This is a genomic window from Sphingobium cyanobacteriorum (assembly GCF_030580935.1).
GTDB lineage: Bacteria > Pseudomonadota > Alphaproteobacteria > Sphingomonadales > Sphingomonadaceae > Sphingobium > Sphingobium cyanobacteriorum.
Genome location: NZ_JAUQOM010000002.1, coordinates 1 through 110,542, shown reverse-complemented (window position 1 = coordinate 110,542; position 110,542 = coordinate 1). Strand labels below are relative to the sequence as shown.

General features: G+C 64.1%; 121 protein-coding genes and 1 pseudogene (1 of these 122 cut by a window edge). 43 read left to right on the top strand and 79 right to left on the bottom strand.

Annotated elements, in window-relative coordinates; translation table 11 throughout:
* From secY to rpsL, 26 genes are all read right to left on the bottom strand, one after another.
* Positions 1–1,110 carry the 5' portion of a preprotein translocase subunit SecY gene (gene secY / locus Q4610_RS05395; protein WP_304534978.1) on the bottom strand. It extends 255 nt beyond the left edge of the window, so 1,110 of the gene's 1,365 nt are visible here — the first part of the coding sequence; it begins with the start codon at positions 1,108–1,110; its stop codon lies beyond the left edge, outside the window.
* A gap of 191 nt (positions 1,111–1,301) precedes the next feature.
* Complete coding sequence (gene rplO, locus Q4610_RS05390) at positions 1,302–1,835, bottom strand: 50S ribosomal protein L15 (RefSeq protein ID WP_304534977.1); 534 nt, start codon at positions 1,833–1,835, stop codon at positions 1,302–1,304.
* Between the two features lie 236 nt (positions 1,836–2,071).
* Positions 2,072–2,251 carry a 50S ribosomal protein L30 gene (gene rpmD, locus Q4610_RS05385; RefSeq protein ID WP_304534976.1) on the bottom strand — a complete coding sequence of 60 codons (180 nt, stop codon included), beginning with the start codon at positions 2,249–2,251 and terminating at the stop codon, positions 2,072–2,074.
* A 5-nt stretch (positions 2,252–2,256) separates the two neighbouring features.
* Positions 2,257–2,988: a 30S ribosomal protein S5 gene (gene rpsE / locus Q4610_RS05380; RefSeq protein WP_304534975.1), complete on the bottom strand. Its 732-nt coding sequence runs from the start codon at positions 2,986–2,988 to the stop codon at positions 2,257–2,259.
* Between the two features lie 2 nt (positions 2,989–2,990).
* Positions 2,991–3,356, bottom strand: coding sequence for a 50S ribosomal protein L18 (gene rplR, locus Q4610_RS05375; protein ID WP_304534974.1), 366 nt, complete (start codon positions 3,354–3,356; stop codon positions 2,991–2,993).
* Position 3,357: 1 nt separating this feature from the next.
* The gene (gene rplF / locus Q4610_RS05370) at positions 3,358–3,891 is read right to left on the bottom strand and encodes a 50S ribosomal protein L6 (RefSeq protein WP_304534973.1); all 534 of its coding nucleotides are present in this window, start codon (positions 3,889–3,891) and stop codon (positions 3,358–3,360) included.
* Positions 3,891–4,286 carry a 30S ribosomal protein S8 gene (gene rpsH / locus Q4610_RS05365; protein WP_021239751.1) on the bottom strand — a complete coding sequence of 132 codons (396 nt, stop codon included), beginning with the start codon at positions 4,284–4,286 and terminating at the stop codon, positions 3,891–3,893. The genes rplF and rpsH overlap by 1 nt, the downstream gene beginning before the upstream one ends.
* 12 nt (positions 4,287–4,298) lie before the next feature.
* Positions 4,299–4,604, bottom strand: coding sequence for a 30S ribosomal protein S14 (rpsN, locus tag Q4610_RS05360; protein ID WP_007707881.1), 306 nt, complete (start codon positions 4,602–4,604; stop codon positions 4,299–4,301).
* Between the two features lie 54 nt (positions 4,605–4,658).
* Entirely contained in the window at positions 4,659–5,231 is a 573-nt protein-coding gene (rplE, locus tag Q4610_RS05355) for a 50S ribosomal protein L5 (RefSeq protein ID WP_304534972.1), read from the bottom strand.
* Positions 5,231–5,542: a 50S ribosomal protein L24 gene (gene rplX, locus Q4610_RS05350; protein ID WP_093020415.1), complete on the bottom strand. Its 312-nt coding sequence runs from the start codon at positions 5,540–5,542 to the stop codon at positions 5,231–5,233. The genes rplE and rplX overlap by 1 nt, the downstream gene beginning before the upstream one ends.
* Positions 5,542–5,910 carry a 50S ribosomal protein L14 gene (rplN, locus tag Q4610_RS05345; RefSeq protein ID WP_304534971.1) on the bottom strand — a complete coding sequence of 123 codons (369 nt, stop codon included), beginning with the start codon at positions 5,908–5,910 and terminating at the stop codon, positions 5,542–5,544. The genes rplX and rplN overlap by 1 nt, the downstream gene beginning before the upstream one ends.
* Positions 5,911–6,086: 176 nt before the next feature.
* The gene (gene rpsQ, locus Q4610_RS05340; RefSeq protein WP_006960320.1) at positions 6,087–6,350 is read right to left on the bottom strand and encodes a 30S ribosomal protein S17; all 264 of its coding nucleotides are present in this window, start codon (positions 6,348–6,350) and stop codon (positions 6,087–6,089) included.
* A 12-nt stretch (positions 6,351–6,362) separates the two neighbouring features.
* Positions 6,363–6,566: a 50S ribosomal protein L29 gene (rpmC, locus tag Q4610_RS05335; RefSeq protein ID WP_184269416.1), complete on the bottom strand. Its 204-nt coding sequence runs from the start codon at positions 6,564–6,566 to the stop codon at positions 6,363–6,365.
* 3 nt (positions 6,567–6,569) lie between these two features.
* Positions 6,570–7,001 (bottom strand): 50S ribosomal protein L16, encoded by a 432-nt coding sequence (gene rplP / locus Q4610_RS05330; RefSeq protein WP_179043900.1) that lies wholly within the window; start codon positions 6,999–7,001, stop codon positions 6,570–6,572.
* Between the two features lie 21 nt (positions 7,002–7,022).
* Positions 7,023–7,718 carry a 30S ribosomal protein S3 gene (gene rpsC / locus Q4610_RS05325; protein ID WP_304534970.1) on the bottom strand — a complete coding sequence of 232 codons (696 nt, stop codon included), beginning with the start codon at positions 7,716–7,718 and terminating at the stop codon, positions 7,023–7,025.
* Positions 7,719–7,722: 4 nt separating this feature from the next.
* Positions 7,723–8,109 (bottom strand): 50S ribosomal protein L22, encoded by a 387-nt coding sequence (gene rplV / locus Q4610_RS05320; RefSeq protein WP_013847761.1) that lies wholly within the window; start codon positions 8,107–8,109, stop codon positions 7,723–7,725.
* Positions 8,109–8,387 (bottom strand): 30S ribosomal protein S19, encoded by a 279-nt coding sequence (gene rpsS / locus Q4610_RS05315; protein WP_304534969.1) that lies wholly within the window; start codon positions 8,385–8,387, stop codon positions 8,109–8,111. Before rpsS ends, rplV begins: the two co-directional genes overlap by 1 nt.
* A gap of 5 nt (positions 8,388–8,392) precedes the next feature.
* Positions 8,393–9,229 (bottom strand): 50S ribosomal protein L2, encoded by an 837-nt coding sequence (gene rplB / locus Q4610_RS05310; protein ID WP_304534968.1) that lies wholly within the window; start codon positions 9,227–9,229, stop codon positions 8,393–8,395.
* A gap of 1 nt (position 9,230) precedes the next feature.
* Complete coding sequence (locus Q4610_RS05305) at positions 9,231–9,548, bottom strand: 50S ribosomal protein L23 (protein ID WP_304534967.1); 318 nt, start codon at positions 9,546–9,548, stop codon at positions 9,231–9,233.
* Complete coding sequence (rplD, locus tag Q4610_RS05300) at positions 9,541–10,164, bottom strand: 50S ribosomal protein L4 (RefSeq protein ID WP_304534966.1); 624 nt, start codon at positions 10,162–10,164, stop codon at positions 9,541–9,543. Before rplD ends, Q4610_RS05305 begins: the two co-directional genes overlap by 8 nt.
* Positions 10,165–10,167: 3 nt before the next feature.
* The gene (gene rplC, locus Q4610_RS05295; protein WP_304535547.1) at positions 10,168–10,920 is read right to left on the bottom strand and encodes a 50S ribosomal protein L3; all 753 of its coding nucleotides are present in this window, start codon (positions 10,918–10,920) and stop codon (positions 10,168–10,170) included.
* Between the two features lie 329 nt (positions 10,921–11,249).
* A complete protein-coding gene (gene rpsJ / locus Q4610_RS05290; protein WP_007686587.1) occupies positions 11,250–11,558 on the bottom strand; it encodes a 30S ribosomal protein S10 in 309 nt (102 codons plus the stop codon).
* 205 nt (positions 11,559–11,763) lie between these two features.
* A complete protein-coding gene (gene tuf, locus Q4610_RS05285; protein WP_093020435.1) occupies positions 11,764–12,954 on the bottom strand; it encodes an elongation factor Tu in 1,191 nt (396 codons plus the stop codon).
* Positions 12,955–13,091: 137 nt separating this feature from the next.
* Positions 13,092–15,164, bottom strand: a complete 2,073-nt coding sequence (gene fusA / locus Q4610_RS05280) for an elongation factor G (protein ID WP_304534965.1) — start codon at positions 15,162–15,164, stop codon at positions 13,092–13,094.
* Positions 15,165–15,320: 156 nt separating this feature from the next.
* Positions 15,321–15,791, bottom strand: coding sequence for a 30S ribosomal protein S7 (rpsG, locus tag Q4610_RS05275; protein WP_304534964.1), 471 nt, complete (start codon positions 15,789–15,791; stop codon positions 15,321–15,323).
* 15 nt (positions 15,792–15,806) lie between these two features.
* Complete coding sequence (rpsL, locus tag Q4610_RS05270; RefSeq protein ID WP_004208728.1) at positions 15,807–16,178, bottom strand: 30S ribosomal protein S12; 372 nt, start codon at positions 16,176–16,178, stop codon at positions 15,807–15,809.
* Positions 16,179–16,512: 334 nt separating this feature from the next.
* Here rpsL and Q4610_RS05265 point away from each other — a divergent pair, with 334 nt between their 5' ends.
* From Q4610_RS05265 to Q4610_RS05250, 4 genes are all read left to right on the top strand, one after another.
* A complete protein-coding gene (locus tag Q4610_RS05265; RefSeq protein ID WP_304534963.1) occupies positions 16,513–18,828 on the top strand; it encodes a putative bifunctional diguanylate cyclase/phosphodiesterase in 2,316 nt (771 codons plus the stop codon).
* 150 nt (positions 18,829–18,978) lie between these two features.
* A complete protein-coding gene (locus Q4610_RS05260; RefSeq protein WP_304534962.1) occupies positions 18,979–20,160 on the top strand; it encodes a M23 family metallopeptidase in 1,182 nt (393 codons plus the stop codon).
* The gene (locus tag Q4610_RS05255) at positions 20,099–20,524 is read left to right on the top strand and encodes a bactofilin family protein (protein WP_304534961.1); all 426 of its coding nucleotides are present in this window, start codon (positions 20,099–20,101) and stop codon (positions 20,522–20,524) included. The genes Q4610_RS05260 and Q4610_RS05255 overlap by 62 nt, the downstream gene beginning before the upstream one ends.
* Before the next feature lie 153 nt (positions 20,525–20,677).
* Positions 20,678–20,800, top strand: coding sequence for a hypothetical protein (locus Q4610_RS05250; protein WP_304534960.1), 123 nt, complete (start codon positions 20,678–20,680; stop codon positions 20,798–20,800).
* Positions 20,801–20,914: 114 nt separating this feature from the next.
* Here Q4610_RS05250 and Q4610_RS05245 read toward each other — a convergent pair whose 3' ends face one another.
* The gene (locus Q4610_RS05245) at positions 20,915–22,135 is read right to left on the bottom strand and encodes a dipeptidase (RefSeq protein ID WP_304534959.1); all 1,221 of its coding nucleotides are present in this window, start codon (positions 22,133–22,135) and stop codon (positions 20,915–20,917) included.
* 98 nt (positions 22,136–22,233) lie between these two features.
* On the opposite strand from Q4610_RS05245, the gene aat reads away from it, so the two are divergent.
* A complete protein-coding gene (gene aat / locus Q4610_RS05240) occupies positions 22,234–22,980 on the top strand; it encodes a leucyl/phenylalanyl-tRNA--protein transferase (protein ID WP_304534958.1) in 747 nt (248 codons plus the stop codon).
* Positions 22,981–23,015: 35 nt separating this feature from the next.
* On the opposite strand, the pseudogene Q4610_RS05235 reads toward aat, so the two are convergent.
* The 5 genes and pseudogenes from Q4610_RS05235 to Q4610_RS05215 all read right to left on the bottom strand — a co-directional run.
* Positions 23,016–23,186, bottom strand: a pseudogene (locus tag Q4610_RS05235) (DUF2155 domain-containing protein); the annotation flags it as partial.
* Between the two features lie 245 nt (positions 23,187–23,431).
* On the bottom strand, positions 23,432–23,830 hold the full coding sequence (locus Q4610_RS05230; protein ID WP_304534957.1) for an NADH:ubiquinone oxidoreductase subunit NDUFA12: 399 nt from the start codon (positions 23,828–23,830) through the stop codon (positions 23,432–23,434).
* Between the two features lie 111 nt (positions 23,831–23,941).
* Positions 23,942–24,469, bottom strand: a complete 528-nt coding sequence (locus Q4610_RS05225) for a DUF192 domain-containing protein (RefSeq protein WP_304534956.1) — start codon at positions 24,467–24,469, stop codon at positions 23,942–23,944.
* A 100-nt stretch (positions 24,470–24,569) separates the two neighbouring features.
* Positions 24,570–25,604: a S66 peptidase family protein gene (locus tag Q4610_RS05220; protein WP_304534955.1), complete on the bottom strand. Its 1,035-nt coding sequence runs from the start codon at positions 25,602–25,604 to the stop codon at positions 24,570–24,572.
* On the bottom strand, positions 25,604–26,047 hold the full coding sequence (locus tag Q4610_RS05215; RefSeq protein ID WP_304534954.1) for a cupin domain-containing protein: 444 nt from the start codon (positions 26,045–26,047) through the stop codon (positions 25,604–25,606). The genes Q4610_RS05220 and Q4610_RS05215 overlap by 1 nt, the downstream gene beginning before the upstream one ends.
* Before the next feature lie 55 nt (positions 26,048–26,102).
* Between Q4610_RS05215 and dapE the strand changes: the two genes are divergently transcribed.
* Entirely contained in the window at positions 26,103–27,242 is a 1,140-nt protein-coding gene (gene dapE, locus Q4610_RS05210; RefSeq protein ID WP_304534953.1) for a succinyl-diaminopimelate desuccinylase, read from the top strand.
* A gap of 635 nt (positions 27,243–27,877) precedes the next feature.
* On the opposite strand, the gene Q4610_RS05205 is transcribed toward dapE, so the two are convergent.
* The 4 genes from Q4610_RS05205 to Q4610_RS05190 form a co-directional block, all read right to left on the bottom strand.
* A complete protein-coding gene (locus Q4610_RS05205; RefSeq protein WP_304534952.1) occupies positions 27,878–29,563 on the bottom strand; it encodes a putative bifunctional diguanylate cyclase/phosphodiesterase in 1,686 nt (561 codons plus the stop codon).
* A 99-nt stretch (positions 29,564–29,662) separates the two neighbouring features.
* A complete protein-coding gene (locus Q4610_RS05200) occupies positions 29,663–30,229 on the bottom strand; it encodes a Smr/MutS family protein (RefSeq protein WP_304534951.1) in 567 nt (188 codons plus the stop codon).
* 3 nt (positions 30,230–30,232) lie between these two features.
* The gene (gene mltA, locus Q4610_RS05195) at positions 30,233–31,498 is read right to left on the bottom strand and encodes a murein transglycosylase A (RefSeq protein ID WP_304534950.1); all 1,266 of its coding nucleotides are present in this window, start codon (positions 31,496–31,498) and stop codon (positions 30,233–30,235) included.
* A gap of 8 nt (positions 31,499–31,506) precedes the next feature.
* A complete protein-coding gene (locus tag Q4610_RS05190) occupies positions 31,507–32,160 on the bottom strand; it encodes a Tim44/TimA family putative adaptor protein (protein ID WP_304534949.1) in 654 nt (217 codons plus the stop codon).
* A gap of 200 nt (positions 32,161–32,360) precedes the next feature.
* Here Q4610_RS05190 and secB point away from each other — a divergent pair, with 200 nt between their 5' ends.
* The 5 genes from secB to Q4610_RS05165 all read left to right on the top strand — a co-directional run bounded on the left by secB (position 32,361) and on the right by Q4610_RS05165 (position 37,981).
* Positions 32,361–32,861 carry a protein-export chaperone SecB gene (gene secB, locus Q4610_RS05185; RefSeq protein ID WP_304534948.1) on the top strand — a complete coding sequence of 167 codons (501 nt, stop codon included), beginning with the start codon at positions 32,361–32,363 and terminating at the stop codon, positions 32,859–32,861.
* A 146-nt stretch (positions 32,862–33,007) separates the two neighbouring features.
* A complete protein-coding gene (murJ, locus tag Q4610_RS05180) occupies positions 33,008–34,582 on the top strand; it encodes a murein biosynthesis integral membrane protein MurJ (RefSeq protein WP_304534947.1) in 1,575 nt (524 codons plus the stop codon).
* 18 nt (positions 34,583–34,600) lie between these two features.
* On the top strand, positions 34,601–35,605 hold the full coding sequence (gene trpS, locus Q4610_RS05175) for a tryptophan--tRNA ligase (protein WP_304534946.1): 1,005 nt from the start codon (positions 34,601–34,603) through the stop codon (positions 35,603–35,605).
* A 288-nt stretch (positions 35,606–35,893) separates the two neighbouring features.
* Entirely contained in the window at positions 35,894–36,553 is a 660-nt protein-coding gene (locus Q4610_RS05170) for a DUF4136 domain-containing protein (protein ID WP_304534945.1), read from the top strand.
* Positions 36,554–36,748: 195 nt separating this feature from the next.
* Positions 36,749–37,981, top strand: a complete 1,233-nt coding sequence (locus Q4610_RS05165; RefSeq protein ID WP_304534944.1) for a dicarboxylate/amino acid:cation symporter — start codon at positions 36,749–36,751, stop codon at positions 37,979–37,981.
* Between the two features lie 48 nt (positions 37,982–38,029).
* On the opposite strand, the gene Q4610_RS05160 is transcribed toward Q4610_RS05165, so the two are convergent.
* The 4 genes from Q4610_RS05160 to mutM all read right to left on the bottom strand — a co-directional run bounded on the left by Q4610_RS05160 (position 38,030) and on the right by mutM (position 41,705).
* A complete protein-coding gene (locus Q4610_RS05160; protein ID WP_304534943.1) occupies positions 38,030–38,638 on the bottom strand; it encodes a peptidylprolyl isomerase in 609 nt (202 codons plus the stop codon).
* Between the two features lie 44 nt (positions 38,639–38,682).
* A complete protein-coding gene (dnaA, locus tag Q4610_RS05155; RefSeq protein ID WP_304534942.1) occupies positions 38,683–40,089 on the bottom strand; it encodes a chromosomal replication initiator protein DnaA in 1,407 nt (468 codons plus the stop codon).
* A 423-nt stretch (positions 40,090–40,512) separates the two neighbouring features.
* The gene (gene rpsT, locus Q4610_RS05150) at positions 40,513–40,776 is read right to left on the bottom strand and encodes a 30S ribosomal protein S20 (protein ID WP_304534941.1); all 264 of its coding nucleotides are present in this window, start codon (positions 40,774–40,776) and stop codon (positions 40,513–40,515) included.
* A gap of 116 nt (positions 40,777–40,892) precedes the next feature.
* Positions 40,893–41,705, bottom strand: a complete 813-nt coding sequence (gene mutM / locus Q4610_RS05145; protein ID WP_304534940.1) for a bifunctional DNA-formamidopyrimidine glycosylase/DNA-(apurinic or apyrimidinic site) lyase — start codon at positions 41,703–41,705, stop codon at positions 40,893–40,895.
* Between the two features lie 82 nt (positions 41,706–41,787).
* Between mutM and Q4610_RS05140 the strand changes: the two genes are divergently transcribed.
* The 7 genes from Q4610_RS05140 to Q4610_RS05110 are packed head-to-tail and all read left to right on the top strand — an operon-like array spanning position 41,788 to position 47,732.
* The gene (locus tag Q4610_RS05140; protein WP_304534939.1) at positions 41,788–42,519 is read left to right on the top strand and encodes a class I SAM-dependent methyltransferase; all 732 of its coding nucleotides are present in this window, start codon (positions 41,788–41,790) and stop codon (positions 42,517–42,519) included.
* A gap of 7 nt (positions 42,520–42,526) precedes the next feature.
* Complete coding sequence (gene ubiB / locus Q4610_RS05135; protein WP_304534938.1) at positions 42,527–44,065, top strand: 2-polyprenylphenol 6-hydroxylase; 1,539 nt, start codon at positions 42,527–42,529, stop codon at positions 44,063–44,065.
* Between the two features lie 6 nt (positions 44,066–44,071).
* The gene (locus tag Q4610_RS05130) at positions 44,072–44,905 is read left to right on the top strand and encodes a nucleotidyltransferase domain-containing protein (protein ID WP_304534937.1); all 834 of its coding nucleotides are present in this window, start codon (positions 44,072–44,074) and stop codon (positions 44,903–44,905) included.
* Positions 44,902–46,176: a bifunctional phosphopantothenoylcysteine decarboxylase/phosphopantothenate synthase gene (locus Q4610_RS05125; RefSeq protein ID WP_304534936.1), complete on the top strand. Its 1,275-nt coding sequence runs from the start codon at positions 44,902–44,904 to the stop codon at positions 46,174–46,176. The genes Q4610_RS05130 and Q4610_RS05125 overlap by 4 nt, the downstream gene beginning before the upstream one ends.
* Positions 46,151–46,606 (top strand): dUTP diphosphatase, encoded by a 456-nt coding sequence (dut, locus tag Q4610_RS05120; RefSeq protein WP_304534935.1) that lies wholly within the window; start codon positions 46,151–46,153, stop codon positions 46,604–46,606. The genes Q4610_RS05125 and dut overlap by 26 nt, the downstream gene beginning before the upstream one ends.
* Positions 46,607–46,611: 5 nt before the next feature.
* Positions 46,612–47,379: a HesA/MoeB/ThiF family protein gene (locus tag Q4610_RS05115; RefSeq protein ID WP_304534934.1), complete on the top strand. Its 768-nt coding sequence runs from the start codon at positions 46,612–46,614 to the stop codon at positions 47,377–47,379.
* The gene (locus Q4610_RS05110; protein WP_304534933.1) at positions 47,367–47,732 is read left to right on the top strand and encodes a DsrE family protein; all 366 of its coding nucleotides are present in this window, start codon (positions 47,367–47,369) and stop codon (positions 47,730–47,732) included. The genes Q4610_RS05115 and Q4610_RS05110 overlap by 13 nt, the downstream gene beginning before the upstream one ends.
* 21 nt (positions 47,733–47,753) lie before the next feature.
* Here Q4610_RS05110 and Q4610_RS05105 read toward each other — a convergent pair whose 3' ends face one another.
* On the bottom strand, positions 47,754–48,191 hold the full coding sequence (locus tag Q4610_RS05105) for an ExbD/TolR family protein (RefSeq protein WP_304534932.1): 438 nt from the start codon (positions 48,189–48,191) through the stop codon (positions 47,754–47,756).
* Between the two features lie 176 nt (positions 48,192–48,367).
* Between Q4610_RS05105 and thrS the strand changes: the two genes are divergently transcribed.
* The 14 genes from thrS (at position 48,368) to Q4610_RS05035 (ending at position 63,283) form a co-directional block, all read left to right on the top strand.
* A complete protein-coding gene (thrS, locus tag Q4610_RS05100) occupies positions 48,368–50,350 on the top strand; it encodes a threonine--tRNA ligase (protein WP_304535546.1) in 1,983 nt (660 codons plus the stop codon).
* A 130-nt stretch (positions 50,351–50,480) separates the two neighbouring features.
* Positions 50,481–51,014, top strand: a complete 534-nt coding sequence (infC, locus tag Q4610_RS05095) for a translation initiation factor IF-3 (protein ID WP_304534931.1) — start codon at positions 50,481–50,483, stop codon at positions 51,012–51,014.
* 275 nt (positions 51,015–51,289) lie between these two features.
* Positions 51,290–51,829 carry a glycoside hydrolase family 108 protein gene (locus Q4610_RS05090; protein WP_304534930.1) on the top strand — a complete coding sequence of 180 codons (540 nt, stop codon included), beginning with the start codon at positions 51,290–51,292 and terminating at the stop codon, positions 51,827–51,829.
* A 10-nt stretch (positions 51,830–51,839) separates the two neighbouring features.
* Complete coding sequence (locus Q4610_RS05085) at positions 51,840–52,106, top strand: 3TM-type holin (protein WP_304534929.1); 267 nt, start codon at positions 51,840–51,842, stop codon at positions 52,104–52,106.
* A gap of 274 nt (positions 52,107–52,380) precedes the next feature.
* On the top strand, positions 52,381–52,992 hold the full coding sequence (locus Q4610_RS05080) for a TetR/AcrR family transcriptional regulator (protein WP_304534928.1): 612 nt from the start codon (positions 52,381–52,383) through the stop codon (positions 52,990–52,992).
* A gap of 145 nt (positions 52,993–53,137) precedes the next feature.
* Entirely contained in the window at positions 53,138–54,058 is a 921-nt protein-coding gene (locus Q4610_RS05075) for an SDR family NAD(P)-dependent oxidoreductase (RefSeq protein WP_304535545.1), read from the top strand.
* Positions 54,058–54,855 carry an SDR family NAD(P)-dependent oxidoreductase gene (locus Q4610_RS05070; RefSeq protein WP_304534927.1) on the top strand — a complete coding sequence of 266 codons (798 nt, stop codon included), beginning with the start codon at positions 54,058–54,060 and terminating at the stop codon, positions 54,853–54,855. Before Q4610_RS05075 ends, Q4610_RS05070 begins: the two co-directional genes overlap by 1 nt.
* A gap of 11 nt (positions 54,856–54,866) precedes the next feature.
* Entirely contained in the window at positions 54,867–55,784 is a 918-nt protein-coding gene (locus Q4610_RS05065) for an NmrA family NAD(P)-binding protein (protein WP_304534926.1), read from the top strand.
* Complete coding sequence (locus Q4610_RS05060) at positions 55,781–56,986, top strand: cytochrome P450 (RefSeq protein ID WP_304534925.1); 1,206 nt, start codon at positions 55,781–55,783, stop codon at positions 56,984–56,986. Before Q4610_RS05065 ends, Q4610_RS05060 begins: the two co-directional genes overlap by 4 nt.
* 18 nt (positions 56,987–57,004) lie before the next feature.
* Entirely contained in the window at positions 57,005–57,781 is a 777-nt protein-coding gene (locus tag Q4610_RS05055; protein WP_304534924.1) for an enoyl-CoA hydratase/isomerase family protein, read from the top strand.
* Positions 57,782–57,933: 152 nt separating this feature from the next.
* On the top strand, positions 57,934–58,851 hold the full coding sequence (locus Q4610_RS05050; RefSeq protein WP_304534923.1) for a LysR family transcriptional regulator: 918 nt from the start codon (positions 57,934–57,936) through the stop codon (positions 58,849–58,851).
* 114 nt (positions 58,852–58,965) lie between these two features.
* On the top strand, positions 58,966–61,080 hold the full coding sequence (locus Q4610_RS05045; RefSeq protein WP_304534922.1) for a TonB-dependent receptor: 2,115 nt from the start codon (positions 58,966–58,968) through the stop codon (positions 61,078–61,080).
* A gap of 76 nt (positions 61,081–61,156) precedes the next feature.
* On the top strand, positions 61,157–62,272 hold the full coding sequence (locus tag Q4610_RS05040) for a DUF47 family protein (protein ID WP_304534921.1): 1,116 nt from the start codon (positions 61,157–61,159) through the stop codon (positions 62,270–62,272).
* 9 nt (positions 62,273–62,281) lie between these two features.
* A complete protein-coding gene (locus Q4610_RS05035; RefSeq protein ID WP_304534920.1) occupies positions 62,282–63,283 on the top strand; it encodes an inorganic phosphate transporter in 1,002 nt (333 codons plus the stop codon).
* 73 nt (positions 63,284–63,356) lie between these two features.
* Here the strand turns inward: Q4610_RS05035 and Q4610_RS05030 are convergent, their stop codons facing one another.
* Positions 63,357–63,542 (bottom strand): hypothetical protein, encoded by a 186-nt coding sequence (locus Q4610_RS05030; protein WP_304534919.1) that lies wholly within the window; start codon positions 63,540–63,542, stop codon positions 63,357–63,359.
* A 141-nt stretch (positions 63,543–63,683) separates the two neighbouring features.
* Here Q4610_RS05030 and Q4610_RS05025 point away from each other — a divergent pair, with 141 nt between their 5' ends.
* Positions 63,684–65,087 carry a helix-turn-helix domain-containing protein gene (locus Q4610_RS05025; protein ID WP_304534918.1) on the top strand — a complete coding sequence of 468 codons (1,404 nt, stop codon included), beginning with the start codon at positions 63,684–63,686 and terminating at the stop codon, positions 65,085–65,087.
* On the opposite strand, the gene Q4610_RS05020 is transcribed toward Q4610_RS05025, so the two are convergent.
* The gene (locus tag Q4610_RS05020) at positions 65,088–65,516 is read right to left on the bottom strand and encodes a protein tyrosine phosphatase family protein (RefSeq protein WP_304534917.1); all 429 of its coding nucleotides are present in this window, start codon (positions 65,514–65,516) and stop codon (positions 65,088–65,090) included.
* Between the two features lie 72 nt (positions 65,517–65,588).
* Positions 65,589–67,361, bottom strand: a complete 1,773-nt coding sequence (gene recQ / locus Q4610_RS05015) for a DNA helicase RecQ (RefSeq protein ID WP_304534916.1) — start codon at positions 67,359–67,361, stop codon at positions 65,589–65,591.
* Positions 67,362–67,823: 462 nt separating this feature from the next.
* Between recQ and Q4610_RS05010 the strand changes: the two genes are divergently transcribed.
* Positions 67,824–68,114: a GIY-YIG nuclease family protein gene (locus Q4610_RS05010; RefSeq protein ID WP_304534915.1), complete on the top strand. Its 291-nt coding sequence runs from the start codon at positions 67,824–67,826 to the stop codon at positions 68,112–68,114.
* Between the two features lie 137 nt (positions 68,115–68,251).
* Here Q4610_RS05010 and Q4610_RS05005 read toward each other — a convergent pair whose 3' ends face one another.
* Positions 68,252–68,572 carry a hypothetical protein gene (locus tag Q4610_RS05005; RefSeq protein ID WP_304534914.1) on the bottom strand — a complete coding sequence of 107 codons (321 nt, stop codon included), beginning with the start codon at positions 68,570–68,572 and terminating at the stop codon, positions 68,252–68,254.
* A gap of 37 nt (positions 68,573–68,609) precedes the next feature.
* Between Q4610_RS05005 and Q4610_RS05000 the strand changes: the two genes are divergently transcribed.
* The gene (locus tag Q4610_RS05000) at positions 68,610–69,734 is read left to right on the top strand and encodes a serine hydrolase domain-containing protein (RefSeq protein WP_304534913.1); all 1,125 of its coding nucleotides are present in this window, start codon (positions 68,610–68,612) and stop codon (positions 69,732–69,734) included.
* Positions 69,735–69,738: 4 nt separating this feature from the next.
* On the opposite strand, the gene Q4610_RS04995 is transcribed toward Q4610_RS05000, so the two are convergent.
* The 7 genes from Q4610_RS04995 to Q4610_RS04965 form a co-directional block, all read right to left on the bottom strand.
* A complete protein-coding gene (locus Q4610_RS04995) occupies positions 69,739–70,539 on the bottom strand; it encodes a PhzF family phenazine biosynthesis protein (protein WP_304535544.1) in 801 nt (266 codons plus the stop codon).
* Positions 70,540–70,879: 340 nt separating this feature from the next.
* Complete coding sequence (aroC, locus tag Q4610_RS04990) at positions 70,880–71,962, bottom strand: chorismate synthase (protein WP_304534912.1); 1,083 nt, start codon at positions 71,960–71,962, stop codon at positions 70,880–70,882.
* Positions 71,959–72,312 carry a DUF2442 domain-containing protein gene (locus tag Q4610_RS04985; RefSeq protein ID WP_304534911.1) on the bottom strand — a complete coding sequence of 118 codons (354 nt, stop codon included), beginning with the start codon at positions 72,310–72,312 and terminating at the stop codon, positions 71,959–71,961. The genes aroC and Q4610_RS04985 overlap by 4 nt, the downstream gene beginning before the upstream one ends.
* Complete coding sequence (locus Q4610_RS04980) at positions 72,305–72,544, bottom strand: DUF4160 domain-containing protein (protein WP_304534910.1); 240 nt, start codon at positions 72,542–72,544, stop codon at positions 72,305–72,307. Before Q4610_RS04980 ends, Q4610_RS04985 begins: the two co-directional genes overlap by 8 nt.
* A gap of 4 nt (positions 72,545–72,548) precedes the next feature.
* Positions 72,549–73,355, bottom strand: coding sequence for an enoyl-ACP reductase FabI (gene fabI, locus Q4610_RS04975; protein ID WP_304534909.1), 807 nt, complete (start codon positions 73,353–73,355; stop codon positions 72,549–72,551).
* Entirely contained in the window at positions 73,352–74,263 is a 912-nt protein-coding gene (locus tag Q4610_RS04970) for a YihY/virulence factor BrkB family protein (RefSeq protein WP_304534908.1), read from the bottom strand. Before Q4610_RS04970 ends, fabI begins: the two co-directional genes overlap by 4 nt.
* A 57-nt stretch (positions 74,264–74,320) precedes the next feature.
* Positions 74,321–75,250 carry a DnaJ C-terminal domain-containing protein gene (locus Q4610_RS04965; protein ID WP_304534907.1) on the bottom strand — a complete coding sequence of 310 codons (930 nt, stop codon included), beginning with the start codon at positions 75,248–75,250 and terminating at the stop codon, positions 74,321–74,323.
* A 129-nt stretch (positions 75,251–75,379) separates the two neighbouring features.
* Between Q4610_RS04965 and pdxH the strand changes: the two genes are divergently transcribed.
* On the top strand, positions 75,380–75,955 hold the full coding sequence (pdxH, locus tag Q4610_RS04960; protein WP_304534906.1) for a pyridoxamine 5'-phosphate oxidase: 576 nt from the start codon (positions 75,380–75,382) through the stop codon (positions 75,953–75,955).
* 185 nt (positions 75,956–76,140) lie between these two features.
* Positions 76,141–77,472 carry a dicarboxylate/amino acid:cation symporter gene (locus tag Q4610_RS04955; protein WP_304534905.1) on the top strand — a complete coding sequence of 444 codons (1,332 nt, stop codon included), beginning with the start codon at positions 76,141–76,143 and terminating at the stop codon, positions 77,470–77,472.
* Between the two features lie 46 nt (positions 77,473–77,518).
* On the opposite strand, the gene Q4610_RS04950 is transcribed toward Q4610_RS04955, so the two are convergent.
* Positions 77,519–78,403 (bottom strand): bestrophin family protein, encoded by an 885-nt coding sequence (locus tag Q4610_RS04950; RefSeq protein WP_304534904.1) that lies wholly within the window; start codon positions 78,401–78,403, stop codon positions 77,519–77,521.
* Between the two features lie 138 nt (positions 78,404–78,541).
* Between Q4610_RS04950 and Q4610_RS04945 the strand changes: the two genes are divergently transcribed.
* Positions 78,542–79,141 (top strand): Pr6Pr family membrane protein, encoded by a 600-nt coding sequence (locus Q4610_RS04945; protein ID WP_304535543.1) that lies wholly within the window; start codon positions 78,542–78,544, stop codon positions 79,139–79,141.
* Here the strand turns inward: Q4610_RS04945 and Q4610_RS04940 are convergent.
* The 8 genes from Q4610_RS04940 to Q4610_RS04905 form a co-directional block, all read right to left on the bottom strand.
* Positions 79,125–79,694: an NADPH-dependent FMN reductase gene (locus Q4610_RS04940; protein ID WP_304534903.1), complete on the bottom strand. Its 570-nt coding sequence runs from the start codon at positions 79,692–79,694 to the stop codon at positions 79,125–79,127. The genes Q4610_RS04945 and Q4610_RS04940 overlap by 17 nt on opposite strands.
* A gap of 156 nt (positions 79,695–79,850) precedes the next feature.
* Positions 79,851–80,033, bottom strand: a complete 183-nt coding sequence (locus Q4610_RS04935) for a hypothetical protein (RefSeq protein ID WP_304534902.1) — start codon at positions 80,031–80,033, stop codon at positions 79,851–79,853.
* Between the two features lie 4 nt (positions 80,034–80,037).
* Complete coding sequence (locus Q4610_RS04930) at positions 80,038–81,327, bottom strand: adenylosuccinate synthase (protein ID WP_304534901.1); 1,290 nt, start codon at positions 81,325–81,327, stop codon at positions 80,038–80,040.
* Positions 81,328–81,462: 135 nt separating this feature from the next.
* Complete coding sequence (locus tag Q4610_RS04925) at positions 81,463–82,599, bottom strand: ATP phosphoribosyltransferase regulatory subunit (RefSeq protein WP_304535542.1); 1,137 nt, start codon at positions 82,597–82,599, stop codon at positions 81,463–81,465.
* Between the two features lie 2 nt (positions 82,600–82,601).
* Entirely contained in the window at positions 82,602–82,808 is a 207-nt protein-coding gene (locus Q4610_RS04920) for an endonuclease domain-containing protein (RefSeq protein ID WP_304534900.1), read from the bottom strand.
* Between the two features lie 8 nt (positions 82,809–82,816).
* Positions 82,817–82,954, bottom strand: a complete 138-nt coding sequence (locus Q4610_RS04915) for a DUF559 domain-containing protein (protein WP_304535541.1) — start codon at positions 82,952–82,954, stop codon at positions 82,817–82,819.
* A gap of 95 nt (positions 82,955–83,049) precedes the next feature.
* The gene (gene serA, locus Q4610_RS04910) at positions 83,050–84,630 is read right to left on the bottom strand and encodes a phosphoglycerate dehydrogenase (RefSeq protein WP_304534899.1); all 1,581 of its coding nucleotides are present in this window, start codon (positions 84,628–84,630) and stop codon (positions 83,050–83,052) included.
* Between the two features lie 112 nt (positions 84,631–84,742).
* Complete coding sequence (locus Q4610_RS04905) at positions 84,743–85,921, bottom strand: phosphoserine transaminase (RefSeq protein ID WP_304534898.1); 1,179 nt, start codon at positions 85,919–85,921, stop codon at positions 84,743–84,745.
* A gap of 161 nt (positions 85,922–86,082) precedes the next feature.
* On the opposite strand from Q4610_RS04905, the gene Q4610_RS04900 reads away from it, so the two are divergent.
* From Q4610_RS04900 to dapD, 4 genes are all read left to right on the top strand, one after another.
* A complete protein-coding gene (locus tag Q4610_RS04900; protein WP_304534897.1) occupies positions 86,083–86,775 on the top strand; it encodes an extensin family protein in 693 nt (230 codons plus the stop codon).
* A gap of 142 nt (positions 86,776–86,917) precedes the next feature.
* Positions 86,918–87,796: an LOG family protein gene (locus Q4610_RS04895; RefSeq protein WP_304534896.1), complete on the top strand. Its 879-nt coding sequence runs from the start codon at positions 86,918–86,920 to the stop codon at positions 87,794–87,796.
* A gap of 116 nt (positions 87,797–87,912) precedes the next feature.
* Entirely contained in the window at positions 87,913–88,584 is a 672-nt protein-coding gene (locus tag Q4610_RS04890) for a pyrimidine 5'-nucleotidase (protein ID WP_304534895.1), read from the top strand.
* Positions 88,581–89,417 carry a 2,3,4,5-tetrahydropyridine-2,6-dicarboxylate N-succinyltransferase gene (gene dapD / locus Q4610_RS04885; protein ID WP_304534894.1) on the top strand — a complete coding sequence of 279 codons (837 nt, stop codon included), beginning with the start codon at positions 88,581–88,583 and terminating at the stop codon, positions 89,415–89,417. Before Q4610_RS04890 ends, dapD begins: the two co-directional genes overlap by 4 nt.
* Positions 89,418–89,426: 9 nt before the next feature.
* Here the strand turns inward: dapD and Q4610_RS04880 are convergent, their stop codons facing one another.
* The 18 genes from Q4610_RS04880 to Q4610_RS04795 all read right to left on the bottom strand — a co-directional run bounded on the left by Q4610_RS04880 (position 89,427) and on the right by Q4610_RS04795 (position 109,809).
* A complete protein-coding gene (locus tag Q4610_RS04880) occupies positions 89,427–90,416 on the bottom strand; it encodes a DUF2891 domain-containing protein (protein WP_304534893.1) in 990 nt (329 codons plus the stop codon).
* Positions 90,413–91,351, bottom strand: coding sequence for a DUF979 domain-containing protein (locus Q4610_RS04875; RefSeq protein ID WP_304534892.1), 939 nt, complete (start codon positions 91,349–91,351; stop codon positions 90,413–90,415). Before Q4610_RS04875 ends, Q4610_RS04880 begins: the two co-directional genes overlap by 4 nt.
* Positions 91,348–92,001: a DUF969 domain-containing protein gene (locus Q4610_RS04870; RefSeq protein ID WP_304534891.1), complete on the bottom strand. Its 654-nt coding sequence runs from the start codon at positions 91,999–92,001 to the stop codon at positions 91,348–91,350. Before Q4610_RS04870 ends, Q4610_RS04875 begins: the two co-directional genes overlap by 4 nt.
* Positions 92,002–92,005: 4 nt before the next feature.
* A complete protein-coding gene (locus tag Q4610_RS04865; RefSeq protein WP_304534890.1) occupies positions 92,006–92,575 on the bottom strand; it encodes a PAS domain-containing protein in 570 nt (189 codons plus the stop codon).
* A gap of 90 nt (positions 92,576–92,665) precedes the next feature.
* Positions 92,666–93,259, bottom strand: a complete 594-nt coding sequence (locus tag Q4610_RS04860) for a nitroreductase family protein (protein ID WP_304534889.1) — start codon at positions 93,257–93,259, stop codon at positions 92,666–92,668.
* A 342-nt stretch (positions 93,260–93,601) separates the two neighbouring features.
* Positions 93,602–93,748 (bottom strand): cbb3-type cytochrome oxidase assembly protein CcoS, encoded by a 147-nt coding sequence (gene ccoS / locus Q4610_RS04855; protein WP_304534888.1) that lies wholly within the window; start codon positions 93,746–93,748, stop codon positions 93,602–93,604.
* Entirely contained in the window at positions 93,745–95,877 is a 2,133-nt protein-coding gene (locus tag Q4610_RS04850; RefSeq protein ID WP_304534887.1) for a heavy metal translocating P-type ATPase, read from the bottom strand. Before Q4610_RS04850 ends, ccoS begins: the two co-directional genes overlap by 4 nt.
* Positions 95,877–96,347 (bottom strand): FixH family protein, encoded by a 471-nt coding sequence (locus Q4610_RS04845; protein WP_304535540.1) that lies wholly within the window; start codon positions 96,345–96,347, stop codon positions 95,877–95,879. The genes Q4610_RS04850 and Q4610_RS04845 overlap by 1 nt, the downstream gene beginning before the upstream one ends.
* A gap of 2 nt (positions 96,348–96,349) precedes the next feature.
* Positions 96,350–97,777, bottom strand: a complete 1,428-nt coding sequence (ccoG, locus tag Q4610_RS04840) for a cytochrome c oxidase accessory protein CcoG (RefSeq protein ID WP_425262538.1) — start codon at positions 97,775–97,777, stop codon at positions 96,350–96,352.
* A gap of 48 nt (positions 97,778–97,825) precedes the next feature.
* Positions 97,826–98,740: a cytochrome-c oxidase, cbb3-type subunit III gene (gene ccoP / locus Q4610_RS04835; RefSeq protein ID WP_304534885.1), complete on the bottom strand. Its 915-nt coding sequence runs from the start codon at positions 98,738–98,740 to the stop codon at positions 97,826–97,828.
* Entirely contained in the window at positions 98,733–98,906 is a 174-nt protein-coding gene (locus Q4610_RS04830) for a cbb3-type cytochrome c oxidase subunit 3 (protein ID WP_304534884.1), read from the bottom strand. The genes ccoP and Q4610_RS04830 overlap by 8 nt, the downstream gene beginning before the upstream one ends.
* The gene (ccoO, locus tag Q4610_RS04825) at positions 98,903–99,652 is read right to left on the bottom strand and encodes a cytochrome-c oxidase, cbb3-type subunit II (protein WP_304534883.1); all 750 of its coding nucleotides are present in this window, start codon (positions 99,650–99,652) and stop codon (positions 98,903–98,905) included. Before ccoO ends, Q4610_RS04830 begins: the two co-directional genes overlap by 4 nt.
* Positions 99,653–99,664: 12 nt before the next feature.
* Positions 99,665–101,326, bottom strand: a complete 1,662-nt coding sequence (gene ccoN, locus Q4610_RS04820) for a cytochrome-c oxidase, cbb3-type subunit I (protein WP_304534882.1) — start codon at positions 101,324–101,326, stop codon at positions 99,665–99,667.
* Positions 101,327–101,554: 228 nt separating this feature from the next.
* Positions 101,555–104,869, bottom strand: coding sequence for a hypothetical protein (locus Q4610_RS04815; RefSeq protein WP_304534881.1), 3,315 nt, complete (start codon positions 104,867–104,869; stop codon positions 101,555–101,557).
* 172 nt (positions 104,870–105,041) lie between these two features.
* Positions 105,042–108,164 (bottom strand): 3'-5' exonuclease family protein, encoded by a 3,123-nt coding sequence (locus tag Q4610_RS04810; protein ID WP_304534880.1) that lies wholly within the window; start codon positions 108,162–108,164, stop codon positions 105,042–105,044.
* Positions 108,161–108,526 (bottom strand): hypothetical protein, encoded by a 366-nt coding sequence (locus Q4610_RS04805; protein WP_304534879.1) that lies wholly within the window; start codon positions 108,524–108,526, stop codon positions 108,161–108,163. The genes Q4610_RS04810 and Q4610_RS04805 overlap by 4 nt, the downstream gene beginning before the upstream one ends.
* A gap of 13 nt (positions 108,527–108,539) precedes the next feature.
* Positions 108,540–109,109 (bottom strand): hypothetical protein, encoded by a 570-nt coding sequence (locus tag Q4610_RS04800; protein WP_304534878.1) that lies wholly within the window; start codon positions 109,107–109,109, stop codon positions 108,540–108,542.
* Positions 109,110–109,176: 67 nt separating this feature from the next.
* The gene (locus Q4610_RS04795) at positions 109,177–109,809 is read right to left on the bottom strand and encodes a hypothetical protein (RefSeq protein ID WP_304534877.1); all 633 of its coding nucleotides are present in this window, start codon (positions 109,807–109,809) and stop codon (positions 109,177–109,179) included.
* A gap of 75 nt (positions 109,810–109,884) precedes the next feature.
* Between Q4610_RS04795 and Q4610_RS04790 the strand changes: the two genes are divergently transcribed.
* Positions 109,885–110,463 carry a CRISPR-associated endonuclease Cas1 gene (locus Q4610_RS04790; RefSeq protein ID WP_304534876.1) on the top strand — a complete coding sequence of 193 codons (579 nt, stop codon included), beginning with the start codon at positions 109,885–109,887 and terminating at the stop codon, positions 110,461–110,463.
* Positions 110,464–110,542 lie beyond the last annotated feature (79 nt).

Below are 110,542 nucleotides of genomic sequence, written 5' to 3'. Positions count from 1 at the left end.
GCCCGGCCGGATACCGGGGATGAAGCCGCCGTTGCGCTTGAGATTGTCGGCCGTCTCTTCCGGGTTGAACACCACGGCGGTGTAGAAGAAGCAGAAAAAGACGATGCCCAGGCCATAGAGGCCCATATAGACCGGGCTGCCATGCGACAGATACTGGTTGAGCGACAGGATGAAGTCGCCCCACTTGCTTTCGCCCGCCACGGTCTGCCCCGCGAATTGCGAGATCGTCAACGGCATCAGCAGCAGCGAACTGGCGAAGATGGGCGGGATGACGCCGGCGGTGTTGACCTTGAGCGGCAGATGGCTGCGATCCGCCTGCATCAGGCCCTGGCGCGTCTGGCGCTTGGGATATTGGATTAGCACCCGGCGCTGCGCCCGTTCCATGAAACAGATCAGCAGGATGAGGCCCATCGCCATCACCATCACGAACATGATAAGCAGGCCGGAAATGGAGCCTTCGCTGCCCGACTTGAACAGGTTGCTGAGCGTCACCGGCAATTGCGCGACGATGCCCGCCATGATGATGAGCGACGTGCCGTTGCCGATGCCGCGCGAGGTGATCTGTTCACCCAGCCACATCAGGAACATGGTGCCGCCGATCAGCGACACAACCGCGGTCAGGCGGAACAGCAGGCCGGGATCGACCACCGCCGCGACGCCCGACTGGGCGCCGAAGCTTTCCAGCCCGACGGCGATGAAATAGCCCTGAACCGCCGTCAGACCGACAGTGCCATAGCGGGTATATTGGTTCAGCTTCTTGCGCCCGCTTTCGCCCTCCTTCTTGATCGCGGCAAGTTGCGGCGAGAGGGAGGCGGCAAGCTGCACCACGATCGAGGCGGTGATATAAGGCATCACGCCCAGCGCGATCAGGCTCATGCGCGAGAGCGACCCACCCGAAAAGGTGTTGAAGATGTCGAGGATGCCGCCGTTGGTCTGCTTGTAGAGCTGCGACAGGGCGGTCGGGTCAACGCCGGGCAGCGGCACGAAGCTCAGGAAACGGAACACGATCAACGCGCCCAGCGTGAACCACAGGCGCTTCTTGAGGTCGGTCGCCTGGCTGAACTTTGCGAGGCTGAGATTGGATGCGAGCTGGTCGGCTCTCGATGCCATGGTGGCTGCCCTTCAAATCACTCATGCCCGGATGGAATATGGGCCGGAATCGGGAATCCCCTTAACGGGGCCGTGGGGCGCTGTCGAACCGGGATTTGCCGTTTATGCGACAAAATAGCGTCCCCGGATGCACATGACCCCGCCGCCCATATCGGGCAGCGGGGTCATGCATGCAAGTCTCAGGCGAAAAATCAGCCCTGCCTGGCGGCTTTCCTGGCGGCCAGGGTCGTGCCCTTCTTGGCCTTCGCCTTGTCGGCGGCCGGGACGACGGCGATCACTTCGACCTTGCCGCCCGCCTTTTCGACAGCGTCGATGGCGCTTTGCGACGCGCCCGCGACCAGGAAGCTGACCTTGGCGGTCAGTTCACCCTTGGCCAGGAGGCGGACGCCATCCTTGCCACCGCGGGTCAGGCTGGCGGCGTTCAGCGCGGCCTGATCGATGGTGGCGGCAGCGTCCAGCTTGCCGGCGTCGATCGCCTTCTGCACCGCGCCCAGGTTCACGATCGCGTAATCCTTGGCAAAGATGTTGTTGAAGCCGCGCTTCGGGATGCGCATGTGGAGCGGCATCTGACCACCTTCGAAGCCGTTGATGCTGACGCCCGAACGCGCCTTCGCACCCTTCTGGCCGCGCCCGGCGGTCTTGCCCTTGCCGGAACCGATGCCGCGTCCGACGCGCATCCGGCCCTTGCGGGCGCCATCATTGTCCTTGATTTCGTTCAGTTTCATATCGTGCACTCGCTTTCGCTTGGTTCGCGCGAGGCTCGGTTGCGAAGCAATCGAGCCGATGCCCCAGCGAAAGCTGGGGCCGGTTAAGGCCTGGCGCTTCCTGTCGAGGAACCGCCAATTGGCCGGAGATCCCGGTATTCGCCGGGATTGTGGATGCGCGCCTTTAGCCCCCATCCACAAAAAACGAAAGAGGGGTCGCCCCCTCTTGCGCTCTTATATCATCCGGTCGGAAAGCTTCAGCCTTCGACCACGGCCACCATGTGGGGCAGCTTCCTGATGGCGCCGCGGACTTCCGCAGTGTCTTCCAATTCCACCACGCGGTGCATCTTGCCAAGGCCCAGGCCGATCAGAATCTTCTTCTGGTCGGCGGGGCGACGGATCGGCGAACCGATCTGCTTGATCTTGATCTTCGCCATATCAGTTACTCCGCAATCGCTTCGGCATCAGCCTGCGCGACTTCAGCGGACGCACCGCCACGACGCAGAAGGTCGGCGACCTTCTTGCCACGGCGCTGCGCCACCGACTTGGGGCTGGTCTGTTCGCCCAGCGCCGCGAAGGTCGCACGGATCATGTTATAGGGGTTGGACGTGCCGTTCGACTTGGTCACGACGTCCGCGACGCCGAGGCTTTCGAACACGGCGCGCATCGGACCACCGGCGATGATGCCCGTACCGGCCGGGGCCGAACGCACCGTCACCTTGCCCGCACCGAAATGGCCCAGGCCATCATGATGCAGGGTGCGGCCTTCCTTCAGCGGTACGCGGACCATCGCCTTCTTGGCGGCGGCGGTCGCCTTGCTGATGGCTTCGGGCACTTCGCGCGCCTTGCCATGGCCAAAGCCGGCACGACCCTTGCCGTCGCCGACAACGACCAGCGCCGCGAAACCGAAGCGCTTGCCGCCCTTGACGGTCTTGGAGACGCGGTTGATGTGAACCAGCTTCTCGATCAGTTCCTCGCCCTGCTCCTCGTCGCGGTTGCCGCCGCGACGATCATCACGACGGCCACGGCCGCCGCGATCGCCACGGTTGCGGTCATTGCCGCCACCGCCGCCGCGGTTGCCACGGCCACGGCCGGGACCACGACCTTCGGTCGGTGCAGTCGCTTCGGCACCCTCGACGGGCGCGACGACTTCGTTGGTGTTTTCGTCAGCCATGATCAGAACTCCAGCCCGCCTTCGCGGGCGGCATCGGCCAGCGCCTTGACGCGGCCATGGAACAGGAAGCCACCACGGTCGAACACGACACGGGTGACGCCGGCAGCGGTCGCCGCAGCGGCGACGCGCTTGCCGACTTCGGCTGCGGCTTCGGTGCTGGCGCCGGTCTTGCCCAGCGCCTTGGAGCCGACATCCTTGTCCAGGGTCGATGCCGACGCGACGGTCTTGCCGGCGGCGTCATCGATGACCTGGGCGTAGATGTGACGGCCCGAACGGTGGACGCTGAGGCGGGGCTTGTGGCCCGATACAGCCTTGAGCGCGGTGCGGACGCGGCGGCGACGCCGCGCGAAGAGGGAAAGCTTTGCCATCTTACTTCTTCTTCCCTTCCTTGCGGAAGATGAATTCGCCAGCATATTTGATACCCTTGCCCTTATAGGGTTCGGGCTTGCGCCAGCGACGGATTTCGGCTGCGACCTGACCGACCTTCTGCTTGTCGATGCCGCTGATCTCGACCGTGGTGTTGTCCGGGGTCTTGATCTCGATGCCGTCCGGCACCGCGAAATCGACATCATGCGAATAGCCAAGCTGCAACTTCAGGGTCTTGCCCTGCGAGTTGGCACGATAGCCGACGCCGGTGATGAGCAGCTTCTTGGAAAAGCCCTCGGTCACGCCCGTCACCAGGTTCTGGACCAGCGTGCGCTGCATCCCCCAGAAGGCGCGCGCCGCCTTGGTCTTGTTGGCCGGCTGCACGGAGATGCCGTCATTTTCCAGCGTGTAGCTGATCTCGTCGCGCAGCGGCATGGCGAGGGTGCCCTTGGGCCCCTTCACCGAAAGCTGCCCGCCTTCGATGGTCGCCGTCACCCCAGCGGGGATCGCGACCGGCTTTTTACCGATGCGGCTCATCAGAACACCTCCGCCAGCACTTCGCCACCGACATTCTGCTCACGCGCTTCGGCGTCGGACAGAACGCCACGGGGCGTCGAGACAATGGTGATGCCCAGGCCATTGCGGACCACCGGCAGTTCCTTGGAACCCGAATAGACGCGGCGGCCAGGCTTGGACACGCGCGCGACATGCTTGATCGCGGGCTGGCCCTCGAAATATTTCAGCTCGATGCGCAGGCCCGGATGCTTGCCAAGGGCTTCCTCGGAATAGCCGCGGATGTAGCCTTCGCGCTGGAGCACGTCGAGCACGCGGGCGCGCAGCTTGGACGCGGGGGACACAACGCTGTCCTTCTTCGCCTGCTGCCCGTTGCGGATGCGGGTGAGCATATCACCCAGGGGATCGGTCAATGCCATCTCAAATGATCCTTACCAGCTCGACTTGGTGACGCCGGGGATCAGGCCCTTGTTGGCCAGATCACGCAGCTGCACGCGGCAGAGGCGGAATTTGCGGTAGTAAGCGCGGGGACGCCCGGTAAGTTCGCAGCGGTTCCGAACGCGGGTCGGATTGCCGTTGCGGGGAATCTCCGCCATCTTCAGACGCGCGATCAGACGATCGCTGTCATCGGCCGCGGTATCATTCGCGATCGCCTTGAGCTTCGCATAGCGGCCGGCATATTTCTTCACCAGCTTCTTGCGGCGCTCGTTCTTGTTGATCGAACTCAGTTTCGCCATGACTTAAGTTCTCTTCCTTAGCTTAAGCGTTGGGAGAGAAGCGGGGCCTTAAAATTAGGCCGCCTGCTTCTCTTCGATCGGGAAGGGGAAGCCGAAGAGGCGCAGCAGTTCGCGCGCTTCCTCGTCCGTCTTCGCCGTGGTGGTGACGATGATGTCCATGCCCCGAACCTTGTCGATCTTGTCGTAGCTGATTTCCGGGAAAATCAACTGCTCCTTGATGCCGAAGGCATAGTTGCCACGTCCATCGAAGCTCTTGGGGTTCAGGCCGCGGAAGTCGCGCACGCGGGGCAGCGCGATGTTGATCAGGCGGTCCAGAAATTCATACATGCGCTCGCGGCGCAGCGTGACCTTGGCGCCGATCGGCATGCCTTCACGCAGCTTGAACTGCGCGATGGACTTGCGCGCCTTGGTGATGACCGGCTTCTGCCCGGCGATCAGTTCCATTTCCTCGGCGGCCTGCGTGACCTTCTTCTTGTCCTGGGTCGCTTCGCCCACGCCCATGTTGAGCACGATCTTTTCGATCCGGGGGACTTCCATGACGTTCTGGTAACCGAACTTCTCGGTCATCGCCTTGGCGATTTCGGCGTCATATTGCGCCTTCGAGCGGGGAATATATGTGTCGCTCATTACAGCACCTCACCGGACTTGACGGCGACGCGGACCTTCTTGCCGTCGCGGTCCTCGAAACGGACGCGGGTCGGCTTGCCATCCTTGTCGGCGACAGCGACGTTCGAAATGTGCAGCGGCGCCGGCTTGCGATCGATGCCACCCTGCGGGTTGGCCTGATCGGGCTTGCGGTGACGCGCATGGACGTTGATGCCTTCGACGAGGACCTTGTCCTCCTTCGGCATCACCTGAAGGACAGCGCCGGTGCGGCCCTTGTCCTTGCCGGCCAGGACGACGATCTTGTCGCCCTTCTTGATCTTGGCAGCGCTCATTACAGCACCTCAGGAGCGAGCGAGATGATCTTCATGTGCTGCTTGGCGCGCAGCTCACGAACGACGGGGCCAAAGATGCGGGTGCCGATCGGCTCCTGGTTCTTGTTGATCAGCACGGCGGCATTGCCGTCGAAGCGGATCACCGAACCGTCGGCGCGACGGATATCCTTGGCGGTGCGGACGATGACGGCGCGATGCACGTCACCCTTCTTCACCTTGCCGCGCGGCGCGGCCTCCTTGATCGAGACGACGATGATGTCGCCCACGCTGGCGAAGCGACGCTTCGACCCGCCCAGCACCTTGATGCACTGGACGCGCTTGGCACCGCTGTTGTCAGCGACGTCAAGATTGGATTGCATCTGGATCATAGATCCGGTTCCTTCTTATTTGGCCTACCGGGGCAATTCCCGGCGGTTCCGAATTCAAGTGCATAGAGACTCACAGGAGCCTTTGACTCTACGCGAAGCGCGGGCCTGTAGCCTTTCCCGGAGGAAAAGGCCAGCCCCGCGCCGCGATTTTAGTACAAAGGCCCGGCGGGCCTCCCTCAGGCCGCCGTTTCCGGCGACTTGTGGGTGTCCACGCGCTCGATGACCTTCCAGGTCTTGAGCTTGGAAATCGGTGCGGTCTCCTCGATGCGGACCGTCTCGCCTTCCTTGTAGACATTGCCCTCGTCATGGGCATGATATTTCTTCGAACGGCGGATGATCTTGCCGTAGAGCGCATGCTTAACCTTGCGCTCCACCCGCACCACCACCGTCTTGTCGGTCTTGTCGGAAACCACCGTTCCCGTCAGCACGCGCTTGGGCATCGTGTGTTTCCTTTACTTCGCGGCCGAGCGGGTGCGCTCGGTCTGCAGGGTCTTGATCTGCGCGATCGACCGGCGGACTTCCTTGACCCGGCTCGGCTTTTCGAGCTGGTTGGTGGCCGCCTGGAAACGCAGGTTGAACTGCTCGCGCTTCAGGTTGTTGAGTTCGGTCGACAGTTCGTCGTCCGTCTTGGTCTTGAGGTCTGCGACGTTGGCCACGGCTTAACCCTCCAGGTGCGAGGTGTCGCCGAGGCGGGCGACAACCTTCGTCTTGATGGGCAGCTTCATCGCGGCGCGCGAGAATGCCTCTGCTGCGAGCGGACCGGGCACGCCGTCCAGTTCGAACAGGATACGGCCCGGCTTGACGCGCGCCGCCCAATATTCGACCGAACCCTTGCCCTTGCCCTGACGGACTTCGGCAGGCTTCTTGGACACCGGCACGTCGGGGAACACGCGGATCCACAACCGGCCCTGACGGCGGATGTGGCGGGTGATCGCGCGGCGGGCCGCTTCGATCTGGCGTGCGGTGACACGTTCGGGTTCCAGGGCCTTGAGACCATAGGAGCCGAAATTCAAGGCCGAGCCACCCTTGGCATCGCCCTTGATCCGACCCTTGAAGGTCTTGCGGAACTTCATTTTCTTCGGTTGCAGCATGACGCTATACCTACCTTATTCTCAGCGCGCCGGGCGCACACCGGAGGTCTGAGCCTCCAGCATCAGCCGGTCGGTCGCGAACGGATCATGGCCGAGAATCTCGCCCTTGAAGATCCAGACCTTGATGCCGCAAACGCCATAGGCGGTGTGCGCCGTGGCTTCGGCATAGTCGACGTTCGCACGCAGCGTATGCAACGGCACGCGGCCTTCGCGATACCATTCGACACGCGCGATCTCCGCGCCGCCCAGACGGCCGCCGCAGGTGATCTTGATGCCTTCGGCACCCAGACGCAGGGCCGACTGCACCGCACGCTTCATCGCGCGGCGGAACGCGACACGGCGTTCCAACTGATCGGCGATGCCCTGTGCGACGAGCTTGGAATCGACTTCCGGCTTGCGGATCTCGACGATGTTCAGCGACACGTCGGACGAGGTCAGCGCGCCCAGCTTCTTGCGAAGCTTTTCGATGTCCGCGCCCTTCTTGCCGATGATGACACCCGGACGGGCGGCATAGATCGACACGCGGCACAGCTTGGCCGGACGCTCGATCACGACCTTGGAGATCGCGGCCTGCGGCAGGGTCTTCATGATGAACTGGCGAATCTTGAGATCCTCCAGCAGCAGACGCCCATAGTCCGCGCCTTCGGCGAACCAGCGGCTGTCCCAGGTGCGGTTGATCTGCAGACGCAGACCGATCGGATTGCTCTTGTGACCCATGTGCTTACGCCTCCGCTTCTTCGGCCGCTTCCCGTACGACGATGCGCACGCGGCTGAAGGGCTTCAGGATCCGGGTCGACTTGCCGCGGCCGCGAGCGTGGAAGCGCTTGAGGGTGAAGCTCTTGCCCACCGATGCTTCCGCGACGACCAGAGCGTCGACATCCAGATTGTGATTATTTTCCGCATTGGCGATGGCCGAAGCCAGCACCTTGCGCACGTCGACCGCCATCGCCTTCTTGGAGAAGGCGAGGATGTTCAGCGCGTCCTCGACCTTGCGGCCGCGGATCAGCGTGGCGACCAGGTTCAGCTTCTGGGCCGAACCACGGATCTGCGTGCCAACGGCCAGTGCTTCATTGTCGGCGACGCGACGGGGAGCCTTTTCCTTGCTCATCAGCGCTTGCCCTTCTTGTCGGCGGCGTGGCCGGGGAAGTAGCGGGTCGGGGCGAATTCGCCCAGCTTGTGACCTACCATTTCCTCGTTCACGACGACAGGAACATGCTTGCGGCCATTATAGACGTTGAACGTCAGGCCAACGAACTGCGGCAGGATGGTGGAGCGGCGCGACCAGGTCTTGATCGGACCGGCACGGCCACCCGCGTCCTGCGCGGTTTCCGCCTTCTTCAGAAGGCTGAGGTCCACGAAAGGACCTTTCCAGACGGAACGAGCCATCTCGCTTACCTCTTCTTCTTCGCGTGGCGGCTACGGATAATCATCTTGTCCGTCGCCTTGTTGTGGCGGGTGCGGGCACCCTTGGTCGGCTTGCCCCAGGGGGTGACCGGATGACGGCCGCCCGATGTGCGGCCTTCACCACCACCATGCGGGTGATCGACCGGGTTCTTGGCGACACCGCGCGTCAGCGGGCGGATGCCGTTCCAACGGTTGCGGCCGGCCTTGGCCAGGTTGGTGTTGCCATTGTCCGGGTTGCTGACGGCGCCGATGGTGCCCATGCAGTCTGAACGGATGTAGCGCTGCTCACCCGACGAGAGACGCACCATCACCATGCCGCGATCGCGACCGACGAGCTGGGCATAGGTGCCCGCCGAGCGGCAGAGCTGACCGCCCTTGCCCGGCTTCATCTCGATATTGTGGATGATCGTGCCGACCGGCATCTGACCCAGTTCCATCGCGTTGCCCGGCTTCACGTCGGTCTTTTTACCCGCGATGACCTTGTCACCGGGGGCCAGACGCTGCGGCGCCAGGATATAGCTCTGGGTGCCGTCGGGATAGTTGACCAGCGCGATGAAGGCGGTGCGGTTGGGGTCATATTCCAGACGCTCGACCGTGCCCTCGACATCCCACAAGCGACGCTTGAAGTCGATGATGCGGTAACGCTGCTTGTGACCGCCACCGATGCCGCGCGAGGTCACATGCCCCTTGTTGTTGCGGCCGCCGGTCTTGCGCTTGCCTTCGGTCAGCGCCTTGACGGGCTTGCCCTTGTGCAGGCTGGACTTGTCGACCAGGATCAGGCCGCGCTGGGCCGGGCTGGTCGGGTTATAATGCTTCAGAGCCATCTCAGCGGACTCCCTCGGTGATGTCGATCGACTGGCCTTCGGCCAGGCGGACGATCGCCTTCTTCACATCGGTGCGCTTGTAGGGCTTGCCCTTCCAGCGCTTCGTCTTGCCCTTGACGACCAGCGTGTTGACGCTCTTGACGTCCACGCCCCAGATCGCTTCGACGGCAGCCTTGATCTCCGGCTTCGACGCATCGCCGGCGACCTTGAAGACGACGGCGTTGTTTTCGGAGAGAAGGGTCGACTTCTCGGTGATGTGCGGGGCGACAACCACGTCATAATGACGGTTGGCGACGGCCGCGGCTTCTTTTTTAGCCATTGAAACGGGCCTCCAGCTTTTCGACCGCGGCGCGGGTGAGCACCAGCGAGTCGGCCTTCAGAATGTCATAGACATTGGCGCCAACGGCAGGGAGCAGGTCCACGCCGATGATGTTCGCCGAAGCCTTCGCGAAGCTGACATTGACCGCATCGCCGTCGATGAACAGCACCTTGGTCAGGTTCAGCTTGGCAAGGCTGGCGACCAGCGCCTTGGTCTTGCCTTCGGCCACGTCCAGGCTGTCGATGATCGTCAGCGTGCCCGCCTTCGCCTTCGACGACAGCGCCATCTTCAGGCCCAGCGCGCGAACCTTCTTGTTCAGCGAGGGGTTGAAGTCGCGGACGCGGGCGCCGTGCGCCTTACCACCGCCGATGAACACCGGCGCGCGGCGATCGCCGTGACGGGCGGTGCCGCCGCCCTTCTGGCGGCCGAACTTCTTGCCGGTGCGGGCGACATCACTACGCTCACGGGTGCCGCGCGCGGTGCCGCGACGCTTTTCGAGCTGCCAGGTGACGACGCGGTGCAGAATGTCGGCGCGCGGCTCCAGGCCGAACACGTCGTCATTCAGTTCCAGTTCGCCGGCGGCCTGCGCGTCGAGGGTCTGTACATTGACCTTCATGGTTTAGCCCTCCTGGCCTTCGGTCGCTTCGGGAGCGGCCGCTTCCGCGGGCGTTTCAGCCGGAGCGGGGTTGCTGTTGGCAGCCTGCTTCAGGCTGGCGGGATACGGCACGTCGGCCGGACGCTTCACCTTGACGGCGTCGCTGACGGTGAGCCAGGTGCCCTTGGCGCCCGGAACGCTGCCCTTGACGAACAGCAGGCCACGCTCGACATCGGTGCGCACGATTTCCAGATTCTGCTGGGTCCGCTCACGGTCGCCCATGTGGCCGGCCATCTTCTTGTTCTTGAAAACGCGACCCGGATCCTGACGATTACCCGTCGAACCATGGGCACGGTGGCTGATCGACACGCCATGGGTGGCGCGCATGCCGCCGAAGCCCCAGCGCTTCATGGCGCCGGCAAAACCCTTACCCTGGGTGTGACCGGCAACATCGACCAACTGGCCGGCGATGAAATGATCGGCCGCGATCTCTGCGCCGACATCGAGGAGCGCGTCCTCGGCGACACGGAATTCGACCAGACGCGCCTTCGGCTCCACTTCCGCCTTGGCGAAGTGGCCGCGCTGCGGCTTGGCGACATTCTTGACCTTCGCGACGCCCGCACCGAGCTGAACCGCGACATAACCGTCACGATCGACTTCCTTGCGAGCCACGACCTGATTGCCCTCAAGGGCAAGAACCGTAACGGGAATATGACGTCCGTCCTCTTGGAACAGACGGGTCATCCCGACTTTCTTAGCGATCACGCCTGTGCGCATCACCGATTACTCCCATAGAGGCCCGCAGCGCCAGGTCATTCTGGGCAACGGGCGTATCCAACGAAAAAACCGCTCAGGATCTCTCCTTCGCGGCCCAACCCAAAATATAGATCACCCCGTCCGGGTTGGATGCCACCCCCTGCCCGGGAACGGCGACGGGGGACCAGGACCACGTGCCTGTCCGGTTTGCCGGAGAGGCCGTGCGGTATCCCTTGTGTCGTGTGAGCTTCCGGTTTCCCGAAATGCCCGATACCCTGCCCAGCTTTCGCAGAGCAGGAACTTGCCGGCTTGCCCACCCCGGCCTTCGCCGGGGCTACAGGCAAACCCGCTTAAGCGAGTTTGATCTCGACGTTGACGCCGGCAGCCAGGTCCAGCTTCATCAGCGCGTCGACCGTCTGCGGCGTCGGCTGCACAATGTCAAGCATGCGCTTGTAGGTGCGGACCTCGAACTGCTCGCGCGATTTCTTGTCGATGTGCGGGCCACGGTTGACCGTGAACTTTTCGATGCGCGTCGGAAGGGGAATCGGACCGCGAATGAGGGCGCCGGTGCGGCGGGCGGTGTCGGCGATGTCGCCGGTCGCCTGATCGAGCACGCGATGATCGAACGCCTTGAGGCGAATGCGGATATTGCTGTCCATAGTTCCTGTACCGATGCGAAAGAGCCAAAAACCGGAGCATTGTGAAAATCAGCCGGAGCAGCCGATGATTTACAAAATGCGCCAACAAAAAATATCCGCCCCGTCCATTGCCCTTCTAGCTCGCAAGAGCCGGAGAAAGACGATCCGGGGCGGTTAAAATCCTCAGCGGCGCGAATCGGGTGATTCGCGCCGCTGCGGTCCTATATTACTTCGAGATCGTGCCGACAACCCCTGCGCCGACGGTACGACCGCCTTCACGGATGGCGAAGCGCAGGCCGGCATCCATGGCGATCGGCGCGATCAGCTTGACGCCGAGCTTCACATTGTCGCCGGGCATGACCATCTCGGTGCCTTCGGGAAGGATCACTTCGCCGGTCACGTCCGTGGTGCGGAAGTAGAATTGCGGGCGATAGTTGGCGAAGAACGGGGTGTGACGGCCGCCTTCTTCCTTCGACAGGACATAGACTTCCGCGTCGAATTCGGTGTGCGGGGTGATCGTGCCGGGCTTGGCCAGAACCTGGCCGCGCTCGACTTCTTCACGCTTCGTGCCGCGCACCAGGGCGCCGATATTGTCGCCCGCACGACCTTCGTCGAGCAGCTTGCGGAACATTTCCACGCCGGTAACGGTGGTCTTGGCGGTGTTCTTCAGGCCGACGATCTCGACTTCTTCACCAACCTTGATGATGCCGGTTTCGACACGGCCGGTGACGACGGTGCCGCGACCGGAGATCGAGAACACGTCTTCGATCGGCATCAGGAAGGGCTTGTCGATCGGACGTTCCGGCTGCGGGATCCAGCTATCGACAGCGGCCATCAGCTTCAGAACGGCGTCATGGCCGATTTCCGGGGTCTTGTCCTGCAGCGCGGCAACGGCCGAGCCGGGGATGACGGGGATGTTGTCGCCGTCGAAATCATAGCTGCTGAGCAGTTCGCGGATTTCCAGCTCGACCAGCTCAAGGATTTCGGCGTCGTCGACCAGGTCGACCTTGTTCATGAACACGACAAGCTGCGGCACGCCGACCTGGCGGGCGAGCAGGATGTGCTCGCGGGTCTGCGGCATCGGGCCATCGGTGGCCGACACGACCAGGATCGCACCGTCCATCTGCGCGGCGCCGGTGATCATGTTCTTCACATAGTCAGCGTGGCCGGGGCAGTCGACGTGCGCATAGTGGCGCGCTTCGGTTTCATATTCGACGTGGGCGGTCGAGATCGTGATGCCGCGCTCACGCTCTTCAGGCGCCTTGTCGATATTGTCGTACGACGTGAAGGTCGCGCCGCCGGTTTCGGCCAGCACCTTCGTGATCGCCGCGGTCAGCGAGGTCTTGCCATGGTCAACGTGACCGATGGTGCCGATGTTGCAGTGCGGCTTGTTCCGCTCAAACTTAGCCTTAGCCATTTTATCCTACCTTCTAATCAAAATCAGCTTGGGTCTGACCGCTCGGCCGCGCCTCGCGAAGGCGCGTCCATAGCAGCAAATTTACAGATTACCAGCCCCTAACCGAGCCGTTTGCACGGCTCGGCGCGGGAAAATCATCAGGCCATCTTCGCCTTGACTTCGTCCGCCACATTCTGCGGCACTTCGTCATAGTGCGAGAAGATCATCGAGTAGTTCGCACGCCCCTGGGTGAACGAACGCAGCGAGTTCACATAGCCGAACATGTTGGCCAGCGGCACCATCGCCTCGACCACCTGCGCGTTGCCGCGCGTATCGGTGCCCTGGATCTGGCCGCGACGGCTGTTCATGTCGCCGATGACGTCGCCCAGATATTCCTCCGGGGTGACGACCTCGACCTTCATGACCGGCTCCAGCAGGGTGATGCCCGCCTTTTGCGCCGCTTCGCGCATGGCGGCGCGGCCGGTGATTTCGAACGCCAGCGCCGACGAGTCGACGTCATGATAGGCGCCGTCATACAGGTTGATTTCGAAATCGATGATCGGGAAGCCGATCAGCGAGCCGGTGGCCGCCGTTTCGCGCATGCCCTTTTCGATCGCGGGGATATATTCCTTGGGAATATTACCGCCCTTGATCTCATCCTTGAAGATGATGCCCGCGCCGCGTTCGCCCGGCGTCAGCTTCACCTTGATGCGGCCGAACTGGCCGGTGCCGCCCGACTGCTTCTTGTGGGTATAGTCGACGTCGACGGCCTTCTTGAGATATTCGCGATAGGCCACCTGCGGCGCACCGACATTCGCCTCGACCTTGAACTCACGCTTCATGCGGTCGACCAGGATTTCGAGATGCAGTTCGCCCATGCCCTTGATGATGGTCTGGCCCGATTCATGATCGGTCGACACGCGGAAGGACGGATCTTCGGCAGCCAGGCGGTTGAGCGCGACGCCCATCTTTTCCTGGTCGGCTTTGGTCTTGGGTTCGACCGACAGTTCGATGACCGGCTCAGGGAATTCCATCCGCTCCAAAATGATCGGCTTGCGCTCGGCGCACAGCGTATCCCCGGTGGTGGTTTCCTTCATCCCGGCCAGCGCCACGATGTCGCCGGCATAGGCGGCGTCGATGTCCTCACGCGAGTTCGCGTGCATGAGGAGCATACGACCGATCTTTTCCTTCTTGTCCTTGACCGAGTTCAGATAGGTGCCCTTGGTCAGGGTGCCCGAATAGACGCGCAGGAAGGTCAGCGAGCCGACGAACGGATCGTTCATGATCTTGAACGCGAGGCCCGCGAACGGCGCATCGTCGGCGGTCGGGCGGCTGTCGGGTTCGTCGGTGTCGGGGTTGATGCCCTGCACGTCCTCGATGTCGAGCGGCGAAGGCAGATAGTCCACGACCGCGTCGAGCAGGGGCTGCACGCCCTTGTTCTTGAACGCCGAGCCGCACAGCACCGGCACGAACGACTGGTTCAGCGTGCCCTTGCGGATCAGCTTCTTGAGCATCGCGGTGTCGGGCAGATTGCCTTCCAGATAGGCTTCCATCGCCTCGTCATCCTGTTCGACGGCGAGTTCGATCAGCTTTTCGCGATATTCGGCGGCCTTGTCGGCCAGGTCATCGGGGATCGCTTCATAGCTGAACTCGGCGCCAAGATTTTCATCCTTCCAGATGATGGCGCGATTTTCGACCAGATCGACCAGGCCCTTGAATTCCGATTCCGCACCGATGGGCAGATAGAGAACGGCCGGGATCGCGCCCAGGCGATCGATGATCGTCTGCACGCAATAATAGAAGTTGGCGCCGGTGCGGTCGAGCTTGTTGATGAAGCACATCCGCGGCACCTTATACTTGTCCGCCTGGCGCCACACGGTTTCCGACTGCGGCTCCACGCCGGCAACGCCGTCGAACGCGGCGACCGCGCCGTCGAGCACGCGCAGCGAGCGTTCGACTTCAATCGTGAAGTCGACGTGGCCGGGGGTGTCGATGATGTTCAGGCGGTGATCGTTCCAGATGCAGGTGGTCGCAGCCGACGTGATGGTGATGCCACGCTCCTGCTCCTGCTCCATCCAGTCCATGGTGGCGGCGCCGTCATGGACTTCGCCGATCTTGTAGGACTTGCCGGTGTAGTAAAGGATACGCTCGGTCGTGGTGGTCTTGCCGGCGTCGATATGCGCCATGATACCGAAATTGCGATAGCGTTCGAGCGGATGGCTGCGGGCCATGATGCTTCTCCGTTGCCGGCGCGCCGGCGGTTGGGGATTCGTGTGATCTGGGGTGGCCCCTAAACCAATCCGTTCGCCATGGGTAGCCACCCATGGCGAACGGATCGATCTTCAAAGCCGAATGGCGAGGCGGGCACGGTTGCGCCCGCCCCTTCCTTACCAGCGATAGTGCGAGAAGGCGCGGTTCGCTTCCGCCATGCGGTGCGTGTCTTCGCGCTTCTTGACCGCATTGCCGCGGTTGTTGGCAGCGTCCAGCAACTCACCCGACAGCCGTGCGGCCATCGTGGTTTCGCTGCGGTTGCGCGCGGCGGTGATCAGCCAGCGAATCGCCAGAGCCTGCGAACGCTCAGGGCGGACTTCGACAGGAACCTGGTAGGTCGCACCGCCGACGCGGCGGCTGCGGACTTCGATGCCGGGCTTGATGTTGTTGAGCGCATCATGGAACAGGCCGATCGGATCCTTCTTGGCGCGGGTCTCGACGGTTTCGAGAGCGCCATAGACGATCGATTCAGCGACGGCTTTCTTGCCGTCCTGCATGATGGAGTTCATGAATTTCGACAGCACGATATCACCGAACTTGGGATCGGGCAGGATAACGCGCTTTTCGGGGCGACGACGACGTGACATATTATTGTTCTCCCCTTACTTCGGACGCTTCGCGCCGTATTTGGAACGGCTCTGCTTGCGATCCTTGACGCCCTGGGTATCCAGAACGCCGCGAAGAACGTGATAGCGCACGCCCGGAAGATCGCGCACACGACCGCCACGGATCAGCACGACGCTGTGTTCCTGGAGGTTATGGCCTTCACCCGGAATATAGGTGATGACTTCGCGCTGGTTGACCAGACGCACTTTCGCCACCTTGCGAAGCGCCGAGTTCGGCTTCTTCGGGGTCGTCGTATAGACGCGGGTGCACACGCCGCGCTTTTGCGGGTTCGCATCCATGGCAGGGACCTTGGACTTGGTCTTCTGCAGTTCGCGGCCCTTGCGGACCAACTGGTTGATCGTTGGCATGAAGCCCTTCACCTTTTCAGTTACTTTACCGGCATCCCCAGTCTCATGCCGCCTGGAAATATCCCAAACGGCAAAGGCCCCGGTGGGCAAGTGCCCCCTGGAGCCGCAAGAGCACCCGGTAATGTTCAGCTCGTGTGGCGCCCAGCCATATATCGCAAGGAGACGAGTCTTCGCACGGCAGACCTCTGGGCAGGGCGGGCCTATAGCGATGTGGCAACAAAGGGTCAAGCGGCCCACCAGCCCCGCGCCGCAGCAGCAGCAGCAGCATTTCAACAGCTTAGGAAATTCGTAACCTCGACAATCTATCCTTGGCCCTGCGCAGCAGGGACGAAATGTGAACGATCTATCCACTTACACCGGCGAATTTCATGATCGTGTGCGGGAATCGGCTTTCCAGGCCGAGCGCCTGGACGAATCCCGCCGCCATGCAAGGCTGCTGTTCCAGTTGTCCGCCTGCCTCAATGCGCTGTTCCTGCTGAGCGACTGGCGCTTTGCCGGGACGCCGCATTTCTGGGTGGCGGTGACGGCAAGGGTCGCGGTCGTCCTCTGGTCGCTCTATTGCCTCTCGCTCTGTCGGCGCATGACCAGCTTCGCGGCGGTCGAGCGCATCTGCTTTGCCTGGCAGGTCGTGACCGCGATCGGCGTCGCCTTTCTCGTCAGTTCGCGCAGCGACATCGCCATCTTCGTGCTGGTGATGCTGCCCGTCGTCTTTTATCTGGTGGTGCCGAGCAGCTTCCGGGGCAATGTCGGCGGCGGACTGGGCTGCGGCATGCTGCTGCTGATCGGCTATCTCGCCCCGGCGCCGCTCACCGCGACCACGCCCGGCATGATATTGGCCTTTCTGATCCTGCATTGCGCCATGTGGATCGCGATCGCGCGCAACAACCGGCTCCAGCGGCAGGAATGGACCGCCGGGCAACTGGCGCGCGCCGCGCAGGCCGCGCTGGCCGACAGCCGCGACACGCTCGAACGGATGTTCATGGCGGTGCCCCTGCCCCTGGCGGTCACGCGCCGCGACGGCAGCGTGCTGCGGCTCAATCGCGCCGCAGTCGAGGATTATGCGACAGGACGGGATGCCACGCTCGACAATGTCAATCCCACCTATGTCGATCCGCTGGTGCGCGACCAGATGTTCGAACGGCTCGACCGCGGCGAGGTGATCGACAATTTCGAATGCCGCCTGCGCCACAGCGACGGCAGTATCCGCAGCGCGCTTTTGTCCTCGCGCCCGATCGTGATCGACGGCGAAGCCTGTTTCATGACCAGCATGGTCGACATTACCGAGCGCAAGGAGACGGAAGGGCGGCTGGAGCGGCTGGCGATGACCGACGCACTGACCGGCCTTGCCAATCGCGCGCATTTCATGGCGGCCGTGACCCAGGTGGCGGCCGCGCCCGGCGGGAAAGCGGGCAACCCCACCCAGTCGGCCGTGCTGCTGATCGACCTTGACGAATTCAAGCGGGTCAATGACACCGCCGGCCATGACGCGGGCGACGCGCTGCTTTGCGCGGTCGCGAACCGGCTGCGCCACGCGCTGCGCCCCGGCGATCTGGTTGCGCGCATGGGCGGCGACGAATTTGCCGTGCTGCTCACCCGCCTGCCCGATGCCGACGCGATCCACGCCATCCTGACACGGATCACCGAGCATCTTCATGCCCCCTTCCATTATCGCGGGCGGCCGATCGAAAGCCGGGTCAGCATTGGCGTCGCCCTCTTCCCCGATCATGGGGACGAGGTCGATTCGCTCATCAAACATGCCGACATCGCCCTGTACCATGCCAAGAATAGCGGGCGCGGGCGCGCCACCCTGTTCGGTCCCGGCCTGCTCGATAGCTGGGAACGCGAGGCCGCGATGCTGGATCGCGCGCGCCATATCCTGACCCAGGAGCGGCCCACCCCCTGGTATCAGCCCAAGATCGCGCTCGACAGCGGCAAGCTGGTCGGGTTCGAGGCGCTGTTCCGCTGCCCCGCCGACAATGGCGTGCTGATCATGCCGGGCGATATCGCCGCCGCGTTCGAACATCCCGAACTTGGCCCCGCCATCACCGCGCAGATGATGGACGGCGTCGTCACCGACTGCATCCGCTGGCGCGCCGCCGGGCTGGATTTCGGCCATGTCGCGATCAACGTGTCGGGCGCCGACCTTAATGACGACAGCTTTGCCGACCGGCTGCTGGACCGGCTGGCCCTGGCCGGGCTGCCGCCTGCGGTGATCGAACTGGAAGTGACCGAATCGGTCTTTCTGGGCCGCAATGCCGATCGGGTCGGGCGTGCGCTCCAGACATTGAGCGATGCCGGGGTGGCGATCGCGCTCGACGATTTCGGCACCGGCTACGCCTCGCTCTCCCACCTCAAGCAGTTTCCGATCGACGTGATCAAGATCGACCAGCGCTTCGTGCGTGACCTGGAAACCGACCCGGAGGACGCCGCCATCGTCCGCACCGTGCTCAACCTCGCCTACAGCCTTGGCATCCGTACCGTGGCGGAAGGCGTGGAAACGCAGGCGCAGGCCGATTATCTGCGCGCGGGCGGTTGCCATTATGGCCAGGGTTTTCATTTCGGCGCGGCCATGCCGATGGACGCGATCGACGCGATGCTGAAGGCCCAGCGCCCGTGCGCGACGCCCCAGGACATATCCCTGCAAAAGTGAAAAATATCGTCATGGAGACGGAACCAAAGCGGCCGTGCTTCATTTGGGCGTATTCCGCTTTCGATTCGTCACGAGTCCGCAACGACGGATTCGCGCGACTGGCCCGGTTTTGCTACCGGCCCGACTCGCAAATAAAAACGCGGGGTCGCATTGTCGCATCAGAAGAAGAAAGGGCTCGCCGGCCTGTCCGACCGGCTGAACGCCCTCTGCCCTGAGCGGGAGATTTTCCTGCGGTCCGGCGGGCAGGTGAAGTTCATCCGCATTTCCCGTCGCGCGCAACTGGCCGCCGCCGGCTTTCTTTCTGTCGCGCTGATCGGCTGGGCCGGCGTCACCCTATCGATGGTGGCGAACAACAGCGCCGTCGCGCAACAGCGCGCCGCGCTCGCCGCACAGGGCCAGTCGGTCGCCAAGGCCGCCGGCAAGGTTGCTGATTATCGCAAGTCGGTCGAGGATCTGGCCCAGGACCTGGAAGCCCGCCAGGACTTCATGGACGACCTGTACAAGACTCATTTCGGCACCGAGGAAGGCAATGCCGCAGGCGCCGATCTGGTCGGCCCCGCCAGGGAAGAGAAGAAGGGCAGCCTGACCACCAAGATCAGCATGGCGCCCGAAGCCGCCCCGCTGGTCCGGCTGGAGCAGCGCCAGCGCCGCTTCGCCCTGCTGCTGACCCATGCGGTCGAGCGCCGGGCGGACAAGGCCGCCGCCGCCATCCGCAGCTTTGGCCTGAACCCCGACAATCTCGCTCGCAGCGCCGCCCGCGCCCAGGGCGGCCCTTTCGTGCCGTGGAAGGGCGAGAAGGGCGCGCTGACCAATGAACTGGAACATCTGGCCGATGCGATGTCGCGGATGGAGTTTCTGGAGCGCAGCCTGCTGACCATCCCGTCGGGCCGCCCGACCGGATCGCCGATGCTGACCAGCAGCTATGGCTATCGGCGCGACCCGTTCAACGGCCATGCCGCCTTCCATGCCGGCCTCGACTTTCCCGGCCGCTACGGCCAGCCGATCAACGCCGCCGCCGACGGCAAGGTCAGCTATGTCGGCCAGCGCCAGGGCTATGGCAATGTGGTCGAGGTCGACCATGGCAATGGCATCATGACCCGTTATGCCCATCTGTCCGGCTTTGCTGCCCATGTGGGAGAGGCGGTCGCGCGCGGCGACACGATCGGCCGCATGGGATCGACCGGCCGATCGACCGGCACCCATCTGCATTTCGAGGTCCGGCTGAACGGCCAGGCCGTCAATCCCCGCCCCTTCCTGGAGGCCCGCCAAGATGTTCTCCAAGTCCAGCAAGTCGCCACGGCCCGCTTCGCCGACGTCCGCGACCGGGGGTAAAAGCATCCCCTTCTCGCTGATCGGCAGCGATGTGACGATCAGCGGCAACCTGTCCGCCAGCGTCGACCTGCATGTCGATGGCGCGATCGAGGGCGACATAAGCTGCGCCGCGCTGGTGCAGGGCCCCGACAGCCGCATCACCGGCCATGTCACCGCACAGAGCGCGCGCCTCGCCGGCCTTGTCGACGGGTCGATCACCGCCGGGGAACTGGTGGTGGAAAGCAGCGCCCGCATCACCGGCGATGTCGTCTATGAACGCATCACGATCGAACCGGGCAGCCGCGTCGAAGGCCGCTTCCGCCCCAAGGACAGCGACGCCCCGGCCCCCGAACTCAAACTGATCGCCAACGACAGCGCGGGATGACCCCGGATTGACCCACGCCCGTCCTTGCGCGCGCAGCGAGCCGAAGGCGGACGAAGCACATGTACGTCATCAAACTCTAACCATATTTGTCACTGGCACCGCTGTCGCCCCGCGCCTACGCCCCGCGCCATCATCCGATGGGAAAGGTGCGCCATGGACGATTTCGAACTCTGGCCCGACTTCTGGCCCGACATCCGGCGTTTCCTGCTGGGCTTTACCGGCGGCGGCATCCTGATCGGCCTCTACACGCTGGTCAGCGTCCGACCGCTGCCCTGAAGAGGCCCATGCCCGGCCTGCGCGGGTGGCGGGCTGCCGGCTTTTCGCCATCATATCCGGGCGAAGATGCCATGGCAGCCTGAGATCGCGACCAGGCCGCCCGATCCCCCCTTTTCACCGCATCCCGGCCGCTACTTTTTCGGCCGCCGTCATCACGCGCAATATATTCTCGCCGGCCAGTTTCGCGACGTTGGCGTCGCTCCAGCCGCGTCGCATCAGTTCGGCGAGCAGGGCAGGATAGGTGTCGACCCCGCCCAGTCCCTGCGGCAACGATCCCACGCCGTCATAGTCGCTGCCCAGCCCCACATGGTCGACGCCGGCCACTTTGGCGATATGGTCGATATGGTCGGCGACCTGCGCCAGCGTCACCACCGGCTCCGGGTTCGCCTGCTCCCACGCCGCCAGCGCCCGCTTCGCCGCCGCCGGATCGCCGATATGGAGGCCGCCAAAGGGCGGCGCATTGTAGCGGGCGATCTCCGCGCTGCGATTGGCGCTCCAGACGCGGCGTGCTTCCGACACATATTGCGGCGCATAATTGACCATCACCACGCCGCCATTCGCCGCCACCTGTTGCAGCACGGCGTCGGAAACGTTGCGCGGGCTGTCGCACAGCGCCCGCGCGCTGGAGTGGGAGAAGATCACCGGCGCCCGGCTGACCCGCAGCGCGTCCAGCATCGTCGCCTCGCTGACATGGCTGAGGTCCACCAGCATCCCCAGCCGGTTGAGTTCCGTCACCACGCTTTCCCCGAACGGGGTCAGGCCGTCATGTCGCGGGTCGTCGGTCGCGCTGTCGGCCCAGTCGGTCGTCCGGCTGTGGGTCAGGGTCAGATAGGATGCGCCAAGGTCATGATAGGCGCGCAGCACCGCCAGGCTGCCGTCGATCTGGCCGCCGCCCTCCACCCCGATCAGCGACGCGATCCGGCCCGCCCTGTGCGCGGCGCGGACCTGCGCGGCGGTGGTGACGAAGGCGAAATCGCGCGGGTAGCGGCGCGCGAAACTATGGGCCAGGTCGATCTGCTCGATCGTGTCGCGCACCTGTTGCAGGGGCGACAGGTCGGCCGATACCCAGACCGACCAGAATTGCCCGCCGACCCCGCCCGCGCGCAGCCGGTCGATGTCGCTATGATAGCGGGCGGGATCGAGCCGGCGCAGGTCCATGGTCCAGCGGGCCTCCTTCGCCTTTTCGGCCAAGGCTTCGGGCCAGTCATTATGGCCGTCGATCAGGGGCGTGGCCTTCAATATCCTGGCGATCCGCGCGGCATGGGGATCGGGCGCGGCCTGGGCGGGCAGCGCGGCGAGGAGGAGTGGCAGCAGGGCCAGGGACAGGCTTTTCATCGCGTGCAGGCTAGGGCCGTGTCGAGGCAAGTCAATCGCCGCGCGCGATGACAGGAAGGGCTTTCCCCGCTCGCCTCGCCCGCTTATCCTGCCATGCAATGATGATCGATCCGCTCGTCCTGCTTCAGGCCTATTCCATCGGCGTATTCCCCATGGCCGACGATCGCGAGGCGGAGGAGGTCTATTGGGTCGAGCCGAAGCAGCGGGCGATCCTGCCACTGGACGCTTTTCACCTGTCCCATTCGCTGGCCAAGGTCATCCGCCGTGATCGCTTCCGCGTCACCGCCAACCGCGCCTTCGGCCGCATCCTGGCGCTCTGCGCGCAATCGGCGCAGGACCGCCCCTCCACCTGGATCAACCATGCGATCGAGCGCGCCTATGGCCATTTGCACGACGCCGGTTTCGCCCATTCCATCGAGATATGGGAGGGGGACGAACTGGTCGGCGGCCTGTATGGCGTCGCGCTCGGCCGCGCCTTCTTTGGCGAATCGATGGTGTCGCGCCGCACCGATGCGTCGAAGGTGGCACTGGCCTGGCTGGTGGCGCGGATGCGTTACGCCGGCTTCACCTTGCTGGACTGCCAGTTCATGACCGATCATCTGCGCAGCATGGGCGCGGTGGAGATCAGCCAGCGCGCCTATCTTCAGTTGCTGGGCGGCGCGGTTGCGGGCGTGGCGCTGGGCGCGGGGGCTTCGCTGTCGGGTTCGGGCGCAGCGGCGGAACTGGCGTTCGATCCGCTGGCGCGGGCCCCGGCGGCGACAGGTTCGCCCTTGGCCCCCAGCTTCACCGTATCCGGCCCGGTTTCGGGCCAGGCCATCGCGCAGCTCCTGACCCAGACATCATAGATCGGGTGCTGAACCACATTGCGGTCGGGCCGGTCGCGGAACAGCCAGCCGGAAAAGGCGCGGCGCCATTTGCCATCGGCGCTGGAGCGCACGTCCAACTGCACGAAGGCGCCGGTATCCTGCACATTTTCCCATGGCGCGGTGGTTTCGCAGGCCTGCAAGCGCACGATCGCGTCACCCGCGCGCAACGCTTCACCCGGCTTCATCGTCAGGTCGCGGGTCAAGCCGTTGCGTTTGTTGAGCAGGCCGATCACCGCCGTCCGCTCCGCCATGGGCGTGCCGGGCAAAGCGCCACCGGCGGCGGACCGGATCGGCGCGCCTTCGACCTTGACCGGCCCGGTCAGATTGCCGGCAGGCACATCATTCCTGCCGCACGCGGCCAGCGCCAGCGCACAGGACAGAAGGGGCAGATGCAGCAGGATCGACGAAACATCCCCCGCCGGACGCCGGATCATGCCGCGTCGGGGCTCCACGCCTCATAGTCGCCGGTCGCCCTCTGGCGCTGACCGCCCTTTTCGAGCGCGCCGGACGGACGATAGGCGTTGACGGTGCCAGTGGCGTTGGGGGTAAAATCCCTTTCCCAGATACGCGGCGGCGGCAGGAAACTTTCCGGTGCCCCCTCGATCGAATGGTGCAGCCAGCCATGCCATTCGGCCGGCACGCGGCTGGCGTCGTTCGCGCCATTATAGATCACCCAGCGGCGCGTCAGGCCATTGGGATCGGTGCCGCCCTGATAATAGACATTGCCCTGATGGTCCTCCCCCACCTTCGTGCCCTTGCGAGAGGTGAAGAGCGCAGTGCCGATGGTCGCGCCATCCCACCAGGTGAAGATCTTGCCGAGGATACCCATGGCCCACGCGCTTAGCCGCTGAGACGGGCGCGGGCAAGGCGTTTTGGGCATGTGCTGTCGCACATTTCGGCCGCACCGGCCCGCTCCCCCGCGCATTTTTCAAAGGGGACTTTATCTGGACGGGGCCGGGCAGAAATTGCGGTCGGTCGCGACCTTGGCCGCCGGCACCGCACAGCCGCCCCAGTTGACCATATCGCCCTCCGCAATGCCAAGGTCCGCCGCGCGCCCGCCACGCAGTTCCAGCACGGCGGCCACGGGCACGCCGGCCGACACCGGGATGCGGGAATAGGGCTGCGCATTGCTTTTCAGGAAGGCGATCGTCCCGTCAGTATGGATGAACAGCATGTCGAGCGGGATCAGCGTATCCTTCATCCAGAAACTCGCCGTGCGCGGCGGCTCCATCGGAAACAGCATCCCGCCGTCCGCGGGCAGATCCTTGCGGAACATCAGCCCCTTTTCCTGTTCCTGCGGCGTCGCCGCCACTTCGACATCGAAGCGGTGCACGCCCTTGGCGGTGCGGATCACGACCGGGAGAAGGGCGGGCACGGCCTGCGCCTGCGCGCCATTGTCGGGCGCGGGCTTGGGGCCGGAACAGGCGGCCAGCAGGCCGAGGGCGAGAAGGGCGGGCAAGCGGATCATGGACGCCATGCCTAATGCGATTCGCGGAATATGGGGAGGGAGTTAACCTTCAATATGCCGGGCGGCGATGGCTGGCGTCGCGCAGAGGAACCCTATCCCCCTACCCGACCGCCGGTTCCAGCAGCCTTATCGTCCCCGCAGCCGCGTCGATTTCCGCCGGCACGCCCAGCGGCAGGCTATATTGATTGGCGACATGGCCGAACTGGCCACCCTGAAAGGCCGGGATGCCCAGCGGTTCGAGATGCTGTTGCAGCACCTGCGACAGGGTGAAGCCGCCATAGCTGGCGCCGGCCGGGCCACAATCGGTGCACTGGCCGAACGCCACCCCCGCCAGCTTCCCCAGCACGCCGCCCAGTGCCAACTGGGTCAGCATCCGGTCGATGCGATAGGGTTGCTCGCCAATATCCTCGACAAACAGGATCGCGCCGCTGAAATCGGGCAAATAGGGCGTGCCCATCAGCGCCGCCAGCACGGTCAGGTTGCCGCCCAGCAGCCGCCCGCGCGCCAGACCGGGGCGAAAGGTGCGGATGCGCCCGGCGCGCTGGACCAGCCGGTCCTCATGCCCTGGCGGCGTCGACAGGGTGGGCGTCGCGCCGTCAAAGGCGAGCGCGCGAAAGGCGTCCCAGCTAAAGCTGCCCCAACTGCTTGCGGCATTGGGACCGTGAATGGTGGTGAAGCCCGCCTTCGCCGCAAAGGCCAGATGCAGTGCGGTGATGTCCGAAAAGCCGATCAGCAGCTTGGGATTTTTGCGGATCAGGGCGAAATCCAGCAGCGGCAGGATGCGCGCGCAGCCCCAGCCGCCACGCACCGCGAACACCGCCTTGACCTGCGGGTCGGCGAACATCGCATGGAGGTCCGCCGCGCGATCCCGGTCCGTGCCCGCCAGATAGCCGTAGCGCCCCGCCAGATGCGGCGCGGCCCTGGGCTTGAGGCCCATCGCGACGATGGTTTCCATGACAGGATCGAGATCGAACGCATCGTCGGTAAAGCCGGCCGGCTCGATCAGGCCGACCATGTCGCCCGGCCGCAGCCGCGCGGGCTTCACCAGCCCCGTCGCCGCGACCGCAGGCGCCTTGCCCGCCGCCAGCAGCGCGCCCATCCCGGCGATCCAGCCGCGTCGGTCCAGCCGCAGCATCAATAGGCGCTCCCGTCCCTGTGGCGATAGCCGCCGCGCGACCAGAGCAGGTCGATGTCGGGATAGTGGCAATCGCCCGTGGGCGGCCGGCCGACCGCGACATAGACGCAATCGACCGCGCCTTCATTGACCAGATGATGGCCGTTCGGCTCGCCCTTCGGGAACGCCGCCATGTCGCCCGGCCGCATCAGGGTACGCGCGCCTTCCTCCACCAGCATCGCTTCCCCCGCCAGCATGACGACGACCTCATCCTCATCCTCATGCCAGTGGCGGTGGGCCGATGCCGCGCCGGGTTTCAGCACGACATGGCTGACGCCGAAGTCGGACAGGCCGGTCGCCGGTCCCAGCCGTCGCACCCATCGCTGCGCGACGATGGCCGCATGGTCGGCCGGATAGCCGGTGCTGTTGGTCTGTGCGATGCCGTCCAGTTCGATACGGGGCATGGGTTCACTCCTCCTGCCGCTGGCCAAGGGTCGAGGCTTTCGCTAACGCGGCGGGATGAGCATGACCAGCACCAATCATGATGTCGTGGCCCTGGCCGAGCGCCTGCTGGCCTGCCCCTCCGTCACCCCGGCGACCGGGGCGGTCTTTACGGCCCTGGAGGCGATGCTGACGCCGCTGGGCTTTACCGTGGACCGCTTCGTGGCGGGGGAGGCCCCTGACGGGCCGGTCGAAAATCTGCTTGCCTGGCGGACCACCGGCGCGGGGCCGCATTTCGCCTTCGCCGGGCATCTGGACGTGGTGCCGCCAGGGCCGGGCTGGACCAGCGATCCGTTCGTGCCGGAGATTCGCGGCGACCTGCTTTACGGGCGGGGCGCGGTGGACATGAAGGGATCGATCGCCGCCTTCGTCGCAGCGCTTGCCGACCTGCCCGACGACCTGCCCGGCACGATCAGCCTGATCATCACCGGGGACGAGGAAGGGCCGGCGGTCCATGGCACACTGGCGCTGATGGACCGGATGGCGGCGCGCGACCTGCGCCCGGACCTGTGCCTGGTGGGCGAGCCGACATCGTCGGCGCGGCTGGGCGATGTGGTGAAGATCGGCCGGCGCGGGTCGGTGAACATGTGGATTCGCGTGGCTGGCAGCCAGGGCCATGTCGCCTATCCGCATCTGGCCGACAATCCGATCCCCAGGCTGGTGCGCATCCTGACCACCATCGAAGCGGAAGTGCTGGACGAGGGGACCGACTGGTTCCAGCCCAGCAATATCGAGATCACCGACCTGGAAGTCGGCAATGTCGCGCATAATGTGATCCCAGGCGCGGCGACCGCGCGCATATCGATCCGCTTCAACGACCAGCATACAGGCGCGTCGCTGATCGCGCGGATCAAGGAGATCGCGGCTGTCGAAGGCGGCACGGTGGAAGCGAAGATCAGCGGCGAATCCTTCCTGACCGCGCCGGGCGCGTTCAGCGACCTGGTGCGCGGCGCGATCCGCGATGTGACCGGGGTGGAAACGGAATTGTCCACGACGGGCGGCACGTCCGACGCGCGCTTCCTGTCGCGGCTATGCCCGGTGGTGGAGTTCGGGTTGAACAACGCGACCATGCACAAGCTGGACGAGGCGGTCGCGGTGCAGGATCTGCGCGACTTGCAGCGGATCTACGCACTGGTGGTGGAGCGGGCGCTGGGGTGAGCGGCGTAGGCGATTCGGCCGTTATCGACCAGTTGTTGCCACTCTCGCTTTCGTTCACGCTCCTGATTGCGGACGTTAGTCTGTGAGACTGCGACCTCCTTCAAAAGGCGCTCTGCGATGAAAATGTCCGGCGTGAGAGCCGTTCAGTTATACTTTACTAATATCCTATACGCTTAAAAGATGGCATTCTCTTGGAAGAAGCATCTTTGGCAAAGCGTGCTGCTGGCGTTAGTCGGACCATTGCTGGGTAGCATTATCCTGATAACTGCTTTCCCCGGAATGGCGGTATTCGCGCTTTTTTGGCCCTTGTTCCTGTCGGCTGCTTACTATATAGGTTTTCTTCCTAGTCTCGCTACATCACTATACCTCTTGTATGCTGCTCGCGTGATGCGCCCCATCATTGCAGTCGTTTCGACGGCTGCGGCTGGCGCGGTATTCACGGCGGCATGGGTCGGGTGGAATTTTGGTTTAGAGAAAGACATGTCCGCCGTGGTAATAGGGTGCGGAAGTGGATCAGCGCTGGTCTGCGCTGTTCTCATCGTCGCAGCGAAGCAGAGGTCAGCCCAACAGACTGGCAGTTAGCGCTCTGCAACGCCCAAAAGCCGCCGGTCCGAAATCCACCCAAGCCCGCCACTCTACCCCGCGTCGCGGACCTGCCCTCTGTCCTGCACGCCGAATTGTGCCAGATATGCCTGCTCGCCGGTCGGGCGGGCCAGGTGATAGCCCTGGAACAGGGTGCAGCCGATCACGCGCAGCACGTCCATCTGCGCTTCGCTTTCGACGCCTTCGACCACCACTTCCATGCCCAGACCCTGGACCAGCCCGACGACCGCCGAGCAGATGGTGCGCGCTTCGGCCGAGGTGGCGATGTCGCGGACCAGGCTGCGGTCGATCTTGACCCGGTCAACGGGCAGTTCCTTCAGCCGTGACAGGTTGGAATAGCCGGTGCCGAAATCGTCGATCGCAACGCAGACGCCATCGCGACGCAGCGCCCCCAGTTGCTCCAATATGCGCGGTTCCATCTCCATCGCCAGCGATTCGCTGATCTCCAGCTCCAGCATGGCGGGCGGCGCGGCATGGGTGGCGATGGCGTGGCGCAGGCGCAGGAAGAAGTCGGGCTGGCCCAGTTCGCGGGTGGAAATGTTGATCGCGATGCGCTGGCTGATGCCCGCATTTGCCCAGCGCGCGGCGGTCTGGCACACCTTGTCCATCACCCAGTCGCCCAGCGCGACGATGACGCCGCTTTCTTCCGCCACAGGCACGAAGGCGCCGGGCATGACGATGTTGCGTTCAGGATGCGCCCAGCGGACCAGCGCTTCGGCGGCCACCGCGCCGCCGCTGACGATGTCGATCTGCGGCTGGAATTCCAGCAGAAACTCGTCCCGTTGCAATCCGACCAGCAGGTCGCGCTCCAGTTCGGCCTTGTCCTCCGCCGCCAGCGCCATCGCATCGGTATAGATTTCCGCCCGGCCACGCCCCTGATTCTTGGCATGATACATGGCCGTGTCGGCCGCGCGCAGCAGCCCGGCCAGCGTGTCGCCATGGTCGGGGTAGCAGGCGATGCCGATCGACGCGCCCAGTTCGACATGCTGGCTGCCCAGGTCAAACCGTTCCCCCAGCGCGAACTGGATCGCGCGCGCGATCCGCTGCGCCGCCGCCCGGCCGCTCAGCCGCGGAAAGAACATGGTGAATTCGTCGCCAGCCAGCCGTCCGATCACGGCGTCGCTACAGCCGGTGCTGACCTGCGTCATCACCACTTCGCGCAGCCGGCCGGCAACCCGTGCGAGCAACTGGTCGCCCGCCGCATGGCCCAGCGTGTCGTTGACCGATTTGAACCCGTCGAGGTCGATGAAGAAAAGTGTGGGCGTGCCATTGTCGTCATGGTCGGCCAGCAGCCGTTCGACCTGCCGACAAAAGCTGGTGCGGTTGGCAAGGCCGGTGATCTGGTCGAACAGGGCCAGCGCCTGCACATGGTCGAGATTGGTGCGCACCTGGCTGAACAGGCTTTCCAGCGCCACCGACAGGTCGGGCAGTTCATGGGCGATCCCGCCCGGCACCGGCGATTGCAGGTCGCCATGGGCGGCGGACAGCAGCCGTTCGGTCGCCGCGTCGATGGCGGTCGCGGTGGTGGCGATGGTGCGGCGGGCCGACGCCCAGCTCATCGTGCCGCACAATATGGCGATGATCAGCGCGCGGCCGACCTGGAGCAGGTCGTCCTCCTGCCCCGGCGTATAGCCCAGCACCAGCGACAGGATGAACACCAGCGCCCCCGCGGCGCAGGCGAAGGCAGCGGCGCGGCTTTTCAACGTCACGCCCTGCATGTGTCTCCCTGCCCCGCTGCGGCCTCCACGCTTGAGGCCCGATCCGCGGAACATGAAGGACGGTGGTTAAGAAAAGATCAGCAAGCCCACAGAAAAACGTTACTTTTTGCGACGCAAGATCAAATAGAGCGCCCCGTCGCCGCCATGACGCGGATGGGCGATGCGGACGCTGGCGATGCGATCGGCATAGGGGCTGGTTTCGAGCCAGTGGCCGATTTCGCCACGAATCGCGCCCCGGCGGGCGCCTGCGCCGGTGGCGGCGCTTTTGGGCGGCTTGCCGGTCACGACCAGCAGCACGCGGGCGTCGCGTGCCAGCCCCTGGGCAATCGCCTGGTTAAGCTGCGCATGGGCGGCGGCGAGCGTATGGCCATGCAGGTCGATGCTCATGTCGGGGCTGATCGTGCCGCCCCGAATGCGCCTTTCCCAGCCGCTGTCCAGCACGGCGGCAGGGGGTTTTAGCGGCGGTGCGGCAATCGGCCGTTGTGGCGGAAGCGTTAACCCTTTTGGCGCCGGACGGGGCGCGGGATCGGGCACCGCGGGCGTGGCCATCGCCTCCTGCGTCGCGGGCCGCGCAACCGGCCGCGCATTGGGCCGTATCGGCCGGACGCTGCGGATCAGGGCGTTCCATAGCGCTTCCTCGTCGGTCGAGAGCCGTCTGCGGGCCATGGTTCAGGGCCGGGAAAGGCGCGCCGTCGACCCGATCGGCAGCAGGATAAGGGCGCTGCCCCGCGCCGACATGCCCCCGGCGATGCCCCGCGCCCGCGCGCCCGCCCCCCAGAAGCTGTCGAAGCGGTTCGCGCCCTTGATCGCCCCGCCCGTATCCTGCGCGATCCAGATGCCATTGGGTTCGGCGCGGTCGAGCGAGAGCAGCACCGGCGCGCCCAGCGGCACGAATTTGGGGTCCGCCGCGACCGTCGCCTCCGCCGTCACCGGCACGCCCAGCGCGCCCAGCGGCCCGGCGCCGGTCAGTTCGCGGAAAAAGACGAAGCTCCTGTTTTCGTTCATGATTTCCGCGCCATCGACCGGGTTGGCGCGCAGATATTGCATGATATCCTGCATCGATCCGGCCTGGATCAGGCCACGATCCTTCATCAGCTTGCCGATGCCGGTATAATCGCGGCCATTCTGCCCGTCATAGCCGATCCGCATGACGCTGCCGTCGGGCAGGTTCAATCGGCCGCTGCCCTGCACCTGGAGGAAGAAGAATTCGACCGGGTCTGCCGCCCAGGCCAGTTCCAGCCCGCGTCCGGCAAGCGACCCGGCAACGATCTGGCTGCGATCGTCATAGGGAACGAATTTGCTGCCCTTCACCTTGCCCCGGATCGTACGGCCTTTCAGACTGTCGCTGAACTGGCCGAGATCGGCATCGATCAGGTCGGTCGGGCGGCGGTAGATCGGCACCGCATAGCCGGGCTGGCGGGTCCGCGATCCGGCGATTTCGGGTTCATAATAGCCGGTGACGAAGGCCGCGCCGTCGCCCACCTGCACCGCTTCGAAATAGCGGGCGAAAAATTCGCTGGCCGATGCTTCGGGCCAGCTCGACGCGGCGGCGCAGGCGTTGTTCCAGTCGGCTCCCCTGGTCAGCCCGCTCGCGTCGGCCCGGCGCATCAAGGTGGGGCAGGACAGGCGGAACGCCGTGAGCGCGAGGCGCGACCGATCGCCCGATGGCATCAGGCTGGCAATGTCGGGGCCGCGCGTGACGCCCATGCCGGCAGCGGTGCCCCTGTCGAGTGCAGGATCGGTCGGCAGGTCTATCGGCAGGGTCGGGCGCGGCGTGGCGGGAACGGGACGGGTCGCGCTGCCCGGCGATGGGGGGCCGGGCGATGTGGGCCGGCCTGGGGCGGGGCCGCCGGCGGAGGGAGGAATGACGCCCCCGGCGCAGGCCGACAGCAGCAGCGCCGCAAGCAGCGCGGCTCCCGATTGACGCCGCATCACGCCCGAAATCACGCTTCGTCGGTTTCGCTGAGCTTCCAGTTGGGATCGGCGCTGCGAATATCGCGGCTGAAGGTCCAGATATCCTTGGTGCCTACAGCATCGGTCATGGAACCGGCGACGACGGTGCCGTCCTTGTCGCGGGTGATGGCGGCAATGTCCGCCTCGAACCGCAGGGTCACTTCGGCGATACGGCCGTTGAGCGCGGCTTCGACGATCTGCGCCTTTTCGATGCGGACCAGCCGGTTGTCGAGGACATGGCCATCGGCTTCGCGCGCGGCGATCGCTTCCTCGAACGAAGCGCGGACATCATCGTCGCACAGCCAGGCCAGTTCATCGCGATTGCCGCGCCAGAAGGCTTCCAGCACCATCTTGTACGCGCTCTTGGCGCCTTCGACAAATTGCGGCACGTCGAAGCTGCGGTCGGCGGCGATCAGCGCGCGCACACCATTTTCGGCACCCGGCGCGATCAGCCCTTCGGCCAGCCGCACCGCGTCGCCACTACCCTGCCCCACCGGGCCGGGTTGCAGCACCGTCACCTTGGGCCGTTCGTCCGCCGCGCGCGGCGCAGGCTCCTGCTCATGCCCGGTGCGCTTGCCGAGCACGGAATAGAGCCGCAGCGCCAGAAAGCCGGCGATCATGGCGAGGATGACGATCACATACACGGAAGGCTATACCCTTTGTGTGGGGACAATGTTCCGTCCAACATAGGCATGTTTGCGCGCAACTTCAAATAGAGCCTTGTCTTTGTGTCCCGAATGGCAGGTGCGTCGCCATTGCCCTGTTCCCACGCCCCTGCTAAGCGCGCGGGTCGATACAGACGGGGGCGTTCCGCCACCGACCAGAGGGAAGTCTAGGGAAGAACATGGCCGACGAAACGGATCACATCACCACCAGCCTGGGCAATGGCGCCGACACCGCGCCGCAGATCGCGCTGATCAGCCAATATGTGAAGGATCTGTCGTTCGAAAATCCGAACGCCCCGGCCGTGTACCAGTGGCAGGACCAGCCGCAGATCGACGTGCAGTTCAATATCGGGGCCGAAAAGGTCGGCGAGGAAGTGCTGGAAATCGCGCTGAAGATCGACGTGAAGGCGGTCGCGCCGCAGGGCACCGCCTTTGCCGTCGAACTGCTCTATGCCGCCATTTTTGGGATGCGCAACGTGCCGGAGGATCAGGTCCAGCCCTTCATGCTGGCCGAAGCGCCGCGCCTGATCTTCCCCTTCGCCCGCCGCGTGCTGGCCGACGCGATCCGCGACGGCGGCTTCCCGCCGCTGCTGCTCGACCCGATCGATTTCGGGGCGCTGTACCTGCAACAGGCGCAGCAGATGGAAGTGACGTCGGGCGAGCCGGCCGGTCACGCCTGATTTTTCATGCTGCAGCTTCCGTTCGCCCTGTTTGAACGAGTCACGCGCCTCGTTCAAATGTCGAAGGGCGCGGCTGAGCGAAGCGACGCCACTTCGCTTCGCTCAGTGCAGGGCTTCGACTTCGCTCAGCCCGAACGGAGGATTGCATGAAACTGGTCCGCGCGCTTGGTTCGGTGGGCGGACTGACGCTGGCCAGCCGGGTGCTGGCGCTGGTGCGCGATTCGCTGGCGGCGCGCTATGTCGGCGCGGGCTTTGCGTCGGATGCGTTCAACGGCGTCGCCTTCCGCCTGCCCAACATGTTCCGCGCGCTCTTTGCCGAGGGCGCCTTTGCCGCCGCCTTCGTGCCGCTATTCAACAAAAGGGCGGCGGGCGAGGGCGGATTGCCAGCCGGCTATGATTTCGCCGAGCGGGCGCTCGCGGTGCTGCTACCCGTCCTGATCCTGTTCACGGCCATCCTGATCGCCGCCGCCTGGCCGATCACCTGGGCACTGTCTGGCGGCTTTGCGCGCCAGAATCCGAGCGCGGAGCAATTCGCCTTCGCGGTCATGCTCTCGCGCATCACCATTCCCTATCTGGCGCTGATCAGCCTGGCCTCGCTGCTGGGCGGCATATTGAATTCGCTCGACAAATTCTGGGTCAATGCTGCCGCGCCGATATTGCTGAACCTGTCGATGATCGTGGGCCTGTGGGTCTTTCATGGCGCGGACGAATATGAGACGGCGCGGGTGCAGGCGATATCGGTGACGATCGGCGGCGCGCTGCAACTGCTCTGGCTGATCTGGGCGTGCCGGCGCGCGGGCGTGTCGATGAGGTTGAAGCGCCCGCGCCTGGACAAGGATGCGCGCGAATTGCTGCGCAAGATCTTGCCGGCGGCCGCGGGGGCTGGCGCGTCGCAGATCAACCTGCTTGTCTCCACCGCCCTGTCGGGCTGGCTGCTGGCGTCCGGTTCGATCACCTATATCTATTATGCCGACCGGCTGAACCAGTTGCCGCTGGGCCTGATCGGCATTGGCCTGGGCACCATCCTGCTCCCCACCATTTCGCGCATGTTGTCGAAGGGTGAGGATGCGGCGGCGATGGAGACGCAGAACAGGGGCATCGAACTCGCCCTGTTCCTTACCCTGCCCGCGACCGTCGCCTTTCTGGTGGTGGCGGAACCGATCGTGCGCGGGCTGTTCCAATATGGCCGCTTTACCGCAGAGGACGCGATGCGCTGCGGCTGGGCGCTGTCGGCCTTCTCCATCGGCCTGCCATCTTACGTCCTGGTGAAGGTGCTGACGCCCGGTTATTATGCGCGCGGCGACACGAAAACGCCGGTACGCTATGCCATGCTGTCGATCGTCATCAACATCATCGGCAATCTCGCCATGATCCCGACCCTGGGCCATATCGGCCCGCCATTGGCGACCGCCCTGTCCTCCACCGTCAATGTCGCGATGCTCTATCGCACGCTGGTCAGGCGTGGCCATTTCACCGCCGATGCCGGATTGCGCCGCCGCCTGCCCCGGCTGGCGCTCGCCGCGCTGATCATGGGGGTGGCCCTGTGGACGGGCGAGGGGCTGCTCGATCCCTGGCTGACCGGCGCGATGGTGCAGCGCTATGGCGCGCTGGCCCTGCTTGTCGGCGCGGGCGTGGCGCTGTACGGGCTGGCCTCCTTCGTTACGGGCGCCTATCGGCTGTCCGACATTAAGGCGCTGATGCGCCGCAAAAGTGCAACCTGAATAAGAACGGATACAGACATGCGCGTCCTTTCCGGCATCCAGCCGACCGGCAATCTGCACCTTGGCAACTACCTTGGGGCGATCCGCAACTGGGTGCGGATGCAGGATGAGATGGACAGCCAGAGCCAGTGCTTCTTCTTCCTGGCCGACATGCATTCGATCACCGTCCATGAGGCCCGCGACCAGCGCATCCGCAATGTCCGCGACATGGCCGCCGCGCTGGTCGCCGCGGGAATCGACCCGGACCGCAGCGTGCTGTTCAACCAGGCGCGGGTGCCCGCCCATGCGGAACTGTGCTGGTTGCTCAATGGCACCGCGCGGATCGGCTGGCTCAACCGCATGACCCAGTTCAAGGACAAGGTCGGCAAGGACCGCGAGGGCGCCTCGATCGGCCTGTTCGTCTATCCGGTGCTCCAGGCGGCTGACATATTGCTCTATAACGCCACCCATGTGCCGGTGGGCGAGGACCAGAAGCAGCATCTGGAACTGTGCCGCGACATTGCCGCGAAGTTCAACAGCGATTTCGGCGTGGACCTGTTCACCCTGCCCGCCCCGATCATCCCCAAGGAATCGGCACGGATCATGTCGCTGCGCGATGGCACGGCAAAAATGTCCAAGTCCGATCCCAGCGACATGAGCCGCATCAACCTGACCGATGACGACGCCGCGATCATGAACAAGGTGAAGAAGGCCAAGACCGATCCCGAACCACTGCCCGAAACGGCAGCCGGGCTGGAAGGGCGACCCGAAGCCGGCAACCTGATCGGCATCTACGCCACCCTGCGCGGCATGACGCCCGATGCGGTGTGCGCCGCGTTCGCGGGCAAGGGGTTCGGCGCATTCAAGCCGGCGCTGGGCGAGCTGCTGGTCGAGACGCTGCGCCCGATTCGCGAACGCTTCCTGGACCTGCGCACCGATGACGCCGCGCTCGACGCGATCCTGGACAAGGGCGCGGCCAGGGCGGCGGCGGCGGCGGAACCCACGCTGCGCGCGGCCTATGATGCGATGGGGCTGATGCGCTGACACGCCGGGGCGTGCCGCACTGAACCCTGACTGATGCACCAGGACATGGGGTTGTCCGCAAGGGCGGCCCCATGTCCTTTGCAAATCAAGCCCTGTCGTCCTGGCAAAGCGCTTTGTCGCCCTTTCCCATGACAGGACGGAAATGCCCTTGCGGCAGCGTCCTAATGACACGAACATGGTTTGCGCCCGTTCGGTCGGTTCGCGCGTTCAAACGATGTTCAGTTGCGTTTTGCTATCGCAGGGCGCAATGATGGTTGAAGGCTCATGCCTGGTACAGGACGCAGAAAAATGACCCGTTTCAAGAAGTTCGGCCTGATTGCGGCGCCTGCTCTGGCGCTGGTGGCGCTGTCGGGATGCACCACCGGCTTCAAGGCCGATGTCGCCCGTTTCCAACAGCTCCCCGCCCCCGCCGGGCAAAGCTACACCATCGTCGCGGACAATCCGCAGCTCGCCGGCGGGCTGGAGTTCGCCCATTATGCCGACATGGTCGGGCAGCGGCTGGCCCAGACCGGCTATGTCCCGGCCAGCGACCCGGCCCGCGCCGACCTGATCGTGCGTGTCGCCTATGATGTCGACAATGGCCGGGAAAAGGTGCGATCGACCGGCGGTGGCTTTGGTCCGGGCTGGGGCCCTGGCTGGGGTGGTCGATTCGGTTATGGCGGCTATTGGGGCCGCCCCTGGGGCTATGGTTTCTATGATCCCTGGCTGTTCGGCGGAGCAGGCTATAACGACGTGTCGAGCTACACCGTCTATACCAGCGACCTCAGCATGAAGATCGACCGCGCGGCCGATAATCGCCGCCTTTTCGAAGGCAAGGCAAGCGCCCAGTCGCTGTCGAACAAGCTGACCTACCTGATCCCCAACCTGATCGACGCGATGTTCACCAATTTTCCCGGTCAGAATGGGGAAAGCGTGAAGATCACCCTGCCACCTGAAAAGAAGGGCTGAAGCCAGGGTTGACCAGGACGATCCAAAGCCCGGCGCTCCCGATGGAGCGCCGGGCTTTTGGCATTATGGATCAGGGAGGGTCTGCACGATTCGCATCCTGTCCTATTTTTCGCTGTTCCCCACGCCCCTGTAGCGGATAGCCTGCTCCCCGTGCGTTGTCATGCAGGCAGCGCCGCCGGGGGATTGCCAAGCTTCATGTCCTTGACCGTCCGCATCCTGATCGCGCTCGCGCTGGGGCTGGCAAGCGGTATCGCCCTGACCGAATGGGGCGGGACATGGGAAGCGCAGGCCGTCGCGATCGCCCAGCCGGTCGGCAAGGCGTGGCTCGGCGGATTGCAGATGCCGCTCATCCCCCTGATCTTCGCGCTGCTGGTGACGGGCATCGCACAGGCGGCGACCACGGCGCGGACCAGCGGCCTGGCCGGACGCGCCATCGCACTGTTCGCGCTGCTGCTGGTCGGTGCGGCGGCGGTGGCGGCCCTGGCCGGGCCACTGCTGCTCCATCTGTGGCCCGTGCCGCCCGGCGCGGTCGGTGCGCTGGCTGGCGCCGGGCCAGCGGCGGACGTGCCGGATGTGCGGCCGTCGGCGGAATGGCTGCTAGGCTTCATCCCGGTCAATCCGATCCGGTCCGCGAGCGAGGGGCAGGTGGTCGCCGTGGTGCTGTTCGCCTTGCTGTTCGGTTTTGCCGTCACCCGCATCGCGCCGGAGCGCCGTGCGCTGCTGACCGGCTTTTTCCAGGCGCTGGCCGACGCACTGCTGATACTGGTCGGCTGGGTGCTGTGGCTGGCCCCGGTCGGCGTGTTCGCGCTGGCGCTGGTGGCGGGCGCGCGATCGGGCCTGGCCACCGCCGGGGCGCTGCTTCACTATATCGGCTTCATCGTGCTGCTCTGCGTCCTGGTGACGTTGCTGGTCTATCCGCTGGTGGTGATCACCGGGCGGATCGCACCAAGCCGTTTCCTGCGCGCCGCCCTGCCCGCCCAGGCCATCGCCTTTTCAACCCAAAGCTCGATCGCATCGCTGCCCGCGATGATCCGGGCGAGCGACGGACCGCTCAAGGTACGCGAAACGACGCGCAGCATCGTCCTGCCACTCGCCATCTCGCTGTTCCGCATCACCAGCCCGCCCGCCAATCTGGGCGTCGCCCTCTATGTGGCGGCGATGAACGGCGTGGCGCTCGGCCCCGCGCAACTGGTGATGGGGGTGGCCGTCGCGGCGATCGTCAGCCTGGCGGCGGTCGGCCTGCCCAGCCAGATCACCTTCTTCACCACCACAGGCCCCATCTGCCTGGCGATGGGCGTGCCGGTGGAAGCGCTGCCCCTGCTGCTGGCAGTGGAGACGGTGCCGGACATTTTCCGCACCGTCGGCAACGTGACGGCGGATATGGGGGTCGCGCGGATATTGGATCAGGCGGGTGAGGCCAAGGCATGAACTGGGTTCCCGCCTGCGCGGGAACAGCGCGACGCTAATAATCCCGCCTTACGGTGCCCGCCGCGCGGTGACGATCTTCACCGGCGCTTCCAGCATCTGCCCCTTCATCACGCCTTCTCCTGCGCTGGGGGACTTGGGGGCGGCCAGGATCGCCTTCACCACGTCCAGCCCTTCGACCACATGCGCGAAAACGGCAAAGCCCTGATTGTCGCCGGGCGCATCGGGATGGGCATCCATCGCCGGCATCCGGCCCAGCACGATGAAGAAATCGCCCGTCGCGCTGCCGGGCGCATAGCGGGCCATCGACAGCGCGCCATCATCATGGACAAGGCCGGTCCGGCTGGTCGGTTCATGCGGGATCGACGACAATATCCGCTTGGGATCATTTTGCGCCCCGCCCTGGACGAAGCCATAGTCGGCCGCGCCCACGCCACGGTAGAATAGCGTGCCGTCAAACCGTTTCTGATCGACATATTGCAGGAAATTGGCGGCGGTGACGGGCGCCTTGTCGCCATGAACGGCCACCATGATGCGGCCCTTGTCCGTTTCCAGCACAACATGGACATCGCCGGGCGCCGATGCGGGTTGCAGGGTCTGGGCCGTAGCAGTGGCAAGGCCAAGGAAAGCGGCGACCAGAAGCAGGAGAGCGCGAATCATGCCCTTACCCTAGCCTGTCCTGCGGCCAGCGCCAGTGGGGCCTGTCAGCCCTCCAGCAGGCGCTGGAGCGCGCGCACGTCGGCATCCATGTCCGGGTTGGTTTCGCGCAGCGCTTCGATCGTCCGCACGGCGTGAATCACCGTGCTATGGTCACGCCCGCCGAAGATGCGGCCGATTTCGGGCAGCGAACGCGGCGTCATCTTCTTGGCCAGGTACATCGCCACCTGACGCGGCCGGGCGACGGCGCGGGCACGGCGCTTGGAGCGCATTTCGGACGGGTCGATCTTGAAATGGGCGGCGCATGCCTTCTGGATTTCGTCCACGGTGATGCGCCGCGCATTGGCGCGCACCGCGTCGGCGAGCATCCCTTGCGCGAAATCCAGATCGATCGCGCGGCCGGTCAACTGGCCATAGGCGACCAGCTTGTTGAAGGCGCCTTCCAGTTCGCGCACATTCGACCGGATCGCGCGGGCGAGGAAATCGATCACCGCATCGGGCACCGGCGGATCGCCCGCCACCAGGCGCTTGGATTCGAGGATGGCGAGCCGCAGGTCGAGGCCGGCCGGCTGAATGTCGGCGACAAGGCCACCGGCCAGCCGCGACAGGATGCGCGCATCGATCGATTCGAGCATTTGCGGCGCCCGGTCCGCGGTCACGACGATGCGCGCGCCGGTGTCGATCAGATCGTTGATCGTGTGGAGAAACTCCTCCTGCGTCGATCCCTTGCCGGCGATGAACTGAATGTCGTCGATCAGCAGCAGCCGGGCCGCGCGCAGCCGGGCCTTGAACGCCATCGTGTCATTGGCGCGCATCGCGTTCACAAATTCCATCATGAATCGTTCGGCCGACATGTAGAGGACCGGCGCGGAGGGCGAATGGGCGGAAAAGGCCGCCGCGATGCCGTGGAGCAGATGGGTCTTGCCCTGGCCGGTGCCGCCATGGATGAACAGCGGCGTGAAGCGCGGCTGCGCCTCGCCTGCCATGGCCTGCGCGGCGGAAAAAGCGAGCCGGTTGGTGTCGCCGACGATGAAGTCGGCAAAGCCGTGGCGCGGCAGGAAATTGGACGCGACAGGCATGTCCACTGCGGCGACGGGCGATGCCGGTTCGACATGCACGACTTCGAGCAGGCGCGGGCCAGTGGCGTCCGGGGCCCGGCGCAGCCGCACCTCGCGCACGCCGACAGCGGCGCTGCGCCACGCCATGCGCAGCCGGTCGCCGAACTGGCCCGCCACGAAATTGGCGCTGAAGTCGCTGGCGACCAGCAGGTCGAGCGTCTGTGATTCGCGGCAATAGTCGCCCAAGCGCACAGGTTTGAGCCACTGGTCGAACATGCGCGCGCCGACATCGCGGCGCAGCCCGGCGCGAATGCCGGTCCAGGCGGATTCCAGGCCGGTATCGGCCTGAACAACATCTCCGTCCTGCCAAGCAACCACGCGCACTTCATCCTTCATATTCTTTGCATTCCCCACCAACAACGCCCCCCGTCCGGCCAGGAAATTCGACGCAAGACACTCGATCGGAAAAGCCACTGCCCTTCCGAGTTCAATGCGACAAACGATCTCACATGACGGCCGCCTCAAGGTGATTCGACGGTGGCCGGAGTTCAAAAATAGACAGGGGGGGTTCGCCGGATCAAGGGCAGTCCGGTTCAAAAAAGTGAAATAAAGCCGTTGACTCAGCAAAGCCGCCGAAATCGAAGGAGAATGAAATTTCCGGCGGATTTCAGCCATTTATTTGGGCAATTTTATACCGCAGCGCGTCGAATCGCGGGAAAAGCGTCATTGCACAAAGATGACCGATTGATGAACAAACGGCGAAAGGCCCGCTCCGGCAGACCGGAGCGGGCCTTTTCGTCCGTCATGACCCCAGGGGGTTCAGGCGATCGCGCTGACAGCCTTGGTCAGGCGGCCGAACTTGCGCGCGGCGGTGTTCTTGTGCAGCACGCCGCGGGCAACGCCACGGGCCAGTTCAGGCTGCACGGTCTGAAGCGCGGTAGCGGCGGCATCCTTGTCGCCGGCGGTGATGGCGGCTTCCACCTTCTTCACCAGGGTGCGAATCCGGCTGATGCGGGCGCCATTGATGGCGGCACGACGTTCGTTGCGGCGGATGCGCTTCTTGGCTTGCGGCGTATTGGCCATTCTATTCCTCGGTTCTCGTCAGATCTTGGGAGGAGACTGACCGGAACACCGGACTGCCTCATGAAGGTGCGCCCCTTACAGGGGATCGCGGCAGGCGTCAACCACCCGGACCCGCGCTATTTCTGGCATTGCGCGCAGAAAAAGGTGGATCGCCCGCCGTCGATCCGGCGCTGGACCGCGCCGCCACACGGGCAGGATTCGCCTTCGCGCCCATATACGCGCCATTGTTTGGAAAAATAGCCCAGTTCGCCATCGGGCCGGGCATAATCACGCAGGGTGGAGCCGCCCGCCACGATCGCGGCCGACAGCACATCGCGAATCGCCGCGACCAGCAGGGCGAGTCGGGGCCGGCCGATCTTCCCCGCCGGGCGAGTCGGCGCGATGCCCGCCATGTTCAGTGCTTCGCAGACATAGATATTGCCCAGCCCGGCAACGACGCGCTGGTCGAGCAGGGCCGCCTTGATCGAGGTCGCCTTGCCCTTGAGCGCGGCGGCGAGCATCGCCACGTCGAAGGCGGGTCCCAGCGGCTCCGGCCCCATGCGGGTGAAGGGGGCATAGGCCTGCCACGCCTCCGTCCGCACCAGATCGATCGAACCGAAGCGGCGCGGATCGTTGAGCGCCAGCACGCGCCCGCCGGCCGTTTCCAGCAGCAGATGATCATGCGTCCCGATCTCCGCCGGGTCGATTCGCCAGCGGCCCGACATGCCGAGGTGAAAGATCATCATGTCGCCGCGATCGGTTTCGATCAGGCCATATTTGGCGCGACGCGACAGGCCCGTCACGGTCGCGCCGGTCATCCGCTGGCGCAGGTCGACCGGGATCGGAAAGCGCAGGTCGGCGCGGCGCGGCTCCACCCGCGTCAGCACGCTGCCCTGCAGAACGGACCGCAGGCCCGCGACGGTGGTTTCGACTTCGGGAAGTTCCGGCATGAAGGACATCTAGGAAAGCGGGAGGAGAATAACCAGCTTCATGGCTGGAATGGCGCGCAATCTCTGTCTAGAGGACTTCTCCATGAACGACACAGCATCCTTCGGCTATCGCGACGTCGATGCCGCTGCAAAGCAGGGCATGGTCCGCGAAGTCTTTTCCAATGTCGCGGCGAAATATGACCTGATGAACGACGCCATGTCCGGCGGCGCGCACCGGCTGTGGAAGGACCAGTTCGTCCGCCGGGTAAAACCCCGCGCCGGCGAGCAGATCCTCGACATGGCGGGCGGCACCGGCGACATCGCGTTTAGGATGCACAAATATGGCGCGCATGTCACCGTATCCGACATCAACCCGCAAATGCTCGCCGTGGGCGTCGAGCGGGCGCAGAAGAAAGGCTATGACGGGCTGATCTGGTCGGAACAGAATGCGGAAGAGCTGACCTTTGGCGACCGCGCGTTCGACGCCTATACGATCGCCTTCGGCATCCGCAACGTGACCCATATCGACAAGGCCCTGGCCGAGGCGCATCGCGTGCTCAAATATGGCGGGCGCTTCTTCTGCCTGGAATTTTCGACCACCACCTGGCCCGGCTTTTCGGACGTGTATGACGTTTATTCGCACAGACTGGTGCCGCAACTGGGCAAGCTGTTCGCCAATGACGCCGACAGCTATCGCTATCTGATCGAATCGATCCGCCGCTTCCCGCCCATGCCCAAATTCGAAGGGATGATCCGCGACGCGGGCTTCGTGAACACGAAGGTCGAGCCGATATTGGGCGGGCTGGTGGCGATCCATAGCGGCTGGAAGATTTGAAGCCCGCATGACGTCCCACATCACCCATATCTGGCGCCTCCTGAAATGGGGCCGGACGCTGGCGCGGCATGGCGCGCTGACCGGGATCGAGCGTGATCCGCTGACCCCCGGCCCGGTGCGTCGCCTGGTCCGCATCGCCCGGTTCGGTGCGCGCGTGCCCAAGCAGCCACGCTATGCCGACGCCTTCCAGGCGATCGGCCCGGCCGCGATCAAGCTGGGCCAGACGCTGGCGACCCGGCCCGACCTGGTCGGCGATCATGCCGCAAACGACCTGTTGCGGTTGCAGGACGCCCTGCCTCCCGTGCCGTTCGACACGATCCGCGCGCAGATCGAGCAGAGTTTCGGGCGGCCGCTGGAGCAGATATACAGCCGCTTCGACGAAGTGCCGGTCGGCGCCGCATCGATCGCGCAGGTGCATCGCGCGCTCACCATCGATGGCCGCGACGTGGCGGTCAAGGTGATCCGTCCCGGCGTGATCGAAAAGTTCAATCGGGACATCCAGACCTATGAATGGGCCGCCGCCCATGTCGAGATGCTGGGCGGCGAAATCGCCCGGCTGCGCCCGCGATTGGTGATCGCCAACATGAAGCGCTGGACCGCGCGCGAACTGGATTTGCGGCGCGAGGCGGCGTCGGCGTCGGAACTGGCCGAAGCGATGGAGGCGATGCCAGGATACCGCATCCCCGCGATCGACTGGGACCGCACGACCGGCAAGGTCATGACGATGGCGTGGATCGACGGCATCAAGATCGCCGATCGCGACGGCCTGATCGCGGCGGGCCATGATGTGAAGGATCTGGCTGCCCGGCTGGTCAACGCCTTTTTGCGGCAGGCGATCGCCGAAGGCTTCTTCCATGCCGACATGCATCAGGGCAATCTGTTCGTCTGCCCCGATGGCGATATCGTCGCGATCGACTTCGGCATCATGGGCCGGATCGACCGGCGCGCGCGCATGTGGCTGGCGGAAATTCTCTACGGCCTGATCACCGGCAACTACAAGCGCGTGGCGGAAATCCATTTCGAGGCGCAATATGTGCCCGCCCATCATAATGTCGCCGAATTCGCCACCGCCCTGCGCGCCGTGGGCGAACCGATGCGCGGCAAGCCGGTGCGCGAATTGTCGGTCGGCGGGATGCTGGACGGGCTGTTCGCCATCACCCGCGATTTCGACATGCAGACCCAGCCGCATCTGCTGCTGCTGCAAAAGACGATGGTGATGGTGGAGGGCGTGGCGACCGCGCTGGACCCCGACATCAACCTGTGGGAAACCAGCGGCCCCTATGTGAAGAACTGGCTGCGCGACGAGCTGGGGCCGGAGGCGAAGGCCGCCGATACGCTGATCGAAAACTGGCGCACGCTGCAACGGCTGCCGGGGCTGGTGAAGCGGATCGAGGACGCCTTCCCCGAAAAGGGCGGCGCCCCGCCCCCGCCCCCGTTGAGCGAAATCAAACTGATCCGCGTGGGCGGCGGCTGGCGCTATGCGCTGGTGGCGGCGGTCGCGGCGGCGGCGGGGGCTGGCGTGATGTGGCTGGCATCCGCTATCTGACAGCGGATGGACAACCATATCAGAACCATTCCTGCCAGCTTTGATCCGGTGACGGTTAAGCAGATCGATGCCCGCTTGGACGCCATCGAAATCGATGATCACGTTGTGATAGCCTGGGCCATCGAAAGCGGTAGCCGGGCGTGGGGCTTTCCATCGCCGGACAGCGACTATGACTGCCGCTTCCTGTTTGTGCGGCAGGTGGATGATTATCTGTCACCTTGGGTTCGTCGGGACGTGATCGAAACACCGCTCGAAGGCGATCTGGACGTGAACGGCTGGGATTTGGGCAAGGCGATAAAATTGCTGCTCAAGGGCAATGCCGTCGTCATCGAGTGGCTAACGTCGCCTATCGCCTATCGCGGCGATCCTTGGATGCGCGAAGAATTGCTGGACCTGGCCCGCCGCTTCACGGATCGCGATGCCGTTGCACGCCATTATCTGCATTTGGGCGAAGGTCAGCGAAAAGCCTATTTTTCTGACGATAAAGACGTTGCGTTGAAGAAGCTATTCTATGCCCTGCGCCCGGCAGCCGCGCTGCGATGGATGCGGCTTCACCCGGACGCAGGTGTCGCCCCCATGCATTTCCCGACATTGATGGCGCAATGCCAACCACCGGTAGAGGTGGCCAGCATTACATCCGAACTGATCGAGCTGAAGGCAACATCGAAAGAAATGGGGAGTGCGCCGTTGCCCGGTCCCATTCGCAATTTCGTCGATTCCGAGTTCACTACGGCGCGCGACATATTCGCGCCGCGCAGCAAGACATTGAACCATAATGCCAAGGAAGCAGCGGAAGCGCTTTTCCGAGTGGCAATCCGGCGATATGCACCGATGCCATGACCCAGCGCGTCCTCCTCATCATCTCCGGCGGTATTGCGGCCTATAAGTCGCTCGAACTGGTGCGCACGCTGCGCAAGCGCGGGATCGCGGTGCGGGCGGTGTTGACGGCGTCGGCGCAGCAATTCGTCACGCCGCTCAGCCTTGGCGTGCTGACCGAGGATCATGTCTTTACCCAATTGTTCGACCTGAAGAACGAACAGGAAATCGGCCATATCCAGCTTAGTCGCCAGGCCGATCTGGTCGTGGTCGCACCCGCGACCGCGAATATCCTGGCGAAGATGGCGAACGGCATTGCCGACGATCTGGCCACCACGCTGCTGCTGGCCACCGACAAGCCGGTGCTGGCGGTGCCGGCGATGAATGTGCGCATGTGGCATCACAAGGCAACGCAGCGCAATCTGGAGCGGCTCCATGCCGATGGCGTCCACATCATGACGCCGGAGGATGGCGAAATGGCCTGCGGCGAATATGGCAAGGGGCGACTGCCGGAACCGGAGACAATCGCGGCGGAGATCGAACGCCTGCTGGCGATGCCGCGCAGCGTCGATCCGCTGGCGGACCAGCCCGATTTCGCCAGCGATGCGCGGTCGGTTCCCGACCCGCGCGAAACGAACGGCTCCCTTAAGGGCCGCCATATCCTCATCACCGCCGGGCCGACGCATGAGCCGATCGACCCGGTACGCTACATCGCCAATCGATCATCGGGCAAGCAGGGCTTCGCCATCGCCGCCGCCGCCGCAAGGGCCGGCGCGCGGGTGACGCTGGTGGCAGGGCCAGTGCATCTGCCCACGCCTGCCGGCGTGACCCGTATCGATGTCGAAACCGCGCGGCAGATGCTGGCTGCGGTCGAGGCCGCCTTGCCCGCCGACGCCGCGATCATGGTTGCGGCCGTCGCCGACTGGCGCGCCGCCGATGCCGCCGGCCAGAAGATCAAGAAGGACGGCTCCGGCCAGCCCGCCCCGCTCGCCCTGGTCGAGAACCCGGACATTCTCGCGACCCTGGGCCATCACGCCAATCGCCCCGCGCTACTGGTCGGCTTCGCCGCCGAAACGCAGCAGATCGCCGCCCATGCCCAGGCCAAGCTGGCGAAGAAGGGCGCGGACTGGATCGTCGCCAACGACGTGTCGGGCGACGTGATGGGCGGCGACGCCAACGCCGTTCAGATCGTCACCGCCGCCGGCATCGAATCCTGGCCGACCCTGCCCAAAGGCGCGGTCGCCGACAAACTCATTGCAAAGGTCGCCCATGTCCTCGCCCCTTCCGCCGATTGAAATCCAGATCAAGCGCCTGCCCCATGGCGAAGGCCTGCCCGTCCCCGCCTATGCCACCGCTCATGCGGCGGGCATGGACGTGGTGGCGGCCGAGGAACTGGTGCTCGCGCCGGGCGGCCGCCATGCCGTGGCGACGGGCTTCGCCATGGCCATTCCACAAGGCTATGAGGTGCAGGTGCGTCCCCGGTCCGGCCTGGCGCTCAAACATGGCATCAGCCTGCCCAACACGCCCGGCACGATCGATGCCGATTATCGCGGCGAATTGAAGATCATCCTCATCAATCTGGGCGATGCCCCCTTCGCAATCGCGCGCGGTGACCGGATCGCGCAACTGGTGGTCGCGCCGGTGCAGCTTGCCAGCTTCGCGGAAGTCGATAGCCTGGATGACACCGTCCGGGGGCAGGGCGGCTTCGGTTCGACAGGAGTGTAACGCCCATGATGCTGACCGACGAGCAACTGGAGCGCTATGCCCGGCATATCGTCCTCAAGGAGATCGGCGGCGCGGGGCAGGCGCGGCTGCGGTCAGCGGACGTGGCCGTGATCGGCGCGGGCGGCATCGGCAGCCCCGCAATCCTCTATCTGGCCGCAGCGGGCATCGGCACGATCCGGGTCATCGACGATGACGCCGTTGCCCTGTCCAACCTGCAACGGCAGATCTTGTTCGGCACCGCCGATGTCGGCGCGCCCAAGGCGGAAGCCGCGATGGCGGCGGTGGCACGGATCAATCCCGATGTGAAGCTGGTCCCGATCAACGCCCGGATCGACGCGGGCAATGCCGACCTGATCCTGCGCGAAGCGGATGTGGTGCTGGACGGCTGCGACAATTTCGACACCCGCCTGACCGTCGCGGATGCAGCGCAGCGGTTGCGCATACCCCTGGTGTCGGCAGCGGTCGGCCCGTTCGAGGGGCAGTTGTCCACCTATCGCGGATGGGAAGCCGACAAGCCCTGCTATCGCTGCCTGGTCGGCGCGCCGCAGGATGCACCGGAACGCAATTGCGCCGAAACCGGCGTCATCGGCGCGCTGACCGGCGCGATCGGCAGCCTGGCCGCGCTGGAGGTGATCCGCGCGCTGGTGCCCTTCGGCACGGACATGGCCGGGCGGTTGCTGATCGCCGACCTGCTTTCGATGCGGTTCCGCACGATCGATGTGGCGAAAGACCCCGGCTGCGCGGTCTGCGCCATAGAATTATGCGCGCCCTGACGATCATCGTCGTGACGGCCGATGCGGAGCGGCTGCGCGGCGCACTGGTGCTGGCGGCGGCGCAGGCGGCGCTGGGCGGCGATGCAACCGTTTTTCTGCAACTGGACGCCGTAGCGCTGCTGCGCGCCCCGATCTCCGCGCCGCGCGATGCCGCGCATCGGGCTGCGGGCATGCCCGATCTGGCCACGCTGCTGGACGATGCGCGGGCGCTGGGCGTCACCCTGATCGCCTGCCAGAGCGGCCTGGCGCTGGTCGGGCTGAGCGCGGTCGACCTGCCCGCCGGGATCGAGACGGGTGGCCCGGTCAGCCTGATGCAAAAGCTGGGAGACGACGCACGCCTGCTGTCCCTGTGAGGCGCGCGCCTCAACCTGCTATCAGAAGTTGCCATATCGCTCGTTGCCGACGAAGCCCAGCTTGGTCACGCCCGACCGCTTGATGTCGGCCAGCACTTCGTCGACCGCCAGATAGCGGGCGGCGGCATCGGGCTGGAACTGCAATTCCGGCTCGACCGGCATCCGCTGCGTCGCGGCGAGATATTGGCGCAGCGTCAGCCGGTCGACCGCCGCGCCGTTCCAGCGAATCACGCCATCGGCATCGACGCCGACCTTGTTCTTGACCGGATCGGGCATCGGTTGCTGCGGCGTCACCGGGGTCTGGGGCAAGTCGATGCCCACGCTGTGGGTCTGGATCGGGATGGTGAGGATGAACATGATCAGCAGCACCAGCATCACGTCGATCAGCGGCGTCGTGTTCATCTCGCCCATCGGTACATCCGCGTCGCGGCCATTGGGGGTTGCCAAGCGCAAGGCCATAAGTTCCTCCCTCTGTTGAAATATGATATAACAACACATGGATCATGCGCGTCTTGGCCACAGTTGGCAATAGCCCTTCTATTGACAGCGCCGACCGCCCATTTAAGGGGAAGGCGCGGCAATTTCCGGCCGCGCGACATGCCCATAGTCACAGAAAGTCCCGTCCCTTGTCCGCCATGCTCAAGATCACCCTGCCCGACGGTTCCGTGCGCGAAGTCGCGCCCGGCACTACCCCGGCGGACATTGCAGCGGCGATCGGGCCGGGCCTGGCCAAGGCGGCGATCGCCGCGCGGGTGGATGGCGAATTGCGCGACATCACGCGCCCGCTCGAACAGGATGCACAGCTCGCACTGGTGACGAACAAGGATGAGGCGGACGCGCTGGAACTGGCGCGGCATGACTTCGCCCATGTGCTGGCCGAAGCGGTGCAGGCGCTGTTCCCCGGCACGCAGATCACCTTCGGCCCGTCGACCGACGATGGCTTCTATTATGATTTTGCGCCGGCAGAGCGCCCCTTCACGGAAGAAGACCTGCCCGTCATCGAAGCGGAGATGCGCAGGATCATCGCCGCCAACAAGCCGTTGCGCCGCGAAGTGATCGACCGCGACACGCTGATCGCGCAATGGCAGGCAGCGGGTGAGACGTTCAAGGCGCAGTGGGCGGCCGAACTGCCGGCGGGCGAGGAACTGACCGTCTATCATTCGGGCGACGGCTGGTACGATATGTGCCGGGGGCCGCATCTGGCCTCCACCGGGCGGCTCGATCCCGCTGCATTCAAACTGACGCGCGTGTCAGGCGCCTATTGGCGCGGCGACCAGAAGAATGCGATGCTGTCCCGCATCTACGGCACCGGATGGCTCAACAAGAAACAGTTGGCCGAACATCTGACGCGGCTGGAGGAAGCGGGCAAGCGCGACCATCGCAAGCTGGGCGCGGAGATGGACCTGTTCCATCTTCAGCAGGAAGCGCATGGTAGCGTCTTCTGGCATCCCAAGGGCTATCTGATCTGGCGCCAGCTCGAATCCTATATGCGCCGCGCCATCGACGATGCCGGCTATCGCGAGGTCAAGACGCCGCAGGTGATGGACGCGCGCCAGTGGGAAACATCCGGCCATTGGGGCAAATATCGCGAGAATATGTTCGTCATCCCCGACGAAGTGCCCAATGTGGACGATGACGGCCCGCTGGTGTCGGACGATGCCGACTGGATGGCGCTCAAACCCATGAACTGTCCGGCGCATGTCCTGATCTTCCGCCAGGGGATCAAAAGCTATCGCGACCTGCCCTTGCGCTTCTACGAAAATGGCTGCTGCCACCGTAACGAGCCGCATGGCGCGCTGCATGGGCTGATGCGCGTGCGTCAGTTCACGCAGGACGACGCGCATATCTTCTGCCGCGAGGATCAGATTGTCGAGGAAGTCCGCGCCTTCTGCGCGCTGGCCGACCGCATCTACAAGGATTTCGGCTTCACCTACTCGATCAAGCTGGCACTGCGCCCCGAAAAGCGGTTCGGCACTGAGGAAATGTGGGACAAGGCGGAGGAGGAACTGCGCAACGCGGTTGCCGCCGCCGGCCTCAACACGCCGGAATATGGCTGGGAGGAATTGCCCGGCGAAGGCGCCTTCTACGCGCCCAAGCTGGAATGGCACCTGACCGACGCGATCGGCCGGACCTGGCAGGTCGGCACGATCCAGTCGGACCGCGTGCTGCCCGACCGACTCGACGCCAGCTATGTGGGCGAGGATGGCGAGCGCCACCGGCCGGTGATGCTGCACCGCGCCATCTTCGGCAGCTATGAACGCTTCATCGGCATATTGATCGAACATTATGCGGGCAAATTCCCGCTCTGGCTGGCCCCGGTGCAGGCGGTGGTCGCGACCATCGTGTCCGATGCCGACGATTATGCCAAGGCGGCAGTCGAGCGGCTGCGCGCGGCCGGCATCCGGGCGGAACTTGATGTCCGCAACGAGAAGATCAACTACAAGGTGCGCGAGCACAGCCTGGCCAAGGTGCCCAACCTGCTGGTCGTCGGCCGCCGCGAGGCGGACGAGGGCACGGTCGCTCTGCGCGAACTGGGCAAGGAGGGGCAAAGCCTGCTTTCGCTCGACAATGTTATCGAACGTCTTGCAAAAGAGGCGCAGGCACCCGATATGCAGTGAGGCAGAAATGCCGCAAGGGTGCGTGATTCCGTAACTGCGGAGCCACGTACCCCTTTCGGCTTTGTGCAAAAGCCGCTAAGAGCCGTTCGTTTTTGCAACGACCATAGGAGATATTGCTATACGTCCCCCGATGATGCGCCGCCCGCTGGCGCCGCCGCCGAAGTCCGGCCCCCGCTATAACGAATTCATCAACGTGCCCAAGGTGCGAGTGATCGATGACGAAGGCGAAAATCTCGGTGTGATGTTTACGCAGGAGGCGATCGATCAGGCCTATGAGATCGGCCTCGATCTCGTGGAAGTCTCGCCGAACGCCGATCCGCCGGTCTGCAAGTTCCTGGACATCGGCAAGTTCAAATATGAAGCGCAGAAGAAGGCGAATATCGCCCGCAAGACGCAAAAGACCCAGGAACTCAAAGAAATCAAGATGCGTCCCAACATCGACGATCATGACTATGATACGAAGATGAAGAAGGTGCACGACTTTATCGGTGATGGCGACAAGGTGAAGATCACCCTGCGTTTTCGCGGCCGCGAACTCAGTCATCAGCAACTGGGCATGAACCTGCTCCAGCGCGTGGCGGAAAATGTGGCGGAGATTGCCAAGGTCGAAGCCTATCCGCGCATGGAAGGCCGCCAGATGCTGATGGTCCTCGCGCCGAAATAAACGGCTATCTTTCTTCCTCCTGCTCTCAACAGGCGGCGGGCTTATCCGAAGCCCGCCGCCTGTTGCGCTTATGCCAGACTGACACTCGCCCGGATGGATACGCCGCACTGATTCACATGTAACGCGCCAGGGTGGCGCAGCCAGTCAAAAGGGATGGACAACCCCATGGATCGCGGCAGCGCGACCAGAGGGACCGCCCGCAGCATATTCGCCCTGTCCTACACCAAACTATATGGGATAAATGATTCGCCTCTTCCAGCCATAAGGAGGCGGACATGGACATTCACGACCTGATCGACAACGTCATCGCGCGGGAAGGCGGCTACAGCAATCACCCGGCCGATCGTGGCGGGCCGACCAATATGGGGATCACCCAGGCGGTAGCGCGCGCCAATGGCTATGCCGGGGCGATGCAGGCATTGCCACGCAGCCTTGCAGAGACGATCTATCGCCGCCTCTACTGGGAGCAGCCGGGCTATGCTTTTGTGGCGGAGATCAACGAAACTATCGCCGCCGAACTGTTCGATACGGCCGTCAACATGGGCGTCGGCACCGCCACCGGCTTTCTCCAGCGCGCGCTCAACGCGCTCAACCGCAACCAGCGCGACTATCCCGACCTCAAACTGGATCGCCGCATCGGTGCGCGCACGCTCGCCGCGTTGCGCGCCTTTCATGCCCTGCGCGGGCCCGCAGGCGGCGCAATATTGTTGCAGGCGCTCCAGGCACTGCAGGGCGAACATTATATTGCACTGGCCGAAAGCCGCCCGGCCAATGAAGCCTTTCTCTACGGCTGGCTGGCAAACCGGATGGGTTAAGGAGTGACCGATGACACAAAAGCATGAGGATAATCCCGACCTGTGGACCGCGCGCGCCCGGCCCGCCTTTCTCTATGTCATGTACGCCCTGCTGCTCTGGTCCGTGCCAATGGGCCTGATCGCCGGGATCAGGCCGCAGATGGCGGCAGCGATCATCGCGGGGATGCGTGCCTATCTGAATGCCCTGCCCGAACCGCTCTACGCGCTGTTTGGCACCGGCTATCTTGGCTATACGGCGGCCCGCGCCTGGGGAAAGGCAAAGGGCGTGGAGCGCTGACTGCATCACACCCGCCTCTAGCCCGCCGCGTTTAACCGGATGCAGGTCGCGCGCTCCAGTCTTTTGTTTTCACATCGCTTCTGGCGGAAAGCCGGTTCCCACTTTTCCGCACGATGCCCTAAGGCCGGACGCAACAAGGCGTTCGCCCCTCTTCGCGCATTTGCCAGCGATCAGCCGCAGGTTGTAAGGCTGGCCGGGAAGCGGGTTCATCCCGGCAGTCGAAGCGCATGGCTTTGGCTGCCCCCGCGCGGCACAAGGCAGATTACGGCAACCGATGAAAACTGAACTCCCTGGCCCTCAACGGGGCATGTCCGCGCGCAAGTGGGAGATTACCTGCTCGATCGCCGCAGCCTTTGCCCGGCGCGGCTATCACGCCGTGAGCATGCGCGATCTTGCTGCCGATCTGAATCTCAACCAGGGAACGCTCTACCATCATTTCCCGTCCAAGGACGAAGCCCTGCTGGCCATCTGCATTGTCGGACAGGAAGAACTGAAACGCAATCTGGCAGGCGTCCTGGCCGCCCATGCTGCGTTCCCGCAACGAATCGGCCATCTGTTCGCCGCCCATATCACGTCCCTCAAGACTCTGGGCGACTTCATCGATGTCTATGCCAGCCAGTGGAGCCTTGTCCCCGGCACGCTGGCTTCACCGCTGCGCGAAGGATGGCGCCTGCAAAGAAGCACTTTTGAGACTTTGTTCGCCGATGCGATGGAACGGGGGGAAATACCCGCCGGCACGCCGGTACGCGATGCCATGCGGATGCTCATCGCCCTGTTCAGGACGGTGAATATCCTCCATCGCACGGGTCATTCGGACGCGATGCACGGATTTTCGGCTTTTGCCACGGATGTTTTTGTCAGGGGCCTGAGTGTGGAAAAGAACTGAACGACAATGCAACTGACGCAAGACCGTTCGCTTGCCTTGACGCACCAATCGGTCTAATCAAACCCAAACGACTGTATGGGATTGTGCGGATTGTCATTGGCGACAGCATCCCGGCAGCACATGGACAGGAGAGCTTGCCTTGGAAATGCGGTTTGATGGAAAGGTGGCCATCGTCACCGGCGCCGGACGCGGCCTGGGGCGGGAGCAGGCGTTGCTGCTGGCGCGGCGCGGCGCCAAGGTGGTGGTCAACGACCTGGGGGTGGAGATCGATGGATCAGCCCCGTCACTGCAACCGGCCGAGGAGGTTGTGGCGCTCATCCGGTCCGAAGGGGGAGAAGCCGTCGCCGACCAAAGCGACGTGTCGACATTGGACGGTGTGCGGGCGCTGGCCGACAAGGCGGCAACGGCATTTGGCGCAATCGATATCCTGGTCTGCAATGCCGGCACGATCGGATATGGCACGACCGCCGGCGTCATCGAACCGGAACCGTTCGAATCCCAGTTGCGGCTGATGGTGTCCGGGGTCGGGCTGCTAGTGGGCGCAGCCTGGCCGTATCTGGTTCGGTCCGGCGAGGGGCGGATTGTCCTGATGTCGTCTGCCGGAGGCGTTTTCGGGATCGGCGCAAATCCCTATTATGGGGCGGCAAAGGGTGGTGTCATCGGACTGCTGCGTTGCCTGGCCATCGACGGCGCCGAAGTCGGGATCAAAATCAATGCGGTCTGCCCGCTTGGGCATTCCCGGCTGTTCGACGGCTTCAGCGAAGATGCGCACTTCAACGCCTGGTTCGCCAACAATGCCAAGGCGGAATATGTGGCCCCGGTCGTCGGCTATCTCGCCCACCGGGACTGCGCGCCGACCGGCCGGGTATTTTCTTCGGGGCTGGGCCATGTCAGCGAGGTCTTTACCGGGCTTACCGGCGGCTGGAAAAAGGTCGATCACCAGATTGAGGATATCCGTGACCATTTCGGCGAGATCGAGGACCGGACCGGCTATACCGTCCCGCGCACCGGACTGGAATCGAGCGCGGCCATGTTCCAGGACGCGCCAATCCCGGAGAAGAGATAATGGTGCAAAACAACCGCTTCGCAGGAACCCTGTTCGACCTGTCGGGCCGCACCGCGCTGGTCACTGGCGGCAGTCGCGGCATTGGCCGCGCCATCAGCGAGCGCCTGGCCCAGCATGGCGCGAATGTCGCGATCCTCGGCCGCAAGCTGGAGATTGCGCAAGAGGTTGCCGAACTGATCAACAGCCGCGACGGCGGGCGCGCGCTGGGGCTTTCGGCCAACATCACCCGGCGCGAGGATCTGCTTGCCGCGATCGAGGCCGTAGAGGCGCAGTTGGGCGCGGTCGATATCCTCGTCGCCAACGCCGCCTTGCACATCCACGTCGGGCCAAGCGCGGACATGTCGGATGCGATACTGGAAAAGACCATGGACGCCAATTTCCGCGCGCTCCATGTGCTCAGCCAGCGGTTGTTGCCGGGCATGGGTGCGCGCAAGTGGGGACGCATCGTAAACATCGGCACCATCGCCGCGCATTTCGGTTCGGGCGTCTATCACAGCTATACGCTGAGCAAGGCGCTGGCGATGCAATATGTCCGCAACATCGCGGTTGAACATGGCGAGGCGGGCATCCGCGCCAACACGGTGTCGCCGGGATTGGTGCGCACCGACATGTCGGCCGGCCTTGTCGCCAATCCCGATGAACTCGCCAAGGAAATGGCGCGCTCGACGGTGGGCCGCATGGGCGCCCCCGACGAAATCGCCGGCGTCATCGTCATGCTGGCAAGCGATGCGGGCGGTTACGTCAATGGCCAGACCATCGCAGTCGATGGCGGACAGACCATCAAATATGTAGTGTAAGGATAATAGCCTTGAGCAAGATCATATTAGTCACCGGCGCGACCGGCATGCAGGGCGGCGCCACTGTCGACGCCCTTCTGGCCAACGGCTTCACGGTCCGCGCTCTGGTGCGTGATCCGCAGTCGGCATCCTCCAGCGCGCTGGCGGCCCGTGGTGTGGAACTGGCGCGGGGCGACTTCGACGACCTGGCCAGCCTGGATGCCGCCATGCACGGCGTGGACGGTGTCTTTTCGATGCAGTTGCCCCCGTTGCCGGGCGACCTTGACAGCGAAGTGCGAGCCGGGCGTAACCTGGTCGAGGCCGCCAAGCGGGCAGGTGTCGATATGTTCGTCCACACCTCTGTCGCGCGCGCCGGTGATCAGGAACATTTCGTCGGCTGGGCCGAAGGGCGCTGGTGGCCAGATTATTGGAACAGCAAGTCGGCGGTGAACGACCTTGTCCGCAGTGCCGGTTTTCCGCACTGGACCGTGCTCAAGCCCGCGTTCATGATGGAAAATTTCATCCCGCCCAAGGCAGCCTGGATGTTTCCGCAACTGTCGCAAGGGTTCATCGGCACGGCGATGGCGAAGGGCGCGCGACTCGACCTGATCGCCGCATCCGATGTGGGCCGGTTCGCCGCCGCCGCCTTTGCCGATCCTGACCGCTTCAATGGCCAGGACATCACCCTCGCCGCCGAAGCGCTCGACATGGATGCCGTGGCCGCGATCATCGCTGAAGTGACCGGCAAGGCCGTGGTGGCGCGCCACATGACGACGGAGGAAGCCGTGAGCGCGGGCAACCACCCTGGGCTCGTCAGCAGCCAGGAATGGGCCAGCATCGAAGGCTATAAGGTCGATTTGGCTCGCGCCCATGCCTTTGGCATCCCGCTGGAACGCTTCGCTGACTGGGCCAGGCGCCACAGCGAGGATTTCGAGATTGCGGTGAGATGAAGATCGTCAATCCAGACACGGCCGAAGCACTCGCTGACCGGGCCGCATTCCACAATGCCCTGCGCGACGGCGGCCATGTCGCGCGGGTCGAGCCTGCCGGCTATTATCTGGTCGGCGGCTTTCGCCAGGTCCGCGCGCTGCTGGAGGATCATGCGACCTTTTCGAAGGCCGAGGGCAACCAATTCGTGCCGACCGAACCGCATTACGCCCTCAACCAGGATCCGCCCGCATTCAATGCGTTTCGCGCCATCTACAATGCCTATATGTCGCCCAAGGGAGTGAAGCGCTGGTCATCGGATTGCGGGCGGATTGCGAACGAACTGGTCGACACGCTGCTGCCGCTTGGCTCTGGCGATCTGCTGCCGCTGTTCGGCAAGCCGCTGCCAGCGCGGGTGACGGCGCTCGCGCTGGGCCTGCCGGCGGACCAGATCGACCAGTATCGCGCCTGGACCGACGCCTTCCTCTCGACCATGATCGCCGATCCCGCCGAGCAGGCGCGGATCATCGGCGCAATGTACGCCTGCTTTGACATGGAGTTCGCGCGACGGCGCGCGGCGCTCGCCCAGGCGGGGATCGATACGCCCGATCCTTCGCATGTCGGCACCATACTCGACGACAATCTGATATCCGTGCTGATGACCAGCACGATCGATGGTCGCCCTCTTACCGATGACGAGATGCGCCGGACCGTGCGCGGCTTCTTCATCGGCGGCGTCGACACGACCGGGGCGTTGATCCTCAATACGCTGTGGCGGCTGCTGGAGCGGCCCATGCTGTGGGAGCAGGTGCAGTCCGACCATTCGCTGATCACGGCCGCCATCGAGGAATCACTGCGCTTCGACCCTCCGGCCTTCGGCATGTTCCGGGGCGTCACCCATGACGTGGACATCGATGGCAATATGATCCCCAAGGGATCGCGCGTTCTCTATTCGACACTGAGCGCCAACCGCGATCCCGCGCTGTTCGATGCGCCGGACGAGTTCCGGCTCGATCGCAAGCCTGTCGCCGCAGGCATGAAGAATATCTCGTTCGGCGGCGGCGCCCACTTCTGCCCCGGTGCATGGACGGCGCGGATGGAAGCGCGCATCGCCCTTGAAGTGTTGATCAAGCGCCTGCCAAGGCTCCGCCTCACCGGCCAGGTACAGCATTACGACATTTCCAACTTCTGGGTGGTACGCCATTTTCCTGCCGCCTGGGACTAAGCCGAGACGGGAGTTTCCATGGCCGATGACCTGCTGATCGAGGACCGCGGCGCCGTCCGCATCCTGACCCTCAACCGCCCGGATGACCGCAATCCGGCGTCGACGGCCCTGCTGTTCAAGCTGACGCAGGTGGCGCGCGCCCTTGCCCAGGATGAAAGCGTCAGCGCCGTCGTCATCACCGGCGCCGGCAGGGCCTTCAGCGCGGGTGGCGATTTCCAGCATTTCGTCGCGACCGCCACGGATCCGAAGGTCGCGCGCGAGACGATCGACAACGGACGCGACTTTATCGACGCCATGCTGGACATTCCGGTTCCGGTCATCGCCGCGGTGAACGGCGCAGCCGTGGGCTTCGGTGCGACGCTGCTGGCGTTGTCCGATATCGTCATCATGGCCGAGAATGCCTTCATCATCGAGCCGCACGTCAATGTGGGGCTGGTCATCGGCGATGGCATTTCCGTGACCTGGCCATTTCTGACCTCGCTGCACAAGGCCAAGGAGCTTGCCTTTACCGGCGATCGGCTGTCAGCCGCCGACGCGGTTGCCTGCGGCCTTGCCAACAAGGTCGTGCCTGCCGGTGCGCAGCTCGACGAGGCGCTGGCCATGGCGGAACGGATCGCAAGGCAGCCCAGAAGTGCGCTCAAAGGCTCCAAACACTTGTTCAACATATATTCCAAGGCCATGATGGATACCGTCCTCAAGGCCCAGATGGACCTCCAGTTCGCGCAGACCCAGGGCCCTGAACATGGTCGCATCGTGCAAGACATGATCGATGCCCAGAAGCGCAACCAGACTTGAACGAATGATGCCCGACCAGGCACCCAATAATAGTTTGTTTCGGTAGCGGTGCGTGGCGGGCAGGGTGCGTCCACAGGAGATTGCGGGCAAAGGATGGGACAGGTGACAAGATCGCCCTTACCCCCGCCCGCCCTTTCCTCTATCAGGTTGTCATGAACAGCCCGTCGCTGCGCCAGTTGGATATTTTCGCGCGGATGGTGGCGGCGGGGGACGCGGCGCGCTGCGCACGCGATCTGGGCGTCGCGGTCGAACAGGTGCTGCATGACATCGCCGCACTGGAAATGCGGTTGGGTTATCCATTGTTCGATGATCCGGGTGGCGACGCGCGCCTCACCCCCGCAGGGCACAAGACCGCCCAGGCGATGACGCTGCTGAGCCAGGACAGGCCGGGTGCGGAGCGTGCCGCATCGGGCGCAGCCCCCCCGCCGTCGCCCCCGATTCCGGCAGGACCGGAACGCCAGTCGATCATGCTGGCCGCCCCCGCGCCGATATTCGGCCATTTCCAGGACGCGCTCGCCGCCTTCGAAGCGGCGAACGAGGATATCGCCATCACGCTCGACCTGCATGTCCACAGCGCGCAGCAGGCCATGGCCGCGCTGGCCAGCGGACGGGCCGACATCGCCTATTTCTATGGGCTGGAGGAACCGGCCGGCATCGAATCCCGCTATGGCTGGTCGGAACCGCTCAACCTCTATGCCGGCACCAGCCATCCGCTCGCGCACACCGACAGCGTGAGCCGCGAGGCGCTGGCGATAACGCCGATGCTGACAATGGAACCGCAGAACGGGATGCGCGAAATCGTCGATGCCGCGCTTGCCAAGGGACGGTTGCGCACTTTGCCCGCGCTGCTGGAAAGCGACAATATGTTCGAGATCATCGCCGCCCTGCGCGACGGCGTGGGCTATTTCGCCGCGTTCGGCACGCTGGCGCGCGATCTGGGACGAATGGGCGGCATCCAGCGGCTGGCGCTCGACATGCCGTTGCCCGCGATCGAAATCCGCCAGGCCGTAGCACCCGGCGCGGTGGGCAAGCCCGCCGTTGGCGCATTGGCGGATTTCCTGTTCCTGTGACCATGACGAAGATTTAATGACGCGCCGCAGCGGAAATGCGATCAACCGGTATTGATATGATGTATCATCCTGGATACAGGATCACATCAGACCAGACTCAAAGGGTTGATCTTCATGTCCCGCTTTCCGATGTTGCGCGCAGGTTGCGCCCTGTCCGTGCTGTGCCTTGCCGTTCCTGCCTTCGCCGAAGATGGTGCGACCGACACTGCCGACTCCCCTTATCATGCGCAGCGCGCTGACATCATCGTCACCGCCCTCATCCCCCGCAAGCAGGGCGACATATTATCCGGCACCACCGTCGTCACCGGCGAGAAACTGACCCGCGAACTGCGCACCAGCATCGGCGAGACTCTGGCCCGCCAGCCGGGCGTATCGGCCACCTCTTTTGGCCCCAATGCATCCCGCCCGATCCTGCGCGGCTTCCAGGGCGAGCGTGTGCGCATCCTGACCGACGGCATCGGCAGCTTCGACGTGTCCAACACCTCGGTCGATCACGCGGTCGCAATCAATCCGCTGACCGCCGACCGGATCGAAATACTCCGCGGCCCTGCTGCCCTCCTCTACGGTTCATCGGCGATCGGCGGCGTGGTCAATGTGATCGACAGCCGCATCCCGCGCCGCGTGCCCGACGAGCCGGTCCATATCGACGCCATCGGCACCTATGGCAGTGCATCGAATGAACGCACCGGGTCGGGCGAAATCGAAGTGCCGCTGGGCGACAAGTTCGTCGTCCATGTCGACGGCAGCTACAGCAAGACCGGCAATCTCGACACGGGCGGCTATATATTGACCCCCGCATTGCGCGCGCAGGCAGCGGCGAGCAGCGACCCCGACATTGCCGGCCTGTCCACCCTGCGCGGCAAGCTGCCCAACAGTGCCGCAGAGACATGGGAGGTCGCGGGCGGCGCGGCGCTGATCACCGATGGCGGCAACCTTGGCTTTTCGGTCGCGCATACCGACAATTTCTATGGCGTGCCGGTCCGCTATGCGCTCGACCCCGATGCCGAGGCGGAACAGGTGCGGCTGCACATGAAGCAGGACCGGGTCGACATGCGCGCGGAAGTGCCGGTCAATGGCGGCCTGCTGGAATCGATCCGCTTCCGCGCGGGCTTTGCCGACTACCAGCATCAGGAAATCGAGGACACGGGCGAGGTCGGCACGACTTTCTACAACCAGTCGATGGAATCGCGGCTGGAACTGGTGCAGGCCAGGCGCGGCGGATGGGACGGCGCGATCGGCGCACAATATTTCACCCGCAAATTCCATGTCGTGGGCGAAGAGAAATTCCTGCCCCGCAACCAGACCGACCAGTTCGGCCTCTTCACCCTCCAGTCGCTGGACCTGGGCACCACCCGGATCGAGGCCGGCGCGCGGTTCGAACATACCGATGTCCGCGCCGATGCCGACGAAACCCTGTTCAACCCCGCCTATAGCCGCACATTCGATACCGTGTCCGGCTCGATCGGCGCCAGCCATGAACTGGTCCCCGGCTGGCGGCTGGGCCTGAACCTGTCCCGTACCGAGCGCGCGCCGTCGGCCGAGGAATTGTTCGCGCGTGGCAATCATGCCGGCACCCAGGCGTTCGAGCTGGGCAATCCCGATTTCGCCAAGGAAAAAAGCTGGGGGATCGAAGGCACGCTGCGCGGCCAGGGCGACGGCTACAGCGTGTCGCTGTCCGCCTATCACAACTGGTTCAGCGGCTACATCTACGACGCGCTGGTGGCCGATTCGGTCTGCATGGCGGCCAATGGCGGCGTGGCGCTCGACTTCCCCTGCTACCAGTATAACCAGGCCGATGCCCGCTATCTGGGGTTCGAGGCCGAAGCGACGGTCAAGCTGGCGCAGGTCGGCACCTATGCGATCAATGTCGATGGCGTCGCCGACTATGTCCGCGCGACGATCACCGGCAGCGGCCCCGCGCCGCGCATTCCACCTATGCGCCTGCTGGGCGGGCTGGAAGCGCAGGGCGATCGCCTGAGCCTGCGTGCCGAGGTGGAGCATGATTTCGCACAGAACCGCACCGCCGCGACCGAAACCGACACGGATGCCTTCACCCTGGTCAATGCATCCGTGTCGTGGAAGCCACTCAAGGATAATGGCCGCACGACGCTGACCCTGTCGGCCAACAACATCTTCGATGTGGAGGCTCGGCGCGCGGCGAGTTTCCTGAAGGATTACGCCCCCCTTGCCGGGCGCGACATCCGCCTGACCGCACGCCTGTCACTCTGAAGCCCCGCACATCGGCGCGCCTGTGGATGCGGCGCGCCGGCCTTGCCAATTATGACAATTTCGTTACAGGCGATCCATGCGTCAGATCGCCGCCCTGCCCTATGCCACCGCCGCCGACGGATCGATGCAGATCCTGCTGATCACATCGCGTGAGACGCGGCGCTGGGTGATTCCCAAGGGCAACCGGATCAAGGGGCTGGCCGGCCACCGCGCCGCCGAACTGGAAGCCTATGAGGAAGCGGGCATCCACGGCATCGCCTGCCCCGCGCCACTGGGCCGCTACCGTTATGACAAGCGCAAGCGCAAGGGCGGGTCGCGCGCAGCGGAGGTCGAGGTTTTTCCGCTTGCGGTCACTGGCCACCTGACGCAATGGCCCGAACAGGGGCAGAGGGAATTGCGCTGGTTCCCCGTCGCCGAAGCGGCACGGGCGGTGGACGAACCCGACCTGCAATCGATCATCGCGGCCTTCCGCGAACCGCCCGTCGATCCGGGCTGGTTCATCCGCCTATTGCTGGCGATCCGCGACAAGCAACGTGAAAGGACTGGAATGCTGCGCTGGTTTCATGCGCTGATGCCCAAGCAGGGGCGCTTCTTCGAACAGTTCGAGGATCATGCCGCCACCCTTGTCGCGGGCGCCGACGCGCTCGCAAGGCTGCTGAAGGGCGGGCCGGACATGGCCGGGCATATCAAGACCATTTCCGATCAGGAACATGAGGCGGACGACATCATCCGCGACGTGTTGCAGGATGTACGCCGCATCTTCGTCACTCCGTTCGACCGCAGCGCCATCACCGGCCTGATCGGCGTGATGGACGACGCGATCGACCAGATGAACCAGACCGCCAAGGCGATCGCCCTGTTCGAGGTGACGGAATTTCCGTCGCAGATGCAGGATATGAGCGCGCTGATCGTGGAATGCGCCCGCATCACCGTGGAAGCCATGCCGCTGCTGCGCTCGCTCAACCTCAATGCGGCGCGGCTGCACGAGCTGACCGAACGGCTGGTGACGCTGGAGGGGCATGCCGACCTGTTGCATGAAGCGGGTCTCAAGGCGCTCTACAGCCAGGCGCGTGCCGGCAATCCGATGGACTTCATCGTGGGCAACGAGATTTACAGCCATCTGGAAAAGGTGACGGACCGTTTCGAGGATGTCGCCAACGAGATTTCCGGCCTGGTCATCGACCACGCCTGATCCCATCCCATGGACGCCCATATCGCCTTTCCGCTGCTGGTTGCGCTGATCGGCGTCGCGCTAGCCTTCGACTTTCTCAACGGCCTGCACGACGCCGCCAACTCGATCGCGACCATCGTGTCGACCCGCGTGCTCAAACCGCAATATGCGGTCGCCTGGGCCGCCTTCTTCAACTTCATCGCCTTCCTCTTCTTTGGCCTGCATGTCGCCGAAACGGTGGGCAAGGGCATCGTCGACGCCAGCATCATCGATGCATCGGTGATCTTCGGCGCGCTGATGGGTGCGATCGCCTGGAACCTCATCACCTGGGGGCTGGGCATCCCGTCATCGTCCAGCCATGCGCTGATCGGCGGGCTGCTGGGTGCGGGCACGGCCAAGGCCGGGCTGGGCGCGGTGGTCTGGAGCGGCGTGTTCAAGACCAGCGCGGCGATCGTCATATCGCCGGCGGTCGGCCTGTTCCTGGCGCTGATGCTGGTGCTGCTGATCAGTTGGATCTTCCGCCGTTTCACGCCGCAGGGCGCGGACGGCGTATTCCGCAAGCTCCAGCTCGTGTCCGCCTCGCTCTATTCGCTGGGCCATGGCGGCAATGACGCGCAAAAGACGATGGGGATCATCGCCGTGCTGCTCTATTCCCAGGGGATGCTGACCGGCGGCTTCCATGTGCCGATGTGGGTGGTGCTCAGTTGCCAGGCGGCGATGGGCCTGGGCACGTTGCTGGGCGGGTGGAAAATCGTGCACACCATGGGGTCCAAGATCACGCGGCTGACCCCGGCGCAGGGTTTCTGCGCGGAAACCGGCGGCGCGATCACCCTGTTCATGGCGACCCATCTGGGCATTCCGGTGTCGACCACCCATACGATTACCGGCGCGATCGTGGGCGTGGGCGCGTCGCGGCGGCTGTCGGCGGTGCGCTGGAACGTGGCGTCGAGCATCATTGTCGCCTGGGTCGTCACCCTGCCCGCGGCCGCCGCGATCGGCGCGGCCTTTTACGGGCTGACCAAGCTCTTCTGAGCCAATGGCACCGAGGCCATGCAAAAGGGCGCGGGAGTGATCCCGCGCCCTTTTCGTCATCGGTCAGCGCCGTTCAGGCGACCCGGCCGAGCCGATGATAGAGATTGGCATATTTGACCGATTCCGGCTGGTCCTGAACCTCGCGCAGATAATGGGCGATGGCGGTGCGGATCAGGCCGAAGTCCTCCTGGCTGAACACCGCGCGCGAGCGAGCGGGCTGGGGGTGGCCTTGGGTCTGGTCGATCGTGTCGGTGGTCATCCTCTTGTCCTTCGTCGCTGGCCCATCGATCGGGCTATGAACAACGAAGTATACAGCTAAACACCAATGCGGAAGGCCGATGAGTGGCCGTCAGTCACAATCATATTTGGTCATTATGTCATTCTATGACATAATGACCAAATGGCAGAGCTGAACGATCGCAAACTCTATCTTGGCCCCAAGCTGCGCGTGCTGCGCCGCGAACTGGGCCTGAACCAGACCCGCATGGCGGAAGAACTGGGCGTGTCGCCCAGCTATCTCAACCATCTGGAGCGCAACCAGCGGCCGTTGACAGCGCAGATGCTGCTGCGGCTCGCCAACACCTATGACATCGATATTCGCGACTTCACCGCCACCCCGGCCGATGGCGGGCCGGGTGAACTGAGCGAGATCTTGTCCGACGCGCTGGTCCGCGACATCGGCATCGCCCGCGACGAGGTGCTGGAGGTCGCGGAAAATTATCCCGGCGTCAGCGAGGCGATCGCCCGCTTCTACCGCGCGCTGGGTGATCTGCGTCGCCTGCCGGGCGAAGCGATCACCAGCGGCGGACCCGCGCCACTGGTCGCGCCGGTCGACTGGCTGCGCGAGACGATCGCGCGATCGGGCAACCATTTCGCGGAGATCGACGCGGGTGCGGAAAGCCTGGCCGCCGCCCTGCCCGACGATCCCGGCCTGTTGCAGGCGGAGCTGCGCGCGCGCCTGAAGGATCGGCACGGCATGACCGTTCAGGTCGTGCGCGCCGACATATTGGCGGGAACGCTGCGCCATTATGACATGCACCGGCGGCGGCTGATGCTGAGCGAGCGGCTGGCGGCATCGGGGCGCCTCTTCGCCATCGCCTATCACCTCTGCGCGCAGGAACTGGCCGAGGCGATTGCGACGCAGATCGCACGCACCGCGCCGCCCGACGAGGACAGCCGCCGCCTTGCCAGCATGGCGCTCACCAACTATGCCGCCGCCGCCCTGGTCATGCCCTATGACCGTTTCCGGCAGGCGGCCGAGCAGAGCCGCCATGACATCGCCCTGTTGCGCGACCGTTTCGGCGCATCGACCGAGCAGGTCGCCCATCGCCTGACCAGCCTGAACCGCACCGGCGCGCGCGGCATCCCCTTCTTCATGGCGAAGATCGACCGGGCGGGCATCCTGTCGAAGCGGTTCGACGGGGAAGCCTGGCCCTTCGCCCGTTTCGGCGGCACCTGCCCGCGCTGGGACGCGCATGGTGCCCATGTGCCGGATCAGGTGACACCGCAACTCATCGAAACGCTGGAAGGCAAGCGGTTCGTGACGCTGGCGATCGGCCTGCCGCAGGGCGAGGCGCGTGGACGAACCGTGATCGCGCTGGGGTGCGAGGCGAAACATGCGCCCCGCATCGTCCATGCCGACGGCATCGACCCGGACAAGGGTGAGGCAACGCACGTCGGACCGACCTGCCATCTGTGCGAACGGCGCGGCTGCCCCGACCGCGCGCTGCCCCCGGTTACGCGCGCGCTGGACCTACACAGTTACGAACGGACGGCCGCGCCCTTCCCGTTCCGGCGCGTGTAATCATTGCGGTGCCAGCGCGTCCATGATCTGGCGGACGGGGGTGATGTCATAGCCCGCCGCAGCCGCCTGGGCCGCCAGCACATCGGCATTGTCCCCGGCGCGGGCGCGGGTCAGCGACCAGAGCAGGGTGCTGCGCGTGCCCGACCGGCAATAGGCCAGCAGCTTGCCGTCCCCCGCCTGTTCCAGCGCGGCGGCCATGCCGTCGAGCTGCCACGGCGCAAAGCCGCCATGCGACACCGGCACGGCAAGATAGGCGATACCCGCAGCCTTCGCCGCCGCCTCGATCTCCGCGCCGTTGACCTGGCCGGGTTCCTCGTCATCGGGGCGGTTGTTGAGGATGACGGTCACGCCCTGCGCCTTGGCCTCACCGACCTGATCGATCGTGATCTGCGGGGAAACGAGGATACGGTCGGTCAGCTTGCGGAACATGGGCGTGTCTCCTTTGGCCGGAGCCATGCGCCACAGATCGTCAGGATTCAAGTCGGGCGGCGGGGATAAAATTCACAGAAACGGCCGGATGGCGGCGAGGAAGGCATCGCCCCAGGCGTCCAGCTTCTTCTGGCCGATGCCGCTGATGTGGCTCATTTCGCGCATGTTCGACGGGCGTTGTTCCGCCATTTCGCGCAGCGTCGAATCGTGGAAGATGACATAGGGCGGCACGCCGGCTTCCTGCGCCAGTTCGCGGCGACAGGCGCGCAGCGCGTCGAACAGCGGATCGCCGACCGGGTTGGCCTCCGCGCCGTTGCGGGCATTGCGACCGCGCCGTTCGCGCTTGGGCGGCACCAGGATGCGGACTTCCTCCTCCCCGCGCAGGATCGGGCGGGCGTTGGGACCGAGCATCAGGCCGCCATGCTCCGTCGTCTCCAGCGCGTCGCGGACCAGCAGCGCGCGCGATACGGGGCGAAGCAGCGCAACTTCATCCCCGGACACGATGCCATGGACGGAGATTTTGTCATGGCCGCGCTCACGCACCTTGTCATTGGGGGCGCCGGTCAGCACCGCTTCGATATGGCCGCTGCCGAAACTCTGGCCGGTGCGATAGACGGCGGAGAGATATTTGCGCGCGGTTTCGGTGGCGTCGACGCTGGCGGGGGGCGAGAGGCAATTGTCGCAATTGCCGCAACTGGGCGGTGGCGATTCGCCGAAATGGCGCAGCAGGATCGCGCGACGGCAGGTGGCGGTTTCCACCAGCGCACCCAATGCCGCGATGCGGGCGCGTTCACCCTGCTGGCGGCTCTGGTCCAGTTCCATGATCCGCTGGCGGGCGCGGGCAAAATCCTCCGCACCCCAGAACAGATGGGCGACCGCCGGTTCGCCGTCGCGCCCCGCACGGCCCGATTCCTGATAATAGCCCTCGATCGACTTGGGCAGGCCAGCGTGCGCGACGAAGCGCACATCAGGCTTGTCGATGCCCATGCCGAAGGCGACGGTGGCGACCATCACCATGTCCTCGCTGGCGATGAAGGCGGCCTGGTTACGGGCGCGCACCGCCGGGTCGAGGCCGGCATGATAGGCGCGCACCGAGCGGCCGGAGCGGCCGAGCGTTTCGGCCAGCTTTTCGGTCGCGGCGCGGGTCTGGGTATAGACGACGCCGGGGCCGGGGTTGGCGGCGACGAGGTCGGACAATTGCCGCGTCAGCCCGTCGCGTGGATGGACGGCGTAGCGGATATTGGGCCGGTCGAAGCCCGATATGATGAGGCCATCGTCCGGTATGCCGAGCTGGACCAATATGTCCTTGCGCGTATGCGCGTCGGCGGTAGCGGTGAGCGCCAGGCGCGGGACATCGGGAAATTCGTCCAGCAACGGGCGCAGCAGGCGATAGTCGGGGCGGAAGTCATGGCCCCATTCGGATACGCAATGGGCTTCGTCGATCGCGAACAGCGCGATCCTGGCGGCGCGCAGCAGGTTGCGGAACGGTTCCTGACTGGCGCGTTCGGGGGCGACATAGAGCAGGTCGAGATCGCCATTGCGGAGGCGATCCTGCGTCTCGCGCCAGTCAGCGTCGACGCTGGTGAGGCTGGCGGCGCGCAGCCCCACCGCATTGGCCGCGCGCAACTGATCATGCATCAGCGCGATCAGCGGCGAAACGACGACGCAGCAGCCGTCGAGCGCGGCCGAAGGAAGCTGGTAGCAAAGCGACTTGCCCGCGCCGGTCGGCATGATCGCCAGCGTCGGCTGGCCCGCCATGACGCGGCCCACCACCTGTTCCTGCACCCCGCGAAAGGCGGTGAAACCGAATATGTCGTGGAGAAGCGTGGGAATGTCGGGGCGCATCGCATCGCCTCTAGCGGCTGCGGCGCGGGGGGGCCAGTGGGTTGCGCGATGCACGGGATGCCGGACTGATGCGCTTTCGGGCGCGTCATGGCTCATTTTCGGCCGGATGTTGCCGGTTGCGCGCGCAATAGCGGCTTTTCCGACGCGATCCGGCCGGAGCCGCGCCCTGACTTTTCAGGGGGTTAGCGCGGATTTTCCGAAACTTCGCGCGAATGCACCATGGAAGATTCGCGCCGAACGCAAAAAACGGCGTGAATAGAAGATGTTGACGATGCAAAGAGCCGGGCGCACTTTTACGCGAAGGCGCTGGTGTAGGACAGGATTATCCTAAGGGTGCAGGGCTGAGTTGGGTGGGAAAGAGACTGTCTGGTTTACAGGAGCAATTGTTATAGAGCAGACATAAAATCCACCGTCACCCCAGCGAACGCTGGGGTCTCAGGCGGCGGCGCGTTACAGTAGGGCATGGCGCGAGGCGGCTACACATATATCATGACTAATAAGGCAAGGGGCGTTCTCTATATCGGCGTCACCGCCGACATCGCGGCGCGTGCCGAACAGCATCGAAACGGCACTGGCTCGGCCTTTTGCAGGAAATACGGGCTGATGCGCTTGGTTCTCGTCGAGCAACATGATGATATCACGCTCGCCATCGCTCGCGAAAAGGCGCTCAAAGCCTGGAAGCGCGAATGGAAAATCCGGCTGATAGAGGAGGGTAATCCCGATTGGCGCGATATGACGGACCTTATCCTCTGACCGCCTGAGACCCCAGCCTGCGCTGGGGTGACGATAAGAATAATGGCCGCTTCAGGACAATGGCACATCTTGTTTTGAAGGCGAAAAATGGTCGCTTCCGGTAAATGCTGCCTTGTCATTGAACAGGGCCGTAGCCCTCACTCCGCCGGGTCGAGCAGGCAGCCCCAGCCGGGTTTGAAGCGGGCAGTGCGGGTGGCGAGGAGGGGGACGTGGCCTTCCACGGCGCGGCTTTCGGGGATGTCGGTCAGGCGCACCAGCGCCATGCCGGGTTCCTTGTCGGCGGCGCAGCTGCCCATCGCCCGGCCTTCGACATAGCGGCAGGAACAGCCGATCCGCGCGCCATAGGCCGCGCCCAACTGCGCCCGCGCGCGCAGGCCGGTCCAGTTCCAGGCCAGCGCGCCAAGGATCAGCACCGCGATCAGCATTGCCGCCATTGTCCATTTCCGCCGAACCGCCATGGCTCTTTATCCCGCTGCTGTGTAAGGGCGCCGGCTTATGCAGATCGACAAGCGAATCGTAAAGCGTCTTGGGTTGGGCGCAGGCATCGCCGCGCTGCTGGTCGCGGGCACGCTGGCCGGGCGCGCGCAGCAGGACACAGCGCCGGTCTATCGCGTCGCGGCGGACGCGGTGGTGGGCGAAGCCGCGCTGCGCGGCGCAATCGACCCGTTGTTCGACGATGAGGCGATGGGCCAGACCCGCGCGCTGCTGGTGATGCGCGACGGACAGGTGATCGCCGAACGCTATGCGCCCGGTTTCGGGCCGGACACCAGGCTGCTGTCCTGGTCGATCGCCAAGAGCGTGACGGCGGTGCTGGTCGGCCTGATGGTCGCGGACGGGCGGCTGGCGCTGGATGCGCCGGTGCCGGTGCCGGCGTGGAGCCAGCCGGGCGATCCGCGCGGGCGCATCACGCTGCGGCAATTGCTGACCATGAGTTCGGGGCTGGACCATGTGGAGGATGGCGCGCCGGTGATGAACGGCGACACGGTGCGGATGCTGTTTGCCGACGGCGCGCAGGACATGGCGGCCTATGCCGAAGCCAAGCCGCTGGCCCATGCGCCGGGGTCGGGTTTTGCCTATTCGACCGGCAGCAGCCTGATCCTGGCCGACCTGATGACGCGGATGCTGACCAACAGCGCCGATCCCGACGTGCGGCGGCGGGCGATGCAGATGTTCATCGACGGACGGCTCAAGGCGCCGGGCAATCTGCCCAGCCTGACGGCGGAATATGACGCCAGCGGCACGATGATCGGCGGCAGCATCCTGCACATGACCGCGCGCGACTATGGCCGGTTCGGCGACCTGCTGCGCCGCCGGGGGCGGTCGCCCGCCGGGCACCAGATATTGCCGGAAAAATGGATCGACCTGATGACCACGCCATCGGCGCGCAATGCCGCCTATGGGCTGCATATCTGGCTCAATCGCGACAGCAGCGAGAGCGCGCTGATGCCGGGACAGGCGCCCGCCAGCCTGTTCGGCTGCGTCGGGCATAATGGCCAATATATCCTGATTTCGCCCAGCCAGCGGCTGACCGTGGTGCGGATCGGCATGTCGCCGCACAAGGACCAGCGGCGCGCGGTGCGCGGGGCGCTGGCGAAACTGGTCGGGCTGTTTCCGGGTTAAGGGGTCACAGGAGGAAGCGCCCTTCTATCACCGTGCGGCACGCGCCGGTCAGGATGACCCGGTCGCCCGCCAGCGTGCAGCCCAGCCGCCCGCCGCGCACGGACGCCTGCCAGGCGCTGATCTGATTTTTTCCCAGCCGCGCCGCCCAGAATGGGGTGAGCAGGCAATGGGCCGAACCGGTGACGGGGTCTTCATCCACCCCGCCGCCCGGCACGAAGACGCGGCTGACAATATCGCTGTCGTCGCCGGGCGCGGTGGCGATCAGCATCATGTCGCCCAGCGCTTTCAAGGCCGCGAAGTCGGGCGTGAGCGCGCGCACGGCGGCAGCGTCCGGGAACAGGAACAGGCTGTAGCCGCCGTCGCGCCAGTGCGATTCGACGGGCTGGCCACCCAGCCCGACGGCCAGATCGGGCAGCGGCCGGGGCGCCATGTCCCAGGCCGGCAGCGAGAGGGCATAGCCATCCGCTTCGCGCGTGACGGTCAGGACGCCGGCGTGGCGGGTGCGGAAGCGGATGGCGTCGCCCTGCATCAGCACATGGCCGCTCGCCAGCGTGGCGTGGCCGCACAGCTTGACCTCGACCGTCGGAGTGAACCAGCGCAGGGCATGGTCGGCGTCGGGGTCGTCCGGCGTGGGCACGGTGAAGGCGGTTTCGGAGAGATTATTCTCCGCCGCGATTGCCTGAAGCGTGGCGTCGTCAAGCCAGGCGTCGAGCGGTATCACGGCAGCAGGATTGCCGGTGAAGGGCGCGTGGGCGAAGGCATCGACCTGCGTGAAGGGAAGCTGGGTGACGGGAAGCTGGGTCATGGGGGGGGCGCTGTCCTGTTGCATGTTGCGCCGGTCATGCCCCGATACGCGCATCGCCGACAGGGCCGCGCGCCGGCCATTGGCCCTTCCCCTGTGTCCGAAACGAAATGGGCCAGCCATGGGTGCATGGCTGGCCCGTGTCGCGGCGTTCAGGGGACGGTTTGACCGTCAATCCGCGCATTTTAATCGGTGCATTTTCAACGAAAACGCATCGACGCGTGGTGACGCTCCCCAGGCTTACGCTCTGCCGCTCGCCCTCCCGCGGGCGATGACCGTCATATTATCGTAACTCAAGCGAGTCGTCTCGCACTTTCGCATGGCGGTGCTTCGGTTCGGCGCATCATTCCCCGCACTGGGCGCGGTGGAGCAATTTCTGGTCGGCCAGCACCAGCGCCATCATCGCTTCGACCACTGGCACGCCGCGAATGCCGACGCAGGGGTCATGGCGGCCCTTGGTGATGATGTCGGACGCCGCACCATCGCGCGTGACCGTTTCGACCGGGATCAGGATCGAGCTGGTTGGCTTGAACGCGACGCGCAGCTTGACCGGCTGTCCGGTCGAAATGCCACCGGCGATGCCACCGGCATGGTTGGCGAGGAACAGCGGGCCGTCATTGCTCCCATCCAAAGCCGGGCGCATCGGGTCGGCATTCTGTTCGCCGCGCAGGCGGGCGGCGGCGAAGCCGTCACCAATCTCGACGCCCTTGACCGCATTGATGCTCATCATCGCGCTCGCGAGTTCGCTGTCGAGCTTGGCATAGAGTGGCGCGCCCCAGCCCGCCGGCACGCCCGCCGCGACACATTCCACCACCGCGCCGAGCGAGGAGCCATCGAGGCGGGCTGTGTCGACCAGCGCTTCCCAGCGGGCCGCCGCCGCCGGATCGGGACAGAAAAAGGGATTCTGGCCGATCTGCGCGGCGTCGAAACGGGCATAGTCGATCGCGTCGCCGCCGATTTCGCTGACATAGGCGAAAATGTCGACTTCGGGGATGACTGCGCGGGCGACCGCGCCCGCCGCCACCCGGCTGGCGGTTTCGCGGGCCGACGACCGCCCGCCGCCGCGATAGTCGCGAAAGCCATATTTCGCGTCATAGGCATAGTCGGCATGGCCGGGGCGGTATGCCTTGGCGACGTCCGAATAATCCTTGGAGCGCTGGTCCATATTGTCGATCAGCAGGCTGATCGGCGTGCCGGTGGTGCGCCCTTCGAACACGCCCGACAGGATGCGCACTTCGTCCGCCTCGCGGCGCTGGGTGGTGAATTTGGACGTGCCGGGCTTGCGCAGGTCAAGCCAGGGCTGGATGTCCGCCTCGCTCAAGGGGAGGCCGGGCGGGCAGCCATCGACGACCGCGCCGATGGCAGGCCCGTGGCTTTCGCCCCAGGTGGTGAAGCGGAAAACGCGACCGAAACTGTTGAAACTCATTCTGCTGCTTCACTATCCCAATCGGAGCCGAAACGCTGCGCCATGTAGCGCGCACTGCCGAAGCGGCCGGCCAGCAGGCCCTCCACGGTCAGGTCGGTGTCCAGTTCTTCCCAATGCAGGCCGAAGCCCGCGCCTGCGATCTCGACCTTATCGAGCTGATCGGCGCTCGCCTGCTCCAGCCCCTGCGCCAATGTGGCGGGGAAGGAAAAGGTGGCGCCGCTGACCAAGTCGATCACGATATGGCCGGTTTCCCGGTCGTAACGCGCGGCGCGGGCACGCGGCTTGATCGCAAGATCATGCTGGCCGCGCCGCACGGCGTCCTTGAACTGAGACTGGGTTAGTTCACCCATGGATATCGTTCCACCTTTCGACCAGATAGTCGCGCTTTTCTCGCACGATTTCCAGCGCGCGTCGACTCTCGCGCCGGTCGGCACCAACGATCCGCACCACCTGCGCCGCGCCATATTGTCCGACCAAGGCGATTTTCGTTTCGCCGTTGCCGAAGACATGAATATGCGGCGGCGGATGGTCATCGGTGTAGATCACGACCCGCAGATTGGCTTCGCGCAGGACCGTGGGCATGCGCTCACCTGTCCAGCGCGATGTCCGGTGCGTCTTCCGCTTTCATGCCGATGACGTTGTAGCCCGCGTCGACATGGTGGATTTCGCCGGTCACGCCCGATGCGAGGTCCGACAGCAGGTACAGGCCCGCGCCGCCCACATCCTCGATCGTCACGTTGCGACGCAGCGGCGAGTTCAGCTCGTTCCATTTGAGGATATAGCGGAAATCGCCGATGCCGCTGGCGGCCAGCGTCTTGATCGGGCCGGCCGAGATGGCGTTCACCCGGATATTTTCGGGGCCAAGATCCATCGCCAGATATTTGACGGAGGTTTCCAGCGCCGCCTTCGCCACGCCCATCACATTATAATGGGGGATGACCTTTTCCGCGCCATAATAGCTCAAGGTCAGGATGCTGCCGCCATTGGGCATCAGCGCGCGGGCGCGGCGGGTGACGGCGACGAAGCTGTAGGCCGACACGTTCATGGTCAGCAGGAAATTGTCGAGGCTGGTGTCGACATAAAGGCCGCGCAGCTCATTCTTGTCGGAAAAGCCGATCGCGTGGACGACGAAGTCGATCGTGCCCCAGCGCGCTTCCAACTCGGCAAACGCGGCGTCCAGCTTGTCCATGTCGGTCACGTCGCAATCGATCAGAAAATCCGACCCGACCTGCTGCGCCAATGGCCGCACCCGCTTGGCCAGCGCGTCGCCCTGATAGGAGAAGGCCAGTTCCGCGCCGTGCGCGTGCAATTGCTGGGCAATGCCCCAGGCGAGCGACTTGTCGTTCGCCAGCCCCATGATGAGCCCGCGCTTCCCTGCCATCAAGCCGTTCATATCGTCGTTCCGTTTCCTTGCGTCGCCAGCGCCGCGTCCGGTTCCTCTTCGGGAAATTCCGCCAGCGCCGCATTCAATTCCGCGCCAATTACCACGCCAAGCCCGACGAGAAAGAAAAAAATGAGGGTGATCATGACGCCGGCCAGGCTGCCATAGGTGCGGTCATAGCCGCCCAGCAGCGACAGGGTCGGCGGCAGCAGCCAGGTGGTGGCATACCAGCAGAGCGAGGTGGCGAGCGCGCCGGGCCATTTGGGGAAACGCCGGTCCTTGTAGGCGGACGGGGTGAGCGAGGCATAGAGCGACCAGAGCGCCAGGCATAATATGCCCATCGGCACCAATTTGGTCAGCGTCAGGATGCGGATGGCGTCGTCGGCGAAGGGAAAGAGCCGCAACACGACCTGCTCCGCGCCGGTCAGCACGATCTGGAGCGAGAAGGCGAACATCACCGCCAGCACGCTGACCAGCGTGATGCCGATCGCGGCCAGCCGGTAATGCCAGAAACCGCGCGAGCTTTTGGTCCCATAGGCGCGGCGCAATATGTCGCGGATCGTTTCGATCAGGCTGCCCACGGTCCACAGGCCAACGAGCGCGCCCAGCCAGAGCAGTGATCCGGTGCGCGCGTGAAGCACATCAATGATCGGTTGCCGCACCACGTCCGCCACCCCGCGCGGCAGGTTGGCCAGAAACACATAGACCGCGTTCAGCCGGTCCTGCGTGCTGCCCAGCACCGACGCCACCGCCGCCGCGACGATGAAGAAGGGGAACAGCGTGATCAGCGACAGATAGGCCAGGTTGCCCGCATGGATGAAGCCATCGCTATAGGTGCCGACCAGCACCCGCTTGACGATTTCCATCGTCCGGGCCGTGGGCCGGACCCGGTCGATCTGGGCGCGGGCATGCGCCTTCATGCGGTGGCGGCGCTGTTCAGGCGAGTGCGGCGAAACTTGCATCGCCCCGGTAACGCCTCAAACGCCCAGATGGGCGCGCACGGCCCGACTGTCCTGCCAGTTTTCCACCAGCGCCCGGATCGCCGGATCGTCGGCCGGCACGTCGATCTGGAGCGTCACCATCTGGTCGCCACGCTGGCCGTCCTTGCCGGTAAAGCCCTTGCCGCGCAGGCGCAGCGTCTTGCCCGACGTCGCGCCCGCGGGGACGCCCAGCATGACCGGGCCATCGACGGTCGGCACCTTGACCTTGCCACCCTTCACCGCTTCGTCGATGGTGATCGGCAGGTCGAGCAGCACATTGTCGCCATCGCGGGTGAAGAAAGGATGTGGCTTCACCTCGATCGTGACGATCGCGTCGCCCGCCCCGCCCGGCCCGGCCTGCCCCTTGCCCGACAGGCGCATCTGGGTGCCGCTTTCCACCCCGGCGGGCAGCTTGAGGTCGATGGTCTTGCCGTCCTGCAAGGTGATGCGCTGGGGCGCGAGGGTTGCAGCGTCCGTGAACTGCACCGCCAGCCGATAGGCGACATTGGCGCCCTTTGGCGGCGGCGCCTGGCGGCCAAAACCACCGCCAAAGCCGCCCCCCGCGCCTGCGCGCCGGCCCGCGCCGCCGAATAGTCCTTCGAAAATGTCGCCGAAATCCGCGCCGCCAGTGTCGAAGCCGCCGCCCGGCTGACCGCGAAAACCGCCGCCGCCACCCCCGCCGCCAAAGCCGAAGGGCGCGGTCGGATTGCCGTCGCCGTCAATCTCGCCCCGGTCGAAGCGGGCACGCTTGTCCTTGTCCGACAGCAGATCATAGGCGTTGGTCGCGGCGGAAAATTTTTCCGACGCCTTGGGATTATCCTTGTTCTTGTCGGGATGCAGTTCCTTCGCCAGCTTGCGATAGGCGGACTTGATCTCCGCATCACTGGCGCTGCGGGCTACGCCCAGGGTGGAATAGGGATCTGGCATCTTCTACCTGTTGCACAAAAGCATCACTGCGCGACTATGTGGACGATGCGGGGCCGACATTCAAGGCGGCGATGATATGGGGCATCCCCTTATCGACAGTGCGGCTGCCCGCTTCTAGAAGCCATGGGCATGACCGATCCCTTCACCCTCTTCGACCAATGGTATGCGCAGGCGCGCGAAACCGAAATCAATGACAGCAACGCCATGGCGCTGGCCACCGCCGACGCGCGCGGCCGGCCGTCGGTGCGGATGGTGCTGCTGAAAGGTCATGGGCCGGACGGTTTCGTCTTTTACACCAATTTCGAGGGGCGCAAGGCGGGCGAACTGCTGGTCAATCCCCATGCCGCCCTGCTGTTCCACTGGAAATCACTGCGCCGCCAGATCCGCATCGAAGGCGCGGTCGGCCCGGTGGACGACGCCGCGGCTGACGCCTATTTCGCCAGCCGCAGCCGCGACAGCCAGCTGGGCGCATGGGCTTCGGACCAGTCCCGCCCGCTGCCCTCCCGCAACATCTTCATGGCCCGGTTCGAGGAAGCCAGCGCCCGATTCGCGGGCGGTCCGGTGCCCCGCCCGCCGCACTGGTCGGGCTTTCGCGTCGTGCCCGAACGGATCGAATTCTGGCAGGATCGCGAACATCGCCTGCACGAACGGCGCCTGTTCGAACGGCAGGATGATGGCTGGTGCGAAGGGCTGCTCTATCCCTGATGGCCTGTGCCTTGGCAGCCTGTCGCTGACAGGCGGTTGCCGGGGGGCGTGGAAAGACGCGGCTGCTTCGTCTTGTCTGGTGCAGCCGGACGCGCCCTGATTGCGGGTCGCCCGGCCGCCTGTTAGGTGTTCCTGACAGACGGACAACAGGCGGGGGCCGCCCATAGGCGACCTAAAGGGATTTGATGCGAAACAGACTGACGGCCTTCATCCTCATCGGCATGGTGCTGGGGGTGATTACGGGCTTTGTGGCCAACCTGACCGTCGGCGGCGATGAAACGCTGGCGAAGGATGTGGCGGGCTATTTCCACCTGCTGGCCGACATCTTCCTGCATCTGATCAAGATGATCATCGCCCCGCTGGTCTTTTCCACGCTGGTCGCGGGCATCGCCCATATGGGCGACAGCGCAGCGCTGGGGCGGATCGGCGGGCGCGCCCTTGCCTGGTTCATCATCGCCAGCCTCATTTCGCTGACGCTCGGCCTCATCTTCGTCAATTTCTTCGCGCCGGGCGAGGGGTTGAATCTCGTCCGTTCAGGCGCGGACGCAGGCGTCAACACCGAAGCGCTCAACTTCCGCGACTTCATCCTCCATGTCTTTCCGACATCGATGGTGGGCGCGATGGCGGAAAATTCGATCCTCCAGATCGTCGTCTTTTCCCTGTTCGTGGGCGTTGCGCTGACCGCCATCGGTGACAGGGGCAAGCCGATCGTCACGGTGATCGAGGCGATGGTCGAACTGATGTTGCAGGTGACGGGCTATGTCATGCGCGTGGCGCCGTTCGCGGTGTTCGGCGCGCTCGCATCTTCGGTCACGGTGCAGGGTCTGGGCGTGCTCAAAACCTATGGCGCGCTGGTCGGCGAATTCTATATCGCCCTGTTCTGCCTGTGGCTGCTGCTGTGCGGCGCGGGGGCGATTTTCCTGGGCAAGCGGATGTTCAAGCTGGTCCGCTATGTCCGCGAACCCATATTGATCGCCTTTTCCACCGCATCGTCCGAAGCCGCCTACCCCAAGATGCTGGAGCAGCTCGACCGTTTCGGCGTGCCGCGCCGCATCTACAGCTTCGTGCTGCCGCTGGGCTATTCGTTCAACCTCGACGGGTCGATGATGTATGCGACCTTCGCGACGATCTTCATCGCCCAGGCCTATGGCATCGACCTGCCGATCGCGACGCAGATCACCATATTGCTGGTCCTGATGGTGACGAGCAAGGGCATCGCCGCCGTGCCGCGCGCATCGCTGGTGGTGGTGGCCGCCACGCTGGGTCAGTTCGACCTGCCGGTCGAAGGGGTCGCCTTCATCCTGGCGGTCGATCATTTCATGGACATGGGCCGCACCGCCACCAACGTGCTGGGCAACGCCATCGCCACGTCCGTCATCACCAAATGGGAAGGGATGCTGGAGGTCGAGGAGCCGATCGAGGTGGAGCATCCCAAGGCCCCGGCCCACACCGCGGCCCATGGCCGTGCCGGGCTGGACCTGGCGCCCGACATGGTGGAGGACGACCGCAAGGGGTAGGCAAAGGGCCGACATGCGCCCGCGCAGGCGGGAACGCGAGCCCCCTTTACCACAACACCCCGCGCACCGGCGTAACCGGATCGGGCACAGGGTCGCCGATCGCCTGGAGCAGGTCAATCTCGATCGTCCGGCACATGGCCGACAACGGCACGTCATGCACGCTGTTGTCGAAGGGGTCGACCAGGTCGTCGCCGATCCGCAGCACCGCCAGGAACATCAGGCCTGCCACCGTCGAGCCCAGCGGCGTCGCGAACCCCAATGTCTCCACCAGCCCGATCGGCAGCAACAGACAGAAAATGTGACTGAACAGCGTCGGCAGGAACCGATATTGCATCGGCAAAGGCGTGTTCTTGAGCCGTTCCATCCCGCCCTGCGCATTGGCGATGTCGACCAGCACCGCCTCCATCTGCGTCTGCTGGATCGTGTCGATCCAGCCTTCCCGCCGGGCGATGTCGATGCGCCGCCCCGTGCTGTCGAGCAGGCCGTTGGCGGGATTGGCACGGGCCAGCGCCTTGCCCTTGTCCTCCTCCCGCAGGAAGCCGGTCACGTCCGCGCCGATCGGCTGGCGGCGCAACTGGCAGCGCAAGGCGTTCACATAGGCGATCTGGCGCTTGACGATCTCGCGCTTCAGGTCGCGCGCCTGCGGATCGGGCAGGAAGTTGCGGGTCGCGCGGGCCAGGCTGCGCGACGCATTGATCATCGCGCCCCACAGGATGCGCCCTTCCCACCAGCGCTGATAGGCGCTGTTGGACCGGAACCCCAGGAACAGCGCCAGCGCCGACCCGAAGATGGTGAGCGGCAAAGACGGCGCCTTGAACGGCAGGACATAATAAGTGATCGTCACCGCACAGTCCCATACGAACAACAAGGTCAGCGGCTTCCACACTTCGGCCGCCAGCCGGCGCAGGCTGGGCACGGGATCGACAATCATGCATATCTCCGAAAATAGACGACTGCGCTAACGCCAGCCTCCCGGAAATGCTCCCTTGATGCCAGAACGAAACGAAATATCCTGTGCCGATGCCCCCCGCAACAGCGGGACGGATGAACCGAAAGGTGCCGTGGCGTGATGAAGGCCCGCCGGATCAGCGCCGCGATCGTCGCGCTGGTGGCCCTTTGCGGCCTGGCGATCCAGTTCGACGCGACCTTTAGACAGAATGGCTCTGTCGCCGGTACGCTGTGGATACTGCTGCGCTTCTTCACGGTGCTGACCAACATGGCGGTCGCGCTGACATTCGCGGCGATCGCGCTGGGGCGGAAGGTGACGCCGCGCCGGATAGGCGGAGTGTTGCTCGCGATCCTGCTGGTCGGCATCATCTATGGCCTGCTGCTGCGCGGCCTTTTGTCCTTGAGCGGCGGCGCGCTGCTGGCCGATACCCTGTTGCACAAGGTGACGCCGCTGCTCGCGCCGCTCTGGTGGATCGCCTTCGCGCGCAAGGGCCGGCTGGGCTGGCGTGACCCCTGGATCTGGGCAGTTTTCCCCGCCGCCTATCTGCCCTATGCGCTGCTGCGCGGCCTAGCGGAGGGGAAATATGCCTATCCCTTCATCGATGTGGCGGCGCTGGGTATCGGCCGGGTCGCGCTCAACGCCGCGCTGATCGCCGCCGGATTCGTGGCGGCGGGCCATGCGCTGGTCTGGATCGACCGGCGGTTCAGCGCGCGGCCTTAGCCGCCTGCGCCCACCAGATAAGCGACTGTGCGAAACCGGCAAAGCCGCGTTCCAGCGCGGCGCCACCTTCACCCTGCGGCACGGCGTTTTCGTCCAGCGTCTGGCCGATCTGGCCGACGCTCAGCCGTTCGGGCACCACCGCCATGCCCATGGCCGACAGCGTCACCGTCCAGTCGGCATGGCTGTTCACCCCGGCGAAGCGCCCCATCGAGTAACTGGCGATGGCGGCGGGGCGACGGTCGAATTCCTTCAGATAATGATCGACCAGATTTTTGAGGCCCGGCTGCATCCCGCGATTATATTCGCCAGCGACAAAGACGAAGGCGTCGGCGGCGCTCAGACGGTCGGCCAGCCCGGCCATCGCGGCGGGCGCCTGCCCGGCGGGATAGTCGCTGTAGCGCAGGTCGAGCATGGGCAAGTCCACCGCCTTGGCATCAACCAGTTCCGCCGTGTGGCCCAGCCCCTCGAAACCCCGGACCAGATAATCGGCCAGCCGGATGCCGAGCCGGCCGCGACGATAGGAGCCGTAGAGGACGAGAATGTCGAGCGCCATGCGAAGCCTTTCCTGTTGCCAGGGGGCGGTCTTCGCATGGCTGCCGGCAAGCGTCCAGCCAGTCCGTGCACCGGCGCAGGCCGGAGCCCGGTTCCGTCCTATCATGCGGGATCAACGGCAGGACTGGGCTCCCGCCTGCGCGGGAGCACGGCAGACCTACCGCAACTTGGCGATGGTCAGCCCGTCTTCCTTGGCGCGCGCCTTGACCGATTCCTCGGTGCGGGTGAGCGCCTTGGCGATGGCTTTGAGACCCATGCCCTTCCTGGCCAGCATGTGCAGTTTCTGGACCTCATCCTGGGTCCAGGGCTGCTTGTGGCGCTCGAAGCGTTCACCCGCCATTCCCTTAATCCGCGAAGGGATCGCGCACGAGGATGGTATCCTCACGCTCAGGGCTGGTGGAGACGAGCGTGACCGGGCAGCCGATCAGTTCCTCGATCCGGCGGATATATTTGATCGCCTGCGCCGGAAGGTCCGCCCAACTGCGCGCGCCAGCGGTGGTGTCGTGCCAGCCCTCGATCGTCTCGTAGATCGGCTGCGCCTTCGCCTGATCCTGCGCATGGGCGGGCAGATAGTCGAATTTTTGATCGCCGATCTGGTAGCCGACGCAGATTTTCAGTTCGTCGAAGCCATCGAGCACGTCGAGCTTGGTCAGCGCGATGCCGGTGACGCCCGATACCGCGACGGACTGGCGCACCAGCACCGCGTCGAACCAGCCGCAGCGCCGCTTGCGCCCGGTGACGGTGCCAAATTCATGGCCGCGCTCGCCCAGCCGCTGGCCGGTGGCGTCCTCCAGTTCGGTCGGGAACGGACCGGAACCGACGCGGGTGGTGTAGGCCTTCACGATGCCCAGCACGAAGCCCGCCGCACTGGGGCCAAGGCCGGTGCCGCTCGCCGCCGTGCCAGCGACCGTGTTGGAGGAGGTCACGAAGGGGTAAGTGCCATGGTCGATGTCGAGCAGCGTGCCCTGCGCGCCTTCGAACAGGATGCGCTTGCCCGCCGCCTTGGCGCGGTTGAGCGTCAGCCAGACGGGCTTCACGAAGGGCAAGATGAAATCGGCGATGTCGGTGAGGTCCGCCATCAACTGGGCACGATCGATCGGCGCTTCGCCAAAACCGGCACGCAGCGCGTCATGATGGGCGGTCAGCCGGTCGATCTGAAGGTCGAGATCGTCGAGATGGGCCAAGTCGCACACGCGGATGGCGCGACGGCCGACCTTGTCCTCATAGGCCGGGCCGATGCCGCGGCGGGTGGTGCCGATCTTGCCCGCACCCGACGCATCCTCGCGCAGGCCATCCAGGTCGCGGTGGAAGGGCAGGATGAGCGGGCAGGTTTCGGCGATCTGGAGATTGTCCGGCGTGATGGTGACGCCCTGCCCGGCCAGCTTCGCGACCTCATCGCGGAAGTGCCAGGGGTCCAGCACCACGCCATTGCCGATCACGCTGAGCGTGCCGCGCACGATGCCCGACGGCAGCAGCGAGAGCTTATAGACTTTTTCGCCCACGACCAGCGTGTGGCCGGCATTATGACCGCCCTGGAAACGGGCGACGACATCGGCGCGCTCCGAGAGCCAGTCGACGATCTTGCCCTTGCCTTCGTCGCCCCATTGAGCGCCGATCACGGTTACATTTGCCACAGATACAGTCCTCCGCCCGCCGCGCGGACCGGCCATGCCCTTCGACGGGACTCGGCATGCCGGTGGGATCAAACGGGCGCGCATCGCACCCTGTTGCGGGGCGCGCGTTAGCCGCGCTGCCCCGGTGAAGTCAAGTCAATAGGCGCGCGGTTCGCCACCGTCCAGCCAGTGCGAGCAACGCTGGGCCGCGCCATCCTCATCGCCGGACAGCGCCGCGACGGTGTGCCAGCCTTCGGCGCGCAGTTCGGCCGCGCGGGCCGCGTCATGGCCCAGCGGCAGGAACAGGCGCCTGGGGCTTTCGTCGCCGAACCCTGCGTCGATCAGCGGGTCGGGATAGAGGGAAAAGCCCATCGCCGGCTCGTCTGCACCGTCCGCGCGCGCGATGGCGTAGCTGCCGCCGCGCCCGATCTCGCCGATGAAGCCTTCGGCGAAGATCGAGAAGCCGAACCAGTTCTGAAATTCGAAACCATGGCGTTCGGTGGGATCGAGCGTCAGGGTGATGTCCCAGCCGATCGGCCTGGCGATGGCGCGCAGGCCGGCGATGCGGCTGTCGATCGCGCCGCCCAGTTGCGCGCTCAGGGCTTCGAGCCGCTCCATCGCGGCGTGGAACGGGCCAGTCGCCTCGATCAGCGGCAGATAGGCGGCGGCCGCCGGGCTGATCGCAGCCAATGCGCCGGCATCCTTGGCGTCCAGCGCGGTACGGACCGGCTCGATCTCGTGCATGGCAAGCGGTAATGGACCAGCGGCCAGCGCGTCGATCAGGTCGGGCAGGGTGAAATCGATGGTGATGCCGGTGACGCCGGCGGCCTGCAACGCTTCGATCGCGACATTGACGATCTCGACCGCCGCGGCGGCACTGTCGCTGCCGATCAGTTCGGCGCCGATCTGCAATTTCTCGCGCTCAGGGCGAAGCTGGCTGGCCTTCTGGCGGATCACCGGCCCGGCATAGGACAGGCGCAGCGGGCGCGGCGCGACGGCGAGGCGCGTGGCGGCAATGCGGCCGACCTGCGCGGTCATGTCCGGGCGGAAGGCCAGGCTGCGTTGCGACACCGGATCGACCGCGCGGACCAGATCCTGCGCGCGCATGGATTTGAGGCGCTGGGTCAGCGTATCCTCGAACTCCGCGAGCGGCGGCATGACCCGTTCATAGCCATGGCTCGCCACCGTATCGAGCACGCGGCGCGTCAGCCGTGCGGAGGCTTGCGCCTGCGGCGGCAGGCGGTCGGAGAGGCCCTCTGGCAGGAGGCTGGGCGGGATCATGGGGGACGTCATGGTCATGGCCTTTGCTCCCTCTCCCCTGGGGGAGAGGGTTGGGGAGAGGGGGACACGCGCAACGCATCGGCAATCACGCTCAGAACAGCCTCGATATTGGGCATGACATCGGGATTGGCAAAACGGATCACAGTATAGCCCAGCGATTCCAGAAACTCGGTTCGGCGGGCGTCATAGCGATCTTTGGCGGAATGTGTATCCCCATCCACTGCGATGATCAGACGCGCGGCCTTCGACGCGAAATCGACGATAGAGGGGCGATAATCGTCTGGCGCGTGAATTGCCGGTTTTCGAAGGGGTTGGCGCGCAGGGCGAGCCATAATTTTTGTTCGGCGGGGGGCGGGTTCGCGCGCATAGACCGCGCGCGAACCTTGAGCGTCGGATCAATCCGCATCGTTGCTCCCCCTCTCCCAACCCTCTCCCCATGGGGGAGAGGGCTTTTAGAGCAAGTTACGCGAAGCGCAGCAGCTTCACCTGCTTCACGCCGGTCAGGTTGCAGATTTCCCAGCGCAGCGGTTCGGTGACAGTGCCATCGACCGACAGCAGCAACACCGCTTCGCCGCCCTGGTTGCGGCGACCCAGGTGGAAGGTGCCGATATTGACGTCCGATTCGCCCAGCTTGCTGCCGAGACGACCGATGAAGCCGGGCGCGTCCTGATTGACGATATAGAGCATCGTGCCGTCGAGATCGGCCTCCACCTTGATGCCGAACAGTTCGACCAGGCGCGGCTGGGCGTGGCCGAACAGCGTGCCGGCGACCGAGCGCTCGCCGCTTTCGGTCGTTACCGTCACGCGCACCAGCGTCTGATAGTCGCCCTCGCGGTCATGGCGCACTTCCCGCACGTCGAGGCCGCGTTCCTTGGCCAGGAAGGGCGCGTTGACCATGTTCACCGTGTCCGAATAGACGCGCATCAGGCCGGCAAGGACCGCCGCCGTGATCGGCTTCTGGTTGAGCTGCGCGGCCTGGCCCTCCACCTCGACCGCGACGCCGCTGATCTGGTCGCCTTCCAACTGGCCGACCAGGCTGCCCAGCTTTTCCGCCAGCGCCATATAGGGTTTGAGCTTGGGCGCCTCCTCGGCGCTCAGGGACGGCACGTTCAGCGCATTGGTGATGCCGCCGTCGAGCAGATAGTCGCTGAGCTGATCGGCGACCTGCAAGGCGACATTGACCTGCGCTTCGTCGGTCGACGCGCCCAGATGCGGGGTGCAGATGAAGTTCGGCGTGCCGAAGAGCGGCGAGTCCTTGGCCGGTTCGGTCTGGAACACGTCAAGCGCGGCACCCGCGACCTGGCCCGAATCCAGCGCATCCTTGAGCGCGGCTTCGTCGATCAGGCCGCCGCGCGCGCAGTTGATGATGCGCACGCCCTTCTTCGTCTTGGCCAGATTTTCGCGGCTGAGGATATTGCGGGTCTGGTCAGTGAGCGGCGTGTGCAGCGTGATGAAGTCGGCGCGGGCCAGCAGCGTGTCGAGATCGGCCTTTTCAACGCCCATTTCGATGGCGCGTTCGGGCGTCAGGAAGGGATCGAAGGCAACGACCTTCATTTTCAGGCCCAGCGCGCGGCTGGCGACGATCGAGCCGATATTGCCCGCGCCGATCAGGCCGAGCGTCTTGCCAGTGACTTCCACGCCCATGAAGCCGTTCTTGGGCCACAGGCCCGCCTGCGTCTGCGCATTGGCTTCGGGCAACTGGCGGGCGAGCGCGAACATCAGCGCGATGGCATGTTCGGCGGTGGTGATGGAGTTGCCGAACGGGGTGTTCATGACGATCACGCCCTTGGCCGACGCATAGGGGATGTCGACATTGTCGACGCCGATGCCGGCACGGCCGATGACCTTCAGGTTGGTGGCGGCGTCGAGGATCGCCTTCGTCACCTTGGTCGAGGAGCGGATGGCGAGGCCGTCATACTCGCCGATGATGGCGATCAGTTCTTCGGGGGTCTTGCCGGTGATTTCATCGACCTCGACGCCGCGTTCACGGAAGATCGCGGCAGCGCGGGGGTCCATCTTGTCGGAAATGAGGACTTTGGGCATGGGAATATCCTATATGTCATCGTCACCCCGGACTTGATCCGGGGTCCCGCTTAGTTGGCGGGCAGGACATGAAGAAGAAGCGGGACCCCGGCTCAGGGTCGGGGTGACGCCATTAAGAGTGGGCAACCTGCTCTTTGGCAAAAACTGTTGCATAGGCCCAGTCGAGCCACGGACCCAGCGCTTCGATATCGGCGGTTTCGACGGTCGCGCCGCACCAGATGCGAAGACCCGCCGGGGCATCGCGGTAGCCCGCAATGTCATAGGCGGCGCCTTCCTTTTCCAGCAGGCCGGCAAAGGCCTTGATGAAGGCTTCGTCAGCACCCGCGACGGTCAGGCAGACGCTGGTTCTGGACCGCGACGCTTCATCGACGGCGAGATGGCCCAGCCAGTCGCGCTCCGCGACGATCTTGTCCAGGGCAGCCGCATTGGCGTCGCTGCGCGCGATCAGGCCGTTGAGGCCGCCCAGCGACTTGCCCCATTCCAGCGCGAAGATCGCGTCCTCGACCGCCAGCATGGACGGGGTGTTGATCGTCTCGCCCTTGAACACGCCTTCGGCCAGCTTGCCCTTGGCCATCAGACGGAAAACCTTGGGCAGCGGCCAGGCGGGGCTGTAGGTTTCGAGTCGCTCGACGGCGCGGGGGCCGAGGATCAGCACACCATGGCCGCCCTCGCCGCCCAGCACCTTCTGCCAGGAGAAGGTGGCGACGTCGATCTTCGCCCAGTCGATGTCATAGGCGAACACCGCGCTGGTCGCGTCGGCGAAGGTCAGCCCTTCACGGTCGGCCGCAATCCAGTCGGCGTTCGGCACGCGCACGCCCGACGTGGTCCCGTTCCAGGTGAACAGCACGTCATTGCTGAAATCGACCGTGGAAAGATCGGGCAACTGGCCATAATCGGCGCGGATGACGGTGGGGTCGAGCTTCAACTGCTTGGCCGCGTCCGTCACCCAGCCTTCGCCGAAGCTTTCCCACGCGATGGTCGTGACGGGGCGCGCGCCCAGCATCGTCCACATCGCCATTTCGAAGGCGCCGGTGTCGGACCCCGGCACGATGCCGATGCGGTGGGTTTCGGGCAGGCCGAGCAGTTCGCGCATCAGGTCGATGCAATAGCCAAGGCGGGTCTTGCCGATCTTGGCGCGGTGCGAGCGGCCAAGCGAGTCGGTGGCCAGCTTGTCGGCGCTCCAGCCGGGAGGCTTGGCACAGGGACCGGAAGAGAAAAAGGGTCGGGCCGGACGGCTTGCGGGCTTTTGCGCAGGCGCAATGGTGGCGTCAACGGCAGTCAGATCAGTCATGTAATGCGTCTCCTTACAGAGAGCACGCGCGGCGTTGGGACCGCGTGGCCCGTCGGCCGCACTAGAGATTTCGGCGGACCTGTCAAGGCGACCATGAAAATAGGACGAACCGAACAGGCCGTTAACCTTCGGCAAGAATTGCCCTGCTAGCATCCCGACTCATGAGCGATCGGGCAATCGGGATACGGGCGACGCGGGGCGTCGGGCTGGCCGCGCTGCTGGCGCTGGGCCTGGGTGCGTGCAGCGGCGACCTGGTCCCGCGCGGGCGAGTGGCCACTGCGCCCAAAGCGGCGCGAAACCCGGTGCGCGCACCGGCACAACCGGCGCTGGAAACCCGGCAATGTTTTGCGAAACTGCAATCGCAAGCGGTATCCTTCACCCCCCTGCCCGACCAGAATTTCGGCGGCGGATGCAGTGCCTATGGCAGTGTGAAGCTGACCGACATCGGCGTGCCGACCACCAATCTGGGTGCGATGACCTGCAACCTGGCGGCCAATTTCGCCGCCTGGGCACGCTATGGCGTACAGCCCGCCGCGCGGCTGATCCTGGGCGCGGAGATCGAACGGATCGAAACATTCGGCACCTATAATTGCCGGCCGATCGCGGGCAGCGGCAAGCTGTCCGAACATGCCCACAGCAATGCGATCGATGTGGCCGCCTTCGTCCTGTCGGACGGACGGCGCATCAGCATTCAAAAGGACTGGAATGGCGACCGGCAAACCCGCCAGTTCCTGGCCGTGGTCCACGCCAGCGCCTGCAAACGGTTCAACACCGTCCTCAGTCCCAATTACAACGCTGCCCATCACGACCATTTCCATTTCGACATGGGCGGCAGCGGCGGCTTCTGCCGCTAAACGAAAGCAAAAACGTGGAGGATTTTGTCGCTGACGCAGAACCTCGATTCGCCATTGCGAGCGCAGCGCAGCAATGGCGAGGCCTGGCATTTGCCGACAAGCGGACTTGGTTTTGTCATTGCCGCGCACTAAGTTGGGGCAAATGACGAAAAAAGAAATCGAAGAACGCAAATTCCGCCCGGCCCGCGAAGAGGCCAATGATGCCAGGAAACAGGCAGGCACCCCCCAGACGCAGAGCAGCGCCTACAAGCTGGCCTTCCAGGATACGGAATTCCTGCTGCGCGAGGATCTGCGCCCGATCCGTTTCCAGCTCGAACTGCTCAAGCCCCAATTGCTGATGGACGAAGCGAAGATCGAATCGACCTTCGTTTTCTACGGTTCCGCCCGCATCCCCCAACCCGAAGAGGTGCAGGCGCGGATCGATGCCGCCACCACGCCACAGCAACGGCGAATCGCGGAAAATCTGGGCAGGAAGGCGGTCTATTATGACGAAGCCCGCAAACTGGCCGGCATCGCCGCGCAATATCCGGTGAACGCGGCGGGATGCCGTCATTTCGTCGTCTGTTCAGGCGGCGGCCCGTCGATCATGGAGGCGGCCAATCGCGGCGCGGCCGATGTCGGCCAGACCACGATCGGCATGAACATCGTCCTGCCGCACGAACAGGCGCCCAATCGTTTCGTGACCCCGGAGCTGAGCTTCCAGTTCCACTATTTCGCGCTGCGCAAGATGCATTTCCTGCTGCGCGCCCGTGCGCTCGCCGTCTTTCCGGGCGGCTTTGGCACGTTCGACGAGATGTTCGAACTGCTCACCCTCATTCAGACGGGCAAGATGAAGCCGATCCCGATCCTGCTGTTCGGCAGGGATTTCTGGAACCGGGTGGTCGATTTCGAAGCGCTGGCCGACGAGGGCGTGATTTCCCATACCGACCTCAACCTGCTCACCTGGGTCGAAAGCGCGGAGGACGCCTGGACTGCGGTGCAAACTTTCTACCAGGACAGCGAGCCGCTGGGCTGCGGCTGAATAATATCCTTCCCCATCTTCCAACTCCGGCGCCGGGAAGGCTCCATATCCTTCTGCCTCGCAGGGAGAAGGGTTAGTGGCTTGCCCTTCGCGCCGTGCCGCTCTAGGGCGCGGCCATGCGCGCGGATCTGGCCCATGTCGACACCTGGATCTTCGATCTGGACAACACGCTCTACCCGGCGAAGGCGGACCTGTTCGCGCTGATCGACGTGAAGATGGGCGAGTTCATCCAGGAACTGCTGGGCTGCGACCCCGTGGTCGCCCGCGAAACCCAGAAGCGCTACTTCATGGAACATGGCACTACCCTGTCCGGGCTGATGCGCCATCATGGCATCGAACCGCGCGACTTTCTCGATTATGTCCATGACATTTCGATGGACCGGCTGGCGGTGGATACCGATCTGAACGCCCATATCGCCGCGCTGCCCGGCCGCCGCCTGATCTTCACCAATGGCGATGCCGACTATGCCGGCCGCGTGCTCGACAAGCTGGGACTGTCGGATGCCTTCGAACTGATCCACGATATCCACGCCTGCCAATATGTGCCCAAGCCCGATCCGTCAGGCTATGCCCAGCTATGCCGCGTGCATGATGTCGATCCGGCCCGCGCCGCCTTCTTCGAGGACATGGCCCGCAACCTCAAGCCCGCCAAGGCGATCGGCATGACCACCATCTGGGTCAATAACGGCTCCGAAGCGGGCAATCACGACCATCATCCCGATTATATCGATTTTGAAACCGACCATCTGACGCCATTTCTGGCCGACATCCTTGGGGAACGCACATGACCGACCTGATCGCCACTATCGATGCCGCGTGGGAGGACCGCGCCAATGTCAGCCTGGCCACGCAGGGCGCTGTCCGTGACGCGGTGCAGGAAGCGCTGGCGCTGCTCGACAGTGGCAAGGGTCGGGTCGCCGAGCCGGTGGACGGCGGCTGGCAGGTCAACCAGTGGCTCAAAAAGGCTGTGCTGCTGTCGTTCCGGCTCAATGACAATGTGATGATCGACAACGGCCCCGGCGCTGGCCATTGGTGGGACAAGGTGCCCAGCAAGTTCGCCGGCTGGGACGAGGCCGCCTTCCGTGCCGCCGGGTTCCGCGCCGTGCCGGGCAGCTTCGCGCGCGCCGGCGCGCATATCGCGAAGAATGTCATCCTGATGCCCAGCTTCGTCAATATCGGCGCGTTCGTGGATGAAGGCACGATGGTCGACACCTGGGTGACGGTCGGCAGTTGCGCCCAGATCGGCAAGAATGTCCACCTGTCCGGCGGCGTCGGCATCGGCGGCGTGCTGGAACCGTTGCAGGCCGATCCTGTCATCATCGAGGATGACTGTTTCATCGGCGCCCGGTCCGAAGTGGTGGAAGGCGTGCGCATCGGCAAGGGATCGGTCCTGTCGATGGGCGTGTTCATCGGCATGTCGACCAAGATCGTCGATCGCACCACGGGCGAAATCTTCATCGGTCAGGTGCCGCCTTATTCGGTCGTCGTCCCCGGCGCGCTCCCCGGCAAGCCCCTGCCCGACGGCACGCCCGGTCCCAGCCTCTATTGCGCCGTGATCGTCAAGCGCGTCGACGCCCAGACGCGGTCCAAGACCGCCATCAACGACCTGCTGCGCGACTGATCGCGGCGTTCACGCCATCGCCAGCAGGGCATATGTCGCCAGCCAATGTTCGCCCATATAGTCGCCTGCGACATGGGGCAGGCTGGCGGCGATGTGGCGGGTTGCCGTCGCGCGTGCGAGTGGGGTGATCGCATCCCCGTCCCCCAGCGCGACGGCGATGCCGCGCCAGCACCAGGCGCGACTGAGGTTCAGCCCGTCCAGATGGGCGATCTTGCCGTCGGAACGGTCGGACACGGTGGCGGGGGTGAAGAGCGTCGCCGGCTCCCCCCGCGCCAGGTCCGGCAGGAAGGCGTGGAACCAGGCGGCAAAGTCCGCAGCGGGCAGCAGCCGGCTCATCAGTAACGCTTCGATCAGCGCCGGGGACAGAAATTCGTCACCGCCCGGCTCCCACGCCTGACATCCCTTGTCCTGCCCGAACCAGCCGGTCGCCTTGTCCCGGATCAGCGCCACCAGCGCGGGATCCCGCGTCTCCGCCCAATCCAGCGCCAGCGTCAGCGCAAAGGCGATGTTGTAATGGGTGCCGACCCGCAACGGGTAGGTCAGCCGAGGCAGGAAAGCATGGAAACGCGCGGCGAAGGCATCCGCCAGCGGTGCAATCGCATCGGCCCAGGGCGCGTCGTGCAGCGCCAGTTCCTGATGCAGCGCCAGCAGCCAGGCCCAGCCATAGGGCCGCTCGAACCCCGTGCTGAGCGGGCGGTCGAGATAGGCCAGTTCGCCCGCCACCTTGTCCGGCACCAGCATCCTGTCCGCCCGCATCCCGATCATCGCCGCCTGCGCCATGTCGGGATAGAGGCGCAGTAAGCGCATCACCTGCCACCAGCCATGGACGCAGCTATGCCAGTCGAAACTGCCGTGGAAGATCGGATGATGGTCCGCCGGTATGCGCGCATCTTCCGGCCCGCCCATCACCAGGTCCATCTTGTAGGGATAGTGCCGCCCCAGATGCGACAGGGTCAGCGCGGCGAAACGATCGGCTATGTCTTGGGTCAGGTGAGTCATGGGAACGCCAGCCAGTATATGAGGAGGATGTTGACGATCAGCAGCGGAACGGCGGTGCCGACCTGCTGCCTGATCACGCCATGCTTGTCTTTCAATTCCAGCAAGGCCGCGGGCACAAGGTTGAAATTGGCCGCCATCGGGGTCAGCAGCGTACCGCAGAAGCCCGCCAGCATCCCGATCGCGCACACGATCGCCGGATCGCCATGATAAGTGCGGATCAGCAGCGGAATGCCGATCGCGACGGTCATCACAGGGAAGGCGGCAAAGGCATTGCCCATGATCATGGTGAACAGCGCCATGCCGAGGGCATAGGCGATCACCGCGCCCAGCAGGCTGCCCTGCGGGATCGCCTGGCTGACGATGCCGCCCACGACATCGCCCACCCCCGCCAGCGCGAACACCGCGCCCAGGCTGGCCAGCATCTGCGGCAGGATCGCCGCCCATCCGACCTGATCCATCAGCCGCCGTCCCTGCTGCAATGGCACGACCGGCCCGGTGCGCAGCCACAGGCATCCTACCGCCAGCGCGATCAGAACACCCAGTGCCAGCGCGATCAGCGTCGCCTGCCTGCCGTCGATCCAGCCGGGCGCCGCCTTGAACAGGATCGTGCCGGCCAGCGCGGTCGCGGGAATGATGAGGGCGATCACGAACAGCCGGTTGCCGAAGCCATCGGCGCGCGCCTGCCGAAGCGCGGGCGCCACCGCGCTATCGCCTCGGTTCAGCCGTCCCACCGATCGCAGGCCGACCGATCCCAGACAGACCAGGCCCAGCACCAGCAGGCCGTTGCCCAGATCGCCCAGCCGGTCCCCCGCCCACATGCTGACCGCCAGCAGCGCCCAGAAAGCCGCGTTGAGCGGCCGTTCGCGGGCGCCGAGCAGCGCATAGGCGGCGAAGATCGCTCCGGCCAGCGCATAGACCCAGTGCAGCGTGATCATCGGCGCAGCCTGCGGTCGAGCCGCCACAGGCGGAAACCGTGGATCAGGAAGGCCGCGATCGCGGTCGGGATCGCCCAGACCGACAGTTGGAGCGGCTCCAGGCTGATGCCATATTGTTCCAGCAGCCCCTTGATCAGCAGGATCGAACCGATCGCCAGGAAAATATCCTCGCCAAAGAACAGCCCGATATTGTCGGTCGCCGCCGCCATCGCCTTGATCTCCTCCCGATCGGCGTCGGTCAGGTCGCCTGCCTGCCGTTCCGCCGCCGCCTCCGCAATGGGGGCGACCAGCGGGCGCACCGTCTGCGGATGGCCCGCCACCGATGTCAGGCCAATGGCAGCCAGCACCTGCCGTATCACCAGGTAAAAGGTCAGGAAACGTCCCACGGTCGCGCCATGAAACTGGGCGATCAACCCGCGCGCCCGCTCCTGCAACCCGTTGGCTTCCAGCAGGCCGACCACCGGCAGCACGATCCAGATGATCGAGACATAGCGCGCTTCGTTGAATGCCTTGCCCAGCGCGGCGATGATCGCCAGCGGATCGAAGCCGGCGGCCAGCCCGGTGACGATGGCGGAGGCCAGGATCACCAGCAGCGGATGAAAACGCAGCAGAAAGCCCGCGACGATGATCGCGATGCCCAGCAGCGCCATGAAGCTACAGCCCTGCTTCGATCGCCAGCCGGATCGCCTCTGCCGCCGTCCGTACCTCCAGCGCGCGCAGCATTGCGGCGCGGTGCATCTTGACCGTCCGCTCGGTCAGGCCCAACTCATAGGCGATCTGTTTGTTGAGCCGCCCCTGCGCCATGGCGAGCAGCACGGTGCGCTGCCGGTCGGTCAGCGTCGCGATGCGCGCGCGCGCATCCTCGCCCCGATCTTCCTGCACCGCCATCTGCGATCCCAGATAATGATGGACCGACCCGTCCGCGCCGAAGATCGGCGCGATCATCAACGCATTGCGAAACGGTGTGCCGTCCTTGCGATAGTTGCGCAGTTCGACCAGTACCGGCCGCTTGTCGCGCAACGCCGCGCGGATCGCATCGGTCGCTTCGCAATTGGGGTCGCCGCCTTTCAGAAAGCGGCAGTTGCGCCCGATCACATCTTCGCGGCCATAGCCGGTCAGGGCGAGGAATGCGTCGTTGCATTCGACGATCGGATTGTCGGGAAGGCGCGGATCGGTCAGGACCGCCGCCACGGCGCTTCCGGTAATCATTTCGGGCAGGGACATGGACAAGGCACCAGATAAGAAAGGGCGCCACGGCTGCAGCGCCCTTCGTCCATGTTTGCCCAATTAGGGCGTCGGCCGCAAGCGGCGGGATCAGGCGGGGAAATTGCCCGCGAAGGCAAAATGCCCGATCGGCTTGCGGTCACTGGGAAACTCGCGTGCCTGAAGCGCTTCGGGCAATAGAGACTTGTCGCCCTGCCGGCCGATCGCGACTGCGGCCTCCAGCCGGAAACGGTCGGGCACGCCCAGTTCGGCGCGCGCCTTGTCGAAATCCACCCCGGTCATGCCATGGGTGTGATAGCCCAGCCGCGTCGCCTGCAACGCCAGCAGCGCCCAGGCCGCGCCCGCGTCGAAACTATGGCTGTGCGACGGCTTGAAATCCTCCGACCCCGGTGCCGCCATCAGCGTGTCGGACAGGATGAAGATGATCGCACCGGCATTTTGCACCCAGCTCTGGTTGAACGGGAACAGCACGTCCAGGAACCGATGCCAGTCGGCGCTGTCGCGATGGGCATAAAGGAAGCGCCAGGGCTGGTAGTTGAAGGCCGATGGCGCCCAGCGCGCCGCGTCGAACAGGGTGTCGAGATCGGCCTGCGGGATGGCGGAACTGTCGAATGCGCGGGGCGACCAGCGATCGAGGAACAGCGGTTCAACGGCGCGTTCGACGACGCGGGGGTTGGTGGCCATGAAATCTCCTGCAAGGGATATGGAAGGATCAGTGTCGATATAGGACAGCGCGCGCCGATGCGAAGGGCGTGGGCGTCAACACACCGTTTCGCAAGCAGGCCGCAAAGCCTCATCCGCTTCGATCCTCGAAAACAGGGCGTCGGCATCACGTTCGATCAGCACCACGGATGGCTCGCGCAGCAGCGCCTGTGCCAGTCGCGTCCGCCACCGATCAAATAGTCCCCGATCCTGCTGATCCTGCATAGGCCCTCCGACACACCGACTCACGCGGCTTATCTATCGATCCTATAGAGAATCGTCCTACAAGCAATGCTCAGTGCAGGCACAGAAAAGCTTGATCGCTCAGGGCGCGTCGTCGTCCGCCAGCACGCGCATCGCCGCGCCGTCCATGTCGTCATATTGCCCGTTGCGCAGCGCCAGGAAGAAAGCGACGAGCGCCACCAGCCCGCACAGCAGCGCGATCGGGATCAGCAGGACAAGGCCGGTCATCGGGCGCTCCCGTTCAGCCGCAGCGCATTGGCGACGACGATCAGCGAGGACAAGGACATGGCCACCGCCGCCACCAGCGGCGTTACCTGACCCGCGATCGCCAGCGGCACCGCCAGCACATTATAGCCGATGGCGAGGGCGAAATTCTGCTTCACCACCCGCACCGTGCGCCGCGCGACCCGCAGGGTGACGACGATGGGCGCCAGCCGGTCGCCCAGGAACACCGCGTCGGCCGTCAACTGGCTGGCGTCGCTGGCGGAAGCGGGCGCCATGCTGGCATGGCCCGCCGCCAGCGCCGGTCCGTCATTCAGGCCGTCGCCGACCATCAGTATTTTCTGCCCCCGGCGCTTCAACCGTTCGATCAGCGCCAGCTTGTCGGCCGGGCGCAGACGGCCGATCGCGGTGCTGCCGGTCACGCGGGCGATCTCTTCCAGGGCTTTGGGACGATCGCCACTGGCGATCAGCGTCTGAAGGCCGGCCCGTTTCAGATCCGCCACCACCTGCACCGCATCGGGGCGCAGCGCATCGGCAAAGCGCAGCAACGTCGCCGCCTCACCCCGTCGATATTCGCTCGCCAGGTCGAACAGGGTGATCAGGCTGCGTGGCCGGGCGAGCGACACCGCTTCACCCCGGAAGCAGGCGAACACGCCCTCTCCCGCTATCTCGCGCGCATCCTCGATCGGCGCCGCCTCGATTCCGTCCAGCGCCTGTCGCACCGCATTGCTCAGCGGATGGCGACTGACCCGCGCCAGCGCCAGCAGGATGGCACGATCCTCGTCTCCCAGCCCGTCCAGATCGCGCGGCACCGGACGCCCCAGCGTCAGCGTGCCCGTCTTGTCGAACAGCACCTCGTCAATCTCGGCCAGCCGTTCCAGCGCGGAGCCATCCTTGACCAGCACGCCGCGCCGCATCAGCGCGCCGCACGCGACGACCTGCGCCGCCGGCACTGCCAGCCCCAGCGCGCAGGGACAGGTGATCAGCAGCACCGCCACCGCGATCAGCAACGCCTGATGCGCGCCCGCCCCGGCGATCATCCATCCGGCGAAGGACAGCGCCGCCAGCGCATGGACGCAGGGCGCGTACAGCCGCGCCGCCCGGTCGGCCAGGCGCACATAGCGCGACTTGCCCTGCCCCGCCTGTTCCATCAGCCGGGCAATGTCGGCGATCACCGTGTCCGGCCCCGCCGCCGTTACCACGACGCGGATCGGCCCGTCGACATTCATCGCGCCCGCCTGCACGCTATCCCCCGGACCGACACGGACGGGTGCGCTTTCCCCGGTCAGGAACGCGATGTCGAGGCCGCTCGTCCCCTCGACCACGTACCCGTCCGCCGCCAGCCGCTCGCCTGCCGCAACCAGCATCACCATGTCCGGCCGCAACGCAGCGGCCTTGACCCAGCGGCTGCGGCCATCCTCGCCCAGAACCAGCGCCCCCGGTGCCGTCTGCTTCAGCAGCGCCGCCACCCCGGCGCGCGCGCGGCTGCGCATCATGCTGTCGAGGCAACGGCCCGCGAGCAGGAAGAAGAGCAGCATCACCGCTCCGTCGAACCAGGCATGGTCGCCGCCGGTCAGCGTTTCATACAAGCTCATCCCCGTCGTCAGCAGCACGCCGATGCTGATCGGCACGTCCATGTTGGTGCGCCGCTGCCGCACCGCGGCAAAGGCGGAACGGAAGAAGGGCTGGCCGGCATAGGCGACCGTGGGCAGCGCGATCAGGGCGGACAGCCAGTGGAACATCTGCCGCGTCGCCCCATCCGCCCCGGACCAGATCGACACTGACAGCAGCATGATGTTCATCGCGGCAAAGCCCGCCACCGCCAGCGCGCGGATCAGCGCGCGATTTTCCGCCGCCGCGACATCGATGCCGGGGTCGGCCAGCGCCTCCGCCTCGAACCCCAGCGCGACGATCGCGGCCTTGAGCGCGGGCGGCTCGATCGCCGGATCATGGCGGATCGCGACTCGCCTGGCCGTCATGTTGACCCGCGCGCGCTCTATCCCCGGCACGGCGGCAAGGCCGTTCTCGATCTTCGCCATGCAGCCCGCGCAATGGATCGCGGGCACGGCGAACAGGCTTTCGACCGTCTCTGCGGCTGTTCCACTCGCTGTCTCGAACAGGGGTTGGGTGGCCATCACATCACCTCCCGCAGCAGATGCTGCGCGCCATGATCGACCGTGATCCGCACCTGCCAGCGCCCGGCCGGCAGCGCGCGGTCGCTGGCATAGGCGCCGGGCGCAGCTTCATCGAAACGCAGCGCAATGTCGGGTGCACGACCCAGCGGATGCTCGGCCACCGCAGCGACGCGCGCGCCGCTTATCGCCACCCCCGCGCCATCCTTCAGCACCAGCCGCACATGCCGCCCCGCGTCCAGCGTCACCCTGTCGGTCCGGCCCAGCCGGTCCTGCGCCCGCGCCTGCGCCAGATAGAGGTTGAATTTCTGGCTCTCGACATAGCTGTTGTCGACCACCGTGCCGCCGAAGGAGCGCACGGCGATGGTCGCCATCACCATGTTGACGGCGATCACCACCGCGAAGAAGGCGACCAGGATGCCGGTCATGTGCCAGCCGGTGAAGCATCGTGTCTGCATGGCGGGCTTGTCCATCATCAGGGCCTTTCGAAACGGGCGGGTTCATGGTCGCCGCCGCCCTCGCGGTCATTGGCGGTCAGGGTGAAGGCGAAATCCTGCCGCGAAGGCCCGGCGGCCGGGGCGGCGATGAAGATGCGCAGCTTCGCCACGCTGTCGGCCGGCACGGTCGCCGTGACGGACGGCCCGGCCTGTTCGCGCGCCATGGCGTCGGTCCACAGGCTTGCGCCAGCCAGCCCGTCGACCGCGACCGTCACCGGCCGTGGCCGCGCCTCCATATTGCGGACCTTGACCATATAGGCGTTGCGGATCGCGCCGTCGGACAGGCGCACGAAGATGGGGTTGCGATCCTGCTGCGCGGCGATGTCGATCCGGGTGCGCGCGCCCAGCGCGAACAGCATCGCCGCGCCGATGGCGCTCCAAACCGTTAGATAGGCGATGGTGCGCGGGTGCAGCAGTGCGCTCAGCGCCGGTCGCGGCGGTGCCCCCTTCTGTTCCGCGTCTGCATCCTCCTGCGTGCAATAGTCGATCAATCCGCGCGGCCGGCCGACCTGCGCCATCACCGCGTCACATGCGTCGATGCACAGCGCGCAGGTGATGCAGCCGATCTGCGGCCCTTCGCGTATGTCGATGCCGGTCGGGCACACGGCGACGCACTGGTTGCAATCAATGCAGTCGCCAAATTCGGCCGGATGCGCCTGCGCCTTCTTCAGGCTGCCGCGCTGTTCGCCGCGCCACGCCTTGTAGGTCACGACCAGCGATTTTTCGTCCAGCATGGCGGTCTGGATGCGCGGCCAGGGGCACATGTAGATGCACACCTGTTCCCGCATGAACCCGCCCAGCAGGAAGGTCGTGGCGGTCAGCAGCGCGGTGGTCGCATAGGCGACCGGCGCGGCCGTGCCGCTCCAGAAATCCCGCTGCAATGTCGGCGCATCGGCGAAGTAGAATATCCAGGCGCCCCCGGTCAGGAAGGCGATGGCCAGCCACAGGCTCCATTTGGCAGCCCGCCGCCCAAGCTTGGCCAGGGTCCAGGGTGCCTTCGCCAGCCGGACCTGCGCATTGCGGTCGCCATCGACGAAGCGCTCGACATGCTGGAACAGGTCGGTCCACACCGTCTGCGGGCAGGCATAGCCGCACCAGGCGCGCCCCACCGCCGACGTGACCAGGAACAGCCCGATCCCCGCCATGATGAGCAGGCCCGCGACATAATAAAATTCATGCGGCCAGATTTCGATCGCGAACATGTAGAAGCGCCGGTGCGCCAGATCGACCAGCACCGCCTGATCGGGCGCATAAGGCCCGCGATCCCAGCGAAACCAGGGCGTGCCCCAGTAGATCGCCAGCGTCACCGCCATGATCGCCCATTTCAGGCGGCGGTAGAATCCGTCGACCGCCTTGGGATAGACGCCCTTGCGCTTTTCGTAGAGCGACGGAGGATCGGCCGGCATCAGCATGGCGCCGATCCTCTCCCCTTGCAGGAGAGGCTTTGGACGGGCTCACTCCGCCGCATTGCCCGCATCCGCTGTCGGTGTCGCTTCGCCGCCGCCCAGGCTGTGCACATAGGCCGCCAGCATCCGTATCGTGGCCGTGTCCAGCTTGTCGTCCCAGCGCGGCATCACGCCCTGGCGACTGTTCCACACGCTGGCGCGGATCGTGTCCGTGTCCCCGCCATAGAGCCAGATACCGTCGGTCAGGTTGGGCGCGCCCAGGGCGCGTGTCCCCTTGCCATCCGCGCCATGGCAGACCGTGCAATTGTCGGCGAACAGCTTGCCGCCCCGCTGCGACGCGGCGCTGGGCTTGTCCTGCCGGCTGATGGTGCGGACATGGGCGACCACATCATCCACCTGCGCGGCGGTCAGCAACTGGTCGCGGCCGAAGGCGGGCATGATCGACAGGCGGGTCGCGTCATGGCCGGGATTGCGCACGCCGTCGATGATCGTCTTTTCGATCGTGGCGAGGTCGCCGCCCCACAGCCAGTCGTCGTCATTAAGGTTGGGATAGCCCTTCGCCCCCGCCGCGCCCGATCCATGGCACTGGACGCAATGGACCTTGAACGCGGCGCGTCCGCCCTCGACCGCCGCCTGCATCAGGTGCGGCCTGGCGGGCAGGTCAATGATCGGCGTGGCGGCGATGGCCCGGTGGATCGGCGCGATCTGCGCGGCGCGCGCGGCCAGCTCCTTGTCCAGCGCCCCCCGGCTGGACCAGCCCAGCATGCCCCGCGTATAATCGTTCAGCATCGGGATCGCCGGATAGGCGACGACATAGCCGACCGCGAACAGGATCGTCGCATAGAAGGTCCACAACCACCAGCGCGGCAGCGGCGTATCCAGTTCGGCGATGCCGTCCCATTCATGCCCCTTGAGTTCGGTGCCGGTCGCGGCATCGATTTTCCTGTCCTGTCCGTCAGCCATGGTCGGCCTCCATGCTGTCTGTATCCGTGAAGATCATCGTGGCGGCGTCGCGGCTCTGGCGGCGGCCGCGCGGCAGGAAGTGCCAGCCGACAAGGACGATGTAGCTCGCCCCCATGAAGACCAGCCCCCAGCTGTCGGCGAAATGGCGCAGCGCGTCATAGCTCATTTGCCGCCCTCCTTCCGGCCATTTTCCTGGGGCTTGGCGGCATCGACATCGACCAGCGTGCCGATCATCTGGAGATAGGCGACCAGCGCGTCCATCTCGGTCAGCCTGGCCGGATCGCCGTCGAAATCGCGCGCCTGCGCCTTGGGATAGCGTTTGACGAGGTCCGCGCTGTCCGCACCGGGATCGGCCTGCGCCTTCAGATCGTCATTGGCGCTGGCAATATCGTCCTTGCTGTACGGCACGCCCACATGGCTGAGCGCGGTGAGGTCGCCCGTCATGTCGCCGGTTTTCAGTTCGCGCTCGGCGAGGAAAGGATAGGTCGGCATGATGGATTCCGGCACCACGGCGCGCGGGTCCTTGAGATGCTGGACATGCCATTCGTCCGAATAGCGGCCGCCCACCCGCGCCAGGTCCGGCCCGGTACGCTTGGACCCCCATTGGAACGGATGGTCGTACATGCTCTCCGCCGCCAGGCTGTAATGGCCATAGCGTTCGGTTTCGTCACGGAAGGGGCGGATCATCTGGCTGTGACAATTGTAGCAGCCTTCGCGGATATAGATGTTGCGCCCCGCCAGTTCGAGCGGAGTGTAAGGCCGCATCCCTTCCACCTTCTCGATCGTGTTGTCGATCCAGAACAGCGGCGCGATCTCCACGATGCCGCCGATGGCGACGGTGACGAGGGCGGCAAGGCCCAGCAGCGAGATGTTCCGCTCCAGCTTGCCATGGTCGAAGAATCTGGAAGCCATGATGGCGTCTCCTTATGCTGGCTGGGCGGCGCGCAGGGGCTTGTCGGCCCCGGCGTCATGGGGGGCGTCGTGCATCGGCGTCTCCGCGCGCAGCGGGCTGCCCGCGATCGTCTTGCCGATGTTCCAGGCCATGATGATCGCACCCGACAGATAGAGCAGACCGCCCGCCGCACGGATCAGGTACATCGGCCACATCGCGCGGACGACTTCGGAAAAGGCATAGACAAGGTAGCCGTCGGCCCCATATTCGCGCCACATCAGCCCCTGCATGATGCCCGCGACCCACATGGCGGCGGCGTAGAGGACGATCCCCAACGTCGCGAGCCAGAAGTGCCAGTTGACCAGCCGCAGCGAATAGAGCCGCTCCCGCTTCCACAAGCGCGGCGTCAGATAATAGAGGCAGGCGAAGGTGATGAGGCCGTTCCAGCCCAGCGCGCCGCTATGCACATGGCCGATCGTCCAGTCGGTATAATGCGACAGGCTGTTGACCGCCTTGATCGACATCATCGGCCCTTCGAAGGTGCTCATGCCGTAAAAGGCCAGCGCCATCACCATCATGCGGATGATCGGGTCGGTTCGGATCTTGTCCCAGGCGCCGTTCAGCGTCATCAGGCCATTGATCATCCCGCCCCAGCTCGGCATCCACAGCATGATCGAAAAGACCATGCCCAGCGTCTGCGCCCAGTCGGGCAGCGCAGTATAGTGGAGGTGGTGCGGCCCCGCCCAGATATAGAGGAAGATCAGCGACCAGAAATGGATGATCGACAGCCGGTAGCTATAGACCGGGCGCTGCGCCTGCTTGGGCACGAAATAATACATCATCGCCAGGAAGCCGGCGGTCAGGAAGAAGCCGACCGCATTATGGCCATACCACCATTGGGTCAGCGCATCCTGCACGCCCGCAAAGGCGCTGTAGCTCTTGGACCCCAGCAGGCTGACCGGCATCGACAGATTGTTGACGATGTGCAGCATCGCGACCGTCAGGATGAAGGCCAGGTAGAACCAGTTGGCGACATAGATATGCGGCTCCGACCGTTTGATGACGGTGCCACCGAACACGACCAGATAGGCGACCCACACGACCGTCAGCCACAGGTCGACATACCATTCCGGCTCGGCATATTCCTTGCCCTCGGTCACGCCCAGCAGATAGCCGGTCGCGGCCAGAACGATGAAAAGCTGATAACCCCAGAACACGAAATCGGCGAGCGCGGGCGAAAACAGCCGCGCGCGGCAGGTGCGCTGCACGACATAGAAGCTGGTCGCGATCAGCGCATTGCCGCCGAAGGCGAAGATCACCGCCGAGGTATGGAGCGGCCGCAGCCGCCCGAAGCTGGTATATTCCAGGCCCAGGTTCAGCGCGGGAAAGGCCAGTTGCAGGGCGATGTACAGCCCCGCCAGGAACCCGGCCAGCCCCCAGAATACGGTCGCGATCACGCCCCAGCGGATCACGTCGTCATAATAGCGCCCTTCGTCCGCCGGCATCTTCACCAGCCCGCGCGCGAAACCGGCATAGTCGGCATGGCGCATGGCATGGACGGCCAGCCCCAGCGCGACCGCGCTCACGATCCCCATATGGACGGCGAAACCGCTGTCGCGCGCCCCGATCATCGCCGCAAAAGCGACGATCGCGAGCGCGAACCAGCCACCCGTCCTCAAAACCAGTCTGTCCATGGCCATTCCCCGCATGAAGCCCGTGCGGCGCGCCCTGGGACAGGCGCCGCGTTCATGGCCTGTCCTCTGTCAAAAGCGGGGCGGCGGGTCTGTACGGGAAAGTGCGTAAGCCGAAAGGTCAGGGGGTGTGCGACCGCCCTGACGCAAAAAATCCTCCCTGGCAGGGGAGGGGGGTATAGTGATTGCCGCCGATTTGTAATTTCCTGACCACAACGTCCATGTTGCTGGTTAAGGAACGCTTTTTCGCATCTTTTTTAGCTGCGCCATTGCCCGCCAAACGGGCGGATCAATTTGACCATCAGGAATGAACGGATCGTCGCCGTCCTGCATTACGGAGAGGTCTGGATCATTCTCTTCAATCATCCAAGCGGGGCGAACCTCCAGCTTACGCCTTGGCTGAATGAGATCATACATTGGTTCCGGGAAACCTCGTCCGGCCGGGGTGATCGCGGGCACTAGGCCAAACTCGCCCGCCTTCTGATAGGCAACCAAGAAATTGTTCAAATTATCCGGCGTGGCAGCGTTAAGTCGCATGTAGCGAGAGAGGGACAGGAATGTCTTTCCGCTTTGAACGAGGTCAGTGCGGAAAACGGGTGCGACCTGCATAGAATATGCAAACGGCTCCTTTTGATCGACGCCTGTGATGATCGAAATGCGAACATTCTCGTCGCTTCCCTCCCGCCCCCAGCGTTCACGCCAATCTTCAAAAATTCGTCTTGCGGCATCGGCATCCCGAAAATGCAATGCGAGGAGTGGGCCGGGCAATTGAGGGTGAACCATGAAAGCTGTTCCATGCCAGCCCGCCTTGTTCCACAAATCCATTTGGATAGGAGACAAAACCGTCCGGTCCGAATGCTTCATATCCTCCGGTTTGGTGAATGGTTCGGATGGATCGCCTGTTCCAAACTTGGGATCACCTTCGACCTCCCGCTTCGCCACCTGTCTCACTATGAGTGGTGTCGTTCGCAGCGGGGCAAATTCACGTGCATCTGCCTTAAGATGATCTGCAATGTGAATTGGCGGCTTATCTCCAAATACATTGCTGTTGGCAGTCAACATGTCGCTGAACACCAAGGCTCGACTAAAGCCCCGTTCGTCAGCGGCAATTTTTGTAAGCCAGCTCTCAACATCGCGGACGATTGCAAAATGGCAGATGATTTCAATAAGAACGACCTGTAGCCAGTCGCGATATTTCTCGATTTTCTCGGCACTATCTTGCCGGAAACCCAGAGAATAGATCACTTCAACGAATGACGCTCCGGTTTCCTCAACAATCCGATGCTCTGGAACGGCAATCTCATCTCCGCCTGACCGCATGACGATCCGAAGCGTTTCTCTATGAGGCATCACATCGCGTTCGTCACTCGTCGCCATGAAGCTTTCAAGGCCGCCAAGAAGTGACTCTGCTATTCCAACTGAAATCGGGTCCGCGTTGCTTGTCAGCAATATCGAGCACCCAAGGACGACGGAACGAAATTCAACCGTCGCCTGATCCAATAAGATCGTATGATCTGGCATCTGATCCGCGCCGGGCACACTGATCCAACCCGCGAGAAAATCTTCAATATCTTGGTCTGTTTGTTCGCTTGGGCAATATCCTTCATCCCTAAGCGCCTGCCGCTGGCCCAAGGAGAACAATGTTGCCATTCCGGGGATTACAAGCCCATATTCCTCAAAGCTATCATGCAGTTTAGCGATGGCATCCAGTTGATTTGGATGCAAATTTAGCAGAAGCAAACCAAACGCAATTTCAATTAAGGTTAAATCTTCCTCTGCCTGCTCCATTAGCTCACCTGCTGGAGCAGATGCCGATAGGAGCATCTTGGCCAAGATCATCGCAGCAAGGGCTTGGGGGGCACGCCCCAATCGAAGTTCCGACCAGACAAGTTGCTTCGCCGCTATCCATGCAGCCCATTCAACTTCCCCGCTTTCTCTAAACTCCTGCATTGTGTGGTCCAGAGCTGCCAACGCCCTGTTTCTAGCTGCCCATCGCAACCCCACCACGCTGTATGCACCGCTGCTGCCAAGCAGCGCCTGAGTCAGCTCATCGCGGTACTCGCGCTTAAGTAAAAGCTCCTCAGCCCGTCCAAACCACCGGATCGCTTCATATGGATTTTCGAGTTCAAGCTTTTGGAAGGCTCTCTTGACGTGAGCTTCGCCAGCCGCACCTTCACTCCGTCTTTGCGAGATTACCTCGGTCAGCTTGGTATAAACGTCATCGAACTCTGGACTATCGATAACAGCGCCCAATTCACCGAGAACGCTTTCTAGCAATTCTACCGGGTAGCTTCCGAGCGGCTTTGAGGCCTCAAGAATTTCAGCCAGACTTTTCCAACAATCATCCAGTCCATCTTGCGTTCGATTGCTCATCGACTCATGCAGTCGCATGAGGGTGAGATACGTCTTTGCCTCCAATGCGTTGTTGGGCCTAGCCGTATTAGCGGCCAACGGGTCTAGGATAGCGACAAGATTTTTTCGCTTTTGCTCAATATCAATATCTGTAGATTTCAATCTACCATTACGGATGCAGGAAGTGGCTAGGGACCATAGTGTATGGAGATGCTTAGCATCCGAACTATGAGTGGTTTCCTTTATTCGCTCTTCCACATCATCATAAAGTGACAAGAACTTTTTTAAATCTTCAAACCACCAAAATTGCGTCCATGCATAGTTGTACCGGATGCGCATCGCCTGTAGCGTTTCGCCAAGTTCATCGGCGATCCGCATGGCTTGCTCAAAACGCGCCTCCACCTCCGACCTTGGCCTTTCCAGCCCCCTTGCGAGGATGGCAGAACGATAGCAATCGGAAGCCAACTGAAAACGTGTATCGACGTACCGGCTCGCGTCGGTGATCTGCTTATCCAATTCGGCAAGTTCCGCTAAACGGGCCGCATCGTTTGGTCCAAATTTTTGAATAATTTCCGACTGCGCGCCTTCAATGGCGAGTGTGTCGATTGCCATCGCCAGATGGCCATTGGAATAGACTTTTTCAACAATCCACGATCTATCTAGAATTTGAACGCGGAAAGAATATTGCTTACTCAAATCATCCTGTAATTTTGCCTTATCCCTATCTGCTGCAAATTGGTTCGTTATAAAATAAACGACATCGTATGCTCTACTAGTCTCTGCGATCTTTTTTATGTCTGATTCTAATTTTGGTTTCCAATCTTTCTTGGCGCTGAATGCGAAGGCCCATCGCTCACTTCCGGCAGAGGGAGTGCCAATCCACCATCGCTCCGCAATTTCAGTGGCGACCGGGTACGTTTCTGCATCCGTCTTGCCATCCCCACCACCAGTGGGGCCGGTTTGGATTGTCAGATTGGGGCAAAGCTCCTTTTCAGCTATTTTCCGACAAAAATCTTCAAACTCATACTCTTGCTTTCGCGCCGTGAGCGTCTCCAGATGGTATTCAAAGTTTGTCTTGGGGAGAGTGACAGATCGATCAACGTCGCTGTCAGAGAACAGATATGGCCTCTTTTCCCGCATCATTTCGCGTGGTGACGGGATTGAACCCAACGAACTTTTTATATGTTGCGTCATCGCGAGCGATTATGATGCTGCTAAGATGCTGCCGCAAGACCTCTAAATTGGAGATCAACGCATAGCAGCAGTTGTATTTCATGGCGCAAAGTGCCTTGCTCTTGAAAATAGCGCGAATCTAACGGCGGCGTCATCAACTTTTGGTGAGCGTGATAGGCAGACGCCAGAATGCTTAGATAGATGCGATATACCGCCGTAGATTGGATGGATCGACTCCTTCTCTTCGGGCTGTTTCCCGTAATCCGAATTGTTGCACCACGGCCTGCAACCGAAAAATTTCGGCGGATTTAACGAGTTGTGACCGACGCAATTCATTTACAGCTTTAGGCATTCTGACTGTGAGATTGTGCGCGATCGGATTACGTTGGCGCATCGAGCCGCTGCTAATCGCAGCCTCCAACTGCCGCGAGGACAGCCCAAAAGCCTTAGCGGTAGATGCTCGCCCAAATTCAGCGATCAATGCACGAATGCTATCGGCAATGCTCGTTTGGGCTTGTTCTCCCTTCCCATAGCTAATCGCGGAATCGGCATCCAAACCCAGCACGGCCTGCCGCTCCCAATCATGGGCTTCCTTGCCGATATGCCGAACATAGGCGACATGAACGTGCCGTCGGATAGTCGTTCCGCGATCCGTGTATCGGGCATTCAGAAACTTCGCCTCCGGTTGCAGATGATATTGGGCGAGTGCCTGCGCATAGGATTTCAAGCCCTCCGCCAGCACTGGCGCTCTGCTGTCACGGTCGAACGCTGATTTGACCGCTTTGTCATGGTCGGTGTCGAAAGGCGCAATCGGCTTCAACGGCTTGGGTGCTTTCCGTCGCCCAGCCTTGGCGACTCTCCCGATTGTCTCCCCGCTCCAGTCTTTCCATGCCGACATGGAAAGGAGAAAACCGAACGGCTTTACCTGATCCCGATAGGACCGATCCGCATTATAGGTTTTGAACCATCGCAGAAGATCGGGCGATGTGGCCGCATATCGGCAGATAGACGGGTTAGCCAATGCAGGGTGATAATCAAGCGGCACCTGATCGGGACGCCCCGCCAAGGCCGACATGATTATCTGATGCCAAAGATCGCAATGCCATCGACGGATGCCCTTGCCCAGCACGGTCCCATCGGGGGCGGGAATATCGGATGGCGGATCGTCGCCGTCATAGGGCGGGCGAAGATGGCCAAGCCCATGTGCGGAAACCTTGCGCAAAACCGGTTTTCCATCCTCGTTCAGATTGAACAGAGCGTAACGCTTGGATGAAATCGCCCAGCAATAGAGTGGCTGGAGTTCGTCACCGCCCAGCCGTTTGTTCACCTCCTCAATTTTGAGGATGGGTGCATGAAAGGCATAAGGATTTAACGGCGTGAACCAGTCCACAACGCGAGTTGCACGGCGGGCAAACTCCTCGCCCTCCATATTGATTGGCTTGGCGATGGCCATGCTGTCGGTGTCGCAAAAGCACCAGTCCAAGCCTTCATCGGTTATCAGCCGTTCGGCGATTGCCAGCATCAGCCGTGCCGCGCCGGTGATGAGTGTGGCGAGCAGCGGATGAAAGAAACTTCCCGGCAATTCGGACTTGTCGGTCTTGAAACTGAATGGCTCGCCGGTCGAACCATGCACGGTGACAGCCCGCCGACCGGGACGGGTTTCGACATTCTGTTCCACCCATATACCGTAGCTAGTGGAGTTGGCCGCGATCTTGAGGGCGTTTTGCTCTGTATCAAACGCCTCCCATTCCGCCCCGCTTGCTCCCTTCTGCCGTGCCTTCACTGATTGCCGCAGTTCGATCAGAGTCTTGAAAAAGTCTGATGTGGCGGGATCGACATGATAGTCGGGATTGCCACCGATATTGATGGCACAGAGGCCGTCTTGCACTTGCCCCGGCGCAAAGGTGATTGCTTCAACGATAACCGGCGCTCGCCCGGTCAGCACCTTGGCCGCAATGCAATCGGCCAAAGTGAACCAAAGCGGGTGATCCGATGATAGATGGTTCGCGCCGATCGTCGTTTCGCCGGTATCCGCATAGTCGGCACGCACTGGGAATATCTCGCCGTTCGGCACAACCCGCACAAGCGTCGTCAATTTCGACCACGGGCTTTGGTCCTGTAAATCGGCAAGGCTGATGGCATCAAGGAAGATGCGTGTTTCTGCCGTGCTGTCCGCCCAAGTCATATCTTGGGCGATTACGAATCGCCAAAGCCCCATCAGCGTGCAAACGGTCGGATACATGGATAGGAAATCGCAGAGCATGACCTGTCGTATTTCGCGGCGAATGCGGACTTCCGATCGGCCGCCATAATAGCTGCCCATAATCTTTGCGATCAGATGGCGCGGGAAATCGGATTGCAGTTTGCGCCATGGAGCTATGCCCATTTCGCGGAGATACCCCTTGCCAATGCCAGCTTCGCTATAGATTTTCTCTGGGTTAGTGCCGGACAAGCCAAGCCGGTCAAACCGGGCCATCAATCTTTCGTGACATTCCCATGTCGCCTGCACGTCGCCCATCGCATAGCCAATCATTTCTTTGCTGATGGGGGCGCTGAAATCGGGCTTGTCCCGTTTCGGATTGTCCACGGCAAGAAACCGGGACAGAGCATCCAGAGAAAAATTGCGGGCGAACAGCGCCGCCGCCATAGTCTTTACGTCGATGAAATGCCCGCGCCGGGTGGAAACTTTCGAGCCGCGCTTGCGCTGACTGCGCCCTGTATTCTGTCCCATCGTTGCCGCAAATCTGATGATGGCCGCCCGTTGGGACAGATGTTTGACCTGAATGTTCGGATAGATTTTTTGTTGGGAAAGCGTGAAGGTGAAGCCGCCCCGCATTGGGGCCGCTTCTGCATCGGCTGCTGACCGCGCCGCGCCATGGCGGATGGCGATGCGAGAAATGTCGAAGGGCAGATTGAAGCCGATTACCCTCGCCCGAAACTGATAGGCTCTGGCAAAGAAAATTTCGTCCACGAAGCCCTCGCGGGTTCGCAGAGCCAAGCAATGATGATCGGCATAAGCGGCCAGCAAATCCAGTTCGGCGGGTGTCACGCCGTCGGGGTCGTAAAATAATCCTGCTTCAACTATCTGACCTGCATTACGAAGCTGATAGCCACCAAACCGTAACCCTTGCCCCGCATCCGCCTGCGTCTCGGTGTCAAATGTCAGTGTCCAGGGTGATGCTGACATAGGAGGTTTCTTCTTCGCTTTCGACGGCTGTGCATCAACGTCCTTCAATTCAAAAAATTGCGGACCAGTGAAAGCGCGGAGCGCGATAGGAAGATGGTCGCTGATCGCGGAGATGACAGGCGCGTTCATGTCTGCGCTCCTTCCGTCTCAATGGACGCTCGCTCGATCAGTTGCATTCCGAACTGATGAAGTTTGTCCACGATGAGCCGCAGCATATCGACCAGCCCCAACAGAAAATGGCCGATACGATCCAGCAGCGGGTCAGCGGCAGCATTGAATGACGGATGATCCCTCTGGTTGTCGCTCAAAATGCGATGGCAATTATAGCATTCTCGCACGGTGGTATCGTCGCGGCCATAATCGGCAACATGATGCTGCTCGAAGCATTGCCAGCGGCTTTCGCCGCACGTTCCACAAATAGGATTGTTGGTGCCAAGTACCTCCAGTCGCCGCTGTTTGCGTCGCTCGCGGGCCAGTTCAATTTTATCCATGCTGATTTCTCCTTCATTGGGTGAGCCGGTAGACATCGTGAAAAAGGGCATCTCCACTGGCGGCGAGCCGGTAGAGTTCGTTCACATCGGTTTCGAGCGGATGGGGATTGCCGTCAGCGTCGATGACGGATCGGCCTGCGAATGGGCTAATGGTGCCGGGATCATTGTTGACCAGCAGGGTTCGGACTGCGTTCAGATATTTCCCGTTCAACGACGCCTCATCAGCACCGTTCAAATGGATGCTGCTGACCTGCCCATCGGAAATGACCGTCATCAGGCGTGGGCGCGTGTCGGTGATTTTGAGCGACTTGCCGCGCCCGGAAATCTGCACATTTTCCCGTAGAAAACGGCGAAAGCGTTCCGGCGCTATCCCCTGCGTTTTTGCTGCTGCTGCCTGATTGCCTGTCTGGCGGTAGAGTTTGAGTGCCGCTTCAAATTTATCGCCGCCGACTTTGCCCTTCGCGCTGGCGGACGTTTCGCCAGCCTTAGCATGGCCGCGAGCTTGCGAACGTGATTGCCCACGCTTCTCCGCGTTGGCGATCCGCCGCTGATATTCTGCCTTATAGTCACGTTTGCGAGCCATTTTTTCGTCCCGCCCGATGATTCGGGCTGGTCGATTTGGCTCGCCTCAACCAATCTAATCTATTGAATCAATTAGCATTATCGTTGTTGCCAATTTCTGCCAATTCTTGCCGAAAACGTTTCAGGTGATCGTGGAGGGTCCGCGCTGCCAGCGTTCGCGACGGAAAGCCCATTGCGGGAGCATAGTCCGCATAGACGCTGTTAAACTCATCAAGCAATTGTCCGGCAGACCATTCAATCTTTGCCGGATCAATGGAGTGGATGCTTGCAAGCGCAGCTTTTACAGCCGGGTAGGTTGACCGACGGCCCGCCTTGGATTTCGTTGCAGGTAGCAAATTTTCTGTGGCATCGAAATTGTCGCCATTCTCTACAATCGCAATTCGGACACGTTCATAACGCCAACCAGAGGCGGTGATGATATTTACGTCGCATTCTTCGACGTTTGGCCGTTCTATGAAGCAATGCGCAGGAATAGGCACCGGGCCATCGCTAGGCGTAGGTTCCAAGCGGAATCCCCACGCTTTCAGCTTTCCACCAGACAATTGCACGAACAGATCAGCGCACATCAGCGTTTTATAGGCCAACATTGGGCCAAGAGCTGCCACCTCTCTGAATTTCTGCCGCTGATACTGATCAGTAAAATCAAAATAGGCGACATTTAATTCCAACGAGCGAAGCCAATTATCCAGATTTTCTGACATTTTTATCCCGTCATTTCTGGCTGCGTTTACCTTGAATTTGATAGGTGGTTTAGCGGAAATTCGTTATATTTCCGTATGTTTGAAAAAGCGATTTCTCCCGCCGAACATTCTTCCGACGAATGGGCCATTCGCTCCGAATATTGGATGACTGAAAGCCGAAAATCGCAGCGGAAACGGCTGACCCGTGAACGCAATTCCAACGCTCTGATCCTCACCGGCCAAGGCACATCGCTGCGGGTTGAAGGCGGGGCGCTGGTCATCAGGCAGGGCTTTTCCCATTATCCACAGCAGCGGGAAAGCCATCGCTATTTCAAAGGCGACTTGGCCTTACCGCGCATCATAATATTACTGGACGGTAGCGGCTCGCTATCCTTCGATGTGTTGAACTGGCTTGGTGAACAAGGCGTGGCACTGGCACGGATCAAAGCGGACGGCGACGTAGCGGTTGTGGCGTCCGGTGCGGGCTTCACCGCCAACCCAGATAATCTGCGCTGGCAATATGCCACCCAGAAAAACGAGGCGGCTCGCTTGGCTTTCGCCGCCGATTTGATTGCCCGGAAACTGGACAACAGCATCGCAACTATCGAGGGGCAATTTGGGCAGGGCCGGTTGAGAACGGCGGAGCAATATTCGACCACGGTAGCGGCGGGATAGTCCTGCTGCGGGCGGCGTAAAAGTCGTCCACCTTGAAGCCTTTCTGCCGAGTCAGGGAGGTGTGGGGATCTACAGCGTG

Coding starts and splice junctions, on each gene's coding strand:
- rplO (WP_304534977.1), bottom strand. CDS start 1,835: ATGAAACTGAACGAAATCAAGGACAATGATGGCGCCCGCAAGGGCCGG.
- rpmD (WP_304534976.1), bottom strand. CDS start 2,251: ATGGCGAAGATCAAGATCAAGCAGATCGGTTCGCCGATCCGTCGCCCC.
- rpsE (WP_304534975.1), bottom strand. CDS start 2,988: ATGGCTGACGAAAACACCAACGAAGTCGTCGCGCCCGTCGAGGGTGCC.
- rplR (WP_304534974.1), bottom strand. CDS start 3,356: ATGGCAAAGCTTTCCCTCTTCGCGCGGCGTCGCCGCCGCGTCCGCACC.
- rplF (WP_304534973.1), bottom strand. CDS start 3,891: ATGAGCCGCATCGGTAAAAAGCCGGTCGCGATCCCCGCTGGGGTGACG.
- rpsH (WP_021239751.1), bottom strand. CDS start 4,286: ATGGCATTGACCGATCCCCTGGGTGATATGCTCACCCGCATCCGCAAC.
- rpsN (WP_007707881.1), bottom strand. CDS start 4,604: ATGGCGAAACTGAGTTCGATCAACAAGAACGAGCGCCGCAAGAAGCTG.
- rplE (WP_304534972.1), bottom strand. CDS start 5,231: ATGAGCGACACATATATTCCCCGCTCGAAGGCGCAATATGACGCCGAA.
- rplX (WP_093020415.1), bottom strand. CDS start 5,542: ATGAGCGCTGCCAAGATCAAGAAGGGCGACAAGATCGTCGTCCTGGCC.
- rplN (WP_304534971.1), bottom strand. CDS start 5,910: ATGATCCAGATGCAATCCAATCTTGACGTCGCTGACAACAGCGGTGCC.
- rpsQ (WP_006960320.1), bottom strand. CDS start 6,350: ATGCCCAAGCGCGTGCTGACGGGAACGGTGGTTTCCGACAAGACCGAC.
- rplP (WP_179043900.1), bottom strand. CDS start 7,001: ATGCTGCAACCGAAGAAAATGAAGTTCCGCAAGACCTTCAAGGGTCGG.
- rpsC (WP_304534970.1), bottom strand. CDS start 7,718: ATGGGTCACAAGAGCAATCCGATCGGTCTGCGTCTGCAGATCAACCGC.
- rplV (WP_013847761.1), bottom strand. CDS start 8,109: ATGAGCAAGGAAAAGGCTCCCCGTCGCGTCGCCGACAATGAAGCACTG.
- rpsS (WP_304534969.1), bottom strand. CDS start 8,387: ATGGCTCGTTCCGTCTGGAAAGGTCCTTTCGTGGACCTCAGCCTTCTG.
- rplB (WP_304534968.1), bottom strand. CDS start 9,229: ATGGCTCTGAAGCATTATAACCCGACCAGCCCGGCCCAGCGCGGCCTG.
- Q4610_RS05305 (WP_304534967.1), bottom strand. CDS start 9,548: ATGGCTAAAAAAGAAGCCGCGGCCGTCGCCAACCGTCATTATGACGTG.
- rplD (WP_304534966.1), bottom strand. CDS start 10,164: ATGAAGGTCAATGTACAGACCCTCGACGCGCAGGCCGCCGGCGAACTG.
- rplC (WP_304535547.1), bottom strand. CDS start 10,920: ATGCGCACAGGCGTGATCGCTAAGAAAGTCGGGATGACCCGTCTGTTC.
- rpsJ (WP_007686587.1), bottom strand. CDS start 11,558: ATGGACAGCAATATCCGCATTCGCCTCAAGGCGTTCGATCATCGCGTG.
- tuf (WP_093020435.1), bottom strand. CDS start 12,954: ATGGCTAAGGCTAAGTTTGAGCGGAACAAGCCGCACTGCAACATCGGC.
- fusA (WP_304534965.1), bottom strand. CDS start 15,164: ATGGCCCGCAGCCATCCGCTCGAACGCTATCGCAATTTCGGTATCATG.
- rpsG (WP_304534964.1), bottom strand. CDS start 15,791: ATGTCACGTCGTCGTCGCCCCGAAAAGCGCGTTATCCTGCCCGATCCC.
- rpsL (WP_004208728.1), bottom strand. CDS start 16,178: ATGCCAACGATCAACCAGTTGGTCCGCAAGGGCCGCGAACTGCAGAAG.
- Q4610_RS05255 (WP_304534961.1), top strand. CDS start 20,099: ATGTTCTCCAAGTCCAGCAAGTCGCCACGGCCCGCTTCGCCGACGTCC.
- Q4610_RS05250 (WP_304534960.1), top strand. CDS start 20,678: ATGGACGATTTCGAACTCTGGCCCGACTTCTGGCCCGACATCCGGCGT.
- Q4610_RS05245 (WP_304534959.1), bottom strand. CDS start 22,135: ATGAAAAGCCTGTCCCTGGCCCTGCTGCCACTCCTCCTCGCCGCGCTG.
- aat (WP_304534958.1), top strand. CDS start 22,234: ATGATGATCGATCCGCTCGTCCTGCTTCAGGCCTATTCCATCGGCGTA.
- Q4610_RS05230 (WP_304534957.1), bottom strand. CDS start 23,830: ATGGGTATCCTCGGCAAGATCTTCACCTGGTGGGATGGCGCGACCATC.
- Q4610_RS05225 (WP_304534956.1), bottom strand. CDS start 24,469: ATGATCCGCTTGCCCGCCCTTCTCGCCCTCGGCCTGCTGGCCGCCTGT.
- Q4610_RS05220 (WP_304534955.1), bottom strand. CDS start 25,604: ATGCTGCGGCTGGACCGACGCGGCTGGATCGCCGGGATGGGCGCGCTG.
- Q4610_RS05215 (WP_304534954.1), bottom strand. CDS start 26,047: ATGCCCCGTATCGAACTGGACGGCATCGCACAGACCAACAGCACCGGC.
- dapE (WP_304534953.1), top strand. CDS start 26,103: ATGAGCATGACCAGCACCAATCATGATGTCGTGGCCCTGGCCGAGCGC.
- Q4610_RS05205 (WP_304534952.1), bottom strand. CDS start 29,563: ATGCAGGGCGTGACGTTGAAAAGCCGCGCCGCTGCCTTCGCCTGCGCC.
- Q4610_RS05200 (WP_304534951.1), bottom strand. CDS start 30,229: ATGGCCCGCAGACGGCTCTCGACCGACGAGGAAGCGCTATGGAACGCC.
- secB (WP_304534948.1), top strand. CDS start 32,361: ATGGCCGACGAAACGGATCACATCACCACCAGCCTGGGCAATGGCGCC.
- murJ (WP_304534947.1), top strand. CDS start 33,008: ATGAAACTGGTCCGCGCGCTTGGTTCGGTGGGCGGACTGACGCTGGCC.
- trpS (WP_304534946.1), top strand. CDS start 34,601: ATGCGCGTCCTTTCCGGCATCCAGCCGACCGGCAATCTGCACCTTGGC.
- Q4610_RS05170 (WP_304534945.1), top strand. CDS start 35,894: ATGACCCGTTTCAAGAAGTTCGGCCTGATTGCGGCGCCTGCTCTGGCG.
- Q4610_RS05165 (WP_304534944.1), top strand. CDS start 36,749: ATGTCCTTGACCGTCCGCATCCTGATCGCGCTCGCGCTGGGGCTGGCA.
- Q4610_RS05160 (WP_304534943.1), bottom strand. CDS start 38,638: ATGATTCGCGCTCTCCTGCTTCTGGTCGCCGCTTTCCTTGGCCTTGCC.
- dnaA (WP_304534942.1), bottom strand. CDS start 40,089: ATGAAGGATGAAGTGCGCGTGGTTGCTTGGCAGGACGGAGATGTTGTT.
- rpsT (WP_304534941.1), bottom strand. CDS start 40,776: ATGGCCAATACGCCGCAAGCCAAGAAGCGCATCCGCCGCAACGAACGT.
- mutM (WP_304534940.1), bottom strand. CDS start 41,705: ATGCCGGAACTTCCCGAAGTCGAAACCACCGTCGCGGGCCTGCGGTCC.
- Q4610_RS05140 (WP_304534939.1), top strand. CDS start 41,788: ATGAACGACACAGCATCCTTCGGCTATCGCGACGTCGATGCCGCTGCA.
- ubiB (WP_304534938.1), top strand. CDS start 42,527: ATGACGTCCCACATCACCCATATCTGGCGCCTCCTGAAATGGGGCCGG.
- Q4610_RS05130 (WP_304534937.1), top strand. CDS start 44,072: ATGGACAACCATATCAGAACCATTCCTGCCAGCTTTGATCCGGTGACG.
- Q4610_RS05125 (WP_304534936.1), top strand. CDS start 44,902: ATGACCCAGCGCGTCCTCCTCATCATCTCCGGCGGTATTGCGGCCTAT.
- dut (WP_304534935.1), top strand. CDS start 46,151: ATGTCCTCGCCCCTTCCGCCGATTGAAATCCAGATCAAGCGCCTGCCC.
- Q4610_RS05115 (WP_304534934.1), top strand. CDS start 46,612: ATGATGCTGACCGACGAGCAACTGGAGCGCTATGCCCGGCATATCGTC.
- Q4610_RS05110 (WP_304534933.1), top strand. CDS start 47,367: ATGCGCGCCCTGACGATCATCGTCGTGACGGCCGATGCGGAGCGGCTG.
- Q4610_RS05105 (WP_304534932.1), bottom strand. CDS start 48,191: ATGGCCTTGCGCTTGGCAACCCCCAATGGCCGCGACGCGGATGTACCG.
- thrS (WP_304535546.1), top strand. CDS start 48,368: ATGCTCAAGATCACCCTGCCCGACGGTTCCGTGCGCGAAGTCGCGCCC.
- infC (WP_304534931.1), top strand. CDS start 50,481: ATGATGCGCCGCCCGCTGGCGCCGCCGCCGAAGTCCGGCCCCCGCTAT.
- Q4610_RS05090 (WP_304534930.1), top strand. CDS start 51,290: ATGGACATTCACGACCTGATCGACAACGTCATCGCGCGGGAAGGCGGC.
- Q4610_RS05085 (WP_304534929.1), top strand. CDS start 51,840: ATGACACAAAAGCATGAGGATAATCCCGACCTGTGGACCGCGCGCGCC.
- Q4610_RS05080 (WP_304534928.1), top strand. CDS start 52,381: ATGAAAACTGAACTCCCTGGCCCTCAACGGGGCATGTCCGCGCGCAAG.
- Q4610_RS05075 (WP_304535545.1), top strand. CDS start 53,138: ATGCGGTTTGATGGAAAGGTGGCCATCGTCACCGGCGCCGGACGCGGC.
- Q4610_RS05070 (WP_304534927.1), top strand. CDS start 54,058: ATGGTGCAAAACAACCGCTTCGCAGGAACCCTGTTCGACCTGTCGGGC.
- Q4610_RS05060 (WP_304534925.1), top strand. CDS start 55,781: ATGAAGATCGTCAATCCAGACACGGCCGAAGCACTCGCTGACCGGGCC.
- Q4610_RS05055 (WP_304534924.1), top strand. CDS start 57,005: ATGGCCGATGACCTGCTGATCGAGGACCGCGGCGCCGTCCGCATCCTG.
- Q4610_RS05050 (WP_304534923.1), top strand. CDS start 57,934: ATGAACAGCCCGTCGCTGCGCCAGTTGGATATTTTCGCGCGGATGGTG.
- Q4610_RS05045 (WP_304534922.1), top strand. CDS start 58,966: ATGTCCCGCTTTCCGATGTTGCGCGCAGGTTGCGCCCTGTCCGTGCTG.
- Q4610_RS05040 (WP_304534921.1), top strand. CDS start 61,157: ATGCGTCAGATCGCCGCCCTGCCCTATGCCACCGCCGCCGACGGATCG.
- Q4610_RS05035 (WP_304534920.1), top strand. CDS start 62,282: ATGGACGCCCATATCGCCTTTCCGCTGCTGGTTGCGCTGATCGGCGTC.
- Q4610_RS05030 (WP_304534919.1), bottom strand. CDS start 63,542: ATGACCACCGACACGATCGACCAGACCCAAGGCCACCCCCAGCCCGCT.
- Q4610_RS05025 (WP_304534918.1), top strand. CDS start 63,684: ATGGCAGAGCTGAACGATCGCAAACTCTATCTTGGCCCCAAGCTGCGC.
- Q4610_RS05020 (WP_304534917.1), bottom strand. CDS start 65,516: ATGTTCCGCAAGCTGACCGACCGTATCCTCGTTTCCCCGCAGATCACG.
- recQ (WP_304534916.1), bottom strand. CDS start 67,361: ATGCGCCCCGACATTCCCACGCTTCTCCACGACATATTCGGTTTCACC.
- Q4610_RS05010 (WP_304534915.1), top strand. CDS start 67,824: ATGGCGCGAGGCGGCTACACATATATCATGACTAATAAGGCAAGGGGC.
- Q4610_RS05005 (WP_304534914.1), bottom strand. CDS start 68,572: ATGGCGGTTCGGCGGAAATGGACAATGGCGGCAATGCTGATCGCGGTG.
- Q4610_RS05000 (WP_304534913.1), top strand. CDS start 68,610: ATGCAGATCGACAAGCGAATCGTAAAGCGTCTTGGGTTGGGCGCAGGC.
- Q4610_RS04995 (WP_304535544.1), bottom strand. CDS start 70,539: ATGACCCAGCTTCCCGTCACCCAGCTTCCCTTCACGCAGGTCGATGCC.
- aroC (WP_304534912.1), bottom strand. CDS start 71,962: ATGAGTTTCAACAGTTTCGGTCGCGTTTTCCGCTTCACCACCTGGGGC.
- Q4610_RS04985 (WP_304534911.1), bottom strand. CDS start 72,312: ATGGGTGAACTAACCCAGTCTCAGTTCAAGGACGCCGTGCGGCGCGGC.
- Q4610_RS04980 (WP_304534910.1), bottom strand. CDS start 72,544: ATGCCCACGGTCCTGCGCGAAGCCAATCTGCGGGTCGTGATCTACACC.
- fabI (WP_304534909.1), bottom strand. CDS start 73,355: ATGAACGGCTTGATGGCAGGGAAGCGCGGGCTCATCATGGGGCTGGCG.
- Q4610_RS04970 (WP_304534908.1), bottom strand. CDS start 74,263: ATGAAGGCGCATGCCCGCGCCCAGATCGACCGGGTCCGGCCCACGGCC.
- Q4610_RS04965 (WP_304534907.1), bottom strand. CDS start 75,250: ATGCCAGATCCCTATTCCACCCTGGGCGTAGCCCGCAGCGCCAGTGAT.
- pdxH (WP_304534906.1), top strand. CDS start 75,380: ATGACCGATCCCTTCACCCTCTTCGACCAATGGTATGCGCAGGCGCGC.
- Q4610_RS04955 (WP_304534905.1), top strand. CDS start 76,141: ATGCGAAACAGACTGACGGCCTTCATCCTCATCGGCATGGTGCTGGGG.
- Q4610_RS04950 (WP_304534904.1), bottom strand. CDS start 78,403: ATGATTGTCGATCCCGTGCCCAGCCTGCGCCGGCTGGCGGCCGAAGTG.
- Q4610_RS04945 (WP_304535543.1), top strand. CDS start 78,542: ATGAAGGCCCGCCGGATCAGCGCCGCGATCGTCGCGCTGGTGGCCCTT.
- Q4610_RS04940 (WP_304534903.1), bottom strand. CDS start 79,694: ATGGCGCTCGACATTCTCGTCCTCTACGGCTCCTATCGTCGCGGCCGG.
- Q4610_RS04935 (WP_304534902.1), bottom strand. CDS start 80,033: ATGGCGGGTGAACGCTTCGAGCGCCACAAGCAGCCCTGGACCCAGGAT.
- Q4610_RS04925 (WP_304535542.1), bottom strand. CDS start 82,599: ATGACGTCCCCCATGATCCCGCCCAGCCTCCTGCCAGAGGGCCTCTCC.
- Q4610_RS04915 (WP_304535541.1), bottom strand. CDS start 82,954: ATGCGCGCGAACCCGCCCCCCGCCGAACAAAAATTATGGCTCGCCCTG.
- serA (WP_304534899.1), bottom strand. CDS start 84,630: ATGCCCAAAGTCCTCATTTCCGACAAGATGGACCCCCGCGCTGCCGCG.
- Q4610_RS04905 (WP_304534898.1), bottom strand. CDS start 85,921: ATGACTGATCTGACTGCCGTTGACGCCACCATTGCGCCTGCGCAAAAG.
- Q4610_RS04900 (WP_304534897.1), top strand. CDS start 86,083: ATGAGCGATCGGGCAATCGGGATACGGGCGACGCGGGGCGTCGGGCTG.
- Q4610_RS04895 (WP_304534896.1), top strand. CDS start 86,918: ATGACGAAAAAAGAAATCGAAGAACGCAAATTCCGCCCGGCCCGCGAA.
- Q4610_RS04890 (WP_304534895.1), top strand. CDS start 87,913: ATGCGCGCGGATCTGGCCCATGTCGACACCTGGATCTTCGATCTGGAC.
- dapD (WP_304534894.1), top strand. CDS start 88,581: ATGACCGACCTGATCGCCACTATCGATGCCGCGTGGGAGGACCGCGCC.
- Q4610_RS04880 (WP_304534893.1), bottom strand. CDS start 90,416: ATGACTCACCTGACCCAAGACATAGCCGATCGTTTCGCCGCGCTGACC.
- Q4610_RS04875 (WP_304534892.1), bottom strand. CDS start 91,351: ATGATCACGCTGCACTGGGTCTATGCGCTGGCCGGAGCGATCTTCGCC.
- Q4610_RS04870 (WP_304534891.1), bottom strand. CDS start 92,001: ATGGCGCTGCTGGGCATCGCGATCATCGTCGCGGGCTTTCTGCTGCGT.
- Q4610_RS04865 (WP_304534890.1), bottom strand. CDS start 92,575: ATGTCCCTGCCCGAAATGATTACCGGAAGCGCCGTGGCGGCGGTCCTG.
- Q4610_RS04860 (WP_304534889.1), bottom strand. CDS start 93,259: ATGGCCACCAACCCCCGCGTCGTCGAACGCGCCGTTGAACCGCTGTTC.
- ccoS (WP_304534888.1), bottom strand. CDS start 93,748: ATGACCGGCCTTGTCCTGCTGATCCCGATCGCGCTGCTGTGCGGGCTG.
- Q4610_RS04850 (WP_304534887.1), bottom strand. CDS start 95,877: ATGGCCACCCAACCCCTGTTCGAGACAGCGAGTGGAACAGCCGCAGAG.
- Q4610_RS04845 (WP_304535540.1), bottom strand. CDS start 96,347: ATGGACAAGCCCGCCATGCAGACACGATGCTTCACCGGCTGGCACATG.
- ccoG (WP_425262538.1), bottom strand. CDS start 97,777: ATGCCGGCCGATCCTCCGTCGCTCTACGAAAAGCGCAAGGGCGTCTAT.
- ccoP (WP_304534885.1), bottom strand. CDS start 98,740: ATGGCTGACGGACAGGACAGGAAAATCGATGCCGCGACCGGCACCGAA.
- Q4610_RS04830 (WP_304534884.1), bottom strand. CDS start 98,906: ATGAGCTATGACGCGCTGCGCCATTTCGCCGACAGCTGGGGGCTGGTC.
- ccoO (WP_304534883.1), bottom strand. CDS start 99,652: ATGGCTTCCAGATTCTTCGACCATGGCAAGCTGGAGCGGAACATCTCG.
- ccoN (WP_304534882.1), bottom strand. CDS start 101,326: ATGGACAGACTGGTTTTGAGGACGGGTGGCTGGTTCGCGCTCGCGATC.
- Q4610_RS04815 (WP_304534881.1), bottom strand. CDS start 104,869: ATGACGCAACATATAAAAAGTTCGTTGGGTTCAATCCCGTCACCACGC.
- Q4610_RS04810 (WP_304534880.1), bottom strand. CDS start 108,164: ATGAACGCGCCTGTCATCTCCGCGATCAGCGACCATCTTCCTATCGCG.
- Q4610_RS04805 (WP_304534879.1), bottom strand. CDS start 108,526: ATGGATAAAATTGAACTGGCCCGCGAGCGACGCAAACAGCGGCGACTG.
- Q4610_RS04800 (WP_304534878.1), bottom strand. CDS start 109,109: ATGGCTCGCAAACGTGACTATAAGGCAGAATATCAGCGGCGGATCGCC.
- Q4610_RS04795 (WP_304534877.1), bottom strand. CDS start 109,809: ATGTCAGAAAATCTGGATAATTGGCTTCGCTCGTTGGAATTAAATGTC.
- Q4610_RS04790 (WP_304534876.1), top strand. CDS start 109,885: ATGTTTGAAAAAGCGATTTCTCCCGCCGAACATTCTTCCGACGAATGG.